We start from the raw sequence: 115343 nt of genomic DNA on the forward strand, positions 1-115343 counted from the left end.
GACTCACCCCGAGTTCGGGGTGGTCTATCTCAGTGATAGCTCCCCGTGTGTCGATTTGTGGATTGTTCAGCGCTTCATCGACCTCGTAAACCGGGCCAGCAGGCACACCTCCTTCTTCGGTGATGATCTCGATACACTACTCTATCGTCCCCTGGGTCAGCGTCTCTTCGAGTTCGGCTTCGAGCGCGTCTTGATAGGTCAGAAAACGCCCTTAGCGCCCAGTCCCGCTGGTTGGTCAGCACCCTTATGGCGTCTGAAAAACAATCAATCGTTGTATGTCAGACGATCCGATTTATCAGGAGACGGAACCACGTACTCGGAAGGGTCTTGCATCGTACTTCTATCGCCTGTCCAGAGCGCTTCGGCGCGGTGAGCCAGTCCCTGCCGACGAAGAGCAGTCAGTGACAGTCGATCCGGCCGCAGAATCCGACCTCACTGTCGACGTCACGCGGGACGGTGACGAAGTCAACCTCGATATCGGAATGTCGTGGACCGAGTCTGACGAGGGCGACATCGAGACGGACGTGACCGCCAGCAAGGCGACTTTCGAGCGGTACCAGGACACCGCTGATGAATGGCGGTGGCGACTGGTCCACAACAACGGCAACATCATCGCTGATTGTGGGGAGGGGTACGCTTCCAAGCAGAAAGCCACCCAAGGACTCGACAGCGTGAAAGAAAACGCACCCGGCGCACACATCCTCGACACGACAAAAGACGAGTCCACCGTCGAGAATCCGGAAACAGGCAGCGATGCAACCTTCGAACTGTTCACGGATTCCGCCGAGAAGTTCCGCTGGCGACTCGTCCACGACAACGGAGACATCATCGCCGACGGTGGCCAGGGATACGCATCGAAACAGAAGGCTACGCAGGGACTCCGCAGTGTGCAAACGAATGCTCGTGGTGCGCCTGTCGTCGACGAATAACGAGCATACACGCACGTATCCGCACGAGACACAGATTGAGGACACCGTCCCGCGATTGCACAGCAACGGACACCTCCGAAAGGCTACGCACAGTTTGGTGCCGTTAACCAACAAAACTATCGTATAGGCTGCTTTGTTGGTTAACACGAAGCGAGACTCATGTCTTACGACCCACCGACCCCACCAGCAGAACTGCCAGCCGAAGTCGTAGACACGCTCAACGGCTCGTCACCGGAGACCCTCACTCGCATCGCCCGGTACGCCGAGGAACTCGCGACGCACAAACGCCGAGAAGCACGGCTAGAGGCCGACGAAGCGAACGAAGAATCCCCGGAGGACCGCCCCGATGGCGTCCCGTCGAAAGCGACAGTCACCGAGAAAGAGATCAATGGGAACCGGTACTACTACTGGCAGTGGCGCGACGGCGAGAAGATTCGCTCGCAGTACAAAGGCCCGGTGAACGACGACAGCTAACAGCGGAACCAGTGGGGTGGCCACGTACCGCTAACAGCGGAAGTAGTGGGGTCACCTGCTCACTAACAGCGGAACCGATGGGGTGGCCACCTACCGCTAACAGCGGAAGTAGTGGGGTCACCTGCTCACTAACAGCGGAACCGGTGGGGTGGTGTGTTCGGATATACCGGCCGAGCGGCCCAAACGCGACCTGTTAACAGCGGAAGTGGTGGGGTAGTCGCGTATAGCTAACAGCGGAACCAGTGGGGTCAGGGTGTCGAATCAAGTAGTTCGGACAAGCCTGCCTCCACGGACGAAATCGACTGTTCGAGTTCGTGCTCTTTGTACTTTCCACCGCCCTTCCCCCTGTTGTACTCCGTCGACGAGATGATGCCCAGTTGATCAAGTTCACCGAGGTAATCGCGCACCGAGCGCTCGGACACCGGGTCCATTCCCTCCTCGGTTGCGACGTGCTGATACGCTTCGAGGATGTCTTTCGTTCGTGCCGGAGTTTGCTCTCGCTCTGCCAAGAGCGTCAGCGCGTAGAGGACGAGTTGCCCGTGGTCGGAGTAGTTCCGAATCCCTTCGACGACCTGGTCGGTCTGCAGGCGCTTTCGCGCGTTGCGAACGTGTCGCTCGGAAACATTTTCGTCGTTGTTCTCCCGTGCGAGGTCACCTGCTTCGAGCAGTAGGTCCAGCGCCTGCCGGGCGTCACCGGAGTCTTTCGCGCCGTAGGCCGCACACATCTCGATGACCCCCTGGTCCAACACGTCGTCCTTGAACGCGACCGCTTCGCGTTGTTCCAGGACGAGTTGCAGTTCCCCGGCATCGTACGCCGAGAACGAGACTTCCTTTTCACAGAGGCTGGAGCGGACTTTCGACGAGAGTTGGTTGCGGAAGTCGAGGTCGTTCGAGATACCGATGACACCGAGTTTCGCCTCGGTAACGTCGCCGTTAGAACGCGCACGGGGGAGTTTATACAGGAGCGAGTCGTCTCTTATGTGGTCGACTTCGTCCAGAACGATGAGCACGGTCCCACCGACGTTGTCGAGTTCCTCGAACAGGAACTGATAGACCGACGCCTGGGGATACCCCGTGTTCGAGATTTGGTCGGCGGGGTCGCGAAGTTCGTTCACCAACGCGACGGCGACCTGATAGCTGGAGTTGAGGCCGTCGCAGTTTATTTCGATCGTGTGCAGGTCCAACGGTTCGACCTCTTCGGCGTCGCGTTCGAGTGCGTGTAACAGGTACCGTGTCGCGGCGGTCTTTCCGACGCCGCTCTTACCGTAGAGGAAGATGTTGGAAGGACTCTCGTTGTTGATCACCGGCTGGAGAGCCGCGTGATATCGTTGCAGTTCCTCGTCGCGCCCGACGAGTTCGTCGGGAGTCCATTCCTCGAGTAGCGCCTCCCGCTTCTCGAAGATGGAAGAGGAGGGAGTGAACGTGAGGTCGCTCATTGGGATAACTCCGTAACGAACCAACTTAACCTTTGGTTCCGTTGCTTCCGCTGTTGAGGGAGGTTTATATACTACCGGCCCCACAAGTTCCGCTGTTAGCTGATGGGTGCTGGAATGGGGTGGGTCACACCCACCCCACTGGTTCCGCTGTTAGATCTAGAGAGTGTGTCGTAACTATCCTCAGCAGGCTGAATAAGTTTCTAGAGCTAGTGAATAAGTATAAGTATACGGAGAAGAAAACAAACCCGTATGCTGTTTTTCACGAGATGACAAAACACCCCCTGACATGGGGGTGGTGCTGTCTATCTCTGCGCTAACAGCGGAAGTAGTGGGGTGGGGGTGTTCTTATCTCGGGCCACTTCTGGCGAAACGTTTCCTGTTCATCATCTCTTCACCGTTCTCCATGACTATCCCACTTCGTTTAACCAACGGATATATGCACATCAGAATCTGTTGGTTAACCTCTCCTCGACTCTGAGAACGCGCGCAACGAGGGTTGCTCTGTTTCAGATAGTTCTCGTCGAATCTCTGTCCGATCCCACCCCAACGGTGAGCGGACACTCTCGACAGCTCGAATGAGTCGAGTCTCGTAGTACGAGGGGTCGTACGCCTCTATCTCCTCGTGGGCCAACGCGACCCGTTCTCGCGAGCCCTTCTTATGATTGACGACCACGTACTTGATGTCCTGTCCGGCGTGTACGGTGAAGTCCTGCTCACGAGTTCGCTTCAGCGCCGCGACGTGCTGTGTGTTCTGCGTGTATCCTTCCAGCGGCTTGGAGACACGATTTCGTTGGCCGATCTGTTCACTCGGCACCGCTCCAGCGAAGACTGGTGGGAGACCATCCCGTCGAAAGTAGCATGTACCTGATTCCGGGTTTTCTTCTCGGACAACCATTAGCTGAAAGTAGGTGCTGTATCCCCTCCCTGCTCGCGCCTTCCCTTCGGTCGGCGCTCGCTGAGGAAGGGGGCTTAGCGCCTACTTTCAGCTAAAGACGCGGGTTTCCGCCTCGCTTTCATTATGAATTCCACAACTTGTTTCGAGAGAATACACCAGCCATCGCTTTGAGAGGCAAGTCTATGGAAAGCTCAATCCTCCCAGAGCGATTGGATACGTCCCTCGATGGCATCAAGAACCGTAGAATAGACATCCAGCGGATGGCGCGATGACAGTGACAGGTCGGTAGCCTCTACTGCAGTTGGTGGTTGATGAAAGTGCAGTCGTGCGTTGTGTGGATTGGGATGGCGGTCCCAGCGACACTCCCATCGGCTATCATCCTGGTGCGTTTCGACGTAGTGGAACGAGAAATCTCCCGTGGTAAACCAGCGAATATCGACACGGGTAGCTACGACGGTCTCAGGATACTGTCCCGCGTCAACGAGGGCATGAAGAAGGCGAGGTTCGTAGGTGTCTGGATCGAATTCCGTCTCCACAATGAGTGCCTCAGTTCGAAGGTTACGGTCCAAGAGCTGTAGCGTCTGTCGATCGGGTGGACCTGGCGACCCTGAATTCGAGTCTGCTGGGTCCGGCTTCATCTATGCCGGGATGAGATGTCCGTCGTTCTCTGCGAGCTGACGGGCGAGTTCATATAGTCGAATATCTCGAATAATTCCACGCCACTCACTGACTGCAGCCATCCGGTCATGAATGGTCTCGTGGCTATCGTCATCGTATACGCTCACAGTAGTTGGATCGGTAGCATCAAATTCGTCTTCATACTTGGCTCGTTCTTCTTCAAGTTCACCCACCCGGTTGATAATCTCTTCAACAGTCAGTTCGTCGGCAATCCGGCTCGCATCTTGCCATTCAAGATATCCCTCGTTGCGTTCGTACTGCATGGGTCGACCGTCGCGGCTCACACTGACGATACCCATGTCTACCAATCGGTCAAGATGCTTTTTCGCAGTGTTTGGGGAGCAGTCGGCGATATCTGCAATCTTCGCTGCTGGGATGGGTGAGGTGATCCCCATAGCAACGTCGTAGACACGGCTGAACGTATCTTCTCCCTGCTGCCACCGGCGTTCGGTGGCTGAGGGTTCCGGCGCGGGGTCAAACTCTGTCATAGACGCTACTACAAGTTCGAGCGCAATATATCTTTGCGAGGTTCAAATATATGCGCTATACTCAACGAGATAAATCCTCTACCGAAGCAATATGCTCAGTCACTGGCCACAGGAGTGTGAAAGTATTAACCTACCTTGAGAGAGACATTGTTGGTTAACAAAAGTCTCTCAGTCTCCTCGTAGTCGTATCAGCGAGCTCCCGTCGAATATCTGTCCGATCCCAACCCTTTGGAGAGAGTATACTCTCGACCGCTCGAACGAGTTGTGTCTCGTAGTACTCGGGATCGTATTCCTCAACCTCTTCGTGTGCTAATGCGACACGGTCCCGAGATGATTTTTGATCGTCGACGACCACGTACTCGATATCCTGTCCTGGATGGACACTCAATTCTTGATCTCGTGCTCGTTTGAGCGCGGCCACATTTTGCGTGTTCTGGGTATACCCTTCCAGTGGTTTTGAGACTCGATTCCGTTCGACGAGTTGGTCGGGAGCAACCTCCCCGGAATGCAGGCTCGCAATCGCTGCTTTGAGCTGGCAGATGACTGCGTCGGGAGACCGTGTCTCATCAAGGACCTCTAGACACTCCCGCTGTACCGCTTCGATGAACGGCGGTGTCGACCGCTGACGAGCTTCGATGCCTCTGACCTTGAAGCCACCGTCGACAGCGACTTTCCCGAAGTATTTCGTCAACGCGCCAGCGTCGCTCTCGCGCTGCGGCACGAACGCCACCCAGTCGTAGTGGGCTTCGTGTTCGAGCCGAATCTCGACTTCCTCGGTAATGTCCGTCGCGACCCTCTCGAGGTCCTCACAATCCTCGTTGTCGACGCCGGGGTCCGGGGTCACCCAGATGGAGTCGACGATGCCGTGGACGACGCGCCAGCCGCCAGCCTCCAGCCGCTGTTTCGCCGTCAGCAGAATCTCGCGAGCGAACGCGTTGATCGCCTCGTGGCACTCGATGCGCCCGAATTTCGCGTTGCTGAACCCCTGATACCCGAAGCAGGCGACGAGGATCCACTTCAGCGCACCCGACCGACCTTCGAGTTCCGCGAGTCGCTCCTCATCGGGGTCGTCCCGCTCGTTCTCGCGACGGATGGCGGCCTTGATCTCGTCGCGAGCGTCGATGATCGGCTGTAGCACGTCGACGAGGTAGCCCCGGTCGTCGCAGATGGCGTATCCGAGCCCAGGAACGTCGTCGCGGTCGCGGTGGCACTCACAACGAATGACGTCCGGCGAGACATTTTGGGTACAGATGATGTTCGGGTACAACGAGGAGAAGTCGAGTTCGTGAACGTTCTCGTGGAAACCGACCTCCGGCGCGAAGATGAACCCGCCGCGGTCGGCGTCGTGCAACGTGGCCATCGACTTGTAGAACTCGTGGCGCCAGGAGTTCCACGGGACGAGGACGCCGCGGTCGTGGGCCTCACAGATCTGAATCGCCGTGAGTACGTTCCCGATCGACGCCCAGGCGAGTTCCTGGACGGGCTTTTTCGAGCGCGACACGAGGTCGAGGACGCCCTCGAGGTTCGTCTCCCCGTAGAAGAACGTGTTCGACTCGTCGATGATCGCCCGACCGGGTACGTTGTACCGCGCCGGGGAGTGGCCGACACGACCGTAGCTCGCGTACGTCGACCGGCTGGCGAGTTGCTGGTAGTCGACGTCCGGCAACCGACTCAGCGAGAAGTCGTCGACGCCGGCGGCCGTCGCCATCTCGTAGAGGGTCGGGACGATCTCGCTCGTCGAGCAGACTAGCACGTCCGGATCGTGGGCTTCGAGCGCTGCTTGGACGACCGACAGAAGCTCCGTCGGCGAGCCGGTGACGGTTTCACCGGCGACGGACAGTTCCCCGTAGACGTCGTTGCTCGTTTCGGTCACTGGAACGCCGAGCCGGAGCGTCGACAGCTCGCTCGCTGGCGTCGGGTCGACGCCGTTCTCCAGACAGTATCGGAACTCTCGCGAGAAGTCGACGTTGAAACAGGCGAGATTCCCGACTGGATAGTCCGACAGTTGGCGTGCCTGCCGAGCGAGCGGGGTGACGCGGTCGACGTGGACGACGTCGACGGCGAGGACTGTCTCCTCATCCCGTCGAAATCCGGGGCGTTGTGTAACCATCTCGGTCGCGACGACGTCTGGGTGCTGGTCGTACACCGACTGGAGTGCCGTGAGGTCGATGTCCTCTCCCGGGTCGCGAGCGCCGACGTAGAAGCGTGGGGTGTAGTCCTCACGTTCGGTCGCGACAGCGCCGTCGGCGGTTGCCTCCCACTCCAAGATGCGGCCATCGTCGAGAAAGTCGATGGTGAACGGCATGTGTTATTACATCCTCCTAACACCTTACAGAACAACCGAACGGCCGATAAGCCATGGCGTGTCGCTTCCGGATTTCGGCAAAAGGGTGTCACGAAGACTCTCGACGGCAGATTTTGGCTCCCTGTCGACAGCTTCCGGACCGCTTTCCGGAATCTACCAGCTAGTATTAATCAACAGTATTTGACTATTGCCGCGGATGTTGGTTAATATAGCTATAACTTCGACGATTGACATTGTTCGGATTTTATTTCTGCCCCTCTGGATCTGTTAAACCCCTCAGAAGCTGATACAAACGGTGTGCTGAAGATAGAGGGTACATTCACCAGATCATGTTGATTGTCCTATTCAATGTGACCTGAATAGGATGAGCATTTCCGCTCTCTGTGCTCGGAGCTGGGAGAGGGGAGATGTCGGCAGTTGTGTCTGTGCACCAAGGGCTGTCGGATCGTCCGATACGACGAGTTACTCTCCGTTCACTAGAGTGCTGTTTCCCGCCCGCCGCGAGCCACCTTACGTGTTTATCGTTCACCTCATCGAATCTTTCGTATGGATAACCCCAGCGTGGACGCACGTGAGGAGAAACGTATCCGGAATACCGCTGCCTCCGGTGTTCTCGGACGCTGGTGGGTATACCTCGTTGTCGCGGTGGCCGGGACGTGGGTCTTCTGGCTTCCGGCGATCGTTCTCGGCCTAAGCTTCGACAGTGCTGTGGGACTCGTGTTACTCCTCGTCGGCCTCGCTATCCCCGGCGTGTCCGGAATCGCGTTCGTCTATCTCGTCTACGACGAACGCGGATGGAGCGACTTCTGGAACCGCGTCACCAACCCCCGGCGCCTCAGATACGGCTGGCTCGTCGTGATCATGCTGGTACCCCTTGGTGTTGGTGTTCTCGCTGGCATCGTTGACCTACTCCTTGGTGGTCCCGGACCATCGTGGGGTGAAGGTGTGACACACTTCGGGGTAAATCCTCTCGCGATCCTCCCGGCGTTGTTCTTCGCGACTCTCCCTCCGATCCTCGAGGAGCTAGGATGGCGAGGCTACGCGTTAGACCGACTGCAACTGAAGATGTCGGCGTTGAGCGCGAGCTTGTTTCTGGGCGTGGTCTGGGCCATCTGGCACCTCCCCCTGTTCTTCATCGATGGGTCGTTCCAGCACGACGCGGTCGGGTTCGCGACCACGGGATTCTGGCTGTTCATGGCCGGGATCGTCGCGCTCTCTGTCGCATTCACGTGGATCTACAATAACACGGAACGCAGCATCCTCGGTATCATCGTTCTACACGGCTGGGTGAACTTCACCGCCGAGGTCATCGTGGTCCCGGACCTCGCCTATTACGGACTCTGGTTCGTACTCGCCGGGGTGATCGTCGCGATCTGGGGACGCAAGACCCTGACGGCTGATCCCGAGGTTCCTCACCCCCCACTCCCCGCCAACCCGTGATGGATCTCGACTGACGTGGTCGCTCCGGAAACAGTATACACGCGACGGCCTGGGTGTCTGACGAATTATAGGTATTCGTTCATTCCACTGCAGACGTCGAAGAGCAGCGGTGAACTACCCTACCCTACCCTACTCGCTCACGGCTTCCGCCGTTCGCTCCTTGAGGGTAGGGCTTCCTGATTCCACGACGCGCTTTGCAGACACCGAGGTGTCCACAGGGAGTGCAGTCTCCACAGGCGTTGATTCGGAGTGAACCACTCCTACATCTTCGAGGCCGCGAGAAAGAATGTTCCACGCCGCATTCGCGTCTCTGTCCGCCTCAAACCCGCAGGTGGGACAGGAATGTTCACGGACCCACAACGGCTTCTCCGTCGAGACACCGCAAGACGCGCACTCCTTGGTCATCCCTCTCGGGTTGACCGCGACGAAGTGCGCTCCCTCTCGCTCACACTTGTACTCAAGTAGTGAAAGGAACGTCCGCCACGCGGCGGAGGCGGTGTTGCGGCTGTTCGACGGCGACTTCATCATCCCCTTGACGTTCAGGTCTTCGACCGCTACGAGGTCGTACTCCCGAGCGTAGTAGGCAGAGAGTTTGTGCAAGAAGTCGCGGCGCTTCCGTCGGAGGTCGGCGTGACACTCCGCGACTCGCCGCCGTTGCTTCTCGTAGTTGTTCGACCCGTGTTGCTTTCGCGAGAGCCTCCGTTGCTCGCGCTCCAGCCGCTCCCGTTCGTCTGAGAGGTCGAGCGACCCGACCGCCGTTCCGTCCGTGTCGTGAGTGTATTTGAGAATCCCCACGTCGATACCGACGCACTTCTCGGGGTTCTCAGGCGGTTCGGGTGCTTCGCGGTCCATTTGGACGCCGAACGTGGCGAACCACTCGCCCGTCGGTTCTTTCTTGACCGTGACCTGTTTCACGATGGCGTCGTCGGGGATTGCGCGGTGGAGCCGTATCGGTATATCCGCGAGTTTCGAGAGGGACAGAACAGTCTGACCGCCCTTCTTGTCGAGCTTGAAGCCAGACTGACTGTACGTGAAACTGCGGAACTCCCGTGGCGGCTTCCACTTGAGTTGACCGACGCCGTAGCCATTCTTCTTGAGCGCCGAGAGTCCTTTGAGGTTGTCGAACAGACGTTCTACGACGGTTTGGAGAACCTTCGAGTACACGTCTGAGAGGCCGTCCCACCACTGCTTGAGGTCGGGTAGTTCCGACCGCAGAGTGGTCATGGACGGCAGTTCGCCGTGTTCGTCTTGGTACTCGTTGAGGCGGTAGAGCGTGTGGTTGTAGAGTTGCCTACAAATGTCTCGGTGGCGGTCCAACTCCTCACGGTGGGCGTCGGACGGCTTGAGACGGTACTTGTAGGCGTAGTACATTCTACTCGCGTTGGTCCTCTACGTACTGTTTCAGCACATCCAGCGACACCTGCCCCGTCGAGATGAGGCAATACGAGTCGTTCCAGAACGAATCGCCCCACAGTTCGGTCTTCAGTTCCTCCGCGTACTCGTTGCGGATACGGCGGGCGGTCGCGCCCTTGACCGTGTTGATGAACTTCACGAGGTCCGTGGTGGGTTTCGCTCGGAACAGGATGTGTACGTGGTCATCCTCGCCGTCGAGGTTCGTCAATTCGACGCCGTAGTTGTCCGTGAACCCGCTGATGACCTCGTGAATGAATTGGGTTCGCTCCTCGGTTAGCACTCCGAGCCGATACTTTGTGGTGAGTATCAGGTGGTAGTGCAGGGAATACGTCGAGTGCGCTCCCGAGTCGAGGTCGTACTCCATTGGGTTCGGCCAATAATATGCTACCCTACTGCAAAAACATTGCGACTGCGTGGGCCTGTGGGACTGCAACCGCAGAGTGTATGAGAACCGTGCGGCGCTGTATCCCTCCCTGCTCGCGCCTCCCGCTCGGTCGGCGCTCGCTGAGGAAGGGGGCTTAGCGCCTCAATTCAGCTAAAACGGGCGTTTGTATCGACACGCCCTGCCGACCGGATCACAGTCGTGGACCACGCAACACTCGCGCTGTCTATGCAGCAGAGAGGCTGTTAGTTGTCGTTAGGTTGGGAAATTTCTCATTCTGGGCCGCCACACTCGTGTAGAGGATGGTTCATCAAGGAACATCGAAGAATGAATGGGCCGACCGACACCGACAGGCACTGACCACTCGCCATTCCCATGAGGACGTAGTCAATGACCGGGAGTTCGAACTGTTATTAGAAGCATGCGGGGATTTGCCAGCACCACGTGACTTCGAGGCGCGATTCATCTGTCTGCTCGGCGGGCGGCTTGGCCTACGAGCTGGGGAGATTGCACACTTCAATTCCTCTTGGCTAGACTGGAATCGTAAGCTCATTCGGATTCCACAGCACGAACCGTGTGACTGTGGCTACTGCCAGCGACAGGCCCGTCAGGAAGTCTCGCATAATGAACAACTGACTGAATCCGACGCACTAGGTTCACGCTGGCACCCAAAGACCGTTGCGTCTGCTCGGTCAATCCCCTTCGATCTCTCACTGCGAATCGAACTCTGTATCGAGCGGTTCGCAAGCCGTTACAGTGGGTTCCCACAGTCGCGGTCAACGGTCAACCGACGCGTCGCGGAAGCCGCCGACGAAGCGAATCTCACTGGACGAATCTATCCACATTGTCTGCGGGCAACCGCAGCCAGCCATCATGCGTACAAGGGTGTAGCCCCGGTACCGCTCCAAGCACTAATGGGCTGGAGTGACCTTGCAACTGCCCAGAAGTACATCCGGATCTCCGGAACCGCGACTGCCGACGCACTCCGTCGAGTCCACCACAAATAACCGAACAGCCACTCTTCTGGCAGATCACCCGGTGCTGCATAGAGAGGGTGTAGTCAGCACGGGTGCTGAACTTGTCCCGCATTTGAATTTTAATCAATCTCGTGTCTCCGTTATGACATTGGTTTGTCCTCAAGATGAATATCAAAAGATGTTGTAATCAGGGTTCCGTTGGGCTTTGTCTGCAAAAAGAGTCGATACCGGCCGACCGTTGGAAACCGAGCCATGAACTGGATGAGCCCGCTGTCAGGATCGGTTTCTTCAGGATGGACATGGAGGTACGCTAAATCACCTTCGCGGATTGCTACGAGGTGCCCAAGGGCTCCAAGATATTCGTCTAAGTTTGCGACAGGATGATCATCCTGACGAACCTCGAATTGTAATTGACTCGCTTCGCCGGGAATGATTTCATCTGTCATCAATTCTACCTCGTATCCGTCTGCCGTTGCTTGACGAGACGAGGTTGGTCGGGAATCAATTGTTCCCGAGTCTGACGCGAACAGATCGAATCCGAGAGTTGTCGGCTGCCCATCGACGACGATATCCACGAACGCACGATAGACACCAGGATCTGGAAGCGAGAAGTTCTCAACATGCCAAGTTCCGTCCGAGTCAAGCTCCGGATGAAGGTGCTGGAACCGGGTTAAATCACGGCGGACAATTATGAGATGACTTTGCTGGCCGTGTGCGTACTCGAAGTCGGTCACTGGCTCGCCATCGTCGTCAACGATGCGGAACGTCCATTCGGTAGCAGTTCCCGCTTCGAAGCGCGTCTCCGATGGATCGAACCGGAACCCGTTTGCAGCAAGGGCTAACCCGCCCGGAACCGCGTGTCCCTTCGGGGCATATCCTCGGGGCGCTTCTTGTGAGGTGCCGTGATTTCCATGGCCAGAGTGGTCTTCCATACGCATACATTACGCCCGAAGCATCTACAAACTGGTGCCACATCCCAAATGTCAACATTAACCCATTCGATTTCGATCTCTGTTCTCAGTTTGTGCCTCTCTGTTAATGCGCCATCAAACCGTTTTCACAGGAACAAGATGGGTGAATTATAGCCCAAGAGAGCTGACACTGGTGATGCGACTCAGTAAGATGGAGTGGTTTGTGAATGGGTTTTACAGTTTGGCCGCTATCTCCCCCACTCGTCTATCTCCGAGGGATGTCTCAGGGTAACATCTACCCAGGGCTACTAAATCGTGGGGTGTCGTAGTAGAGTTCTAGCGACGTTGACACCAGACCGTCGATTCGATACAGAGAACTCTCAATATGCCAAACAACGACGACCACCGAAAACACGGGGAAGATGTTGAGAAGGTTCGCCAGTCAGAAGAAAACCCGGACGCAGCGAATCACACCCATCACGATTCGTCACATAAACAGCCACGTGTTGAACAATCGTTGTTAGAAGACGAAGCTACTGCATCTCCGCATATGGGGCACGGAGCGGGCCACAATCACAGTGGCGAGAGAGACACTCATCAAGGAGGGCACGGTGGGCATGACGTGAGTCACGTCGGCCATGAGCAGATGTTCAAGAAGCGATTCTTCGTCAGTCTCATCCTCTCGATCCCCGTCCTGCTCTACAGCGAAGGGCTGCAAGAGCTACTGAGTTTCTCTGTCCCCACCTTCCCGGGAAGTGAATGGATCAGCCCCGTATTGTCAGTCGTTGTCTTCGCCTACGGGGGTGTTCCCTTCATTCAGATGGCCCTTCCCGAACTCCGTGACCGGGAACCCGGCATGATGACGCTAATCTCGATGGCGATCTCTGTCGCATTCGTCTACAGTCTCGCAACCGTGGTTGCTCCGATTGGGATGGATTTCTTTTGGGAGCTGGTGACGCTGATTGACATCATGCTACTGGGACACTGGATCGAAATGCGTTCAGTACGCCAGGCTTCGGGGGCACTCAATGAGCTTGCGAAACTCCTGCCAGACACTGCCGAACGAATCACTGAAAGCGGAGAGACCGAAGAAGTGCCTGTCGGAAATCTTGAACAGGGCGACCTGGTTCTCGTTCGCCCCGGAGCCAATATTCCCGCAGACGGTGTCGTTGAGGAAGGGGATTCAGACGTAAGTGAGGCGATGATTACGGGGGAGTCCCGTCCCGTTTCGAAAGAACCGGGTGACGAAGTCATCGGTGGGACGATAAATGGAGAGGGAAGTCTCCGGGTGCGCGTCACGGCAACGGGCGACGAATCGACGTTGTCTGGGATTATGCGGTTGGTGGAAGAAGCTCAGACGAGTAAGTCTCGGACCCAGATGCTCGCGGACAAAGCTGCGGGCTGGTTGTTCTACGTTGCCGTTGCTGCTGCTGCTATCACTGCCGTCGGTTGGATCATCGCCGTCGGATTCAATGTTGAGGTAATTGCTCGGGTAGTGACCGTACTCGTCATTGCCTGTCCGCACGCACTCGGGCTCGCAATTCCACTCGTCGTTGCGATCAATACGTCGCTGGCGGCCCGTAATGGAATGCTCATCCGTGATCGCATTGCGATGGAGGAAGCCAGGAACGTGGACGTGGTCGTCTTTGACAAAACCGGGACGCTCACGAAGGGAGAGCAAGGCGTTGTAGAGGTAGAAACCCTTTCAGGAGTAGACGAAAATGAGGCACTCGCGTTAACCGCTGCAATCGAAGGAGATTCTGAGCATATCATCGCGCAAGCGATCCGTGAGGAGGCAACAGAGCGAAACCTTTCCCTTCCCGAAATAGGGGACTTCGAGGCCATCAAAGGGCGCGGGGTTCGTGCGACGTCCAACGGCGATACTGTCCATGTTGGCGGGCCGAATCTTTTGACCTACCTTTCGATTGAACCGTCTACCGAACTCAAGGAGTTTGCCGAAGAAGCAGGTTCGAACGCCCAGACGGTTGTCTATCTGGTTCGTGACGGCCAAGCTGTCGCAGCAATAGCTCTTGCAGACGTAATCCGCGAGGAAAGTCGGCAGGCCGTGGAAGCACTTCACGACATGGGTATCGAAGTAGCGATGCTAACAGGCGACTCTGAGGATGTTGCCCGAGCCGTCGCTGAAGACTTGGGAATCGATACCTACTTCGCTGAGGTCTTGCCGGAAGACAAAGACAAGAAAATCATCGAGCTTCAGGAACAAGGAAAAAAGGTGGCAATGGTTGGCGACGGTGTGAATGATGCACCTGCTCTGACTCGGGCAGATATCGGCATCGCAATCGGAAGCGGGACAGACGTTGCGGTGGAGGCCGCTGATATTGTACTCGTCCAGAACAATCCGGTTGACGTAGTGCGTCTCATTTCTCTCTCCCGGAAAAGTTACAGGAAGATGCAGGAAAATCTCGTTTGGGCTGCGGGGTACAACGTCTTCGCCATCCCATTAGCGGCTGGGGTACTTGCGCCGATTGGGATTCTCCTCTCGCCAGCGATTGGCGCAGTCCTGATGTCACTATCGACCATTATCGTAGCCATCAACGCACAGTTCCTCCGTCGGAGTGACCTCAGCCTCCCAAGCCTACCGGGACGCTCCGCCCCGGTGGAAACACGACCAGCTGACTAGTTTGTTCTACTTGGATTTATTACACTCTCAAAAGGAACGTATGTAGTCTGCGGGATGAGCTACAGGAGGCGTCCGAATTGACGTGATGACCCCAGTTGAATTGTACCCTGAGATACCTAAGCGATTGTTTGGCTGATGAAGACGGTACGCACCCTGTGAATATTCTCACACCCAGACGTTATGTGAAATCGAGTACAAGCTAACCTATGCCTCACGACGATCAGAGTCAACCTAGCGAAGTCAGACTCAAACCTGGGCAAAAGCTGTACACCAATGACGGTGTGGAAATTGGTGTGATTCAGGGAATTACTGACATCGGAGTTGAGGTCAATGTCCACGACGACTTCTCGAAACTCTCCCTAGAACACGCTCCGAACGAAAACTACGGTGAAGGCTATCTTGTTTGGCGGTGTTCAAATTGTGGAGAGTTAGGCGATATCGACGAGATCCCGGATGAGTGTCCGAACTGTGGGCAAGGTCGAGAGGAACTCTATGCTTACCTTGAAGACTGAATATCTCTCACCTTTAGTATATGAGTTCTAATATTTTGTCTGTAGAGCGCGAACGCTAATTCTGACTGGTTCGGTTATTACGAGTGCCGCATTCGCGCTATCTATTCAGCAGCGCCCTGTTCGAACTACTCGGCTTCTGTCAGTTACCATGTGACCGATACAGAGGGTATATTCATCACTGTACTACCACTCGTACGCTGAGTTAGATGAGGCCGATCCCCTGGGCGATGAGAGCCAGTGAGATGAGAATACTGAGCATTCCAAGGACGATTCCGACGCGTCCTTTTTGTGTTGTGGTCATATCTAGAATCAATACTCGTTTGACAAGAACATTGCGCTAACCTACTCTCGATACACACGCGTTCTGTATGCAGCACGACCTCAGAAACCTCACCAGTCCCTGTCAGAAGTGCCGTGCAAGATATAGAGGGTGTATGCAGCACCAGTCGCTGGTAGGTTTCACGTTGTGACGCCTGATTCAGCCGGTATTGTGAGTGGCGTAGTTACCGCCGAGAACCCTGTCTGATTTGATTGGTGTTTGGAGAGCCGTGCTGCATACAGTGCGCGAGTGGGTCATCAGTCAGTCAAGACTCGTGGAGCGGGCACACCGCCGGTGTCAGCACTGGCATTCGACAGAGGGTAGCAGATATGTTTCTTCTACCGGAACCATTGACCGGCGCTACCGCCAGTACTAGCTCACTTACTATGCTCGTGTGGGGGCCAGCGGCGTATGCACCTATGATAAGCCGGGCACGCATTTCAGTGACCATCATCCTCGTTCTCGGGCTGACGCTCGCCGGGACGGGCGTGGCCGCCGCCGCGCCGAACGGGCCACCGTGTGAGTTCCCCGGCGAAGGGAACGACAACGCGCAATCGAACTACGACGAGAACACCGATACCGCCCGCGACAATCGCGGAACCAGTGGCGAGTGTGATGATGGATTCCCCGGTGGTGGAGCCGGGTGATAGCAGTCCAGGTATTTCAGGGTCATAAGTCGGATTTGTGTCAAATCTTTTGGCAGCCCTCTCGATATCGCCGTCACCTGTAGCCCCCTGTTGACTACACCCTCTGTAGTGAACAATCCAGTCGGCGCGAGAGTGAACGGTCGTTCGTGACCGACTCGCGCGCTGTATGCAGCACGGGCCGTCCTAACTACTCAATTTGTGTCATGAACGCCGTGACCGACTCAGAGGGTGTATGCAGCAGTTGGCCAACCTGGATTTCCCACCGAAACAGATGAATTAGTTAGTAAGTAGAACTGCGTATCTCTCACTTAGACCTTCCGACTAAAGCCATGGCAACTCCCATGGCGATGATGAAAACAGAGGGAAGCACCGCTTTGGAGAACGACTGAGTTGTCGCTACTGAACCGCTAATAACTCCAATCCCGATGAGAAGAACACCAGCAGATTCTAACTGATTCATATCTCCTTTTCCCATTTTGACACGTTAAATAGTTTCTCTATACTGACCGATTCGAGTCGGTGGAATTGTGTTCCGAACCGATGGCCGATATGTGCTCTGTATGCAGCACGACCTCAGAAACCTCACCAGTCCCTGTCAGAAGTTCCGTGCAAGATATAGAGCGTACATTCAGCGCGGCATCTTTGGGACGAGTCACCTACGATAATTCTTTACAAAAGATTATGAGGATTGACAGCTATAGTTACATCCCCTAAGGGGAGCCAGTGATTCCATTGACGACTTCAGAATTTTCCGAGGTTAAGACCACCTCGAAAGCCGACGAACAGCACGTTATCGATACTCTTGTACTGGCGTTCAGTTCAGACCCGTTAATACGTTGGTTCTACCCCAACCCGCACGATTACCTGCAATATGCCCCGAAGCTTTTCGAGCATTACGGTGGCAAGGCGTTTGATCACGAAACGGCTTATTACGTTGAAGATTTCAGCGCAGCCGCGCTTTGGCTTCCACCCGGTGAATCCTTCGACGAGGAGGCAATCGGAGCCTTGTTCCAGGAAACCTTATCGGAAGATCGCCAAGAGCAGGCGTGGACACTTTTTGAGCAGATTGACAGCTATCATCCCAACGAGCCGTACTGGTTCTTGCCAGCGATTGGGGTTGATCCTCCACACCAACGAAGGGGACTTGGATCAGTATTAATGAAACACGCCCTCGCTACATGTGATGAAGAGGAGACCCTTGCGTATCTTGAATCAAGTAACCCCGAGAATATTCAACTCTACGTCCGGCAGGGGTTCAAGATACTCGGCACGATCCATGGGGAGACGATGCCACCTGTCACTCCGATGCTACGCGAACCTCAGTAATAGGGCACCGAGCAGCCTTTTTAATATCCGCGGTCGTCTTGGCGATTGATCTGCTTGGAAGTGTAATACATACGCGCTCTGTATCTCGCACCGTCGCCGTGACCTACCCTGTTTCTGCCAGAATCTCCGTGACCGATACAGAGGATGTGTTCAGGGATGCGACGAGCTGTTCTCAACTCGTCGTTTGAGTGCTTCATTCACTTGATTGAATCCTGCCTCGACATCATCGCCGATTCGACGGTTGATGAATCCCACTAGTACACCATGGAAGGTTTCGGCCTGTGTCAGTCGTGTTCGTTCACCATCATCAAGCGCAGTGAGTACGAACCGATGTTCGCCGTCGTAGAGTCCTGCGACAAACAGGTGGCCTTGCCACCGGAACTCGGTCGGCTTGTCCATAACGAGAACCTTTGGGCGGAACGTCATCGCTCGCGTGTTCTCGTACTCCATCGTCACCTCTAGTCGTTTGCCCTCTACCGCTTCTCCTGTTATCTCTAAGGCTGGATTCCAATCGGGATATGCCTCGAAGTCAGTCAAGACAGCCCACACAGCCTCTGGCGAAGCATCGATCTCGATTTCTGTCACGATTTCGTCCATAGGGTTTCACATAAGGGTACACAACCTAAAGCAGTGTCGTGAGTTCTGCTGAGCAGACCCCTGTCCGTGCAAGATACGCGCTCTCTATTCAGCACGGCCTCAACAACCTATCAGTGAATGAGGATTTCAACAGAGCCACGCGAACTGATGTCGGCGTCAAATCCAACGACGGTGAGCTGATCCGCTGTCGTCAACGCGGTTGTCGCAATATCGAACGCAATAGTGCTGAGGGGGGTCAGCAGCTCTCACGCTTCTGTGGCTCAGTTCCTGAGCTGTTGCCATCACGAACGCTCTCCAGCGCGGCTTCGAGCTCTTCGAGTCGTTCCTCGTGGTCGTCGAGGCGCCTTTCCTGTTCGAGATCGACGCTGAGCAGCGCCGGCAGCAGCGGATTCTGGTGGTTCAACAGCCCACTCGCGTCAGCGTGCTCGCGGGCGTACTCGAACAGCCGGTCGAATCGCGGCTGGTCGCGACGCCGCAGTGCCCGGCGGAACTCCGCCCAGCGCTCCTCGATAGCCCGGAGTGCATCCCGGTACGTCGGGTTCGTGCGCCCCATCGCTATCGGCCTCCTGTATCGGCCGCGGTCCACGCATCGAGCAAGGGGTCCGCGGTGGCCGGTATCGTCTCACCGTCAGCTGTGATGCCCGTCCCGACACCGTCTGGAGTCGGCGTCGACGGCGCCGGTGCGGGTTCCACGCCGACCTGCGTGGCGCGTGCTGCGAGCAACTGCCGCCAGTACGCGAACGTCGTCTGGTAGTACGTGCCGTCGTCGACGGGGTAGAGTAGCGTCTCGAAGTCGTCGCCGACGATCCGTGGCCCCATCCGGGTTTGCTCGCACTCGAGGCGGTGGTCGGTAGCCGTCGCGACCGGCGCGGTGAAGTCGTCGCGGCTGGTCCGGGTGACGAGTACGGGGATATCGTACCCATCGGCGTAGGTCGACAACCGGGCAAGCGTTCGGGCTTGGAGGGTTTTCGCGTGGGGCTTGCCAAGAGTATCCTCGGCACGATACTGGGCGTCGACGGCCGGAATGACGATGAGTGACGGTGTATACGGGGCCGAGTTCTCGTCACGAATTAGTGCCTGTCGGTCACGTATCCCGGGCACAGCGGTGGATTCTTGGATTGACTGGTTCACCGCTGTCGGGAGATCACAGACGGCGCCGTAGTGCTGATACGCGGTGAATCCACGTGCGACGTGGATCCGATCGAGCAATCGTCGACTGGGCGCGATCTGCGCGAGCGTGGTCGTCGTCGCATGGCCGTTCGCGTCGACCCAGAAGGCAGGCCCCTCGTGTAAGAGGAGATGGTCGAGCACGAGCGACTGCAGGATCGGGACGCCGCGGCCCCCCTCGACGTCGAGCAACGTGATGCCGTCGTCGAGTGACGGCAATAGCATCTCCTCGGTGGCCGAGTCGGTGTCGTCGGCGAGAGTTCGATTTCGGTCAGCGCCCCGTGTCGGCTGGTCTACTGCCCATTGGTTCGGCGTTGCGCGTTCTCCCATACTCGATTGGATGGCCACAATCCAGATAAGCCGCGGCGTGGCGCTTCCGTGTTTCAGGAAAGAGACGAGATTGGTAGTGATCAATGCTCAGTGGTTAAGTTTCTCTGGACTTTCGACTGTTTCAGAAAACGCTTCCAGAGTCAGACTCTCCCCGCTATTGCTTTGTTAACCAACGAATCACCCCAGTGTTGCAGTATGTTGGTTAAGATTTCAGAACTGTGATGAGCTCCGCGACCTCCTCGACCGGGCCCGCGAACAGGGCTATACGCTCGAAGAGATCGCAGAGGAGACGAACCGCTTCGATGATTTCCAGTCGCTCGTCGAGGAGCCACGGGGCTGCTCACCGGCTGAGGAAGCTTCCAACCACTAACAAGCCCACGACTTTAGTCGTGGGTAACTGACCCACCCGATCTGTGTCAACTGTGCGATTCAGGCGGAGCCGGATCCCGACGAGCGCGATCACGTCGTCTGTGACGGCTGTGGGCTGGTCGTCGACACGCTTGCGGCGCTCACCCGGTTCCGGGTGGAACTCGGGCACCTCGAAGGCCCGTTGCAGTTGTGCGCCCGGTGTAGTCCGGGTGGGCTCGCGACGTACTGGACACGCGACCTCGAAGACCATCTCGTCGCGACGCCAGCGGATTAACCCAAACACTCTTTACCAATTCGCTGTAAACTGTAATCAAGAACGCCCGTGTCACGCACCTCAAATCGCGCCGACGGCGACATCGTCCGCGACTTCCTCTCGGTCGCTGACCTCCTCGAGGAGCCACAGCTCGCCCAGCTGTACGCGTACCTCGCTCGGGAGGGGGAGGCGACCGTCCAAGACGTGATGGACGACCTTGAGCTCCCCCAGGGGACCGCCTACAGCTACGTCAACCGGCTCGTCGACGCCGGCGTCATCGACGTCACCGACGACGAGCAGCCCCGGCGGTACGCCGCCCGCCCGATCGACCTGACCGTGACGACGGGCGCCGGTGACCGCGAGTACACGATCACGCCAGCGCTCATCGACGCCGTCGGCCGCCGCGAGACGGACGCCGACATCGACACCTACATCGACCGCCACGGCGTCGCCGGCCTCGCGACCGCGCTCACCTACGCCGTCGCTCGGGAGCGCGGCGAGATGACCCACCGCCTGATGGCCGAGGACCTCGATATTTCGCCGCTGGCCGCGGAGATGATTCTGCAGGCGCTCCGCCCTGTCGTCCACGAGCACTACGACATCGAGGAGTCTGGGGCGGGGCTCGGCGAGTTGGACATCCACGGCGACGGCACTGACGACGCGTGAGCCGGCTCCACATCGCCGACACCGGCCTGTTCGTCGCGATGGGGCAACCGTCGAACAGTCGGTACCAAGCCGTTCGGCGGTTCGCTCGCCGTCACTCCGTCGGCGACGTGGCTGCCGAATCGACGAGTGAGTACTCTCGATCCCGACTCGTTCCTTCCGCGTGCAGAAGGTTGTACTGTGCCATTTTCGAGAGGTAGCTTCGAACGGTACGCTTCGTTCGGGGGTCATCTGCCTCATCAGTATACCGCTCGTAGATCGCGCCCGGTCCGAGTGGCTCGTCGTCGCGGACGATATCGTAGACGAGGCGTTGGTGCGGGGTGAGTGACTCGATGCTCTTCTGTCTGATCTGTGCTCTGGCGTCGTCTGCGGCCGCCAAGAGCATGTCGTCGGTGATCCGCGACTGGTTCTGCCGGTCGGCTGTGCTGGCCGCCGACCGGAGAATCCCGATCGCCAGTCGTGCATCGCCGGCGGCCGCATCCGCGATGCGGTACAGTTGCGCGTCTGTTACCGACTCCGGTTCGAGGCCCCACTTCACTCGGGCCCGGAGAATGTCGTAGAGCTGTTCGTCGTGGTACTTGTCCATCCGGACGTGTTCACTCGACCGGAGACGGCTTACAAGACGGTCGTCGACGCTGTTCATCAGTTCGGCTTCCTTGTTGGCGATACAGACGAGTGCGAACTGCGGGAGGCTGTGGAGGTGGTAGATCACGTTGGGGTCCTCCAGTTGGTCGACCTCGTCGAGAATGACGACTACGCGTGGGCCGTCGTACTGCTGGAGGCGGTCGACCAGTTCGTCGTGTGGCGTCGACTGGCGATGGATGTCGATAGTGTGCCCGAGGTCGTCGAGGATCTGGTACAGCGTCCGGAAGCGGGTGTAGTTGCGCCAGCAGTTCACGTAGGTTGCTTCGACGTCGAGGACTTCCTCACGGAGTTGCTCGGTGACGAACTGCGAGAGGCAGGTCTTCCCGACGCCGCTCGGACCGGTTACGACCGCTGTATCCGCTGGCTCGCCCTCGGTGATCGGTCGGAGGACACTCGAGAGATGGTTCACCTCGGCGTCGCGATGCTCGATCTCTCGTGGGACGAACCCGGCACGGAGGACACGAGCATCACGAATCATCGGCTTGTGTACCGGTTCTGTACCGAGTGATAAAAGTCTGCGTGGGTAGTTTCCGGAAAGGGACCTGCTGGGAAGGCAGCGGAAACTCACGAGGGTCAGCGGTCGGTTATCTCCAATGAAAAGGCTGTTTCGGGGTGTTTCCGGAAAGAGAGGGGTCGGGTCGGAGAAGTTGAGCGCAATTTCGACCAGTCGGGACGGTGCTTAAGCAAGCCTCGCTGTCGTACTTACTCGACGCCGACGAGGACCGGGACAACAGTTCGGCAGACTCGCTCGTCCGGCACCTGGTCGAGCGACCGCGTGGGGAGTTTGACGACCTGATCAAGACCAGCGAGGGCGTCGACGTGATGCCGGCTCACAACAGTCTCTCGATGCTCGGTAAGCACCTACAGCGGCGTGAGGAGGAAGCGAACGACTTCGGGGAGAAATCGAACCGGACTGTCCAGTTGTTGCGCGTCCTCCGAGACAACGATATCCAAAACCGCTACGACACACTCATCACCGACCCACCCGCGACGGTCGACATCAGTGTGACCTTTTATCGACCCACCGTCGCCCGTCGACTGTCGGGCTACTCGAGAAAGGAGCGCAGCAGGACACCGAGCGCGAAGACGAGAGCCACGGATTCAGCAATATGGACCTGCGTGAGCGTCAGTCCAGTGAACTGATAGAGGAATCCTTCAATCAGCACACCAACTGTGATGAACGCGAACCCGATCGTTGCATCACGGAGATATCGGGTTCTCTCTCGGCGGTAGGCACGGAAGCTGATCGCGGTCGTCGCAAGACCCATGAGGAGTAAGAGAACACGAACGCCGACTAGTACGAGGTCCCAGTGACCGGTCATGTGCCGTCCTCCCGTTTCGCTCGCTGTGGTATCTGCCCGTACAGCGAGTAGAGAATGACGAGCATTCCGACTGCGACGATGGCCGTCTGGATAGTGCCCGCCTGGAAGATCGACAGCCCGACGACGTCGAAGAGGATGCCCTCGATGACCGAGCCGACACTGATGAACAGGAAGCCGATGGCGACGTACAGCATCGGCTCGTATCCGTACGTTCGATACCCTTTGTACGCCTGATACGTTATCAACAGCCCAAGTCCGACCGTGACAACCTTCGCGATGACGAGTTCGATGTGCATAGGTGATTCAACTCTCCCGGATGTCGCTCCAGATGCGCGAGAACCGCTGGGCGGCGTCCTCTCGAATGTGGACGCTGACATCGATGGTTCCGTCGTCGATGTCGACGTCGAGGTGGTCGACGTTCGCCTCGTAGACGCTGTGGTGGCTCCCATCTGATTCGATCCGTGTCCGCTCAACGAGCAGGTCGCTTTCGATCATGGTCTCGACTCGGCGATAGATCGTCGAGAGGGCGACGTCACACTCCTCACCGAGCTCCTTTGCCGACTTGGGATCGCTGCTCGTCGCGGCCAGAATCTGTCGGACTCGCTCTTGCCCGAGCAGTTCTAGGAGCTCGTCGGCGTGGTCGTCGTTGGACACGGCTGTTCCTCGCACTACGAGGTACTTCCTCGAAGGTACTTAAAAGAAGGACCGTTTTGCGTGACGTGCAAAACAGGAACCTCCCCTATGGCCCTGCCCTTCCTATCTCGAACTGTACGGTGACCTGAGCTATGAACGAACCACGCCTCACTCGACGGAAGCTGCTCGCAGGAACTGCCGGTCTGACCGTTGCTGGACTGGCTGGGTGTACCGCGGCTCCTAGTACCTCGGACCAACAGCAAATCGGAGGCTCCTCGTCCGCAGAGAGCGAGGATTCCGGCGGCGACGATCATGCCGGCCACGGGGACGAAGCGCATGGCCACGACACCGTGAGCGAACCCAAGGCCTCCCGCGAAGTGGTGGTCAACACCGCGCGAACCGAGGGCTCGACCGAGTATCACTTCAACCCACACGTCACGTGGGTCGAGCCCGGCGGGACGGTCACCTGGCGCCTCGAGAGCGGAACGCACACCGCGACCGCGTACCACCCCGGCAACGACCAGCCGCGACTCGTGCCAGAGGGGACCGAAGCGTGGGATAGCGGGACGATGTCGGAGGAAGGCGAAACGTTCGAGCAAACCTTCGAGACCGAGGGCGTCTACCACTACCTCTGTACGCCCCACGAATCATTCGGGATGATCGCCACCGTCATCGTCGGAGAACCCCACCTCGAGGACCAGCAGGCGCTCCAGACGATGCCAGAGGACAAACCCGAGGAAGTCCACGCGAAGCTCGAGGAACTCAACGGGATGTGCCGAGAGATACTGAGTGAGGGCCACCACGAGGAGGGCGGCAGTACCGAGGAGGGTCACCACGAGGAAGCGGAGGGCCATCACGAAGAGGGCACCAGCACTGAAGAAGGCCATCACGAAGAAGAGGCGGGCCATCACGAAGAGAGCACCAGCACTGAAGAAGGCCACCACGAAGAGGAGACCCATAGTGAATAGTCGGCAGTACGAATTCCATTGAGAGTCCAGATGGGACTACCTACGGAAGCCGAGGACAGGCGGTTTCTGGCTGACTGAAGACCGATATCCATGGCACAACAGCTCCAGACGACGATGCTTGGCCGGGAGTACACGCTCGATCTCTCGGCGACGCTGACGGGATACTGGCTCGTGTTTCTCCGACTGCTCGTGGGCTGGTGGTTCCTCCACGAGGGGTTGAACAAGTACGCCACACCGGGCTCGTTCCGAGCCGGCTGGTTTCTCGAGAAGACGGGTACGATCGTGTCGCCCGTGCTCAACGCGTTTGCAGGCGGTGCGACGGAGGCGGCCGTCAACCTCGTCGTTCCGATCGGCGAGTTGCTGATCGGTCTCGGGCTGATACTCGGTGCCCTGACGCGCACAGCCGCCGTCTTCGGCGCGTTCATGATGGTTTTCTTCTACTTCGGCGGCGAGCACTGGCGACGCGGGCTCGTCAACGGCGACCTGCTGGGACTGGTGCTGTTCGTGACGATCGTCGTCTTCGGCGCGGGGCGCGTCTGGGGAATCGATTCGTATCTCGAACGGACCGATACCGTGCGAGCTAGACCGTGGCTTCGGTACCTGCTCGGGTGAGAGGGCGATGACAATGTCACCGCCGCGTTCGGACTACGGATGGCTCGACGAAGCCGTGCTCGCCACCGGACTCGGGCTTGTTCTCCTCGGGCTGGTGGTGATGGGCTTTTTCGAGACGCTCGCCGGCAGCGCTCACTTCACCGAACGCGTCGTCGGGGTAGGCACCGTCATCGTCCACACGTCGTTTAGTCCCCATCTCCGAGCGTCCGTCATTGCTCTCGGTTTCCTCGTCCTCCTCGCGTTGGGCGTCTCCCGGGTGGGTCGTGTGATCATCGCATCGCGTTCCGAACCGTGAGAGCGTGCGGACGCTCGTGCACACGTACAGCGTTCGCACGATGCCGTTACCCTCACCCTGCCGAATTCGGCGCGGATGAACGGTCCTGTCTTTGAGAAACGAGTAGAGCCCCCTATACACGCTCTCGAACGTTTTCCTATCTTGGTTCGCGCCCACGCGGATAACTTCCGAGTGGGCGTCGGAGGAGTCGAGGAGAAAGCCAATGACCAATTTCGAACTCAGCCGCTGGCTGCTCGTGGCGCTCGCAATCGTCGGACTCGTGTTCGCGCTCGCGCGTGACGCCGACCGATCCGACGAACGACCGCTATCGGTCCTTCGAGAACGCTACGCTCGTGGCGAACGCTCGGACGGCGAGTTCGGGCGACGGGGCGAACAGTTAGAACGTGTTGGATGAGCCATCCGGTATCGGTTCCGACATTGGTGATCCAATTCGGAGCGACCACTTCGAACCCCAAACTTTAACCGCACTAACACGAATTGTATTGTATGGAGTACACAATACAAAAGCCGGTCTCCGGCGAGTTCGACGACGTCGTCGAGACGACCATCTCCGCACTCAAAGACGAAGGCTTCGGCGTCCTCTGTGACATCGACATCCAGGCGACGCTCGAGGAGAAACTCGGCGAAGAGTTTCGACAGTACCGCATCCTCGGGGCGTGCAACCCACCCCTCGCGCACGAAGGACTGACCGAGGAGATCGAACTCGGTGCGCTCCTCCCCTGCAACGTCATCGTCTACGAAACCGACGATGGCGAGATCATGGTGAGTGCCGTCGACCCACAACAACTCGTCGGTATCGCCGACAACGAGGCGCTCGATTCGATTGCAAACGAGGTTCACGACCGGTTCGAACGCGTCCTCGACAGCATCGCTGAAGACCTCGAATCCTCGTCGGAGGTCTGAGTGCCGATGTCCTCGTCGAACCAACTCGATACGACGACCATCGTCCTCCTCATCCTCGGGGCGATCATCGTCCTCCCCCTCCTCACGATGGGGATTGGCTTCGGCGGGATGATGGGGTACGGCGGAATGATGGGCGGATACGGGACGACCAGCGGGTGGTGGCCGCTCGTCGGGATGCTCGTCCAGCTGGTATTCCTCCTCGTCCTGCTCGGTGGAGGCTACCGCCTCTTCCGCCGCATGACTGACTCGCAGTCGTCGCGGAATCCCGCGATGGAGGAACTGCGCATGGCGTACGCTCGCGGCGATCTCACCGATGAAGAGTTCGAGGCGCGTCGGAACAAACTCGAACTCTCGGAGTAATCGGCTTGACCACCGACTCCGGAGTTACTGACGTACGCGTCCTTGGATTCCGAAATCTGCGACCCGTGCGGCTTTTGGATGTGAATAGAAGTGGGCTAAAGACCCAATACCGTACTACCAACTATGACCGAAGTGATCCTCTTCACGCAGGAAACCTGCGGAGCCTGCGCAACGCAACGAGAGAAAAACGAGGGTATCGAAGCGGCGTACCAGGACGTCGAATTTCGGGAGGTCGACATCCAGACCGATCTGCAGACGGCCGAGGAGTACGGCGTCCGAAAGACGCCGACGACGCTCGTGTACGCGAACGGGGGCCGGACTGCCGAGTTTATCGGCATCGTCGATCGAGACGAGTTGGAGGCGGCTATCGAAGATGCAGACCAGCAATTAACCAGACTGACGCAACGGCTGGCCAGCATCATACGCGGCTGACGGAAACCAAATGACACAGATGATGAACTACAGTAGACGCCAATTTCTGGGAGCGCTCGGGGCCGGGACGGTCGCGACGGCTGGCCTATCTCGCTCAGTTGCTGCTCAGGAGACACCCGTCGTCAGGATGGGGAACAACTACTTCGACCCGATTGGGCTCCACGTCGAGCCCGGAACGACCCTCCGGTTCGAGGTCGCGGCCGGGGCACACTCGGCGACGGCCTACGAGAGCCGGATTCCGGCTGCTGCCAGCGCATTCGATAGCGGGGTCATCTCGTCGGGGGGATTCGAGCACACTTTCGAGGAACCGGGCACGTACGACTACTACTGCATCCCGCACAAGTCGGTCGGGATGGTCGGTCGCATCGTCGTCGGCAGCCCTGGTGGGCCAGCCGAAGGGAGTCCGATTCCGGACGGCGACGTGCCGGACAGCGACACGATTGTGGAGCGAGGGGCTGTCGCGTATGGGTCGAGCGCGGACGGTAACGCGACCCCTGGTGGCGGAATGATGGGGCCAGGAATGGGTCGTGGGCCCGGAATGATGAACGGCGGCTGGGGTGGCGGACTGCCGTTCGTCGGCGGGGCACTGGGACTGCTCGGGCTAGTCGGCGGACTCATCTACTGGGCACTACGTCGGGGAGATGCGTCTTCACGGGCTGATGATTCCGCGATGGAAACCCTCCAGCGACGATACGCACGCGGCGATATTGACGACGAGGAGTTCCAGCGACGACGTGAGCGGTTAGGAGAGGATCAGCAGGACTGAACACGTCTCCTCTGCTGAGAGTGGCGAGCACAGCGATTTATGCCGGTTCCTACCGTACGTTCTAGCGACCAAGGTTCGGTGCTACATCTGTGAGTCACAGTGTGCCAGCGATGACGAGGTGTTCGTCTGTGAGACCTGTGGAATCACTTGTCTCCGACACTGTATGGCGGAAGACGACACCGACGTCTGCCCGAAGTGTGTGGGTGAGCCGATGATCGGGGCAATCGAATTTTAACAGTAGAGATGGCGACGGCTGTCGAACGTCCCGAAGATGACGAGACGTGTGCCTACTGCGGGTCGAGAATCTACGATCACAAGCCGATCTGTGTTCGTGACTGCACCGACGACTGCGGTTCCCGACGTACTTCTGTAACTACGCGTGCCTCTCCGTGTACATCGACGAAAATAGTCTGACGACGGGTGATGCGTGCGAGTGGTCGCCTGACGGAGCCGACTGCTGCTGACTGGATTCACCTCGATAAAGACACGGACCAACATCGTGTCTGTCTTCGACTTTCAGGCCATTCCCGGAGCAGTACTGCCAGCCGACCAACTTTATGTCCGTCGTGGACGAACGTCTCTACTGGTACACCATGTCGACAGAGCGCTCTTCCGACGGCCTGCTCCGCATCGTCCTGATCGTCCTCGCTGTGATCGTCCTGTTTCCGATGCTGATGATGGTCTTCGCCGCCCCGATGATGGGGATGATGGGCTGGTGGTGGGGCGGCGGCACGGCCGGGGGCCTCTCGCCGCTGTGGGGCATCGGGATGATGCTCGTCTGGCTCGTCGTCCTCGTCGGCATCGGCTACCTCCTCTATCGCGGCCTCGTCGGTGGTGTCGGGTCGTCGATGACCACTGACAGGGCGCTCGAGGAGCTTCGGGTCGCGTACGCACGCGGCGATCTCTCCGACGAGGAGTTCGAGGAACGGCGTGCGAAACTCACCCGCAAGGAGTCACAATAGGTTCCAAGATGTCCCCGACAGTACAGCGGCGCGAGTTACTCACTGCGCTCGGAGCCGGCCTCGCGAGTCTCTCGGGCTGTGTCGGCAATCTTCCGGGAAGCAGCGGCGGCGTCGATCGAACGATCTACGTCGGCGCGTATCACTGGGGGTTCATCATCGTCGACGAATCCGGCGAGGAACAGGACCGCATCAGCCTGCAACGGAACGATGTTCTCCGTGTGGTCGCATTCAACACGCTCGCGAGTCAAGCCGTCCAGTCCCTTCCAGCATCGGTCCAAGACGCCCTACCCGACCACGAGGCCCTCGAAGAACGAAATGCGGAACGCATCCCGGCCCCGGCCGACGGCGACTTCCACGAACTACTGGAAGAAGCGAACGAGCAGTACCCAGATCATAGCCTGGCAATTATGCCTTCCGGACAGATTCACATGGGCGGTGGTATGATGATGCACCCAGTAGCCCTTCCGCAAAATGCCACCAGACCCATCGTTCGTCGGTTAGGAGCGACGCAACGGGGCGATTACACGCTGAGTTGTCTGACCTACTGTGGCTATGGACACCCATACATGGAAATCGACGGTGGCATCGTCGTCACGTAGGGATCCGTCGTAGATGTCTCCAGTACCAGTTCGCTCTCGGACGACATCGACGCAGGTGTCGATGTATCGATTCACGTAGTCTCCCAGCGTCAGCGACGCGTCGAGTCGGGCTGAAGGTCGAGGCTGTAGGGACGGTTAATCAGCGCGTAGACGACGAGCAGTGGCCGAGTCGGTCGTCGGTCAGGGGCTCGTAGTGTAGGTGGTCGAGTTTGTTCTCGGAGTATATGACCTCACTCGACGTCTGTCCGACCTCGACGGACGCGAGTTCTCCGAGTCGCTCTGGAAGAAGGCGCATCTTCTCGATGGATTCCGTTCCCTGGTTGAGCATTCTGTGTTGAATCTCCAGTGGGCCGTGAACGGATTCATCTGTCTTGGTTTGGCTATCAGGTGAGTCACTCCGGAAGAGCGTCGATCAGCACTGTCGCTGTTCCATCGAGGACGATCTTACCAGCATCGTTCTCGATTCGTGTCGTGAGGCGATACCGGTCGTCTTCGAGTTCGTCGACGATCTTGCACTGGGCCGTCAGTGAGTCGCCGATGTCGACCGGGCGTCGGAACTCGAGATTCTGCGAGATGTAAATCGTGAGGCCGGGGAAACACGCGAGGGCGGCGCTAATCAATCCGGAGACGAGCGTCCCGTGGACGATCCGGTGGCCGAACCGCGTTTTCTCCGCGAACGTGTCGTTGAGGTGGAGGGCGTTCGTGTCGCTGGTCGCCTCGGCGAACTTCCGGACGTCGTCATCCGTGATCACCTTCGAGAAACTCACGTTGTCGCCCTCTTGGAGGGCCGTGGGGTCTGTGATATCGATGTCGAATTCACCTTTCGCACGGCCGTATGGCAAACGGGGGAGGATAGCCCCGCCTGCCTCAACAAGATGTGGATGGGGTGTATCGACGTACTTCTCGGGCGCGCTAGCAAACAACGCTCGGCAGTCGTTCGAGCAGAAGTAGAATGAATCGCCTTCGTACTCGGTAGTCGCTTCGGCGGTCTCTGTCGGGATTTCCATCCCACACACGGGGTCAACTGGCATGGGTACGCTGAATTGATGGCTCGGTCGCGAACGGGTTCGCCGTCGGAGCTGTTCAACAGGCCTGCTAGAGAGTAACGTGGCGAATCACTATCAACGTACGTGTCGGTATCTGCTTCTCAGAAAACACCGAGAGCGATCGGGAACCCGTGAGCGACCGTCGATGACCTCACCCGGCGCTATCATGGGTCGGCTCAACTGAGACCCCGACCGGCGACACCCGACTCAACCGGTGCGCGTTCGTGGTGACCGCGAGACTCACCCCCATATCTCCGAGAATGATCGCGAGCGCTACGTATATGAGGTATGTCTGTGATTCAGAATTGCTCAACAGGGCGCGCAGATTCCCCTTCAACCTGCTCGTACATTTCATCCGGGAAGGGAAGGCTCCCCCAGATTGAGTACGGACACTGCTCCTGGCCGATGCAGTACCGCTGCATATCGTCGTTGTCACAGTTCATCGGAAGCGGGGTGTCGCCCCCAATCGTATTCGAGAACGCATAGCGAATCTGGTAATTAGTGACCTGTTCGTCGTACCAGGGCCACCGCGAGAAGACGTCCTTGAGGTCTGCGACAATCGTCTCGAGGTCGCTGTCCTGATACTGTGGAAGCCACATCACTATCCGGGCGAAGTTGTACAGGTCCATTCAGACTTAATTGGTCACCCAATGGCCCACCGATCGTGCTCTTGGGAAAGCCAATCGAGTGTAAATATTAGTCAAAACGGCTCTGTTGAAATCCTCAGTCACTGATAGGTTGTTGGGGCCGTGGGTCGGTCAATACCATCTGCCACTGTAGTCGTCTAGCCCCTATCCTATTTGAAATCTATCACATATGCCATACAGGTGACAGAGTGTGAGTGTAGCAGAGCGGTATTAAAAACCAATACTTATCCCCCACTCGGCAAATTTGTCTCTTGGTGAAGTGGCTTTTTATTGGCTATGTGATGCTTTTTTCGGTCACAGCGGTCGTCTGTCTTGCTACTATTCCACGTGCTCGGTCCATCCAGCATCCAGGAACGCGGAAGGGGCTCATCGGACTCTTGGGGTCGGTATCCCTTTGGTCAGCCGGCTACGTCGGATATTTCCTTGCTCCGACTGAACCAGTCAAATACGCGTTCTATATCATTGGCTTCGTCTTCGCATTTGTCGCAGTCGGTGCTTGGCTATACTTCTGTGCTGCCTATACAGGTCGTCCACCACGAGAAGCCCCCTACCGAAACGTCGCTATAGGCATCTTCCTAGTGTTTACTGTTCTCAAGTTCACTAATCCACTCCATAATCTCTATTTCACCGCTGAATGGACAACCGATCCGTTTCCACATCTCGCAATACAGCATCAATTGCTTTATTGGATCGTACTTGGGCTGTCCTATGCGGTCATCGCAGTTGGATTCTTTATGCTCATTGAACAGTTCTATCACACCGGAACAGACAGTCGTCCGCTCATAGGTCTTCTCGGCCTCACTGCGATTCCTACTATAGTGACGATCCTTGGCGAGCAAATCGAGGAAGTCCTTCCCTTGATGTATGAGCCCCCCGGTGTCGCGCTGTTCGCTGTGGGCACGCTATTCGTCTATATCCACCGGTTTGAGGCAATCAGATTGACTGGTGAGACTGACGACCCCGCCGTATTCCTGGGCACGAATAGACAGATTCTTGACTATAATCAAGCAGCCAGCAGAATTTTTCCGGACCTGCAGGATTCAATCGGTACCTCAGTTGAGTCTGTAAGTTCCTCACTTGCAGAAAAAATATCCGAGAAAGGGATACTCACAGTAATGTCGAATGACGGAATTCGGGCCTATGAGGTGTCATCTGCGCCATTTATGGCAGGTGAAGTTCAGACGGGCCAGTTAGTGACACTAACTGATGTCACAGCTCGGGAATCCTACCGGGAGCAACTCGAAGAGAAGACAGAACAACTCGAAGCTCTGAATCGTATGGTCCGCCACGACATCCGAAACGATATGCAAGTGATTCTCGCCTGGGGCGAACAACTTCAAAATCACGTCACGGTCGAGGGAAAAGACGCGCTTGACCGGGTGTTACGGAAATCCCGTCACGTGATTGAAATTACAGACATTGTGGGAGACTTTGTTGAGTCACTCTCGGATGAGCGAATGGCCGAGTTGGAACCGATTGCGCTGGATGAGATACTCGAATCCGAGCTCGCTACGGTACGTGATTCACATCCGGATGTGACCTTTCGCGTGTCGGGTAACCTACCGCAGGTATCGGTTTACGCAAATGAGCTGTTATCGTCTGTCTTCCGAAATCTATTCGAAAATGCGGTCCAGCACAACGACGAAGAGATACCGGAAATCACGGTTACCTACACAGAGACCAAAGAGACCGTTCGCGTTCAGATTGCGGATAATGGGCCAGGAATCCACGATAGCCGGAAAGAGCAGATCTTTGGGAAGGGTCAAAAAGGCCTCAACAGCCCCAGTACCGGTATTGGTCTCTATCTCGTCTACACATTAACGAGGAAGTTTGACGGGGACGTGTGGGTCGAAGATAACGAACCTAAAGGCGCAGTATTTATTGTCGAATTGTTGAAATCATAGTGAGAGAACGACTGACCCCCCTTCCTGCAGGATATACGCAGTGTGTTCATACTGCCGGCTGTAAGTTCGCAAAACTATTCGCCATCTCGGGGTGGTGAGTTACTTAGTTTGTTACAGCCGGCAGTATCAGCAGGACTCTCTGAAGATCTACGTTGATTAGCTTGTTCCCTGGCGTCGATATGCAGGCCTACTGAACAAACCCTTCGTTGACTTCAGCGTGAAAAAATGAGGCTACCGTGCTGAATACACCCTCTGTATCGGTTACGGCGGTACTGACAGCATCATAATAGATTTCCGAGGTTGTGCTGCATACAGCGCGCGTATGCATGGTCAGATTCGGCTAACACGTCTCCAAGTACAGGTAAATATCATCTAGGCATTCGTGGAGAAAACACACGCGCAGAATACTTTGATTGTGACTTATGGTATGTGTGCAGAGTGGGGTTAGAATTGACCGACCTTTCCCTCGTCGCTAATCCTGTGCAACCTCATCACCTAAGGAAGGCTTTCAGCCAGCTCCGGTAATGTTCGGGCCCTCACGAATCTGAGAATAATCGGCTGTTTCCATTCAAGCCCACTTGGTAATCCCTGACACGAACTATCGTGTCAACAAATAACAAAGTCAGAGGTATACCTACGGCTGTTTGCACTTAGTGCCACCGTCGGCGTGGCTCATGGTGCAGGAAACCAACTGATGCCATCGCCAACCTCGGACGAAACCGACAGACGAGACGCACCGCGATTCCGACTGAACCGACGTGAGTGGCTCGCGGGGTCGGCAGCATTACTCGGCCTCGGCGGTCTGGGTAGTGCGACAGCTCACCCCCTTTCGTTCTCGGCCCAAGATGCCGCCGTCGGCGCCAATGCTTCCCTACAGCAACAATACGACCTCAGAGATCTCGGTGATGGGTTGTACTTTCTCTCTGACGGAACGTACCAGATAATGTTTCTCGTATCCAACGAGGGCGTCGTCGTAGTGGACGCACCGCCGTCGCTCGTCGCCAGCATCTTCCCAGCCGTCGACGAAGTTACTGACCAACCGATCACGCACCTCGTCTACAGCCATTACCATGCAGACCACATCGGTGGAGCGAGCCTGTTCGACGACGAGGTAGAAATCATCGCCCACGAGGAGACCGAACGGTTGCTCTCGCAGTTTGAGGATCCCAATCGGCCGGCACCGACGAAAACTTTCACGGGGAGTTACAACCTCGAGGTCGGCGATCAGGAACTCGATCTCGATTACAGGGGACCGAACCACACGCCGGACAACCTCTTCATTTACGCACCCGACCATGCGGTGTTGATGCTGGTCGACGTGATCTTCCCCGGTTGGATTCCCTTCAAAGCCCTCGCCGTCTCACAGAATATCCACGGCTACATCGAGGCCCACGAGATAGCTTTGCGCTACGATTTCGACACGCTCGTAGCCGGCCACCTCGCGGAGCCAGGGACACCGGAGGACGTCCGGACGCAACTCGATTTTGTCACCGATTTGAAAGCAAACTCGGAGGAAGCGATCGAGTCGGTGGACTTTCAGGCCGTCGCCCAGGAAGCCGAGTCGACCAACCCGTGGGTGCTCTTCGACGCGTATCTAAACGCCCTGACCGAGCAGGCAGCGGAGGCGACGCTCGAAACGTGGTCCGGTCGGCTTCAGGGTGCAGAGGTGTTCATGGAGAGTCACGCTGAGACGATGATAGAGGCTCTCAGGGTCGACTACGGGATTCTCGGACCGTTCGGCCCTCCCGAGGAGGTCAGTTGAGTTCTTCCGACGGGCCGCATATTACGAGGATACGTGGCCGACATTTCAGTAACCAAATCGACTACCGCTGACTACACTCTCTATATTCAGCAGGCCACACCTATCAAACTCAGAGGGTTTCAACAGAGCCGTCAAAACAGAATTTGGTCCTCGGCGTTCATTTTCGCCCATTCCTGATTACTAACATACAATTAAGATTTGGCAATAAGTGATCGGTTGGCGTGTTGGTAATCATCAAGGCGGATGCTGAGGCTACTGGAGGCCCGTTCAGTTCACTTGAGTATCGGACGCAGAGGGCCCTGTCATATGAGCGAACCGATCGTGAGTGTCATCAAGAGGGTTTTACCGGCAGACGGAGTAGACCCTCCCGTGACAGACTTCGGCCTGCAACTACGGATGCTCGTCGTCGGTGCAATCCTGTTTGCGTTCTACATATTCGCCGGGACTGCACTGTCGGTCCTCTTGGGACTGCCACTGCTACCGGTGTTACTGATCGGGATCCTCGTCGTCCCGGCGATCCAGTACAAACTGGGTAAATGGCTAGCGCTCCGTCGCGCCAAAGATATGCCCGACGACCAACGGTTCGGCTACGTCCACCAGATGGTCCGACGGCTCAGTCGAGATATGAGCATCGACGAACCACGCCTCATGATGATGGACATGGGCGTCCCGAACGCTTTCGCTGTCGGGCGGAAGGGTGCCGGGGTAGTCGTCGTCTCCACCGAATTGATGCAGCTGTTGGACGACGACGAACTCGAAGGTGTGGTCGCGCACGAACTGGCCCACATCAAGAACCGTGACGTGATTACCATGGTAATCGGGCAGTCGATCGGGATGCTCGTGGGCTACGTCGCGTACTTCGCGGTGCTGTTCGGTGGTGAGCGCAACATCGGGTCCTGGATTCTTGCGATGGTCGCCTCCTCGCTCGCAAACGCCCTAGTGATGGTGTTCGTCCTCGCCATCTCGCGGTACCGTGAGTACGTCGCTGATGCAGACGCCAGGCAAGCCATCGGCACCGGCGAGCCACTGGCCCGCGCCCTCGAAAAAATCTCTCGCGGTGCGGAGGGTCGGGAGTCGACTGTAGACGACAGCATGAGTGCCCTCTGTATCTTCAACGCGGACAAGGGGCTGTTCGAACGACTGTTCTCGACGCATCCGCCCACGGAGAAACGAATCGACCGACTCCGTAACTGAGCAGCGTCGAACCCAGTGGCTGACCGCGCGAAAAGATCGAACGAAAGATCGTCTGTTGGGCAGAGGAAGCGAGGTTCGACGCGTGATCAATTCTTGACGGGCCTGCTCCATTCTTCCGGTGCGGGGTCGTAGTCGTCGCCAACGAAGAACTCGATCGCGCCCGGGTTACTATCGACCGTCAGTTCGTTCGTTTCGATCATTTCACCGTCGAGGCTGAACTGAACGGGGTCGCCATCGTGTGTGACGTGGAGGTGTGAGCTCTTGATCCGTGTGAGGTGGCTGGCTCGGCGACGGAGGAGTCTGTCCGCCGCGCCTTTCGAGAGGTAATCGATGGCTGGTGCATCCTCGATGATGACGGCGTTGACCATCCCGTCTTCCATGTTCGCTTGGCGCATCTGTTCGCCGGGGAACCGACGACCGTTCCCGACGAGCAACATCAGGGCTTCGCCAGCCCACGCCGGATCACGCTCTGGTCCCACAGACACCCACAACGAGAGTGGCTCGAAGTCCCGTGTCGTCGAGAGCGTTGTCAGGACATATGCCAGGACGCCCAGTCGTCGCTTGAGAGAGCGGGATGTCTTCGCACTCGATTCGGCAGTCAGCCCACCGACACAGGAGTTCAGGAACAGTCTATCGTTGGCCGTCCCGAGGTCTAGCCGTCGACACTCGCCGGAGTCGATGACCTCGAAGGCGTGGTCGATACCCCGGATCCCGATGTTGTCGGCGAAGTCGTTGCCGGTACCCGCCGGGAGAACGCCCATGGACACATCGTCGAGCAGGCCAGCGTTCTGGACGCCCTGGACGGTTTTGTTGAGCGTTCCGTCACCGCCACACGCGACTACTGTGTCGGCTCGCTGGGCGGCTTGGGCTGCGAGTTCGATGGTATGCTCACCGCCCTGACTGTCGAGGACTTCCCAGCCGCGATTGGCCGCGATTGTTTTCGCACGCTTGGTTCGTTTGCCGTCGCCGCTGTTGGGATTCCTGACGACGACACGGGTCGGACCCATTGATACATACTCTGCACCGGTACTGAAAACTGTGCGGGTGGCTGATTCGGGGCCCCGCTAACAGCGGAAACGGTGGTGTGGTATGCTCCCATCGACCCGGTGGTTGGCGTCGACTTCGACGGTGTCGGATGGAGGGGGCTTCCTTCCACTGCTACCCGGACCGCACAATTCCTACAGTAGGTCCCCGAAACCCTGACCCAATTCACCAAGAAACGCATCGCACACCGTTAGTTACCCGAGTGCCGGCGTGAGAACGTTGCTGGCGGCCGTGTTCATATCGTTCATTGTCTTGTGTCGGAGTCGCGTAGTCGGCGGGGCACTGTCTGCGTCGTCGATCATCTACTTTTGGTTCCACCACGGCGACACCGTCGACAGCAGCGGGCGCCGCGATATCGTAGGCCTGCTGGGAGCAGGGTATGCGGGTCGTCAGCTTGGGAACGCGTAGCTGTAGTTTCCCTCATCCACGACGGTCCCGCATTCTGGGTCGACGGCGACCGGATGACGACGATGTAACTCCGCAGACGTCTTCACTCACCCCGCTCTCGAAGCGCTCTCAATTCGTATCGGTCACCCGATTTCTCGACGTAGACGACATACCCCTCGGCGGCGGCGATGGGGGAGACGATGTCACCGGACGAATCCGGCGCAAACTCCCAAAGCGCGTTGCCAGTGGTCGCGTCGAGCGCGGCAACCCCATCGGGATTTCCAGCCGTATAAACCGAACTCTCCGAGGCGAACGCCTGCATGCCGTACAAGTTTTCGCCGCGCCACTGGATATCTCCGCTCGAGGGATCGACGGCAAAGATACCCTGACGGCCAGACTGAGTACAGACGAATATCGTCTCGGTACCGACGATGGGTGTCCTGTCGACCCGGTCCACGGGGAGGTCCAGCACCCAGGACTCGGACCCGTCGTCGATATCGAGCGCGAATAGCGTTCCGCTTCCCTGCCCACCGACGCCGTAGACTGTGCCGTCGTCGACGACCGGATTGGGTGGATTCTCCTGCCCGGCACCGAAGTAAACCCACTCTTCCTCGCCGGTTTCGGCCGATTGACAGACCAAGCCGTTTCTGGTTGCGGCGACCACTTTGTCCTCTGCGACGGCCACGGCACCGTCGGCAACCCAGCCGATACCCTTCTGCCAGAGAACGTCGCCAGATTCGGCATCCACAGCCATCACGCCACTTCCTCCACCGATGTAGACCGTCCCGTCGACGACTGTCGGCGAGAACGCCGCGATCTCGGCCTCCCATTCCACGTCGCCAGTTTCGCGGTCCAGCCGATAGCCGACCGCGCTGTTGCCCGCGCCGAGGTAGACTGCGTCGTCTGTCACCGCCGGGACCGTCGAAATCGTCGCGTCATCGCTGACGATATCCGGCGCGGCCGCGTCGAATTCCCACTGTAGTTCGCCTGTCTCCAGCGACCGCGCGTCGAAGTGTCGGTCGTAGGTCCCGTAATAGACCGTTCCGTCGCGGATCGCGACCTGCTGGATGACTCTCCCTACCTCGGCAGTCCACGCTTCCTCGACTCGAGTCCCACCGACCACGCCCGGATTGCGGCCTGTGTTCGACGGGACTGCGGATTTCATCGCGGCCGCCCCGCCGTCGTTGAACTGACCGAGGACGGTCGTCGCCCCGTCGCTGACATACTGCACCGAGACAGGTGCAGCGGGCGTGAGGGGCCAATCGAGTCCGTCGGGACCGTCTGTGAGCGTGACCGCCTGACCTGGCTCGATATCTCCGCTAGACCCCTTTAGCTCCGCCCACGGAAGCGTGGTTCCGTCGACCACTAGCTGGAGATTCGCCGTCGAAAGAGCCGGACCCGTGTCGTACCGAACCGTCAGTTCCGGTGGTACCGCGCCAATCTCGTACGAAAACGAGAACGCTGATTCGCCCAGTTGCTGAGGCGTTTCGTTGGTACCGCCCGAGGTGCCAGTCGGTTCGTCTGTTTCCGTGTCCTCGTCCGTCTGATCCGTGGGTTGTGAACCGCGTAGACAGCCCGCAGAGAGGCTCAATACCCCGAGAAGTAGAGACCGCCGCGTCCGACTGGATAACATTTGGCAAAGAACTATTAGGTCTGAATAAAATTCTTGCGATATACTGGATTCCATACGAATGAAGGAGCCTCTCTCTCGTCGAGCAATCCTCGCATCTCTGTGCGGCGCACCCTTCTCTGGCTGTCTCAACTTTCAGGAAGCGGGGCAGCCGAGTTCGACTCAGTCATCCGCGACGGAACGGGACCGGGAGACCCGGGAGACCCGGGATCAGTCGACGACACAACAGACGACGGAAGAAGCGACAACTGAACGAGAGACGACGACAAATCAGGTCGAGTTGAGTGAGATGTGGGCGGCAGACATCTCCTCGCGTCACTTCGCTGTCGGGAGCGACCGGGTGTATGCGGCGCATCCAGACGATTACGTCATCGCGTTGGACCGCGCGTCCGGCGAGGAGCAATGGCGGTCGCTCGGAAACACTGACTTCGGACACGTCGATGGCTATCTCCCGTCTATCGCTGTGATAGCACCGGGCTCTGTGACGCACGTCCTAGGGCGGGACAACGACGGCGACGAATACGCCCTCTTCCGGATTGCAGAAACCGGCGACGTCGTGGAACGGCGACCGCTCGACCGCGTTCCCATGGGAATGATGATGACCTCGGATGGCCTCATGCTGGACCTCAGCGTCGAGGGAGAACACGAGGTGTCGCGGGAATACAGTACCAGCCACTGCGATTACGCCGGCGGTGCCGTCGAATGGCTCGACTCGGATTTACGCGTAACGCAGTCTATCGACAAACCTGACGAGGCCTGTCGGTTCGATTTGCTCGACGCCGTTGGCTCGTTCGCCCTCTTCGACGGTGCGTTTATCCGGGGTTTCGACGCCACCACCGGCACACAATGGAAACGCGAACTGTATTCAGACGGCGGTGTCGTTCAGTCGGACGGCGGCTGCTTCCTGATCACGCTCAACGAGGGTCTCCTCCGGCTGAATCCGGGTGACGGGTCGACTGTCTGGCAGTTCGAACAATATGCGGGCGGCAGGGGCATCGCGGCCGGTGACGAAACGGTCTATCTCGCCGGCGCTGGACTGTCGGCGATACGTACAGCGGATGGAACTCGGCGATGGAGGCAATCAATCAACGGGACTCCCGTCGCAGATCCGGTCGTCACTGCCGACGGCGTCTGGGTCCTCACCGAGCAGGAAATCGTGCTCTTTGACACTGTGAGCGGAGAACTGTATCACAGGAGTCCGTCGCCGGCGATGGACAGGCACCCACGATTGTTCGCCGACGAGGGCCAAGTGCTGGTCACCAGTACCGCAGGCGCCAGGGTATTCCAGGTCCAGTAGCGCTGGCTGTGCGGTACTGTTCCGCCGTGATGCTGAGAGACTGTGCTTTAGGCAGCCCTGCCTGCTTTCAGACATTCCGCACCTAACTGACCGGCTCGTCCGTGAGCCAGACGGACGACGAGAACAACATTTTTCTCACCGGGCGGATACCCGTCGAGTACGCAACTGTGGGACTCTCACATCCGCCAACGCAGTCGGGGCTGCCGATTCTCGGTAACACGGTGGCGTTCGCCACCGACCCGTTCGGATTCGTCAGGCAGGCCGTCGAGACGACGGGCGACATCTTCCGAATGCGGTTGCTCGGCAAGGATGTGTACGTCCTCGCCCACCCCGACTACGTCGGGTCGGCGCTGCTGGACCGGGACACCTTCGCCAAACTCGACGATTTCGAGGTGGCGTTCGGCGACGCACTCCTCTCAGCCGAGGGCGAGCAGTGGCAGCGACAACGGCACGCGATGGAGAGCTTTTTCAGCCCGACGCATATCGGCGAGTACGCCGAGCGGATGGGGGCTGTCACAGCGTCTCGAATCGACAGATGGGACGGCGGACAGACGCTTCACGTCGACGAGGAGATGCGGACCATCGCCCTAGCCAACCTCTTCGAAGTAGTGCTGGGACACTCGCCATCGGAGGCGGAACTCGAGGAGTTGGCTGAATCGGCACACGCCCTCAACCTCTGGTTCAAGCCGACTTCGTGGGTGCTTCCCGACGGCGTCCCGACACCCGCGCGCCGACAGTTCCACCGAGGCAGAGAGGAGCTACGAGACCACGCGCGAAGACTCTTGGGTGAAAGCGGTGCAACGCCCGACGACGACAGTTTACTGGACACACTGGCGGCGCTTCGGGACGACCCCGACTCCGAATTCGACGAGGAAGAGGTGCTCGACCAAGTCGTCGGGATGGTCTTTGCCGGACACGAGACCACCGCGCTCGCGATGACCTACTCCCTCTACCTCCTCGGGTCGAATCCCAGCGCCGCCGAACGGTTCTACGCGGAGGTTGACGCAACCGTCAACGGTGTCCCTTCACTGGCTGACTTACAGGATATGCCGTATCTCGACCGCCTCGTCGACGAGGCGCTTCGCCTCTATCCGCCCGTCCACGCGATTCCGCGCGTCACGACGGAGTCCGTCGAAGTTGGCGGGTACACCATCCCCGAGGGCGCACAGGTGTTGCTCTCGGTGTGGAACATGCACCGCGATTCGCGGTTCTACGACGACCCACTCAGGTTCGACCCGGACCGGTGGGAGACGACCACGCCCCGGGAGAAAGGCCACGCCTACGTCCCGTTCGGGTCGGGCCAGCGCATCTGTATCGGACGGCATTTCGCCCGGTTAGAGATGAAGGCCGTCCTCACTGCCATCGGTCGCCGCTATCGAGTGAACGCAGTCGAGGAGGTATCGGTCTCCCCGCAGATGACCTCCCAACCCGCCGGAGCGGTTCCGATCCGAATCACCGAACGCGACTGATGTTAGGTGTATTACCCGTGGGCCGAGCTACGACACGGTCACTTGGCCTTTGACTGCCCCGACGGTGAGCAGAGACCAATCACCTCGTCTTGTGGAGACTCTGAATTGCAATTGCGAGGATCGTTCATACACTATCTATTTCATTGCCAATAGCAGCAACATGTTTGCCAGCATTAAAGCAAGTATTCATTCACGGCGTCTTTCTAACTACTCTTGCAGTCCGTATTTAGAGATAACAGCGCCTGCGTTCGAACGGCCCTGTAAGTTACGCGCGCTGAATGCAGTAGCGCGTCATCAACCTACTCGATTCATATCAGTAACGGCATGACCGATACAGGGGGTGAAGTCAGTAGAGATATGAGTTAGATTTCGACCACATGGAGAGAAACAGTCTGTCCAATCGAGTAGCTATACCTCCGTTTGAGCATCTGAATGACTTCTAAACCGCTAAGTCACAGTCCTGCACGTTCTGGACGCTCCCCGGCAGGCCCTATCACAGATTGCAGGGTCGTGGTCCGCAGATTTGGAAGAGAGCAGGTCAATAACCCGTATTTTCTGCTTCCAATGTGTGATGGGGATCACCGGAACAGTACACCGTAGCGAGCTTATTTTGTGCGGATAGAGAAGAATTAGAACATGAAGGGTCCCAAGACCGCGATTAGTGTCCCGATGGCCATTAGATCGTTCAACAGCTGAGGAACCGCAACATTCGAGAAACGGATGTTATACTCCGCAACCTCTCCGATAAGGATTAACCCGATACCAATCACTGAACTTCACTTGATGAGGCACCATGGATGAGATACGTGGCCGGTTCGAGTGTGACAAGATTTCATTTTCTGTCAGATAATGTGCTCATTTTGGCAATTATCAGAGAATATAATAAAATAGGGTGGCATTAAACCCGTATTAATAAAATTTTATCCAGTGTTCGTCCGACCTCCTGAACAATGGATGAGAAACCATTCGTCGTTGCGATTTGCGGGAGCTTGGGTCAGCGGAGTACGACCCGGATGGCACTCTCGTACGCGCTCAAAGGTGCCAGTGCTGAGGGTGCCGAGACGGAACTGATCGACCTCCGCAAGTGGGACATCCCGTTGTTTGATCCCGATGACAGAGACCGGGGTGACGCAGGAGAGTTGAAACGGACTGCGGAGCGTGCAGATGCAATCATCATGGGGACCCCCGTGTACCACGGGATGATCTCCTCAGCACTGAAAAACGCCTTCGACTATCTCGGAAAGGATCAGTTCTCGGGGACGACTGTGGGACTGCTGGCTACTGCTGGTGGCGGCTCCTATGCGCATACGCTCGAACACATGCGGACTGGTATCCGGACAGTGCATGGATGGACCATTCCCCACGAAGTTGGCATTCGGAACGCATCATCAGTTTTCGAAGACGGTGAGATCACCGACGCAGATATCGAAAAGCGGATCAGAATTCTTGGAGAAAAGGCTGTCAACTACTCAAACATTCGAGCGAATACGACGCGCCGCGGCCGTACCGAGTGATAATTCTGCGAGCTGTCCTTGCATTCAGAACTGCCACTCAATCAGTAGGTTCAGCCGAATATTCTGTGTTCGTAATAGCACCTCCTCGCCAAGTGCCGAGTTTGAACCACCAGACAGCGAACAAAAACGACAGGAATCCACCGGTTGCATAAGCCCACCACAGGCCTTCGACCCCCCAATCGAGTGCCGTAACGGTGAAGGTAGAACCCGGAATGGTGAACGACCACGCGAACGCCAGGACGAGTGCCACCGGAACACGGAGAATCCACCGTGACAGGAGTGAGAGCATCATTGCCGCTTTCGTTGTCCCCGCACCGCGGAACGCCCCCTGAATCACCATCACTCCACCAAAGAAGGCCCAGAACGGGGCGATAATCCGGAGGAAAACGATTCCCTCTGTGATCACTGCAGGGTCGTCGATGAAGAGCCTGATTGCTGCTGCCGGGAAGGTGGTGACGACGCCAGCAATACCGAACAACAGCGCCATCGTTGCGACCATCGCTTTCCACGTAACTTCGACCGCGCGCTCCGGCCTGTTCGAACCCAGATTTTGCCCAACACCCGTCGCTGTCGCCTGGCCCACACCACCCGAGATTGTCCACGTAACGGACATCAACCTGACTCCAACACCGTAGGCAGCAATCGCTGCGACACTGAACTGCGCGACCAGTCCGACCATCACGACGGCGGCGAAACTACGCGCCCACCCGTCGATGGTCGCCGGGTATCCGATCGAAACAAGTTGTTTCTGCAGCTCCCAGTCGGGCAGCAACTCACGCGGGTTGAGATTGACGCCGTACCCGCCACGGAGGAGCAGATAGAGCCCAGCCACAGCAACAAACGCCCGGGACGCGAACGTCGCAATCGCCGCGCCCTGCGTCCCGAGAGCTGGGAACGGCCCCCAGCCCAGAATTAGAACTGGGTCGAGTACGACGTTGATGCCTGCAGACAGTACCATCAACCACATCGCCGTCTTCGTATCACCGGCACCTTGCAGCGAGCCCCGAAACGCGAAAAAGAGGAACGTGAACGGTAAGCTCAGGAAGATGATTTCGATGTACGCCAGCGCCTCGATGTACACCTGACCGCTCGCCCCGATGGTAGTCAGGATCGATTCCCGGAACAGCAGTCCGAGGGCGCCCAGTACTGTGGCGACAACCGTCGTCAGCAGTGCGGTCTGCGCAACGACTTTATCGGCCATCGACTGGTTGCCCGCACCGATGTGTTGCGATACCAATGCGATCGTCGCAGCTGTAATTCCCATCGCCGTCGAGATGAACATGAACGAAAGCGGGAACATCAGCGAGACGGCTGCGACGGCAGCCCCGCTCACACGGCCCACCCAGAACATATCTGCCAGATTATAGACCGTCTGGAGCAGATTGCCGATTACGAGTGGCCACGTCAACGTGAACAGTTTCGGGACGATTGAGCCTGTGGTCATGTCCACAGGTGAACTCCGTTGACTCACGTTCTGGTCCGTGTGGTATAACTGCGGGTCGGCGGCGATGAAGTGTCGAACACGTCCCTGAGGGCCAGATGTGAGGGTCGGACCACTGCCTAGAAGAATTCGTGCGGTTCGTCTGCCCCTTCCCCGTGGTAGAAGTCGAGAAATTCGACAAAGGTGCTGGCGAGTTCACGCGGGTGTTCCATGAAGATCATGTGCCCGCAGTGGTTGATGGTCTTCATCCGGACCTTGCCGTTGTGCTCGCCGATCATATCGTAGGCTGCAAGGGCCATCACCGGCGGGACCGTCGGGTCGTCCCGGCCGAGGACGTACAGAACCGGCATATCCAGCACTCCGTCTTTGATTCGCATATGTGTCTCTTTCATATGGGCGTCGAGTGACTCGGTCCACGAGTCGATATAGCCCTCATCGTCCATTATTCTCGCCGTTTCGAGCGCTTTGTCCCTATTTTCGAGATAGGCACAGATGTTTGTCCGATTTTCAGTGATATACTCCTTCTGATGTGAGTACTGATAGTAGAAGTACTTCATGTACTCCGGGTCAGTCTTTTCGAGCCCGAGTTCGTCCTGTTTGAAGATGATATCAAACCGGTGGGCACTGTCTCCCGCGGATGGACCGAGTGTCGCACTGTTGCAGATAATGAGGCTGTCGATGCGGTCGGGAATCTCGACGGCTACACGGGTGACGAGTCCGCCACCGCGTGACCAGCCAGCGATATGCGTCGTCTCCAGGTCGAGTGCGTCGAGAAATCCGATAATGTGGTTGACGTCGGATTCGTAGCGGAAATCCTCTGGATCGTCGGGATTGTCGGTCATCCCACAGCCGATGCGGTCGACGGCAAGCACCCGGTAATCATCGGCGAGATACTCGAACATTTCAGACCAGGTGTTCGCGTTGCTTGACCCGCTCCAGCCGTTGCCGTGAACTAACACGAGTGGTTGGCCGCTACCTACGTCGTAATATCGTGTCTTGATGTCCTCGAGGTGGCCGTGTGACACGTCGACATACTTCGGTTCGTACCCGCCAATCGCTGCGTCCGGGTCTACGTCTTCGAATCGTCCAGTTGTTTTGCTCATGGATGGGTGGATAGATCATTACCCTCCCAACGGACGGGCGGGCATCAATCGTAAAGGAGCCGATTCAATCAGTATATAAATAGCTTCTGTATAAAAGATGGAAGAATTTTAATATTGTTAATATTATAATGCTGTTTCTTCTTTACCTATTCCATAGATTTTCAATATTTGTGCTGTTACTGAACCTTCAAACGCTATTAGTGGCATATAGTGTGTATTTCTCCAGATTAAATTCTTATCTTAAATCTTCCAATAATTTGAACATATTGTCTTTATCCCCAGAGATGTATGGAACGTCAAATAGATGTCGAAATAACTGTCCGGTAGTGCGTTCGTGCCTGACAGGTGTCCAAGAATGCAGCGGTGGATGGCCCCATTCCACCCATCGGCAGTTACGGTCCTACGAAGGGGCACGAAGCTGGAATGTCGCGTACCGTGGGCCCAGACATGGGGAACCATCGACCCGATACGGTCGAAGCAATCGAGACCGATGCAACAGCTATCGCAGGTGATGTGCCCGCATGGGACGCGGAGATCGCGCTGCGTAGTGGCGATATCGACTCGACCAGTACGGACAACTGGAAGCGAATACGCTGGCGACACTTTCGATTGTTCCGCAGCCATGGAGGTCTCGTTCGCACTCGACGTCGCACCGGTGACAGAGTACTGTGTGCGACCCCCAATACGTCATTCAAATCACGTGACTGCAACCGGTTCAGTGTCTCTCCGGGCGCAAGCCACGACGAGACCAGTAATATTTGAATATTTTGGAGAGATTTGGATAATCATGTGAAGATTTATACCCTTTGAGTGTTACACTTGCTAATAGTGAAGCAAATCTTGAAATTGCTGGACGAATACTAGGATAGCAATATGCTCCCCCACATCTTGTAGAGTTTAGCCAATCTTTAATATGTTAATCATATACCCACGAAATTCTTATATGTCTGATTAAGGTCCGGATAATTGCAATATGAAATCGAATCGACGGCGTTTTATGAAAAGTATTGGAGCTGCGTCAGTAGCGGGACTATTTGCAGGCTGTTCTGAAAGTTCGGGCGGAGAGAGTGACCAGGGTTCGAGTGAGGAGAGTGACCAGAGTTCGGGTGGAAATCTATTCCCGAACCGTGAACTCAATCTAGCCGCGCCGACGATCAGTAGCGGGGTTATCGATCCGCATCAAACTGGCGCAATCCAGAACAACGCCGCCATCACGATGGCGTACGAACGCCCGATTCTTCGAGGACCTGAGGGCGATAAGATGCCGGGCCTCGCGACGGACTGGGGACGCGAAGAACCTGGCCGGTTCCGGTTCCAGATCCGTGAGGGCGTCACGTTCCATAACGGGGACGAAATGACCGCTGAGGACTGGGAGTACAGCGTCGCCCGGATTCAGGACCCTGACGTACACGTAACCAGTGCGCTACAGGGTAATCTTCCCGGCGTGACTGGAACGGAGATCATCGACGACTACACCATCGACATCCTCTCGGATGGGACCAACTCGTTCGTCGAGAACGCGTGCGCTCACTTCCTTGGACTGTCGATCGTCAACAAATCGTGGACGCAAGAACGGAGTCCTGACGAGACGGCGGTCCAGTCGAACGGGACTGGGCCGATGCAGCTTGTCAACCACAACCCGGGGAACGACGCGACGTACGAGCCCTACGAAGACTACTGGGGCGAGTTGCCAGAGTGGGCTTCCGAAGTCGATACGGTCACAGTCGACTGGATCGCGGAGGATTCGACGCGGGTCTCTGGACTCCGCGCGAACGAGTACCAGATTGCGGAATCCGTGCCACCGACGGAGGTTCCGGCAATCAACCAGAACGAGGACCTCGGGATCAGCACCTCCCCGACATCCAGGGTGCTGAAAATCGTGATGGACCAGCGTCAGGAACCGTGGAACGTCTGGGAGATGCGCCACGCGATGAACCTCGCCGTCGACGTCGATGGATATATCGAAGACGTGATGGACGGGTTCGCCGTTCGATCTACCCAGCCGACGCTTCCGCAGATGTACGGGTACGACCCGGACATCGAGCCGATTCCGTACGATCCCGACCGCGCAGATGAACTGATCGAAGAAGCTGGCTACGCTGGGATGGAGCTCGAGCTTACCGTCCCGACCGGCCGGTTCCTGCTGGGCGAAGAGTTCGGTGTCGCAGTCGCAAACCAGATCGACCAGCTCGAGACAATCTCCTGTGAACCCGACATCGTTCCATACGGCGGCGGCTTCACCGACAAGTGGGCCCGGTCCCGACCGATGGACCTAGACTTCTTCATCGTCGGATACGGGCACCCATCGTACGACGGCCGAGAAACCATCAACAGCACGCTGATCGACACGAATGGACAGAGCCGGTTCGGAGAAAACCCGCGATACGACGAACTGGTGGATCTCTTCGAGGAATCCATCAGCACGCCGCTGGACGAAGCTGAACCCATCGTCCAGGAGATGAACCGACTTGTCGTCGAGGAGCGAGGGTGGGTGTTCCTCCATGGCCAGCAAGCACTGATCGGATACGATAACGCCCTCGATTATCAGGGCCGTGAGGACGAGCTACTGACCCCGCTAGACAGCGGTCTCGCGGAATAGCGGACGGATTTTACCACAGTATTACAATGAGCAATATATCAGACTTTTTAGTCAGGCGGGCTGTGCAGGCCGTAGGAGTGATATGGGGGATCGTTACCCTCGTGTTTCTCCTGCGGTTCCTGTCGCCACAGGATCCCGCGTCGCTGGTCGCCCCACAGGATGCGGATTCAGAACTCATCGAAGCAATCAGACAGGACCTTGGTCTCGACGAACCCATCATCTTCCAGTATCGTGATTACCTTCTGGAACTGGTTCAGGGCAGCCTGGGGTACTCCTACGCCAGCAAAGTCCAGGTCAATGACCTCGTGGTCAACGCGCTACCTGCGACGCTAGAACTTGCGTTTGCCTCATTGATCTTCGCGGTCGCATTGTCCGTGCCGCTGGGGTTGATAAGCGCAAAACGTCGTGGATCCGGTGTCGACTCGATGTCGAATTCGGTCTCGCTGATCGGGCTCAGCACCCCCAACTTCTGGCTTGGGATCATGCTTATCCTCCTGCTGGCAGTGCAATTCAACATCTTCCCGACCAGTGGGAGAGTCTCACCGACGGAGAGTCTCTCCCAGTGGGCCGCCCACATGGTCTTGCCGACTGTGACACTTGGTACCTACTTCATGGCGCTCATCTTCCGGATGACGCGTAACAACATCATCGAAGAGCTGAACAAAGAATACGTCAGGGCAGCCAGAGCAAAAGGGCTCCCCGAGAATATCGTCACGCTCAGATACGTGATGCAAAACAGCATGGCGCCGGTAATCACGGTCGCTGGCCTCCAACTGGGCGTGCTAATCGGTGGCTCCGTCGTCGTCGAAGCTGTGTTCAACTGGCCGGGTCTTGGGACGCTGTTCGTCTCGGCGTTACAGTCTCAGGACTGGCCAATCATGCAGGGGATACTGATCGTCGTCGGCATCGGGTACGTGAGTATCAACATCCTCGTCGATCTGATCAATTCCCGTCTCGACCCAAGGGTAAATCTGGCATGATAAAACAACGAACCAAACAGAGCCTGAAGAAGGAACTTTTCCGGAACAAAGCGGCGCTGCTCGGTGTCGTCGTCTTCAGTATCCTCGTGTTCGCCGCGGTCTTTGCGCCGTTCCTAGCGCCACACGACCCGACAGCACAGTACACCGACAAGACCCACCAGGCGCCGCTTGGGTTCGGCAGTGTAAGCGAAGAGACGCAACTCGTCGACGGTGAAATTCAGTCCATCGAGCGGGACAACAGCGGGACGGTCACCCACCTGTTCGGCACCGACGCGAATGGTCGCGATCTGACCTCGCGTGCGCTCTATGGGCTCCGAACGTCGCTGATGGTCGCCGTCACTGCGATGATCCTGTCTGTCGTCGTCGGTTCGACGTTCGGACTCACAGCCGGCTACTACGGCGGGAAGGTAGACAGTGGCGCGATGCGGTTCGTCGACGTCATCCTGGCATTCCCGTCACTACTGATGGCGCTGGCACTGTTCGGAATCATGGGGCCGCTCACGCTCTTCATTCCCGATCCGTTCGCCTATTTGGGTCTGGTCGAAAATCGACCGGACGCGGTCCCGTTCCCCGGGACGGTAACGCTTGCAATAACGGCGGTAATATGGGTCTGGATCGCTCGAGTCGCCCGTTCAGAAGCAATCTCGGTGAAAAACGAAGAGTACGTTACGGCTGCGAAGACGATGGGAATGAGTGATTTCGCAATCATTCGGAAACACGTGTTACCGAACAGTCTCACTCCGATCATGGTGCTGGGAACGGTGCAACTTGCCACGATAATAATTCTCGAGAGTTCTTTGTCTTTCCTTGGGTTCTCAGGGACGACATTGTCACTTGGGTGGGATATCTCCCTCGGACGGACGTATATCGGCTCGTCCTGGTGGATATCCTCCGTCCCGGGGCTGTTCATCGTCGCCGCAGTCATGTCGATCAACTTCATCGGTGACTGGTTCAGAGACGCGCTTGACCCCGACATCCAGGGAGAGGGGCAATAATGGACAACAAAAAGAAACTATTTAGGGTCCGAGACCTCACCACGAAGTTCTTCACCGAAGAAGGAACGATCAACGCAACCGAGAAAGTCAGCTTCGACATCAACCAGGGAGAGATACTCTCCGTCGTCGGGGAGAGCGGGAGCGGCAAGAGTGTGACCGGACGCTCGTTGCTCGGACTCATCGAGGCACCGGGTGAGATCGTCGACGGCCAGATCTGGTACCGATCCCCCTCGCTGGCCGCAGAGTGTGACAGTGGCGCCGTCGACGGCGAGTACGTCGATCTACGCGCCGTAGGTGCCGAGACGAGGCAGTCCCTTCTACAGCAGGACTTCAGCATGATCTTCCAAGACCCCGAGGAGAGTTTCAACCACTCGCTGACGGTCGGGAGACAGATTGCGGAGGCCGTCGAAGTGAAGCGTCGTGCAGACAGCGGCGACGTGTACGGGAACCTGCAGCTGCTCAAAGACATCCTCAAACCCGGTGCAAGCTACGTCTCCGAAGAGAGTTACGACCGCGCGATAGAACTGCTAGAACTCGTCGACATCCCGGACCCGACCGCACGTGTCGATGAGTATCCACACGAGTTTAGCGGTGGCATGTTGCAGCGAGCGATGATCGCACAGGCACTCGCCTGTGGTCCCGAGTTTCTCGTCGCTGACGAACCGACGACCGGGCTCGACGTGACGATTCAATCGGGGATTGTCAATCTGCTCAAGAACCTGCAACACGACCTCGACCTGACTGTCTTACTCATCACGCACAACCTGGGAGTCGTTTCTCGGCTCGCCAATCGGTCCGCAGTGATGTACGCTGGCGAGTTCTTCGAAGTCGGACCGACGGACTCCGTCATCAACGAGCCGAAAAACCCCTACACGAAGGGCCTAATCCAGAGCCTCCCGGACATCGACAACCCCAGCGCGCACATCGAACCCATCCCCGGGAATGTCCCGAGTCTGTTAGACTCAGAGATGGGGCCTGGATGCTCGTTCGCGGACCGGTGTCCGGAGGCGACAGACGAGTGTACCGCCTCACCGCCACCCGTCCGGAGTGTAAACGGCGACGAGGAGTACCGTGTGATGTGTGTTCACGCAGGCAACGAAGACAGCGAAATCAACATGTCTAAAGTTCAATCAGACGCGTCCGAAGACCGTGCCGTAGTCGAGCGAAAAGCCCTGGAGGGAACCAATGAGTAACGACGTTTCAACGGCGAACGAGGTGGAATCTGTCTCGGAAATCAACACCAACGAAGACCTGTTCGACGACGACGGAGCAATCGCAGCTGGCGACGACGATCACCGGCAAGGAGACCCCATCCTCGACGTCACCGAGCTAGAGAAACACTACATCGATAAACAGGGGCTTCTGGAGCGAGTCTTCGCACGTGACTCCGAACCTACTCGGGTCAGAGCCGTCGACGGGGTATCGTTCACCGTCAATCGAGGTGAAACACTCGGTATCGTCGGGGAATCTGGCTGTGGCAAGTCGACGCTGGCCGAGACGCTGCTTGGACTGAAACAACCGACTGGTGGCAGTGCCTCCCTCTTTGGGAAAGATATCCACGAGTGGGTCGACGTCGACCGCAAGCGGTTCGCCAAGCAGATCCAGTTCGTCTTTCAGGACCCCTCGTCGTGTCTCGACCCGAAACTGACCGTCCGAGAGCTCATCCGCGAACCGCTAGAGATACACAGTATCGGTGACAATGCACACAAGAACCAGCTGGTCCAAGAAGTCATCGAACAGGTCGGACTCTCCGCAGACCAGTTAGACCGCTATCCCAGCGAGATGTCTGGCGGGCAGCGACAACGTGTCGGCATCGCACGCGCCATTATTCTTAAACCACAGCTGCTGGTTCTCGACGAACCGACCAGTGCGCTCGACGTCAGCGTGCAGGCCCAGATCCTGAATCTATTGAAAGAGATTCAGGAGTCGTTCAATCTGACCACGGTCATCATCTCACACGACATCTCAGTCATTCAGTACCTGTGTGATACGGTTCTGGTGATGTATCTGGGTCAGATTGCCGAAATCGGTCCAACCGATCGTGTGTTCTCCGAGCCGGCTCACCCGTACACGCAGACGCTCTTCGACAGTGTTCCTAAAGTGGGTGTCACCGACGCGGAGCACACCGATATCGATCCGGACATTCCGTCACCACGGGATCCCCCGGACGGGTGTCGCTTCCACACGCGCTGTCCAGATGTTATTCCGCCCGCGGAGTACGACCTCGAACAGGAAGAATGGCTCGCGGTATTCAAGTACAAACTGGATATCAACTCCGGAAAACTGACCAGCGAGAAGTTGCGGGAGTTGCGCGACGATCTCGATGTAGACCACGAGGCGCCAATGGAGGAACTCGTCCGGGAGCGGTACGATATTCCATCGCCCCTCTCGGATAGTGCTGCAGAAACCGCCCTCGACGAGACTCTGGACTATCTGCTCGATGACGATATCGAGGCCCTTTCGTCCCTGTTAGCCCGAGCGTTCAGATCCCCATGTGAAGCAACCACTCCCGATTCGATAAGTGTGAGTGAGGATCACATGGCGAACTGCCATCTTGTACTCGAAGATGAAGTATAGCACCGTGTACGCTCGCCACTATAGGCAGATACCGGGAGACATATGACAAAATCGGGACGTATCTCTCCCTTCGTACCGTACGCTTCTTTTGGGAGCCTCCGACAGCGTTCAGTGGGGCGATTCGCGTGAGTTCTGCGTTCAAGAAGATCCTTTCGAGCAGGCGCTATCGGACCGAAATCCTCGCAAACTGGAAGGATATACTCTCGCTGGGGTGGCCAATCTCAGTCCAGACAGCCGTTAGGACTGGCATGCGAACGACGGACCTCGTCGTCGTGGCCATCTTCTCCTCATCCGCCATCGCCGCAGTCGGTCTGGCAAACCTCTATACACAAATCGCGCTGTTCATCGGTATCGGCCTCGGGACCGGGGGGCTCGCCCTCTCCAGTCAAGATACCGGAAGCAGAGCCTTCGCAAACCGGGACGAGGCCATCTCGCAAGCGCTGTTGATCGGGTTTCTCATCGGGATCCCGATAGCCGCCGCCGCGCTCTTGTTCAGCGAATACTTCATGCTTGTGTTCGGCGCCCCCGAAGAAGTTGTCACGCTCGGTGGGACGTACCTGGCGATCGTCCTGGGGACGGCCCCGTTTCGAATCCTGACACTTACCGGTGAAAAGTCGCTCCAAGGAACCGGCGACACGATCACGCCGATGCTTATCCGCGGCGGTTCGAACGTCGTAAACATCGTCGGGACTGTCGGTCTGGGTCTTGGTATCGGCTTTCTACCCCGACTGGAGGTCCTCGGCGTGGCAATTGCGACCGGCGTCGCAAACGTGCTGGCTGGTGTCGCAGTCATCGTCGTCTTCCTGAGCGCACGCACCGACGTTCGGCTGGCGCTTCCCAAAGACATCAGAATCGCGAAACAACTCCTGAAAATTAGCGCCCCCCGAACCGTCCAGGGATTGTCTAGGACCGCAGCCACCTTCCCGCTGAACATAATCCTGGTCGCCTTCAGCGTCGAGGCCTATGCGGCCTACACCGTGGGCCGACGTGTGTTCCAGCAGGTCACTGGCCCGATTGCCCGTAGTGCAAACGTCGTCGCCAGTATCATCACCGGTCAGGATCTTGGCAAGGACGGCAGTAACATCGACTCGAGTACCGAACTTCGGGCCAGACTGTTCGCGCTCGCACTGTTGAGCGCCATTGCGATTTCGCTCCTCGGAGCGGTGATGTTTCTGGGGAACAACACACTGGCGAGCTTTTTCGGCGACGACGAAGCGACCAGGGCGCTCACGAACAACTTTATTCGCGCGTTCGCGTTATCTGCGCCCGCTGCCGGACTTGCCCGAGTGTACGCTGGCGTCCTCCAGGGGAGCGGCGAGACGATGAAACCCTTCATCGCCGAACTGATCGGTAATTTCGGCATGCTGCTGGGTATTACGTACGTCGGTGGCGTCCTGTTGGGGTACGGGGTCGTCGCGGTGTACGTCGCAGTCGTCGCATACGGCATCTGTAGATTCGGGCTGGTGTTCACCTGGTACCAGCAAGACAACTGGGTGAAAGAAGCGTTCGATCGAATGGAAGACAGGGGGAGCATCGCTGACAATTAACGCTGCGGCAGCCAGCCCAACCGGCGAGCGTTGGAGACGCGTAAGTGGACCAACAGGATACACTCGTCCCACGCCACACTCCGGTCGTGGCACACCCGAACAGGTGACCACTGTCGCCGAGCCCTATACTAGTTACCATGGTTTTATATTTTAACGAGTTTAGTGATTCATATGGTTGGTAATTCCTCGAATAGGTTGTGGTTTTTATCAGAAAAAGACATACTAGACACTGATTGTTTAGATATGTCTGGCTGTATCGAGATGATGGAGTACGTCTTCGAGCTCTACAATCAGAATCAGGTCATAATGGGTGAATCCGGCCAGTATCTACACGGCCACATGACGACGTTTCCGAGCAATCTGTCCGACGAGCAAGCGGCGACCGTCGAAGACGGGAGCCGATTCGGCGCGATGCCCGCATACGTCGGCGGGGACATCGACATGGTCGGTGTCAAGTGGTACGGTGCTGTGCCATCGAGTACGGTCTACTCACGCCCACTATTGACCCTGAGCGACCCAGCCGACGGGCGTCCAGTCGCGATTCTCGACGGCTCGGTCATCAGCACGATGCGAACGGGAGCGATGGTCGGGTTGGGGGCCGCCACGCTGCAAAAGCACAACGCTGAGACGGTTGCGATACTCGGGCCCGGAAAAACGGGACAGGCAGCCGCGATCGGCGTCGATACTGCACTCGACTCGGTCGAAAAGACATACGTCGTCCATCCGGAGCAAAACAAGGCAGCAGCCTTCACGGACGCCATGCAAGAGCGCGTGTCCTTCGAACTCGTCCCGACCTCGTCAGTGAATACGGCCGTGCAACGGTCGGAGATCGTCGTCTCGACGGCGACACCGAGTCCAGCCCCAGAAATCGAACCCGAATGGCTGCGCGACGACTCGACCGTCGTCCAGATCGGTGACCTGAAAGTCCCTCTGGACGCGTTCGATCACGAGCAGATATTCTGTGATATCTCGTCTCATCCGTTTGAATTCGAGGAGCAAATCGGCTGGGAGATCACACGTCAGTTTACGACCCACTATGGCGAGAACAGGGCCGAGAAATCCGACATCCGAACACTCCACGAACTGATCGGCGGTGACGACACCGGGCCGACCAGCGGGAAATCGTTCCTGTCGTCGCTCGGCCTTCCGATGGAAGACGTAGCGTGGGGCACTGCAGTGCTGCGGACCGCCCTCGAAAAGAATCTCGGCACCCCTCTCGATCTCTCCACCCAGTCGCCGTTTTCCAGACCATACTAACAGCGTCCCGACACCCGGTTCGCAGTTCGTCCTCGCTCGTCTGCAGATAGTGTGCTTGATCGTGATTCAGTCTACCATCCGATGGATCCCATTCACCCGCAACCGAATAGAGGGGGATTTTCTTACAAACGTCTAAAGAGGTTCTTGAGAATCGAAAAATGATGCGGTGTACTAGGAATAGCACCATGTTAAGTGCATATATGCGGCATTGTTATTACGCGACATGGGAGTGACTAATTATGAGTGAAGACTCATCGTACGAGAGTTACGTTCCGGACGTAGTGCCAGAAGAAGACCTTGCCCAGTTCGGCGGGGAAAATCTAGACTCGATCGGTTCGTCGATCGGATGGGGTGAGACCGTCGCGGTGTTGGTCATCGACATGACTGACGCCTTTGTCACCGACGAATATCCGACCGGTCGTGCCGCGACGGGCCAACCTGCCGTCGAAGCCAACGAGAAGTTGCTGGAGACTGCCCGCGATATCGGCCTGCCAGTCTTCTACACCAAAGGCACCGGATCAGAAATGTATCCCCCCGATTACCAAGGGACGACCAAGTCGGGTTCTAGAGAGAAATCCGAATCCGAGCAGGAGCGATGGGACGAGGGGAACGTTATCACCCAGCCACTCGCTCCCGAGGACGGCGACGTCGTGATCGAAAAACCGCGTGCGAGTGCCTTCTTCGACACCCATCTGGCCAACGTATTGCACTATTATCACATCGACACGGTGATTCTGACCGGGATGACGACCAGTGGGTGTGTCAGGGCCAGTGCTGTCGACGGTCACTCCAGTAACTTCCGGATGATCATCCCCCACGAGTGTACCGCTGACCGCTCGATTATCTCCCACGAGATATCGCTGTTCGATATAGATATGAAATATGCGGACGTGCTCTCGTTAGACGACGTTCTCGAGACGCTCACGACGGAGTACGCCAGCGACGGGCAAGCAGCCGAACTCTCCGCGGCCGACGACTGAGCCCAGCGAAAAATCGTAATTTTTGGAGTCGACTAGAAGAATTCGTGCGGTTCGTCTGCTCCCTCACCGTGATAGATATCGAGGAATTCGACGAACGTGCTGGCGAGTTCGCGCGGGTGTTCCATGAAAATCATGTGCCCGCACCGGTTGATGGTCTTCATCCGGACCTTGCCGTTGTGCTGGCCGATCATATCGTAGGTGGCAAGGGCCATCACCGGTGGGACCGTCGGATCGTCTCGGCCGAAGACGTACAGGACCGGCATATCCAGCACCCCGTCTTTGATTCGGCTATGAGTCTCTTTCATATGTTCCTCGAGTGACTCGGTCCACGGTTCGAGGTATCCTTCCTCATCCATGATCCGCGCTGTCTCACGAGCTTTCTCGGTGGTTTCTAGGTAGGCACAGATGTCGAGACGGGTATCGGTGATGTACTCCTTCTGATGTGAGTACTGATAGTAGAAGTACTCCATATACTCCGGGTCGGTCTTTTCAAGCCCGAGCTCGTCCTGCTTGAACATCACGTCCCGTATGTGGGCATCGTCACCCGCAGCAGGGCCGACCGTCTGGCTGTTACAGATGATGAGGCTGTCGATGCGATCGGGAATCTCGACGGCCACACGGGTGACGAGTCCGCCACCGCGTGACCAGCCAGCGATATGCGTCGTCTCCAGGTCGAGCGCATCGAGGAATCCGATAATGTGGTTGATGTCAGACTCGTAGCGGAAATCCTCCGGGTTGTCCGGATTGTCGGTCATCCCACAGCCGATGCGGTCAACGGCCAGGACACGGTAGTGGTCGGCGAGATACTCGAACGTCTCTGTCCAGGTATTCGCGCTGCTGGACCCGCTCCAGTTGTTGCCGTGGACCAACACCAGTGGTTGGCCGCTACCCACGTCGTAATATCGTGTCTTGATGTCCTCGAGGTGGCCGTGTGACACGTCGACATACTTCGGTTCGTACCCGCCAATCGCTGCGTCCGGGTCTACGTCTTCGAATCGTCCAGTAGTTTTGCTCATACGGTTAGTGGCAGATGTCTGTGCTCGGAGTACGGGACTCGAACCAACACCAGCTCTGGGCTAACACAAAATAATCGGAAATATAGCTTTTGTGTACATATGCTATGCTATTTTAATATGAATCTAGTGAAGACTAATGAATTGAATCAAAATACTGGGATAAAATTCGAAGAATATGGGATTTTTCTGTATGTGGAGATCTGAAAAACAGGACTGACGACTCGACTCCACACCCCCGCCGACGCTGACGCCAGTGACATGCGCAGTCCACTCGCTTCAGTATTCCTCGAAGAACTCCTGCAGTTCTTCGGGGTCCGCGGTCTCGGTCAGCCCTAACGCGAGGAGAATCCGCGCCTTCTGTGGGCGAAGTGTGTCACCACCGATACCGTAGCCGCCTGGGTAGTCGGTGACACGTTCCCGACCGATACTGCCGTAGCTGCCGCGCGTACACATTACGACGGGAATCTCGTTCTCGGCGGCGCGTTCGAGCGCGTCGGACTGGGACGGTCCCGCCGGACTCGCAGCCCCGCCCGTGAGAAACCCTGCGACGACGATCCCGGCCGCATCATCGGCGATCGCGTCGACCATCGCACCCGTATCACCCATCGAGGCGTAGACGATGTGGATGTCGGTCAACGGGAATTCTTCGACGGGTGTCTCGACGATGTCGAACACCGTATCAGGTGCGGTCGTCCGGTCGACTGATCGGTAGAACGTAATCGGCTGGCCAGGGGTCGCGAGGCCTATCTTCCCGAAGTTCGACGACTGCCATGCGTCGGGGCGCTTGCTTGCCAGCTTTGAGACATCACGGGAGTGGTGGATCTCGTCGTTCGTGACGAGCATTGTCCCACGCCCGGCGGCATCTGGCGAGGCGGCGGTCCGTACGGCGTCGAACAGGTTCTTGAACCCGTCCGACCCTGTCGCGTTGATACCTCGCTGTGCAGCCGTCACAACGACGGGCAACTCGGTTTTCAGTGTCAGGTTCAGAAAGTATGCCGTCTCTTCGGAGGTGTTAGAGCCGTGGGTGACCACGAAACCGTCAGGCGGGTCCTCGCTGTTCGCCTGGATCATAATTTCCTCGTAGGTTTCGTACCAGACTTCGGGGGTTAGCGATGAGCTCCCGAGTCGAGAGATTCCCGTCGACGTCACCTCGGCAACTTCCGACATCTCGGGCATCTCCTTGGTGAGCGCGTCGGCAGTCAGGAACCCGTCGGGACTGTCGTAGTCGCCGGTGACGTTGGCAATGGTTCCGCCAGTCGCGACGATATGTACGTGTGGTTTCTCCTGTGTACTCATCTGTCGTCCACCTCGCGCCCGGACTCATTTTTATATGTTCGTTCATTATTTTCCGATATATGGCTGTTATTTTGCAACATTATCCAGTAAAAAGTATAATTTCGCCAGTGATAAAGTGCTAGTGCGACATGATTTAATGTATTGTGTGGTGCTAGAGGTGCGGCGTCGGACGGCGACAGAATTAGTCGCCGGAGGCCTTCTCGCGAGCATCCATCATCCGCCCCGCACGGTTGTACCAGGCGTCCCGGTCGAACCAGACCCACATGAACACCGCTGGTCAGACGCTATATACGACGATTCCAGCACCGACCATCGAGACGCCGTACCCTACCACGACACCGCCAACGGAAGGTACCCCAAGCATGAACATCACAAGGCCGCTCAGGTCGACGAGAAACGGGATACGGGTTTCGCTCTGCATGACTCAGGCAATTCGAAGTATCGAGAGTTCGCTCGACGAGTGGAGCGAATCAAAATCATGGCGATGGGTGAGATCACGAAGAATACTGCCGAGGAACTGACACAGTACTTTCTCCAGGGTGTCAAGAAGCAAGACAAGTGGAATGGAGCTGAATCAATCGATGAAACCTCCGTCGAAATAGTCAGTGAGTTATATCGACGAGTAGAGAGAACGGTCTAAAAAATAACTCCTGAAGGTTGTAACGGATTGAGGAAAGGATGAGAAGTGTCTTGCATGTACTGAGTGATTCTCCTGCTCGAATGCGAAAGAGATTTTGTTCAAATTATGCGTGTTGTATTCAGCAGGACTGCTAAAATCTATCACCGATTGAGGGTTTCAACAATGCCAGTTTTTTGCGCTTGCCGACGGTCACCCTCCCATACCGAAACTCGACGTTCCCCCATCTGCAGTGTCGCCGTGACTGCTCGTCAGACTGTTCCGACATCCCGATTCACGGTAGACTTTTTATCGTTCCGGTGATACTTCTGACAGGGTATCCGAAGGTGACCGACGAATTTGAACGCACACTCGACCGACCGTCGCCGGTCGAACGAAGTCCGTCTGGCCTCGTTTCGCGTGACTACCGCCCGCTGACGCGTGGGCCGGACCTCATCGCCTCGTGGCCGTTGGGGCCCGCCCCACGTCAGTCGGAACCCGGCGACGTCGACTGGCAAATCGCGAGCGAGGAGTACGTCACTATCCAGAAGAACCGACTCACACTCCCGTACGCTGGCGACGTCGAGCGCGCGCCGCTCTACCTCAACGTCCGCGGCCGCGTCCGTGTGACCCCCGGCGCGACGCTCACCGTTCACCTCCGGACAACACACCTGCGAGAGGGGAAGCCCTACGACGTGCGTATCACGCTCTCGAACGACGAGGCCGACGACTTCCAGACGCCGTTCGTGGAGTTCGCACCCGAACGGCCCGGCGACTACGCGGACCTCGGCGAAGTGTACGCGGGCTACGAACTCGAAGCGAAGGTCACCGACGGAAACGGCTATCTCGACCAAGGAACGAGCGTCGCCCTCTATAGCGAGTGAGACCATGCGAACGATAGGCCTCCTGTTCGACCTGCACATCATGTCCGACACGCACGCCGAGGGCGAGCGTCGCGAGTACGACGGCGTCGACCGCGCGAAGCGTGCCTGTGCAACGCTCAACGAGGTCGGGGTGGACTGGACCGTCGTCGGCGGCGACCTGCGGACGCTCGCGTCGCACTCCCCGCACCGAACCGACTGGGGCGGGTGGCACGGCGACCCCGACAACACGTACTATCGGAAGGACTTCCGACGCGCGAAGCGACTGCTGGACGACGAACTCGACGCGACGTATCACCCCATTCGGGGGAACCACGACCGACCGCTGTCGGTGTGGGAGGAGTTCTTCCCGCCCGAGACGTATCCGCAGTGGTTCCACTTTCGCGAGGACGGCGCGCGCTACGTCTTCCTCGACTCGAACCCGCATCAGGGGTATCACCACCTGACGCAGACGCAGAACTTCGTCACCGCGCCGCAACTGTCGATGCTGGAGCGCCTGATGGACGCCGACCCGGCGGTTCCGACGTTCGTGTTTTGCCACGCCCCGCTCGCAAAGCACACCGACCTCGACCCGGATTGGGAGACGGGCTACACCAGCGCCTATCGGTTCACGCTCAACTACCCGTCCGTCCAGCACGTCCTCGAACGCGGCAACACGGTCCTCGTCAACTCCGGTCACTACTCCGCCGACCACGGCCGATCGGTCACCGAGGTCAACGGCGTCACCTACGCCGTCGCGCGCCATCTCGGCGGGAGCGACCCGACCTACGCGGGCGACGTGCGCTGGCTGACCGTGGACACCGAGAACTGCGAGGCGACGGTGACGTACTACGACCTCGATGCGGACGAGGAGGGCACCCTCGCCGAGGTTGCATGGTGAGTGGCTTCGCGGTCACCACAGTGACGCGCCGTTGCGTATGGTCTCTTGGATGAGGGCATCGTATATTTCGACGGCGTCCGCGACGCCTTCGAGGCTCACGACCGGGTTCACGTCGACGACGTACAGGCTCTTGTGGACGACGATGTCGAGTTCGAATATCCCCAACTCGAACAGCGCGGCCACTCGCTCTGTCAGATGGACGAACCGCCGACTGGTCTTCGTCTCCTTCGGCGTGCCGTCCGCGGCGTCGTGTCTAGTCGTCCGGACGCGGTCACCCACCCGAAAAATCTTGTAACTGCGCTGTGGGACGACGTAGCGCTCGACGAACTGCTCACCCTCGAACTCGATTGGCCCGGTGCGGACGAGATGGAGCCAATGGCCGTCGGGGCCTCGTTCGTGGCGCGGTTTGACGACCACTGGCGGTTGGAGGGTGATGTCCTCGGCCCGACCGAACTGAAACGCGGGGACGTGAAACCCGTTGTCTCGAAGCGTCTCGGAGCGGTCGAGTCGGTCGCCGAGTCGCCCCGCGCCAGCATACGAATTGAGCGTCGGAATCCCCGCGGCACACGCCCGCTCGAGGTCGGTGAGTGCGGCGGGACGCCAGCGAGCCATGTGATACAGGTCGAGGTCGCGCTCCCCGAGTTCGGGGTGTTCTCGCTCCGGGTCCAACAGTTCGAGGTCGGCCCACGACCGAAGCCGCTCGAAAAGTTCGAATTTGATGGGGTTCCCGCGGTCGGCGTAGTACGAGATGGCGATTCTGGGTCGAGGGTCGTCATTGGACATCGGTCGCAATAGCCAGTTATTGTTTCTTCACCGACAATATAGCCTCGGCGAATAAAGTAGTTCGCCTGCGATTGGCCGGTTTCGTTCCGCGAGTCCTCTCACTATGGAACCAGTCCATCTCGTGCTCGTCGGCGTATGCGAGGATGGACTGGTGAATCGACTCACCCCTTCGATGACCGCCGTCGTCACCTAGACGCTGATGACTGCGCCCATTTCGGTGACCGTCGACACGGCATCGTTCCCCCGCTCCGAAAACTCGTCCGTCTCTGGGTCGTGGACTCCCGGTGGTAGCTCCCCGAATTCTACGACGTGGATGACGTGTAACGCCGCGCCGAATCGGTCGGCGAACGAGATCGTCGCTCTGACTGCAGCCATTGCGTCCTCGCTACCGTCGGTGGGGAGTACAATGCGGTCGCATATGGAATCCCTTGGCCGCGACTCCGTGTTTGTCAAATGTAAAGTACGGTGTGGGCCGCTCCGGAGTTCCGTGGGGTCACCTGTGGGCGGGTGCCAGGATTCGCCCCGTCTCTCGATACAGGATGTGAACGATAGGTAATTCGGGGCCGCGCAACTGGCAATCTGCTGCCGTTTCGACTGCCCACTGCGTTCCCCTCAACAGGGTACTGTCTGCGGCCGTGTGGCGTATTCCATCTCGGCTCTCGCGATTCCCGTACTGTGCCCGGAACCAGGCGTCTAACAGCGGAAGCGGTGGGGTGGGTGGCACAAACGAGACACCGTTTCAGTCGTGGATCCGGTAGAACGTGTCTTACCTCACCTCGTACTGGGCCTTCGATGCGAACTTCTGGAGATGTATGGTAGAGGACATTCTTGACATTTTTAGAGATAGATTTCAACTCTCAATTTTAGATAAATCTTTATTTCTGCTTTAAGTATGGATTTCTGTTTTTAGTGGTGGGTATAATGCCCAATATTGATATATATTTCTAGACATTCACTATTCCGACAGAGATGAAGAGTAATAGTCAGCTTATGTGGATAAATAGAATCGAATTCGAACATCGGCAGCAAGTATGCAGCCTTCTGCTCAAACCACGCTGTTTCGAGCGAACGGTGGAGTTAGTGTGGGCAGCTGGCGGAACCACCACGGGGACCATCGTGACTTTTCGTACCCTTTGACATCGAGCGAGTCGTCCGCGAGTGATTCGAGTGGATTGCTTAGTCACCTAATTCTATTAAACAAAATAGCAATACGATATAGCTATATCATATAGCTATACTAAATGGCCACTCTTTTCCACTGGCTTTAGCAGCCAGGTATCCTGGTCAATTCCATCGTTTCAGGACAGTCTATCGGGTTTCAGCCGCTGAGGTGCCCCGTTTAGGAAGCGGTAGGGATCTTGGTACCTATTCCTCGTAACTATCTCTCCCCGTCTGCACGACGGCAAAAACTTTGCACGTGGGCGACCAATTCCTTTGACAATGTTTGACGAAGACGACTTGGCGGAGATTTCTAAGCGACGGGAGGAGTGGGAAGAAGAGACGCTCCGCCCGTCTCTCGAACGGGGGGAGCGACAGGACAGGTTCGCAACGGTGTCAAACCACGAGGTCGACAGGCTCTACACGCCGGCGGACCTCGACGTGGATTTTCTGGACGACATCGGATTCCCCGGTGCGGAACCGTTCACACGGGGGGTGTACCCGACGATGTATCGCGGCCGGACGTGGACGATGCGACAGTTCGCCGGTTTCGGGACCGCAGAGGAGACGAACGAGCGCTTCCACTACCTCATCGACGAGGGACAGACCGGCCTGTCGACAGCGTTCGATATGCCCTCGCTGATGGGACTGGATTCGGACGACCCGATGAGCATCGGCGAAGTCGGCAACGAGGGCGTCGCCGTCGACACGCTTCGGGACATGGAGATTCTCTTCGACGGCATCGACATCGGCGAGGTTTCCACGTCGTTCACCATCAACCCCTCCGCGGCGGTCATCTACGCGATGTATATCGCGCTCGCCGACCAGCAGGGCGTCCCGCGCGACGAGATTCGCGGGACCCTCCAGAACGACATGCTCAAAGAGTATATCGCCCAGAAGGAGTGGGTCATCCCGCCGCGACCAGCGGTGTCCGTCGTCACAGACACTATCGAGTTTGCCGTCGACGAGACGCCGAACTTCTACCCGGTCTCCGTCTCGGGCTATCACATCCGCGAGGCGGGGTCGACCGCCGCACAGGAAGCCGCGTTCACCCTCGCCGACGGCTTTGCGTACGTGGAGGACTGTCTCGACCGGGGCCTCGACGTCGACGAGTTCGCACCGTTGCTCTCCTTTTTCTTCAACTCGCACAACTCTATCTTCGAGGAAATCGCGAAGTTCCGCGCCGCCAGGCGAATATACGCACGCGTGATGGACGACTGGTACGGTGCCGAGGACGCCGCGGCCAAACGCCTGAAGTTCCACACCCAGACCGCTGGCCAGTCACTCACCGCCCAGCAACCGCTGAACAACATCGTCCGGGTGACGATTCAGGCGCTCGCTGGCGTCCTCGGTGGCACGCAGAGCCTCCACACCAACAGTTTCGACGAAGCGCTCGCGCTCCCGAGCGAAAAGGCGGTCCGCGTTGCGCTCAGAACCCAGCAGATAATCGCCGACGAGTCTGGCGCGGCGGACATCGTGGACCCGTTGGGTGGTTCGTTCGCCATCGAGAAACTGACCAACGAGATGGAGGCAGAAATCATGGCCTACATCACCGAAATCCGGGAGATGGGCGACGGGTCTGTCAGGGAAGGGGTCTTCGACGGCATCGAAGGGGGCTACTTCCACCGCGAGATTCAGGACGCGAGTTACGAGTACCAACAGCGCGTCGAGACGGGCGAGGAAGTTGTCGTCGGCGTCAACAAGTACACTATCGAGGAGGACACCAGTCTCGAGATTCACAGCGTCGACGAGGCGACGCAGGACCGGCAACTCGAGCGGTTGGCACGGGTCAAAGACGAACGGGACGACGAGGCCGTCGCGTCGACGCTGGCCGCCCTCGAGGACGCTATCGACGAGGGCGAAAACGTCATGCCGTGGATCGTCGACGCCGTCAAGGCGTACGCCACGATGGGCGAGATTATGCAGGTGTTCGAGGACCACTACGGGTCCTACTCCGAAGAAGCCGCGCCAGCCTGACGCTTCTCGCACCTCCCGCCGGACGCCACGCAGCGCATCGCGTTGCGACGACGCCGAAATCTATTCGGACGCCGTCTCGGTTGTCGATTCCTCACCGGCCTCGGTGGCCGTCGTCTCGTCCGTCGCGCCCGCCTCGGGTGTCGGCGTCTCGGTCTCCTCCATCTCGTCGCCTTCCGTCTCGGTCCCGCCGGGCGATTCGGTGCCGGTGCCCGCTGGCTCTTCCGCTCCCGGGGAGCCACAACCCGCGAGCGCGGCGACGGCGACACTCGAACCTGTTCCGACGAGTCTGAGATACTCGCGTCGATTCATTGGCGTGTGATGAGAGGAGCAGGAGGGGGAAAGTTCCAAAGTACGCATATTCATGCCGGAGCCCCGGTTCCGCGGTCGATGGGGCGGACGAACCGGTCGCATACGGTCGACAGGCGGGCGTCAGGCGGGCGCTTCGCCCATCTGTATCCGGTCGTACCGTGACGGTAACGCGGCGGCGTCCTCCGGAAGGAGCGCGACGACGAGATACGGGACGAACTCGGCGAAGTACGACACCAACGCGGCGATTCGGTCGGCGTCGATGGCCTCCAGCGAGTCCAGAAGCATCACAGGCACCGTCTCGTGAACGTCGTGGACGAGATAGCCCGCGAGGGCGACGACGAACCCGATGACCTCTCGTTCGGACTCCGAGAGGTGGTCGACCGTGTCCTCGTAAACCGTGCCGTCCGTCGTCGACCGGACGACGTGGAGGGCGAACGCGCTTTCGTCGACATCTTCAGTCCCCTCGACTCGGCGCTCTATCCAGATGCGTTCGACGTTTTCGTAGCCGAGCAAGTCGAGGACCGTCGCCATGTGCTCGTTGAACGTCTCGACGGCGCGCCGTTCGAGGTCGGCGATGCGGTTACGTGCGTCGGTGCGGTCCGCGCGGCGCTCTTCGATACGGGCTTCCAGTTCGGCAGTTCGCTCGGCCGCTTCGCGCGCGGACTGAAGTTCCGCTTCGAGCGATTCGACCTGCTCTTCGAGTTGGCCGCGTTCGTACTCCAGTTCCGAGAGTCGTTGGTATTGCTCCAGCAAGTCGCTGTCGCGGATGTCGTTAGACGCCGCGGCGTCGGTCTCTAGCTCCTCGATGCGGTCCCGCTGTTCGGTCGCCCGTTCTTCGAGCGCCTCGATGCGCGACTCCCGCTCCGTTATCTCCGCGTCGATGTCGGCGAGTTGGTCCCTGAGAGACTGCCGCTGGTCCGTCGCCGCTCGAATCTTGTCGAGCGCGGACCGTCGCTCCCGTATCTCGTCGTTCAGTTCGTTCCGCTCGCGCCGCTTCTCGTCGATGACCTCCCTGAGCGAGTCGAGTTGGGCGTCGAGTTGCTGGCGTTCGACGCGCGTCCCGCAGGTCCAACACTCGACGGTCTGCCGTTGCGGGTCGAGGGCGGCCGAAACGTCGTCGTCCGAGTCGGCAGTCGGCAGCACGCCCTCGTCGGTCAGGCCCTCGTTGAACTCGACGACCGAGAGGAGATTGTTGATGGTGTTCGCGATGTCGCGCTCCCGACGTTGCAGTCTCGAAATCTCGTCTTCCAACTGGTCGCGGTCGGCATCCGGTTCCGTCAGATTCGCCAGGTCGTCCGCGACGGACGCCCGCTGCGTCTCCAGCGATTCGAGGGCGCTCCGCTGTGTTTCGAGTTGCTGACGAACGCGCTCGTACTCCTCGCGGACGGAACGCAGGTCCTCGACGACGGCTTCGGCCGCTTCGGCCGTGTCGGCGTCGGCCTCGTACTCAGCGACGGTCTCCCGGACAGAGTGGAGAGCCGAGCGAACCTCCGCCAACTCTTCGCGACGAGCGCCGAGTCGTTTCTCCAAGTCCGGACGGCGGTTCGCTTGCTCCCGGGCCTCCTCGAGGTCTGAACGTAGCGCCTCGATGTCTCGCTGGATGCGCTCTATGGTGGCTTTGACTTCCGCCGTGTCGACGGGAGCCATGACGAACTCGCGCAGTGCCGCACGGTCACCGCGTTCGACGGCCACTCGTGCGGGATTGTCGGCGAGCAGACAGGCGTACTGGTCGACGAGGATGCCGTCATCGGTGTACGGGGTCCCGCCAACGCGGATGGACTGGTCGTCACGCTCGTACGTCCGGGTGTACTCCGTTCCGTCGAACGAGAGCGCGACAGATCCCTCGTCGGCGTCGGCTTTCAGTTCGCCCGAGGAACCGCCGAGGGCGGCGCCAGTCGCCCGGAGGAGGGAAGTACGGTTGGTGGCGTTCCGACCGGTGAGTATCGACACGCCGGGGTCCAGCGTCACCTGCAGCGAGCGGATGCCACCGATGTTTTCTACCGCTATCGTCAACGAGTCGGACGCGTCGGGGACCATTATTTGTCAACCACGCTGGGTTAGATATGTCGACTATCGTTTATACTTTGTGGAACCTTACCTTCGGTAGGGGGAGGTTACGACGCCGTCTAATCGGAGACATCACACTCACAGCCGCCGCGTTCGAGGAACCGCTCTATCGGGTAGCTCTTGCCACAGTCCGAGCACGACACCCTGATGACGTGGCCGACTTCGACTTGACCTGAGTGGAAGCCTTCGGTCTTCTGTAGTCGCTCGATAGTCCGTTCGACGATGCCCGCACTCCGGGAGCGTGCCCACTCGACCGTGCCCTTCGCGTCCTCGACGGTGAGCGTCGCCTCGCGGTTCGTGTCGACGTCGAGGCACTCTCGGAGGTGAGTCCGAACGGTCTGGTACGAGACGAAATCGTCGAGGAGCGCATCCGGGTCGCCCCCGGCCCGCGTGAGCCACTCCCTGACTTCGGTCCGCTCACCGGCGCTGGCGTCGTCGTCGGTGAGTCGTCGGTACATCGTCGAAACGTCCCCGATGACGTCCGTCTCGGCCCGCCGAAGCGTCGCCCTGAGAATCATCTCGTTGACGACTGTCTCCAGTCGCCGGAGGCTGGCTCCGTCGTCACGACGGCGCAGCAACTCCTCGTCGAGCCCCTCTATCCCGTACTTCTCGGCGTTTCGGCCGATTTTACAGGCACACCCCGTACCGGACGCTGAGACGCCCTCACGGTCGCTCATGGGCACAGACGGGTAATCGTGTACTTACAGTCGACACCCGCAGACATCATACTACATGTTACTGCTAATACATACTTATGGGTTTTGGCGAAACGACAGCGGCGACTGAACATATGACCCGGTCGGATAAGGGTGTGCTATGGGGTGGACAGCGTACGAAAACGCAACGAACCACGGCGTCGTCGCGTTTTTCGTCTCGGACCACGCCACCGCTCAGCGTCGGAATTCCGACCCATTTGACGGCCCAAACCTTCGCAGTGCGATGTGTTTCCGTTCCTCTCTCGACGGAATTAAGCAGTGACTAGCCGTTACAGGCTCTCTCGACCAGATGAGTAGGCCACACTGTCGTCGGTGGACTATCGGACACAGAGTACGTAACAACGATATCGTTGTTAGGCAAACGGTCGTCGGACTGGCAGAACCGGGGATGCTCTGCTTGCACTCGCCAGTTCGAATTGTCCGTCGACACACGGCGCTGTCTGCGACGGGCCACGCTGAGTCCGCAGTCCGTATCGCTGACTGTCTGCGACGGGCCACGCTGAGTCCGCAGTCCGTATCGCCGACTGTCTTCGAAGTCTCCCACCCCGGGAAAATTCGAGTGAAGCCTGTCGCATCGCTAGCGGAAACGAGTATTTTCTACGACTTCCCCCGGTCGCTCACCCGACGAAGCGGATGCGATGGTGTCCTCTCCGGCGACGCTCCTCCTAGGTTGTCCTGTTGTCCCTCGTGTCGTCGCCTTCCGCGTCGGCACTGGTCTGGGTGGCGGCGGCCTCCGCCGCGTCGGTTTCCGTCGGCGTGGTACCGCCCCTGTCGGAGTAGTGCGTTCGCCCCCCGCTACCGCTGGGCATCTGCGAGAGGAGCATCTGTCTGACCCCGTCGGGGGACTCGAAGGTGGTCTTGCCCATGTCTCCGAACAGTTCCCGGACCGATATCGGGTCCGCGTTGGTCCGTTCGAGTTCCCGATCGCCGTACCTCTCGACGAACGCCGTAGCGGTAATGGGGTACGAGATTTCGTCGAGTACTGGGTTGATCGAACTGAAGACCACGCCTTCGCTCTGCGTTGGACTATCGTCGGCCATATCGACGGTTCGAGGCGCACGTGTAAGTTGCTTGTCCAGATTTACTGACCATCATCTCGCCGTGAATTTGTGTGGAGGGGAGGACAGCGGCGAGAAAAAACCGGTGGGAGAGCAGGACCTACAAACTCCGCTGGCACTCGCAGGTCCGTGGAAGAGGTGCCGGGAGCGTCGTGGCGTCTACGCTTAACCAACAACACGCGGAAGACTGCGAAACGTTGGTTAACTTATCATTTCATCGCTCCGTTCCGCACATCGGTCCATCTCCCGAGCGTGGGACCGCACGCATCGCCGATGACTTCCTGGCGAGCGACGGCGACCTATCCGTGCCGCCGGTAACCACGGTACAACTACACACATTGCCCGCTTCGATCGACGAGGACGACACTCGCGAATCGAATCGCACGGTATGGGGCGGGAGATAGACGACAGCGGGCGCGGACGCTGGAGTAATACGCTGTTGCCCACGGTAGCAGTCGGCTATGTATCTGAACTGTCGCAACGGGTTTATCTCGGTCAGTCGATGCCACAGACGGGATCAATGACGTGGTCCCGCGCCGGTGATGTCTCCGTTGCACGGCGGGCGAAGCCACGTCGACGACCGCCGTAGCGGGGAGTCACGAGACAGGCAGAACCAGCGACACATCATGAGCTATCACGGAAATCAGCCGTACGGTCAGCAGCAGAATCAGCACGGATACCAGCAGGGGACACAGCAGCAGGGAGTCCCGAACCAGCAGGGAGTCCCGAACCAGCAGAGATTCCAGCCGCAGGGGCAACAGACCGGGCAGTTGGGTCAGGCGTCGCCCCAGCAACAGAACGAACAGCAGAGCCAGTGGGGCCAGTCACAGCAACTCCCGCAGGTCAGTCAGCAGGGCGCGACTCCACAGCAGATATCGAGTCAGGGCCAGCCGACGACCGATCAGTTCCAGCAGCCACAGCAGATGGCCCAGCAGGGACTCCAGAGCGAACAACGTAGCGCGCAGGCCCAACAGTTCCAACAGCCGACGAGTCAACAACAGCCCCAACAGCCACAGCAGTTGGGCCAGCAGGGCCAGCAGTACCAACAACAACCACAGCAGCAGTTCCAGCACCCCAGCCAGCAGGGCCAGCAGGGCCAGTGGGGTCAGTCACCGCAACAGTTCCAGCAACCCCAGCAACAGGGGCAGTGGAACCTGCCACAACAGCAGTTAGGACAGCAGACCCAGCAGTTGCCACCGTCTCAGCAACAGATGGGACAGCAACCCCAGCAACAGATGGGACAGCACAGCCAACAGCCACAGCAGCCCCAGCAGGGCCAGCAACCACAGCAGAGCCAACAGCAGCCCCAGCAGGGTCAGCAGGGCGGACTGCAACTCCAACAGCGGCCGCAGGACCAACAGCAGTCCGGTCAGTCTCAGCAGTACTGAACGCGACGGCGGACCCTGACCACCCATTTTATCGGCGCGACTGGACAGGTGCTTAACAGTAGCATCAGTGTTACTCAGCCGGACCGTCCGACTCGCAATCGACTAATCCGGCCTTTCGAATGGGAAATCTCTCACTTGTCGGCGTGAGGGCCCCATACTTTTCCGTACGGACTGTGGCACGAACGGCCGATGAGCACCATCCTGAAAGCGAGCGTCCCGGCCGAGCAGTTCGCGCTGGCGGCGACGTTCGAGGCGGTACCGGCGGTGGAATTCGATGTCGTTCGACTGGTCCCGCGTGGACCGGAGCGAGTGATACCGTTGCTGTGGGCGACGAACGCCGATACCGAGTCCGTCCACGCCGCGATGGCCGACGATCCGAGTGCGACCGACGTTCGTCTCGTCTCCGAGCGAACCGACACGTCGCTGTTCCAGATGCACTGGACCGAACGGATTCGATTTGTCACAGACGTTCTCTCCGCGGAGAACGGAGTCATCTTGAGTGCGCGCGGGACGAGCAGTGAGTGGACCTTCCGCCTCCTCTTCCCGGAGCGACAGTCCGTTTCGGCGACCTACGAGGCCTGTGACGAGTGCGATATCGACATCCGACAGATCCGGCCGCTCGACACTGATCCGTCGGTCGACAGGGTGCGACTCACCGACGAACAGGTCGCGACCGTCAGGACCGCCGTCGACAACGGCTACTACGCGGTCCCCCAGGAGACGAAACTACAAGACCTCGCGTCCGAACTCGGCGTTTCCCATCAGGCGGTCTCAGAGCGTCTGCGACGGGGCCACCGGGCGCTCGTAGAGACGGTGGTCGAGCGGTAGCAACGTCGGATGCCCGGCAAGCCGGGATTACTCCATCAATCCGCGGCGGAAATCGAGAGCGAAAACGCCCCGCTGACCCTACTCCCGTTGGTTGTTTCTCAGCGACACGACGCGCGGAGTTCGGACAGAAAGCTTTTGTTACGGTAATTGCTACGGGAGTGTGTCACAAGCTATGTATCGTAACGAAGCAAACGTGCAACCTCGCCCTCCCCAGCAGTACTCGGTGCGGAACACGCAGACGTACTACGTCACCCACGACTTCGACGGTTCAGCCCATCTGACGACAACCCTGGCCCACGCTATCGCCGACGTGAGCGGACTAGACGTAACCGAAACCGGGTTTACGTTGTATGACCACGTAGATCCCGATGCCCTCGACTCCTTGTTTACGCCGAAGGAAGACGGAACGCCCCGGACGAACGGGATGCTGACGTTCACCGTCCGCGGGCATCAGGTGAGCGTCTACAGCGACGGGCAAATCGCCATCGTCCCACCACGACGCGGCCCGGCGAGACAGCAATAGCCGAGGAAGTCAGCGACCGCACTCTCTCGATGACGTGGGACCGTCGGCCGACCCAATGGGGCAGAGACTGACGGGGTTGTGCCGACGCGACTCAGTCCTCGGTCCAGTACATCAACCGTTCACGCTCCGCGTCGCAGTTGGGGCACGTGTCGGGAACGCCGCCGTCCAGTTCGCCCATCTCTCCGCAGTTCGTACACCGCCACATCAGTTCCGCTTCGCCGAAGGTGTGCCCCGAGCGGGCGTGCTGGACGCTGAGCGCCTCGACGCCCTCGCGGGTCGTCAAAAAGACGCCGCCCGCCTCCATCCCGCGTACCGTTCCCACTGGCTCGCCAGCCTCGTCGTAGAGGACCTGCCCGAACGAGAGTGATGTCGCCGCGTCGGTGGCTCCCGCGTCCGATTCCGCTGCCGGGGTTTCGCCGTCACCGGTCATACTCCCCGTTTCGTTCTCGTGGGAAAAAACTCTGTTTGGACGACAGGTTTGCTGGCGTTCCGGACACGACCTGCGTGCGCCAGCCTCGTGTTTTCCCCGACGGCGGGCGTGTCTTGCCTATGGCGAAACCGCTGAAAATCACCGCGGTCGGAACGGGAGACGAATACGTCCACGTGCGGTTCCGGGACCCGGACCAGTTCGACGAGATTCGGACGCCCGGCTGGGCGCGAGAGGTCGCCGCCTCCGTCGTCGTGGGAAGCGAAGTCCGAATGGGGCGGAACGACCGCACAGGCGGCTGGACCATCCAGCGCGTTCAGATTCCGAAGGCCGATATAGACGAGCAGACGGCAATGAAACGGGCGAAGCGAATCGTCGGGAAAATTCACGACTGACCGGTCACGTCGCCGAGATATCGCCGTGGGGCGAACCCGCTCCCGTTACCTCCGCCGGAGGGTCCACGGATGGGCAGCAGACCGGTCGGCGTACGCGGCGAGGGCGTGTATCGACAGGCCGACGGCCAGGAGTCCTGCGTTCCACCACGACGAGTTGTACCAGATGAGGTCGACCGACCAGGGCTTGTCGAACAGCGGCCAGAACGGTTCCACCGGGGCCGCGACGTCGGGGGCCGAAAGCATATCGGCGAACAGGTGACTGAAGCCACCGAGCAGGAGGCCGCCGAAGACGAATGCGAACAGCGCCCACCTCGGCACTGTGTAGCCACGCTCCGTCAGCCACAGTTGCTCCAACCGCGACTTGAGTCCGAACTCGACGAGGAGGGCAGTGACGAGGGCGACGGCGGTCACGAAGACCACCGTGTGCGTGACGCCGTGATGTTGCACCGGGAGCACCGACCGTAACACCAGATCCACGTCGGGAAGCATCGCCGTCGAGAGTGCGAACGCCACGAACGCGAGACTGACGCGGCCCTCCCAGACGGCCCACGCGGGGGTCGCCCAGAGCAGCGCCATGGCGAAGTGACCCATGACGTCAACCATCGCGATACAACCTGAAATCGTTCACATCCAGACAAGCGTAGCCGATTAGATAATCGTTGGGGGGACATATGCAGGCCGAAGCCACACACCCCACCGCTCGACTCCACTGATTCGCTGGGCGTTGGTGACCCGGTCGCACCGCGTGACTCGATGGTGAGGCGGCGCGGCCGATTCGCGGAAGCCACAGTCGGGGTCGGAGTCCCACCCGATGTGGTACGGTCCTTGCAGTTTCTCTGCTCCCGGGTCGAGACGATAAGGCGGTCTTACCGAGTTTACGACGTGGGCTGTGCATCTGCCCACGCTCGGTCGGTTCGCATTTCTAACCGCTCCGGAATCGCCTGACTGCGGGGGAACTGAGCAGAAGGCTTTTGCTACTCGATGGACAACGAACTGTTGTTACTGCACATGCATCGCAACGAATCGAACGGCTATTCTCGCGGCTACGGCCACGTCGACGCCCCCCAGACTTACGTCGTCAAGCACGATTTCGGCGGGACTGCGGCGTTGACGACGACACTCGCCCACGCAATCGCCGACGTGACGGGGGTCGACGTCACGGATGCCGGATTCACGCTCTACGACCACGTCGACCCCGAGGCGCTGGACCGCCTGTTCAAACCGAAAGCGGACGGGTCGCTCCGGGTAGACGGCTATTTCACCTTCACCATCTGGGGCAATCAGGTCACGGTCCATAGCGACGGGCGTATCGCTATCGTCCCACCGCAACAGCCGCCACAGAACCGCTGACTGCTCGGAGACGACTCTCGGCGCAATACGTTGGAGGCTACGCACACGTTACCGACGGGGCGTGGGAGTTCGGCCGCGGTCCGAACACGTTACACGGTCTGTCGGGAGGCTTACCCGCCGTCCGGCGGTGACTTACAGCGTAAACGGTGGCGGGCGTTTATTAGCCGAACAGCCATCGCCCTCCGTGCACACGGTTGCTGTGACGAATCGAAACCCGACGGGAGCGGCCCGTGGGGCGCGATTCGTCCAGAACGGTGTGCACCTACGTCTGAGCTATCCGCTCGGACCATCACGATACAATGAACGAAACAGCGAACCTGATGGAGAAGACCATCGAGATACAGCGAAACGCGATAGCACAGAGTCAGCGCGCGCTCGAAGACGCCGTCGAGATACCCATACAGCAGTCGCTCGAACTGCAGAAGAACGCCGGACGACTGTTCCTCAACGGGTTGGAGATGACCAACTGGTTGCAGGACCGGAGCGTCGACCTCACGCGCGAGACGCTCGACGCCTACTTCACCTCCGTCGACGACGCCGCTCGGCGCGCCGAGACCCTCACTGAACAGGGGATGGCCGAGGCAAACCGCCTCGGACAGGAGGGACTCCAGACGCAGCAACAACAGTTAGCCGCCGGGGAAGCCGCGGCCCGAGCGAACGAGCAAGCGTGGGGGACCGCGGCCCAGCAGTCGATGCAGGCACCCGTCGGCCAGTGGACGCAGCAACAATCCGTCGGGCAGCAGCCCTCGACAGTCGGGTCTGCACAGCAACCGCAGGGGTCGGCGGCGAGTTACCAACAACCGAGCCAACAACCGACGACCACGTTCCAACAGTCGAACCAGCAACCGGCCGGGACGTACCAGCAAACGGGGCAGGCACCGGCCACACCGTACCAGCAGTCGAGTCAACCGCAGACGGGAGCGGCACCGAATCAGCAGTCGAGTCAACCGCCGACGGGAGCGGCACCGAATCAGCAGTCGAGTCAACCGCCGACGGGAGCGGCACCGAATCAGCAGTCGAGTCAACCGCCGACGGGAGCGGCACCGAACCAGCAGGCGATAGGTCCCGCACAAGCGAACGCGGGCCCTCCGCAGGGGCCGCAACCGAGCGCCCAACCGTCGCCGGGCGTCGGACAGGGGCCGCCACAACAGCCACCGACACAGTATCAGGCCGCCCCCGGGCCGTACGAATCCGGGGACCAGACGACGGGAGTACCTGCACAGACCGCCCAGCAACCGCCGGGACAGCAGGCACAGGCACCCCCAGCGGGCGTCGGCGGACCCGCCGACGAGGAGCGTCAGCAGACAGAGTCGGTCGTCGACAACACCTGAGCGGACGACACCGACCGACCAGCCGTTTTCGCGAGCCCATTTTTCTCTACCGCGCGCTACGGGCGTGACGCCGTGGCGGTCTCTCACCACAGACGGCGAGTAATCTGAAGATACAGCGTGACCCGGACAGCTAGCCAATTAGTACTTAATGGGCGGGCGGCAGAAGCCTCGGCCGGTGATTCACCGTGCAAATCATCTGTAAAGACGGAACGACGATACAGTGTGAGGACTTCGAAGTAATCGGTTCGGGCGTCCTCTTCTTCCAAGAGCGAACCGGCCAGCGACAGGCCGCGGAGGAGGGCGACGAAGACGAGGACAGTGAGGAAGCGATTCAGGACGGGCGGGCAAGCGGATTCATTCCGATGCCCGAAGTGCACTTCGTCCTCCCGGACGAGATGGTCCAGCAGACACCTCAGCCCGCTGGCACCGCGGAGCGGTCCCAGACAGCCCAGGTGCCGCCGAACGCACAGGGACAGCAGAGCGGCGGGATGTCACAGCAACAGCAGATGCAAAACCATCCCGGCAACTCGGGACCGCAGGGCGGTTACTGAGCCGACAGGACCCTCTCCCCGATACCCGTGGGTGAGACGGGCCCGGACAGAAGCAGGCACAGAATCGGTCGACCGCCACCGGTGACGCCGATTCGGCGTCGCCACTCGCGATTCGACCGGTTTTTCTCGACCTGGATTACGGCCGACGTGCCCAGATGCCTCGATAGCGTCGACGGAGCAGTCGGTCAGAAGGTAACGGCGAGGCGCGTGGCGATAAGGAGCGTTGCGACGGGTAACGTCGCGACATCAGCGCCTCACTGCCCGTAGCCTCGCCGTTCGGATGACGGCCGCGATGGCCGAACACCCGATGTACATGGGGTAGGGTGGTGACTGTCGGGACGAACGGTCCCTCTGAAACCGAGGCGGTTGTTGGAGCGGCACTCGGAATTCCGTTGCGCCCGACATCTCTCTGTACCGGCCCCACGCCATTAGGGGGACTGCTTGCGTCTGCCAGTCTGGCCCATCGAAGCCTGGATCGAGGGGTTGGAAACGCGTTTTCCCCCGTCACAGCCTGTTTCACAGTGATTTCGCTGTTAACTCCGGAACGAACTGTGGTGTCGGCAGGAGGCTCCTCGACGGGCACGGACCACACTCGTCCGTCGAGAATTGTTGACGAAACTACCTAACTCTATAGGGGCCACGTACTTCGGTCCCAGATGTGACCTTACAGACATGACTACAATAGTGGAGGCGACAATACCGGCGGACGAGTTCGCACTCGAATCGGCCTTCAACCGGTTCGGAGGCGTCGAGTTTCGGATGGTTCGGTTGGTCGCCCACGGACGGACGGAACTCGTCCCGTTCCTCTGGGCCGATTGCGCGTGTTCCGACCGCCTCTGTGAGACGCTCGAAACGGACCAGAGCATCGACTCGTTCGAACTCCTCGCGGAGTTCGACGGCGACTGCCTCCTGCATCTGAACTGGGGACCTCACGTTCGCTTACTCGCCTCTGTCCTCGACGCCGGGAACGCCGCAATCCTCGATGCGACGGGCTACGACGGCGTCTGGTACCTCCAGCTATTCTTTCCGGACCACGACGGCGTCTCGACGACGTACGACCAGTGCGAGGAGTACGGCATCGACATCGGATTCGAGCGCATCAACCACCTTTCGGAACGGTCCCGATACGGCTACTTCGGCCTCACGGACCGTCAGTACGAGACGTTGCTCACCGCCTACGAATCCGGATACTACGACGTGCCGCGGCGAGTGAATCAGGACGAACTCGCACAGCGGTTCGGCGTCTCCCATCAGGCGATTTCGGAGCGACTACGCCGCGCTCACGAGACAATCGTCACGAACGGCCTCTACCACAAGATACAGCCGCGCGATCAGTTCGCTTCCCCGTCTCGTCGTCACGAAGCCGACACCTGACAATTCCTGGCAAGGTTTTATCGGTTGCTGGAGAGAATCGATAGACCGTCGGCCGCTAGAGGATAGCCTCTGCCGACACTCCCTATGACACCGAACCACGGATACGACCCGACTGACGAGCAGATACGACAGCAGGGTGGACAACAGCCACCGAACCAACAGCCACCGCAGGGTGGACAACAGCCACAGAACCAACAGCCACAGAACCAACAGCCACCGAACCAACAGCCACAGAACCAACAGCCACAGAACCAACAGCCATCGCAGGGGGGACCCGCACAGCCCCCGCAACAGGCACCACCGCAACTCGGTCAGCAACCGCCGCAAGGCATACAGCAGCCCCAGTTCCAGCAGCCCCAGCAGGGACAGCAGTTCGGCCAGCCGTTCGGACAGGCCCAACAGCCGTTGGTGGGGGCGCACGGTCCGCCTCAACAGCAGGCGGTTCAGCCACCTGTCGGCGGTTCCCAACAACCGCCGGGACAACAGCAACCGCCGATGCAACCGCAACTCGGCCAGCCGTCTTCGCGCCAGATGCTCCTCAAACCCGCGCGGGTCAACGAGATACTGACCGAAGACGTCGTCACCGCTGAACCGGACGCGCCGGTTCAGAGCGTCGTGGCGAAGATGGCGGAAAACGACGTGGGCTCCGTCGTGGTGGTCGAGGAGGACCGCCCCGTCGGTATCCTGACCGACCGGACGATAGCGATGGCGCTCCGAGAGATGCCCGACGTCGCCCAGCACGCCGCTGGAGAACTGATTCAGGGTGAGGTCGTCACCGGTGACCCCTCGATGACCATCTTCGACGCGCTGGAACGCATGCGCACGAACTCGATTCGTCGGCTCCCGATAGTCGACGACAACGGCGCGCTCCGTGGCATCGTCACGCTCGACGACGCCCTCGTCCTCTTCGGCGGAGCGTTCGGACAGGTAGCCGAGACGGTCGAGTCCCAGTCGCCGCGACTTTAGGCGACGGCGTCCGGACCGACCGCATCGACTTCTGCGTGGTCACGCAACGGTCAAACCGGATGCCCGCTCGGGGTTTCCCGAGCGGTCCACCGTTCGACCGGCAGGACGAACGGACCGACGAAGACGGTTCGACCGTCGATGGTCGACGTGCGGAGCATAAACGCGATAAACGTGATGACCGCGCCTCACCGAAGAATGTCGTCAACCTCGTCGGAGGCCCGATTTGCCTCGGCAGTTGAAAGATGTTCAGTTCGAACATGAGTCGAGAGCAGCGTCGGTGCGTGGGTGGATACGGGTATCCGCGAATGGGGCGTAGATCATGCCATACCGGTTGAAACCGTCTCAGAGGATGAGTGTAGCGTCGAGACCGTTCTCGAGAGTGAGAGACGCGCTTTCACGGCCACCGAGCAGAACTCGGTATCGAGGGCGCAGGCGTCTTTGATACGCCGCGACGGTATCGACCACAGAGCCAAACAAATCTTTGAATATCGGATATTGGAGATGAAACCACTAATTTGGCTGGGAAATATGGCATGTGAGAATAAATATTTCCCTAGACCCCTCCTGATGAGCGCTTACAGTATCATAATTTGCTATCCGGGCAGATAGTCTCGATTAAATTGATGCCATATCAAAAACCCATGTGTTTCTCAGGGATAGATATGTAGATGTTGTTCTCGATGCCGTGAAAAATCTCCATCCAGTATTCCGGTCGATACATCTACAGACGGATGCCCTCGCGGGAGAATCCGATACGCAATGGAAGTGGGTAGCTGTCCGTGGAACCGTGAGGCAGAACCTCTCGACGCGGCATGGTCAGTCGACTGAAGGCCCGGAACTCAGACGTTACCCGCTTCTGGGTGCTAAACCGGGCTACCTGGGATTTAGTAGTTCCCGGTGGAGACGATGGGCGGCGCGTCGTGTGGACCGTACGGCGCGTCGTCTAAGTACTCGCCCGCTGGCTCGAAGTAGTCGGCCAGCGACGCGGCAGCCTCCTTCCGGAGGACGGTGGCCGGGTTCTCGCCTTGGAGATACTCGAGGGCCTGCCCGGCCGCGTTGAGGTTGTACTCCGCGGCCTTCTCACGGCGGGCCGCGTACAATTCGACTTCATCGCGGGCGACAGCGTCGGTTTTCGCACGGTAAGCGACGGCGATGGCCGACGCCGCCTCGTCGGCGTCCGCGACCCCAGAGTTCATCCCGCGCGCACCGAAGGGCGCGAGGAGGTGGGCCGCTTCCCCGGCGAGTAACACGCGCCGGTGGTCGTCGACGAACGTGTCGGCCATGACCTGCAGGAACTTGTAACTGGAGACCCACGACAGGTTATCGGCGTACGCGTCACCCATCACTGCGGTGACGAACTCTCGCATCTTCTCGTCGGTGACCAGTTCGTCCGGGTCGTCGCCCTCGATACACTGGATGTCGAGTCGCCAGCCGCCGGTAAAGGGTACGAGCATCACGTTTCGGCCGCCGACCTCGGGGGCGTCGTAGTGGAACAAGCGTTCGAGGGGCCACTGCTCGTCCTCGTCGTCGAGTTCGTCCACGTCGGCGATGATGAAGGAGTTCTCGGACTGGTCGCCCTCGAATGACGCGCCGATTTCTTTGCGAACGGTCGACCCGCCGCCGTCTGCGCCGACGAGATACGGGGTCTCCCACTCCCGTCCGTCGGCCGTCTCGACGTGGACGCCGTCGGCCGTCGACTCTACGGTCTCGACGGCGCAGTCCCAGTGGATATCGATGCCCGCCTCGTCGATGGCCTCGTGCATGAACTCCTCGGTGCGAACCTGCGGAACGCTAGTGAAGTGGGGGAACTTCCCGTCGCCGCCGGGGTTGTCGTACGTCCGTTTGAACACTTCTTTCCCTCGCCAGCAGGTCCGTCGCGTCGGCCAGACCAGTCCCTCCTCGACGAGGTTCTCGCCGAGTCCCGGATGGACTCGTTCGAGCGTGTGGAGTGTCGTCCCGTGGACGTAGATGGCGCGGCTCCCGGACCGGTCGCGGTCTTCCGATTCCGCTTCGAGGATGGTCGCTGGCACGCCGCGTGCGTTCAGTGCAAGTGCCGTGGTCATCCCGACCGGGCCCGCGCCGGCAATCAACACCGGTCGTTCGGTATCAGTGGTACTCATCGTGTCTAGCCAATCCTTGTGACACGACCCTCATAATTATTGTGGTCGAGACGTGGAAAATGCCCATCTCGGACCCGCTACTGCCGGATATAGACAATGCTGTCGACGGATGTACGCGGTCGGTGAGCTTGGTTATAGGTTCAGTTGGGTCTCGACCCAGTGGTCGCGCGCGGCGAACACCATCGATTCCTCGTCTGCGAACGCCGTGGTTTCGGCGACGAACTCGTCCCAGGTGCCGTCGGGCACCAACTCGAGTTCTGCGGCTGAGTTGGCCTCGGATGGGCTGGCGGCGACCATCGCGTCAAAATCCTCGAAGTCGGTGTACTCCCGCATGAACGCCTCGTCGAAGATATCCTCGATGGGTATCTCCTCGTGTTCGCCGACGATGTCGCGTGGATGCGGGAGGTCCTCGGCTTCGGCAGCCGCTTCTGCCAAGTCGCTTTCTCGAACCATAGAGACAATGATGAGCGATACCACCTAAATGTTTCTGGTGCTCGGAGCAGTGTCTCACCTCCCGACGATAGCGCAGTAAAGCCAGAAAGCGAGCGACCGGACAGTGACGAGACGGTCTCTTGCAGTGGTTATCGGGACGTTTCTGCGAGTACGGATGTCGCGTAGGCCCCGCGCTCGGGGGCGTCGAACGTCGCCACGCCGAGTTCTTCCATTCGTTTCCGGTCCTCGCTCAGTGCCTCGTTCGGCCCGGCGACAGTGAAGACGATGGGCTTCTCTATCTCCTCGGTAAGTCGTTCCAGTTCGTCGACGGGATACCCCAGCGAGTGCTCGAAGATTTCGTAGACCAGAACGATATCGACGTTGTCGTCGCGGGCGACGGCGTCGATGACCTCGCCGAACTCCGGCATCGGACGGCCGGTGTCCACAGGGTTCTCGTCGTACGTGAATCCGAGGAGCAGGTCGTCCAGTCGGTCCTGCGTTTCATCGGTCAGGTCAGGGAAGTTCACGCCTCGCTCACTCAGGTAATCCGCCATCATGATGCCCGGCCCCGCTTGTGCGGTGACGAGTCCGACGTTCGGACCGTCCGCCGACGGGCACTGCGCGAGCACGCGACTCGCGTCCAGTAGTTCCGTCATCGACTCGGCCATGACGGCACCCGCATCGGTAAACGCCCGTTCGTAGCGCTCGTACTCTTGTATCGGCGCCGCTGTGTGTGCCTGAACGAACTCCGCCATCTGATTCCCGGACTTGAGTGCGACGATTGGCGTACTCGCCTCGTCCACCGATTCGATAGCGGCGTCTATCTTCTCCGTCCCTTCGATGTGGAGCGCTATCGCCTCCGTCTCCGGGTCGTCGTCGAGAACCGGGATGATGTCGTCGAAATCAGTGTTGACGCGGTTCCCCAGACCGTACATCCCCGCCGTCCCGTAGCCTTCCCGGTCTAACTGAAACGTTGCAGTCACGCCGACGCCACCACTCTGTGCGACGACGGCGACGTCTCCCGCCTGAATCTCGTCGAAGCCGGGAACGAAAGAACTGAACAGGTTCCGATGTGGGATGATGTGTCCGGCCGTATTCGGCCCGAGAACAGCGATGTCGTATTCGTCGGCGGTGTCCCTGATTCGTTCCTGCAACTGTTCGCCGCGCTCACCGGCCTCTGCGAACCCGCCTGCGAAGACGACAGCGGCACCGACGCCCGCTTCCCCGCATTCTTCGAGGACATCCGGTGTCGCCGGGCCCGGAACACAGCAGAGCGCGAGGTCCGCGTCGGTATCGGCGACAGAATCGACGAATTCGTAGCCGTAGACCGACCCCTCACCGGAGGGGTTGACTGGGTACACGGGTCCGTCGAACTCCTTCGCGTTCGCCATCGCGTCGTTGCCGAGTTTTCCAGGTGTCTCGGAAGCGCCGATGACTGCGATGCTGTTCGGGTCGAATAGGTCTGTGAGGCTCACGCACGAACTTCTCCAGAGGCTCGAATATAATTTTCGGCTACAGCGGCGGCCATCCACAGCGCGTCGGGTTTTTATCCACCCACTTCGTTCGAAGCCGTATGCGATTCTACGAAGACATCTCGGTCGGGGACGTGCGACACTCCGACGAGTACCACCTCTCGAAGGACGAAATCATCGAATTCGGCGAAAAATACGACCCACAGCCGTTTCACACCGACGAAGCGGCCGCCGAGGACTCCGTCTTCGGCGGACTGGTCGCCTCAGGCTGGCAGACCGCCGCCATCTGTATGCGCCTCCACGTCCAGAGCAGCGAGAACACGGCGACGCAAGCGGGCCTGGGCGTCGACGACCTCCGCTGGGAGCGCCCGTTCCGACCGGGTGACTCGCTTCGACTCCGATCCGAAATCGTCGACAAGCGTCCCTCTGACAGCGATCCCGGTCGGGGGGTCGTGAGGACGCGCCATGAGGGCCGTAACCAGCACGACGAACTGGTCATCTCCTACGAGACGACCGCGATGATTCAACGCCGGGGCTGACCACAGTCAGCAGCGTCTCGCGGAACCAACCAAAATCGCTCCTGTGACATATGTTTATATATTGGGAACGAAGTTGTACGCCCATGTCGAGTCCCGACACAGGTTCCGGGAACGCTACACTCACACCGGAGCGACAGGACGATACTGACGAGGCGGAACAACTCCGCGCCGAACGCGACCACTGGCGTCACCTGTTCGACCAACTCGTTGCACAGTTCCCCGAACCTGTCATCGTCGTTGAGGACAGCGGACGGTTGACACACTGGAACGAAGAGCAGGCGGAGTTTATTGGGACCCCAAGGGCGGATGCCCTCGGCCGTCCCGCGCATGAAATCGTGGGTACAGAAGCAGTGACGGAGACCCTGGCCGAACAGGTCGCACGCACGGGGGAGGCCGTCCGGGAAACCGACATCCGGTCTGGGACCCACGACGATGGGTCCGACTGGCACGTGCGGGCGACAGCAGTGCCGCTGGTCGCGCCCACCGGTGACGTAGTCGGTTGTTTCGAATACGTTAGTCGTGTCACCGACCTCGTCGAACAGCGTGAGTCGATGCAGCAGGTCCAACAGAAAGTTAGCGAAGAACTCGAGACGTCGGTCACGGACCTCAACTCCGCCTCGGAACAGGTGACTCGGAATGCCGAGGAGATTGCCGACATCGCCGAAGAGGAAGCCGAACACATCGACGACGTCGACGAAGAGATACAGGCTTTGAGCGCGACGACCGAAGAAGTGGCATCGAGCGTCGAAACGATCAGTGCTCAGACCGACGATGCGGAAATACTGGCCGCGGACTCCGAGACTGCGACTGGTGACCTACTGGAGACAGTCGAATCTGTCACTGACGCGAGCGAACAGATGGCGAGCGATGCGACCGAACTGGCCGACCAGATAGCCGAAATCGACGACGTGGTCACCACCATCGACGACCTCGCCAAACAGATAAACATGCTGGCGCTGAACGCCTCAATCGAGGCCGCCCGTGCAGGTGAGGCCGGTGAAGGGTTCGCCGTGGTCGCAGACGAAGTAAAGAACTTGGCCGCGGAGTCCCAGGCGGAGGCCGACCGAATCGAGCGCTTGATACGCTCTGTCTCGGAGATAGCGGCTACGACTATCGACAGCGTCGAGGTGACGACCGAGATGGTGGCCGATATCGAGGCGAAGATACAGACGGTGAACGAGAACCAGCGGCAGATACAGACTTCGATTGCCGACGTATCCACGCAGTTACATCAGATAGCTGCTGCGACCGACGACCAAGCGACCAGCGCAGAGGAGATCGCGGCGCTGCTCGACACGACAGTCGAGGGGGTCAAACGAGTGGCCGACGAAATCGCCGAGCTCGCCGTGGCGAACCAGCGGCAGACTCAGCAAATCGCGCAGATACGTGCGAGCGTCGACTCCTTAGAGCGGAATCTCAATGAGGTCGTCGACACGGACTGAGTGCTACTCCTCCGCGCTGCCACAGACCAGGACCGGCCGGTGAGTGCCGAGAATCACGTCCTGTGTGACGCTCCCGAACAACGCTTTTCCAGCGGGGGTTCGCTTGCGGCCGCCCACGCATATCTGGTCGACGTCGTACTCCTCGGCGTGTTCGAGTATCTCCCCTGCCGGGTCGCCACTGGATTCGAGCAGTTCGACGGTAACGCCCGCGGCTTCGAGTCGGTCTTTCGTTTCCCTGACGGCCTCCACTTGGTGGACCGAGGCCCCTTCGGGATTGTTGTCGAAGACGTGGAGGAGGTAAGCCTCCGCGCCGTCGGCCGTCTCGACCATGTCTTCGATGGCTCGTATCTGTGCGTGTGCCTGCGGCAAGTCGTCGTCGAGCGCCAGTAGTACTCGTACCATGGGGTTGCCTTCGACGCAGATGCCCTTATATCCTCTGCGTGTTCCCGTACGACGACGTTCGTGATGGTCTTTAAGTGCATTTGGGTGGTAGCGTGTAACATGGGACGGAAAGGCGACTGGGCCTGCACTGGCTGGGATAACGGTGAATGCACGGCAACGCCGTACTGCCCGCCCCGTTGCCCTCGGTTCCGGGACCGCGAGGCCGTTCCCGGACTGGTTCGCCCCCAGCGGCCTGCGGACGTGGATGCGCTCGTCGAGATGTATCTCGGACTCGACCCCTCGGACCGGACCATGGGATTGCCCCCTGCTACCGAGACGGAACTCAGACGGTGGCTCGGCCGGTTTACCGAGGACGGGTGGAGCCTCGTCGCAGAGATGGGGTCGACCGTCGTCGGTCACACGGGCGTGACGCCGGGCGAGGCGGCCGCACCACATCTGGTCGTGTTCGTCGCGGACGACGCACAGGGGCGTGGTGTCGGCTCCGAACTCCTCCGGCAACTCGTAGCCTACGCGGCCGACCACGGTCACGAGGCACTCACGCTCACTGTCGAGGCGGACAACACCGCTGCGGTGACGGTGTACGACAATCTCGGGTTCGATGTGGTCGAACGATTCCGGGGCGAACTGGAGATGCGGCTCTCGCTCGACGAGCCGGTGGTAGGGCGCGTGCAGCGACCGCCAGCCGAGTGGGAGGGGTGAGAGCCCCAATCCCTAGTGATAGGACCGACCCAATATTGTTCGACTACACCGAACACATTTGGACGAGGCGACATGCAGGTTTTAGTCCCTTCCCCGAGGTTCACACTGTATGGAACGATCATTCGAGGGAACGACCCCGGAGATAGCAGACGAGGCGTTCGTTTCGGAGATGGCCTACGCCGTGGGTGACGTCGAAGTCGGGCCACGGTCCAGTATCTGGCCGTTCGTCTGTCTGCGCGGCGACGGCGGGGCCGTTACTGTCGGCGAGGAAACCAACGTCCAAGAGTTTAGCATGCTCCACGGTGCGACCCTCGGCGACGAGGTGACGGTCGGCCACGGGGCAGTCGTCGATTACGCCGATGTCCACGACCACTCGCTGGTCGGTATGGGCAGCGCCGTGATGGGCGGGGCGACGGTCGAGTCGAACTGCATCGTGGCGGCGAACGCGGTGGTTCGACAGGGACAGCGAGTGCCGGAGGGACACATGGCCTACGGAATCCCCGCTCAGACGCGTCCGCTCAGCGACGAACAGGTGGCACAGATAGGTGACACGCACGAGAACTACGTGGAACTCTCGGCCAGGTATCGCGGAACCGAGGCCGACGGCAACTGAACCGAGAAAAATAACAGTAGTACACTCGTTATATTTGAGTTGTGTGTGAAAAAATATGCAATATTCGACAGTATCGAACGGCTGGTGTCGATAGGGAGTCTTCGGGCCGAACTTTCAGCAATGTTTAATTGTGGCGTAACCGTTGTACGCGGTATGGAACGGACACAAAAGAACCAAAAGGGTATCAAATCCGACGAGACGCTGTTCGCTCTCGTCGAAACCCTCCGGGAATTAGACGGGGCTGGGGTGACGGAACTGGCCGACCGACTGGACATCGCAAAGAGCACGGTCCACGGGCACTTGACGAGCATGCGGGAGCACGGATACGTGGTGAAACGAGGGACTGAGTACCATCTCGGCCTGTCGTTTTTCCACTACGGACAGTACGTTAGAGGGCAACTGGGCATCTTCCGCTCGGGGATGCAGGCAGTGGACGAACTGGAGAAGGCCACCGGCGAGATGGCGTGGCTCATCACCCACGAGAACGGCAAAGCGATGTACATCTACGGACGCGGTGGCCAGAACGACATCGACATCAACACCATCCTCGGGACGTGGGCGTACATGCACTGTAACTCCGGTGGGAAGGCTATCTTGGCGCATCTCCCCGAAGAGGAGATTCACCGTATCGTCGACGAGCACGGCCTCCCGGCCCGGACCGAGAACACCATCACGACCCGCGAAGCGCTGTTCGACGAACTGGAACAGATTCGAGAACAGGGGTACGCGCTCAACCGGAGCGAGGACCTCAAAGGCGTCCACGCCATCGGTATCCCGCTGATGTTCGAACAGGAGATTCAGGGAGCTCTGAGCATCGCGGGTCCCGCACACCGACTCTCACAGGAGCGCTGTGAGGGCGAGGTGCTCGACCAGTTGCGAGCCGCCACTGACGAGATAGAGTTGAATCTGGCCTACCGCTGACGGCGTGAATCGGTGGGGCAGTACTGTCCACCCCACGCAGTCTCCGTCACAGAGCCCAACGAACAGTGAGCCGACGAACACGTAGCTAAGCGCCATCTGCACCCTGACCGCCCAACGAGGTGCGGCGACCACCGTCACCCCCGCGCACCCGAGGGCGGCGGCGACTGCGACGGCCGCCACGCGGGTGACGACGCCGCCGATGACGAGGCCGAGGACGACGAGCGCTGTCAGGGTGAACCAACCGACTGCGACCCGCGTGGCCCCATCGGAACCGAGGATGACGGGAAGGGTCCGTTTCCCGACGGTCCGGTCGAAGTCCGCGTCGAGACGGTCGATACCGACCTTGATACCGGCCAGCAACAGGGCGACGTTCGCGGCGACTGCGACAACGCCCGTCGTCACCACACCGGTCTGTGCGGCGAACCCGCCGACCAGCGTGAGTCCAATACCGACGGGGTAGTCGAGTGTGACGGGAACCGGGTGGGTGTCTAGGTACGGAGCGTGCAACAGCGCCAGCACCAGCAACGCGAGGACCGACGCCGCTGCGAGTAGGCCACTCGTCGCCGCCAATAGGGACGCAAAACCAAGCGTCACGGCGATTGCTGCTGCCGTGGCCCAGCGGTAGGTCGCCTCCGACAGACGCGGGACCTCCTCACCCCGGCGATGCCCGTCGACGAGGCCGTCTCGGAGGTGGGCGACGAACAAGGCCCCGCCGACGGCCGCGGCGTGTTGGGCCGCGAGACCCGCGCTCAGGCTCGGTGCCAAGAGCGCGCCACAGACCGACGTGGCGAGGACCGGCAGCATGAACACCGGTCGAACGTGGGCGGCCAGTCCGACGACCCGTCGTTCCATGGCCGGATTACTCGGGGGACGCTCATAAGCGGTCCCGTCCGCTTACGTGGGTGTAACCAGAACCATTAATACTCCACTTTGACTGATACACGGTAACAGAACTCCAATGAAACTCAGCGAGGCATTCGACCGGACTGTCCGGTGTTATCCCGACCAGACGGCTATCGTCACAGAGGACGGACGGCAGTTCACGTACGGGACGCTCGACGAACGACGCACCCGGTTGGCGAACGCCCTTCACGAGCGCGTCGGCGACGCTCGGTGTGCGGTACTGGCACTCAACGGACTCCCGGCAATCGAGTCGATGCTCGCGGGCCTCCAGCGCGGTGTCGGGACCGTCCAGTTGTCCTACCGCGCGACGGCGGGTGAACTGGAGCAGATGTCCGAGACGGCGTCCGCGAGCGCCCTCCTCTTCGACGACGCGAACGTCGATACCGCGCTGGAACTGCTGGACCGCCGCGAGTTCGAGGCCGCGATTCACGCCGGGGACCTAGACGTCGACCACGCGGCCGTCGAGTCGTACGAGTCGGTCCTCGCCGACGCCGACGCCGAACGGTCGGCCTCGCTACCGGTCGGCGAGGAGTGTGGTGTCCTGTACACCAGTGGGACCACGAGTACGCCGAAGGCCGTGCCCTTCGACCAAGAGCAACTCTGGTACGGTGCCATTCAGGTCGTGATGGAACACGGCATCGACGAGACCGACACCGCGCTGTGTACGACACCGTGGTATCACATGGTGACCACGGACGCGTGGCTGTACCCCCACTTCGTCGCGGGCGCGACGGTGGTGTTACACTCCGCGTTCGACCCGACGGAGGCGCTGGAACTCATCGAGGCCCACGACGTCACCGGCCTCCTCGCGGTCCCGACCCAACTCAGAGCGCTCAACGGCGTCCAACGCGAGGCCGACTACGACGTGGAAGCGTTGGACTACATCCGGACCGGCGGGGCCGTCGTCACCGAGGCGCTCGTCGAGTCGACGACGAAGCACCTCTCGGACGGCGTGTACAACACCTACGGGATGACCGAGGCCGGGCCGGACCTCACGTTCGCCCATCCGAGCCTCCAAGACGAGCACCCCGGCACTATCGGGAAAGCGTCGTTCTCGTGGGAGATTCGAGTCGTCGAGACCGCGCCGCTGGACGAGGACCCGGACCCCGAGGCGACCGTCGACGCTGGCGAGCGCGGCGAGATAATCGCCCGCGGCCCCGGCATGTCGACGGGGTACATCGACAACCCCGAGGCGGAGTCGAAGACGTACTTCGACGGATGGCTCCGCACCCGCGACGTGGCGACGGTCGACGAGGACGGCTACCTCTACATCGTCGACCGGGTGGACAACATGATAGTCAGCGGCGGGGAAAACGTCTACCCCGCTGAGGTCGAGGCGGCCATCGAGCGCCACCCGGAGGTCGAGGAAGTCTGTGTCTTCGGCCTCGACGACGAGCAGTGGGGGTCGGTGGTCACCGCCGTCGTCGTCACCGACGGCGACCTCTCGGCGGACGAACTGGACGACTACTGTCTGGAGACCGACTCACTGGCGGACTTTAAACGACCCAGAGAGTACGCCATCACCGGAACCCCGCTCCCGCGGACGGACACGGGGACCGTCCTCCGAAGCGACCTCGTGGCCGAACACTTCCCCGACCGGTAGTTCAGAACAACAGGGAGAAGATGGCTATCTGAACCGGGACGAGTAAGAGGAGCGTGGCGAGCGAGCAGATGCTCGCCATCTTCGTCAGTTCCACGGAGTCGACGACGTCCAGTCCGAGGATAGCCACCAGGACGGCCGATTGATACGGGAAAAAGTAGGCGTTGAGCGCGACGGCCTCCGTCATCGCAACGGGTACCAGCGGGATACCGGCGCTGGCGGCGAAGGAGACCAGTACCGGCGTGAGAACGCTGGCGACGGCCAACCCCTCCATCACGAGAGTCAGCGCGAGCGCCGCCACGACCACGACGGCGAGGACCAGCGGCAGCGACGGGTCGGCCGGGAGCGTCGAGAGGAGGCGGTTCGCGGCGAGGTCGGTGAAGGCTGTCTGTCGAAGCCCCTCAGCGATGGCGAAGATGGCACCGAGGAAGAACAGGATGGAGAAGTCGGCGTCACCGACGGCGTCGGCCCCGACCACGCCGACCCGTGGTGCGAACGCCAACAGGGTCACCACCACCGCGCCGAACAGCGGGTGGAGTCCGTGGACGAAGTCCGTCGCCCAGATGGCGACACCGAGGAGGAGGAACAGTAGCATCCGCCGCTCTCGTGCGGTCGTCGTAACGCCCTCGCCCCGGTCCGGCGCAGTCACGGCGTCCCGGTCGCGCGGGCGGTACAGGACGTACGTGATGGCGACGATGAGCGCCACGCGGCCGACACCCATCACGGGACCGAGCCACAGCGTCCACTCGGTCCACGTGATGGCCGGACCGCCGCTCGACTCGACGAGGCCCGCGACGATGATGTTGGCGAGCGACCCCGTGAGTACTCCAGAAGACCCGTAAAACGTCGCGAACAGGGGGCCGAGGAAGATGCCGATCTTCGCTCGCCGTTCGTCGAACAGGCCACCTAACGACTGGAGGATTGGTGCGAGGATGAGCACGCGAACCAGCGAGGACGGGACCAGCACCGCCAGCGCGAGACTGCCGAACGACAGCACCACCAGCAGGTACCGGTAGGCCTCGGTGGCGTCGGTCGCCACGGCCGCGGGCATTCGGTGTAGCGCCAGTCGCTCGACGAGACTCGCTAGCCCGCTCTGACGGGTCGCCTCGCCGATGAGGATGCCCACGACGACCAGCCACGTGGCTGGCGATTGGAACCCGGTCAGCGCGAGGTCCGTCGAGAACGTCACTCCGATGAGCGCCACGCCGACCAACGCGGTGAACCACGGTTCGACCGGCGTCCCGACCCACAGCGCGACACAGAACAGCGTGATGGCGAGCATCCGGGCCGCACCGACCGTGAGGGGTGCGAACCGGAGGACCGCACCCGCCGCGAGCAGGCCGGCCGGAACGGAGAGCCACGCCGGGTCGACGCTGCGGAGGGGAGTAACGGGACTCGCAGTTTCGTCCGACATTCTGGGTACCGTGTGCCACACGAGGGACCACTATCAGCGTATCGGTGCCGAAAGAGGCTTGCGGGTGCCGACCCACACATCGAGTGATATGCCTACAGAGATTGTGCCGGACGTGTACGACATCACCGTCGGGACCGGTCGGGACGCCCGCTGGCGCGTCTACCTGTTCGACGGCGAGATACCGACGCTCGTGGATACTGGTTTCGAAGACACGGTCGAGACAGTCGCCGACGCCGTAGACGACCTCGGCATCGTGCCCGAACGCGTCGTCGTCACGCACGGGGACCCCGACCACATCGGCGGCCTCGCCGGGTTGGTCGACCGCTACGACCTCGAAACGTGGGTCCCCACAGGCGTCGAGACCGACGTGGCCGTCGACCACAGATACGGCGACGGCGACCGAATCGGCCAATTCGTCGCGGTCCACGTCCCCGGACACACCGCCGAACACCACGTGCTGGTCGACGAGGAGCGCGGTATCGCGGTACTCGGGGACGCGCTGTTCGGGTCGGACGCTCGCGGCCTCCCGGCCGGGTATTTCGTCCTCCCGACGGCCTTTTTCTCGGCGGACGTGGCCGCCGCCGACGAGAACCTCGAACGCCTGTTGGACTACGAGTTCGACGTGGGACTGGTGTACCACGGGTCCAGCGTCACGGAGAACGCGAGCGAGAAGATAGCGTCGTTCGTCGACTTCGCCGGAAAGCCGTCGTGAGCGGTGGGTCCGTTCAGTCCCCGGATACCGCGCTCGACAGGTCCTCGTTCGCGTGTTCGCCGAGGTACGCCTCGATGACCTCGTCGTCGTTCTGAATCTGGTCGGGCGTCCCCTCCGCGATGAGACGGCCGTTGTTCAGGACCATGACTCGCTCGCTGACGGTCATCAGCGCGCGCATCACGTGGTCGATGAGGAAGACGGTCTTGCCCTCGTCTTTGATGTCGCCGATGAGGTCGACGATGTCCTCGGTCTCCTCGGGGTCGAGGCCGCCCGCCACCTCGTCGAACAGGACGAGGTCCGGGTCAGTCGCCAACACACGAGCGATTTCCAGTCGCTTCAGTTGCCCGACGCTCAGTTCGCCCGGTTCACTGTACTGGAGGTCCGCGAGGTCGACGAACTCCAACATCTCTCGGGCACGCCCGCGAACGTCGTCGAACTCCCGGCCGCCGAACTCCGCCCCGACGGCGACGTTCTCCAGCAGGGTCATGCTCTCGAACGGCCGGACGATTTGGTGGGTCTTCGCGAGGCCGCGGTGACAAATCTCGTGAGGGGATTTGCCGGTTATCTCGTCGCCGTCGAAGAACACGCGTCCCTCGGTCGGTTCGTGGACGCCGGTGATGGTTCGGAACAGCGTGGACTTCCCGGCACCATTCGGGCCGATGAGGCCCACCGCCTCGCCGCGTTCGACGGAGAAGGATACGTCGTCGATGGCGACGACGCCGCCGAACTTCTTGGTCAAGTTCTGCCCTTCCAGTAGCGTCATTAGCAACTGATTCCCTATCCATTCAGATAAACCTACCCCTGTCACTTCGTCACGAGGGAAAACGCTTTGAGCCAGTTGGCTCAACTAACGGCCGTGACTCTCAGACAGATGTTCGAACCGTCGGCCGTGGCCGTCGTCGGCGCCTCGAAGACGGAGGGAAAAATCGGCTACGAGGCGATGGCGAACGCGAGCGAGTTCGACGGTGCAGTCTATCCCGTCAACCCGTCCAGCGACGGGGAGTTATTCGGCGCGTCGTTCGTCGACTCGGTGACCGATATCGACGACGACGTTGACCTCGCGCTCTGTTGCGTTCCGGGGCCGGCGACGCCGGACGTACTCGAAGAGTGCGGCGAGGCCGGCATCGGCGCGGCCGTCATCTACGCCGGTGGCTTCGCCGAGGCAGGACCGGAGGGCGAGGAGTTACAGGCGGCGGTCGTCGAGACGGCCGACGAGTACGGCATCTCCCTGCTCGGCCCGAACACGAGCGGGTTCGTCGTCCCCGCGACCGACCTCCTGTGTTCGTTCGCCAGCGGCGCTGAGAAGGTCCCTCCCGGGAACACCGCCGTCATCGCCCAGAGCGGAGGCGTCGCACACGTACTGGCGTTCCAGTCCCGTCGACAGGGGCGCGGCGTCTCGGCGATGGTGGGCCTCGGCAACCGCGCGAACGTCGGATTCACCGAGACAATCGAGTATTTCGACGCCGACGACCGGACCGACGCAATCGTCCTCCACGTCGAAGGAACCGACGACGGCCGTGGTCTCCTCGAAGCGTGCCGCGCCAGCGACACGCCGGTCGTCGCCTACAAGGTGGGCCAGTCGGACGTGGGCGAGTTCGCCGAGTCACACACCGGGGCCCTCACCGGTGACCACGAACTGTACACGGCCGGATTCGCCCAGTACGGTGTGCCGACGGTGGACGCGACGGACGACCTCCTCGATGCCGCCGCGGCGCTCGGCGACTCACCGGAACCGGACGGCCCGAACGTCGGCGTCGTTACCGCTCAGGCCGGGCCGGGCATCATCATCACCGACCGTATCCAGCGCGCCGGTGGCCGACTCCCCGAGTTGACCCGGGAGACGCGGGACCGAATCGACGACGTCCTGCCGGGCCTCACCTACACCGGCAATCCGGTGGACACGGGTCGGCCGATGCCGGAGTTCGGTGACGTGGTCACCGCCGTCGCCGAGGACGACACCGTCGACATCGTTCTCGTCTACGAACTGTTCGAGCAGGCGCTGGGGTTCCCCGTCGAGGCGCTCGACGGACTCGCCGAGCGCGTGGACAAACCGGTGCTGTTCGCCACCGACGGTATCGAAGAGGACATGGCCGAGGACGTGGCGGCGTTGTCGGACGTAGGCGTCCCCCTGTTCGAGACGCCGGAGCGGGCCGCCGACGCCGCGGCCGTCCTCGCTCGCTACGCCGAGATGCACACTCTCGCGGGGGCCGGGGAGGTGGTCGCCGATGAGTGAGGCCGACGACCCCATTGCCGCCGCTCGGGCGGACGGGAGACGGACGTTGACCGAAGCGGAGGGGAAGCGACTCCTCGCGGACGCGGGCGTGGAGACACCGGCCTTCGCAGTCTGTTCGACCGCCGACGAGGCCGTCGAGGCGGCCGCGGACATCGGGTATCCGGTCGTCGTGAAGGTGTCGTCGCCGTCGGTCACCCACAAGAGCGAGTGGGCCGACGGGGCGGGTGTCGTCGTCGGCGTCGAGTCGGCCGAGGGCGTGCGTGACGCGGCGGACGGAGTCTTCGAGGCGGCCGCCGAGCAGGGAATCGACGCGGATGTCCTCGTCGAAGCGGCCGCGGACGTCGATGCCGGAACGGAGGTCATCGTCGGCGGGTTGCGCGACCCGTCGTTCGGGCCGGTGGTACTGACGGGACTGGGCGGCGTGTTCACCGAGGTGTTCGAGGACACCAGCCACAGAATCGCACCCATCGACGCCGCCGAGGCGCGGTCGGCTATCGAGGACCTACAGGCCGCACGGTTACTGGACGGGTATCGCGGGAGCGACCCGGCCGACGTAGATGCGCTCGCCAACGTGGTGGCGACCGCTGGCGACCTCGTGACCGAGTACCCCATCGCGGAACTGGACGTCAACCCGGTGCTTGCGTCGGCCGACGGGGCCGTCGCACTGGACGCACTCGTCGTTTTGGAGGCGGACGCCGAGACGGAGGCGGAGGGTGAGCGATGAGCTACGAACGCGTCTGGACGGTTCGGTTCTCCGATACCGACCCGTTCGGTATCGCCCACTACCCGCGAATCGTCGACGCCCTCCACGAGACGTCGGACATGTTCATGGAGGACATCGGCTATCCGTTCTGGGAGATATCGCAGGACCAGGGTTTCGGCCTGCCGCTCGTCGAGATGAACTTCGAGTTCGCGTCACCTGTCGAGGCCGGTGACGAGGTGACCATCGCGTTGACTCCCGACGTTGGCGACCGGAGCGTACGATTCGAGTACACCGCGACCTGCGAGGGAACCGTCGCCTTCGAAGGGTACGAACAGCGGGTCTGTGCCGAACACGGCGGCGGCGGTGCCATCGACGTGCCGGACGGGATACGAGATGCGATGGCTGCCTACGCTGTGGAGTGACTGTCCGCGGGTGAAAGTATGATTCTGAGGTAACGAAGCGTTTTTACCGATTCCCCAACGTTGTATCGATATGGCGGAATTCGAGAACCCCTACGCCGAGGAAGACCCATTCGTAGAGGCCCACTTCGACTGTCTGGACTGTGGCGGGAAACTCTGGGAGTACGCCATTCAGCGGCAGATGGTCTGTGAGGACTGTCGGTCGGTGTTCGCCTCCGACGACATCTTCGAGGCTCAGGTGTAGCCCAGAGAAAACGACGTGCCGTGCGACGCGGACGCCTGAGTTTCTCTATACGGAAATAGCCGCGCGGCCGAAAACGCCGTTATGAGCGTTTTCAAGCCCGCTCTACGGGGTCTGTCCAGTACACTTATGATGGTGGTGTGCTAACGTGTAGATACACTATGGCCCAGACAGAGCCAGAGGATCAGGAGTTGGAAGAGCAACTCGAGTTGAGCACAGATACACGGAATATCCTCGAGGAGCACAACCTCCGTCCGCTGTGGGAGGTCGAAGACGACTTCGGGAACACCATCGACGACCTCGAAGCGGACATCTGGAAGTGGGAGGACATCCAGGCCGCTATCGACGGCGTCGAAGACGACGTTCCGATAGCCGACCTGCCGCCGGGCTTCCAGCGCCGCGTGGCCGTCCCCATCAACGCCTCGTTCGGGAACGCCATCTCGAACACGATTTACGTCGGCGTCCAGACCGTCTCGCCGGGCGAGACGGCCCCCTCGCATCGACACGGTGCGAACGCACTTCGGTTCACCATCGACGGGAGCGAGGACATGAAAACCGTGGTCGCGGGCGAGGAGTTCCCGATGAAGGACAACGACCTCATCACCACGCCCCAGTGGGAGTGGCACGACCACGTCAACGACTCCGACGAGACGGCCGCGTGGCTCGACGTGCTGGACCTGCCGCTGGTGCTGGATTCGCTGAATGCCCGCAACACGTTCGAGAACCACGAACTCGAACGCCAACCGGTCACGAAGACACAGGGCTACTGGGACTCCCAGTACGGTCGCGGCCGCCCGGAGGACGAAACGAAAGACGGCAGCATCCCCGGCCCCTTCGAGGGCATCCGCGAGGCCACGCCGCCGTACCGCTTCGGGTGGGCAGAGATGGTCGAGTCGCTCCACCAGCGGGCCGAGAACGACGAGGCGGACCCATACGACGGGTACAGCCTCTCGTACGTCAACCCGGCCACCGGGTCGCCACCGCTGTTCCCGACGATGTCGTTCCGCGCGCAGTTGCTACAGGAGGCGACCGACCCGCACTTCCACAACGCGACGGAAGTCTACTTCGTGGTCGAGGGCGAGGGCGCGACCCACGTCGACGACGAGGCCTTGGAGTGGAGCGAACGCGACATCTTCGTGGTCCCGCCGGATGCGACACACCACCACGAACCAGACGGTGACGAGGCCATCCTGCTGGGGATGACCGACCGGCCGGTGTTCGAGGCGATGAACTTCTACGCCGAGGCCAGCCCTTCGTCGTAACTATCTCGGCGACGCACTGGCGGCATCTCCGGACCTATATGGCTGTTTCCGTGGTATTCCACCGCACAATAACGGGTATCTTTATAATCAATCATCTTCATCAGCCTATACGGTATGGTCAACGACGAAAGCCCAGTCACACGTCGGTCGTATCTCAAAGGAACTGCCGGTGCTGCTGCGATGGCAGGACTCGCAGGTTGTGCGTTCGGCGGTAGCGGTGGTGGCGGTGACGACACGTTAACGATAGCCGGTACGATTCCCGAAACCGGGGCGTTCTCCTCGCTCGGGCAGGATTTGCGCCGCGGGTACGAACTCGGGCACGCCCGGATGAACGAACAGCTAGACCGCGACGTCGAACTCATCCTGCAGGACGACGAGAGCGACGCCCAGACGCTCCGGCAGAACCTCCAGCAGATGACCAGCAACAACGACGTCAACATGATTTGGGGAAGCTTCTCCAGTCTGCTGGTCACCGCGGGGAGTGCCTTCGCCGAGAATCAGAACCTCCCGTTCCTCGGCATCGCGTTCGCCTACGAGGAGCCACACCGCAACGATAACTACGAGTGGACGTACGCGCCGTTCCCGAAATCGAGGGACGTTGCCCGGTCGACGCTGGGAACCCTCGAACTCATCCCCGAAGGCGAGCGCCCGAGCCGTGTCGGCATCTGGGAGCCAAACTCCGGGTGGGGCAAAGAGCAGGCCGACTACTGGGAGAACCGACTGGGTGACGCTGGGTACGACATCGTCCTGCGCGAGACGTTCGAAATCGGCTCGCAGGACTTCTCGACGCTCATCAGCCAGTCCCAGAGCGCCGACGTCGAGGTGCTGCTGTCGAACCCAACGCCGGGCGGCGGTATCACGGCTGTCAACCAGATGCAGTCCAACAACTGGTCGCCGAAGATGCTCAAGTTCGTCCGCGGGGCGGACCCGTCCGCCTGGTGGTCTGCGCTCGGGAACGCCGGTGCCTACGCCCTCATGTGTCCCGGCTGGGTGCCCGGTCTGACGGGCAACGGCAACCAACGGCTCCGGGAGACCTACATGAGCGAGTACGAGACCGAGAGCCAGTACATGCCGGTCAACGTCGGTGGGTCGTACAACCTGACGCAGGTCGCACTCCAGGCGGTGCAGGCCGCCGGGTCCACCGAGGCCGAGGCCATCCAAAGTGCGCTCCGCAGCGAGACGTTCCAGACGGTCATCGGCGAGTTCGGGTTCGAGGACAACGGCCTCCCCGCGGAGGGCGACCTGACCGCGCCGACGGGGCAGTGGTGGGAGGGTGCACAGCGACTTGCCTACCCGAACACCGGGTCTCAGCGCGCGCTGGAGTTCAAGTACCCCATCCCACCGTGGAGCGAACGGTGAGTCGCACATGGTAGCTGGCGAACTCGTCTCACAGTCTATCGTCAACGGGATACTGCTCGGCGGTATCTACGCCGTCGCAGCGCTGGGCCTGTCGCTCGTGTTCGGTATCATGGACATCGTCAACCTCGCGCACGGCCACATGCTGATGGTCGGCGCGTACGTCGCCATCCTCGTGTTCGCGGCGACGGGCATCACCCCGCTGATCGGGATGTTCATCGCGATGGGTTTGTTGTTCCTCCTCGGTATCGTCCTCCAGAAGGTGCTGTTGAAACACGTCGTCGGCGAAGGCCTCGAACAACCTATCATCGTGCTGTTCGGCCTCGCGCTGATACTCCAGAACATCGGCCAACTCGTGCTCGGCGGTGACGCGCGGACGGCCGACCTCGGCATCCCCGGCAACGGCATCGACCTCGGATTCGCCTTCCTCTCCCTGCCGCGGACGGTGACGTTCGTCGTGGCTGTCGTCCTCATCGCCGGGACGTGGGCGTTCCTGCAGTACACCCGGACCGGACAGGCCATCCGCGCGACGGCGCAGAACCGGACCGCGGCCCGGTACATGGGCATCGACACCGACCGCATCTACGTCATCACGCTCGGTATCGGGACGGCGCTCGCGGGTGCGGCCGGGGCACTGCTCTCGATGCTGTTCCCCATCAACCCCTTCGTCGGGTGGTCGTACCTGCTGAAGGCCTTCGCCGTCGTCGTGCTGGGCGGGGTCGGGAGCATCCTCGGAACGCTCGTCGGTGGCGTCATCCTCGGCGTCTCCGAGAACCTCGGTGCGCTGTATCTGGGTGGCGGATACCGCAACGTCGTGAGCCTGCTCATCTTCCTCGGCGTGTTGCTGCTCAAACCCGAGGGGCTGTTCGGTACGGGCGGTGGTGGCGAATGAGTTTCCTCGAACGGCACCCCGAGGAATCGCTGCTGTCCAACCGCCGTCTCCAGGCAGTCATCGGCGTCGTACTGCTGGCGCTGCTCGCGGTGCCGTTCACGACGACGGACGCGCTGACCGGCCTCATACTCACGGGACTGGTGTTCGTGATGCTGGGCGTCTCGTGGAACCTGCTCGCGGGGTACGCGGGACAGATTTCGCTGGGTCACGCCGCCTTTTTCGGCATGGGCGCGTTCGTCGCAGCGTGGCTGACGACGCCCTCCGCAGCGGGGTTCCCGGCGTCGATACAGCTACCGATACTGGTCGCGGTCGCGGTGGGCGGCGTGGCCGCCGCACTCATCGCGTTGGTCATCGGCCCCATCATCTTCCGTCTGAGCGGGCACTACTTCGCAATCGGGACCCTCGCGCTGGCGGCGGTCATCGAACTGGTGATGCTGGACCAGCGTGGTCTCACCGGCGGGTCGACCGGGTACTACGTACAGGGAGACCTCGCAATTAACGAGTTCGTCGGCCACGGGGACGTGATGTTCCTGTTGACGCTCGTCGCGACGGTCATCACCGTCGCTGTGACCTACCGCATCGTCCGTGGCGCGGGCGGACTGGGCATGAAAGCGATTCACGACGACGAGGAGGCCGCGAGCAGCCTCGGCGTCAACCCGCTAAAGTACAAGATGTACGCCTTCGTCGTCTCGTCGTTCTTCGCCGGACTCGCGGGCGGCCTTTACGGCCACTACACGCTGTACATCAACCCCGAGTCAACGCTCGCGGTGACGTGGACCATCGACTCGCTGGTCATCGTCATCCTCGGCGGGATGGGGACGTTCGCTGGCCCGCTTCTCGGCGCGGCCCTGTTCCTGCTCTTGGACACCGGGCTCGCCGCTATCGTCGGGAGCGTCGCCACGTCCATCGAGGGCGCGCTCATCATCCTGTTCATCATCTTCCTCCCACAGGGGCTGTACGGCCTCGCGGAGGACTACCTCATCACCGACATCGGTGGCGGTGGGGCGGCAACTTCCCCGCAGTCGGAGGAGTCGCGACCGGCGGCGGACGCGGTGCCCGACGAGGACTGAGCGGCCGCTCACCGCTTTTGACGCTTTCACCCACAGAAATCCGATTCGCGCCGCGCTCAGGCGCCGAGATAGGACTCTTCGACGCGTTCGTCTTCTGCGAGTTCCGCGGCGGTGCCCGAGAGGGTGACACGGCCCGTCTTGATGACGTAGCCGCGGTCCGCCACCCGAAGCGCGTTGTAGATGTCCTGTTCGACCAGTAGGACGGTCGTCCCGTCGTCGTTGATACGCTCGATGGCCTCGAACACGTCGTCGACGAGGACCGGTGCGAGACCGAGGCTCGCCTCGTCCAAGAGGAGCAGGTCGGGGTCGCTCATCAGGCCGCGACCGATGGCGAGCATCTGCTGTTCGCCGCCCGAGAGCGTTCCGGCGCGCTGGTCGGCCCGTTCCTCCAGTCGCGGGAAGATGTCGTACACTGTCTCCAGCTGTTCGTCCATCTTGCTACGGTCGACGTACGCGCCGAGTTCGAGGTTCTCCTTGATGCTGCTGTCCGTGAATATCTCTCGCCCCTCGGGCACGTGTGCGATGCCCTTCTCGACGACGTCTTCGAAGGGCATTTCGCCGATGTTCTCGCCTTTGAACCGGACCTCACCAGCGGTCGGCGTCAGGTCGCCACAGATTGTCTTGAGGGTGGTCGTCTTTCCAGCGCCGTTCGCACCGAGCAGCGCGACCGTCTCGCCTTTCTCGACCGAGAGATTGACGTCCCACAGCACCTGGACGTTCCCGTACGACACGTCTATCGAGTCGACTTCGAGGAGTGCCATCGATTATCACGTCGTTCGTCGTCCGTTTTCTTAAGCTTGCCCCTCCGGCACGGCGCGAGCGCTCTTTACGAGGTGAAACCGCGAAGAAGTGGTATGAGACGACCGCGGTCGTTCGTCGCCGTTACTCCTGTCCGCCCTTCTGCACGTCGGCCTCGGCGTAGCTCACGTCTCGTTCGGTGACGTCGACGGTCATCGAGCCGATAGACTCGATTTCGGCGTCGATGGTGTCGCCGTCCGAGAGTTCGCTGACGCCCTCGGGCGTCCCCGTCGTGATGACGTCACCGGTCTCCAGCGTGGCCCCGAGAGAGGCGTACTGGACGATGTCGGCGCAGGTGTACACCATGTCGCCGGTGTTCTCGTACTGGCGGCGCTCGCCGTTGAGTTGCAGTTCCATCTGGAGGTCCTGCGGGTCGTCGATTTCGTCGGCGGTGGTCACGCACGGCCCGATGACGGTGAACGTGTCGTAGGACTTCCGGTTCGAGCGGTCCTGGTCGCCCCGCAGCGAGATGTCCAGCAGGATGGTGTACCCGAAGATGTGGTCCCACGCCTCCTCGGCGGGCACGTCCTTGATGTCGCCTTCCATGACGAAGGCCAGTTCTATCTCGTGGTCCGTCCGGCGGTCGGTGAAGGGCAGTTCGATGCCGTTGTCGGGCCCGACGACGCTGGAGGGTGCTTTCAGGAAGTAGCCTTTGTCCTTGATGGAGAACCACTCGTCAGTGGTGATATCGCGGTCCGACAGCGCCTCCTCGATGTGGTTCTCGTAGTTCAGCGGCGCGGCGATGACCTTCCCCGGCCGACCGACCGGCGACCCGATTTCGACGTCCGTTACGTCGTGGTCCGGGTCGGCGTCGGCGTACTCGCTGGCGTCGTAGTCGCCTTCCATGTACTCGACGAGCGGTTCCTCGCCGTCGAGGTCGAGGCGGTCGTTCAGCGCGATGACGCCGGTGCCGTCGTCTGTGAGCAGGCCTAACTGGTCGTCGTCGTAGCGGACGAATCGCATAGGCGAGGTATCGACGGAAACCCTGATAAAAGTGCCTTTTTACTCGGACACCACAGCCGCCGCGGGCGGGGACCCACCGTTCAGAAGTGGGCGTCCGTCCGCGTCAGGTCGGCGTCTCCCGCCACGTCCTCCCGGAAGTGCTCGGCGAGCGAATCGAGCGTCCACCCGCCGGGTTCGACGCCGACGGTCTGCAGTTCTGGGTCCGAGAAGACGCCCACACGGTCCCCGCCCGCGTACAGGGTGCACCCGGTCACGTCCTCGGCCGCCTCGCTCGCGAGGTAGGCCACCATCGGCGCGACCTTCTCGGGGGGCATCTCCTCGCGGGTGTACGGCCGATGCTCCTCGGGAACCGTCTCGGTCATCCGGGTGTAGCCGTTCGGGACCAGTGCGTTCACCCGCACGTCCGAGCGGTACATCTCCGTCGACACCGACCGGACCATCCCCAGGACCCCCGCCTTCGCGGCGGCGTAGTTGGCCTGCCCGAGGTTGCCCCGCGCCGCGCCCGCGCTGACCGCGAGGTACGAGCGCTGGCGGTCGAACCCGTCCTCGCCCATCTCGCGCCAGTGCTCGCAAGCCGCCCGGAGCGGTGCGAACTGGCCGGTGAGGTTGTTCTCGACGACGGCCGTCCAGTCCTCGGGGTCGAGTTTGTAGCTCATCCCGTCACGGAGGATGCCCGCGAAGTTGGCGACGAAGTCGAGGCGGCCGTACTCTGTGACGGTGTCCCCGATTAGTCGCTCCGCGTACTCGAAGTCACTCACGTCGCCGTGGTGGGCCGTCGCATCGCCACCGTCGTCGCGAATATCTTCGGCGACGCCCTCGGCCACCGACGGGTCGCTCCCCTCGCCGTCGACGCCCGTCCCGAGGTCGTTGACGACGACGCGAGCGCCGTGGGCCGCGAGTTCACGTGCCGCCGCCTCGCCGAGGCCGTTACCCCCGCCGGCGACGATACAGACCGTCCCGTCCATCCGTTCAGAACGGGAACTCGCGCGGTTCGTGCTGGAGCGAAATCCACTTCGTCTCGGTCACCTCGTCGAGGAAATCGTCGGTGTTGTAGCCGCCGACCCCGGACGCTCCGGTGCCGCTGAACGGGACGTGGGCCTCGTCGTTTATCGGTTGGTCGTTGACGTGGACCATCCCCGTCTCCATGCGCTGGGCGATGCGCTTGCCCGCGCCCACGTCGCCCGCGTGGACGGACCCCGAGAGACCGAACTCCGTGTCGTTTGCGAGTTCGACCGCTTCGTCCACGTCCGAAAACGGGATGACCGGGACGATAGGGCCGAAGTGTTCGTTGCAGGCGGCGGCCATGTCGTTGGTCACGTCCGACAACACCGTGGGTTCGACGACCAGCGAGTCTTCGACGCCGTCGAGTTCGACTGTCTCACCGCCGGTTTCGAGCGTCGCACCCGCTTCGACCGTCCGGTCGACGTAGTCCAGCATCTCGTCGCGCTGGGACTCGTCGATGATGGGACCGACGACGACGTGGTCGTGGGCGCTCCCGGCGGGGAGATTCGAGGCCCGTTCGGCCAGTCGGTCCACGTACTCGTCGTAGACGTCCTCGTGGACGAGGTGGCGGTTGATGGAGATACACACCTGTCCCTGATGCGCGAACGACCCGAATACGCCCGCGTCGATGGCTTGGTCGAGGTCGGCGTCGGCCGTGACGATGTGGGCGTTGTTCCCGCCCAGTTCCATCGCCGCTTCGGCGAGGTTCTCACCGGCGGCGGCCGCGACGCGGCGACCGACCTCCGTCGACCCGGTGAACGCGACCACGTCGCTCTCGTCGTGGCTGGCGACGGCGTCGCCGATGTCCGAGCCACGGCCGGTGACGACGTTGAGGACGCCGTCCGGGAAGCCAGCCTCTTCGAACAGACGCGCGAACAGGAGGCCACCGACGATGGGCGTGTTCGTCGCGGGCTTGAGGACGACGGTGTTTCCGGCGGCGACGGCGGGGGCGACGGCCCGCGCCGAGAGGTTCAATGGGAAGTTCCACGGGGAGATGACCGTGACGACCCCCTGCGGTTCGCGCTGGACGACGTTCTCCTTGCCGGGGATGTTCGAGGCGGCGTGTTCGCCTTTCATCCGTCGCGGGAGCGTCGCGGCCTCGGCGATTTGGTCCTCGGCGAGGTGGACCGAGGTTTCGCCCATTCCCTCGATTTGGCCCGCCTCCGTCGCCAGCAGTTCGACGATTTCCTCGCTGTGTTCGTCCATCGTCTGGAGGAGGTCTTGGACGAGTGCCTCGCGCCGGGCGATGGGCGTCTCGGCCCACTCGGCCTGTGCTTCGGCGGCGGCCTCGTAAGCGGCGTCTACGTCGGCCTCGTTCCCGCGCGGCACCTCCGTCACGACCTCGCGTGTCGAGGGGTCTTCGACCGCGATGGTCTCGCCGCTGTCGCTCGCTTGCCACTCCCCACCGATGTAGAGTGAACTCCAGTCGGCATCGATGCTGTATCGGGACAGGCTATCCTGTGCCATACGAGTGCATACGGCGAAAAGACCATGAAGGTTTGGTAACACCGATGTAATCGGCCGACGCGGCCGCCACTTCGGACGGTAGGCGCTCAGCGGTCGCCCGCAGTCAGCGCGGCGTCGACAGCCTCTATCGGTGTCGGCGGTCCGTCCCGGTCGACGCCCGCAAACGCTCCGTCGGTGTCGACGGCCAAGTCGGTCAGTTGCGTCCGGCAGGAGGCCCCCGGTGCGACGACCGCCCTCGCCTCGCTCTCGCTCACCTGTTCCTCCAGCGTCTCGCCGATGGTCATGCTCATCGCGTGGTGTTCGGCCTCGTAGCCGAAACTCCCGGCCATCCCACAGCACCCGGAGTCCAGCGGGTCCACCTCGTAGCCCGTGCGACGGAGGACGCCGACGGCGTGGTGGTCCTTCTTCGTCGCCTTCTGGTGACAGTGCCCGTGGTACGCCAGCGAGCGGCCGGGGGCGTCCACGGCGAGGTTCTCGTCCAGTCTGAACGTATCGAGGTACTCGCAGACGCCGTAACTGTTGGCCGCGAGCGTTTCCACCTCGTCCCCCGACAACAGGTCCAGATAGTCGGACTGGAGCATCACCGCGTCGCTCGGTTCGACGAGGACCACGTCCCACCCGTCGGCGACGCGAGGGGCCAGCGACTCAACGGCCTCGCGTGCCGTCTCACGGGTTGCGTCGACGAACCCTTTCGAGTACGCGGGTCGCCCGCTATCGGTCACGTCGGCCACGTCGACGTGGACGTTCGCCGCTTCGAGGACCCGAACCGCCGCTTTTCCGACAGCGGGGTGGCTGAAGTTCGTGTACGTGTCCGGGAACAGTACGGCCTTGCGGTCGGCCTCGGCGGCCGACACCTTCGGACCCCGGGCCGCGAACCAGTCCTGTAAGCTCTCGCGTTCGAACGTCGGCAACGAGCGCTCGCGGGCGATGCCTAGGGTCTTCTCCATCACCGCGCGCGCCCCGGGGAGTTTCGGCCCGAGGTTCGAGAGCGGAGCGAGCGCGCTCCCGACGCGTGCCAGCGTGTCGACGTTGGCGAACACGCGTTCGCGGAGACTGGCACCATGCTCCTGATGGTGGGCATGTTCGACTTCGACTTTCAGTTTCGCCATGTCGACTTCGCTCGGACAGTCGTGCGCACAGCCCTTACAGCCGATACAGAGGTCCATCACCTCCGAGACGAACTCGTCGTCGGTGGGGTCGTCCGGGAGGTCGCCGCTCATCGCCTGTCGGAGCATGTTGGCGCGCCCCCGCGTGGCCGTAATCTCCTCGTCGGCCGCCCGGAACGTCGGACACATCACGCCGCCCTCGGACTGCTGGGTGCGACACCCGCCACACCCGTGACAGAGTTCGACCATCCCCTGCATCCCGTTCTCGTTGTCCCACGAAAGCGCCGAGTCGAACCCGGCGTTGAACTCGTACTCGGGGTCGAACCGCAGGTTCTCGGTCAGGGACACGTCGCCACAGACCTGTCCGGGGTTGAGCAACCAATCGGGGTCGAACGCGGTCTTCAGGTCCCGGAACGCCTCCCAGAGCCGTTCGCCGTACAGTTTCCGGTTCCACTGGGTGCGCGCACGGCCGTCGCCGTGTTCGCCGGAGACGGACCCGCCGAACTCGACGACGAGGTCGGTGACGGCCTCCCCGATGTTCTCCATCGCGTCGAGGTCCGCTTGCGACTTCGTGTTCACCAGCGGGCGCACGTGCAACACGCCCGGCCCGGCGTGCGCGTAGAAGGACGCGAACGTGCCGTTCTCTTCCAGTACGTCCTGGAACTCGCTGACGAACTCAGGGAGGTGTTCCGGTGGGATGGCGCAGTCTTCGAGGAAACTGATGTGCTTGGCGTCGCTCGTCCGGCCGAGTAGAATCGGGAGGCCCGACTTCCGGAGTTTCCATATCTCCGTGCGTTCGTCGGCATCGTAGGCCTCCAGTGCGTCGAAGGCGTAGTGGTCGGCGTCCGTCTCGTCGCCTGCACCGTCTGGCACTCGGTCGGCCAGTAGGCCCGCGACCTGCTCACGGCCGTGGTCGTCGTCCTCGGCGTAGAACTCCACCAGCAGGGCGGCCCGCGTCCGGTCGGGAAGTTTGGCGGCCACGTCGGCGAACTCCGTCGTGTCCGACGCGAGGTCGATGAGCACGTCGTCGATGAGTTCGACCGCCGCGGGGCCGTGGTCGAGGACGTGTTGCACGTCGCTAACCGCTTCGACGACGCTGTCGTAGGTCAGCAGTGCCACCGCCTTCGTCTCGGGAATCGGTTCGAGCGAGACGGTCGCCTCGGTGACGACGGCAAGCGTCCCCTCGCTCCCGGCGAGCAGTCGGGCGAGGTTGACCGTCCCCGCCTTGCCGTACTCGCCCTCGTACTCGGCGATGAGCCGGTCGAGGTTGTATCCGGAGACGTTGCGTTTGAGTTCCGGGTAGCGCTCGGCCACCTCCTCGGCGTGGTCGTCCAGCAGCGAGACGACGCCCGCGGCGATACGTGCTTCGAGGTCGTCGGTCTCGGAATCGGCCCGCTCTCGGAGTTCCTCAACGGGCACTTCGCCGAACGTGGTGACGGTACCATCGGCGAGAACCACCTCGCACTCCTCGATGTAGTGGTCGGTCTTCTCGTACACGAGCGAGTGTGCGCCGGTCGAGTTGTTCCCGATAGCACCGCCGATGGCGCTTCGGTTTCCGGCGGCGGGGTCCGGACCGAACGTCAGGTCGTACTGGGCCGCCCTGTCGTTGAGGTCGGCGAGCACCGTCCCGGCCTGTACGCGGGCCTCGCGGTCCTCGGGGTTCAGCGAGCGGACGCTGTCCATGTGCCGGGTGAAGTCCAGCACGACCGCCTCGTTGACGGTCTGTCCAGCGAGACTCGTCCCGCCGCCGCGTGGGAGAATGGGTATCTCGCGCTCGGCGCAGTACGTGACGACTCTCGCCACGTCGGCCGTGGAGGTTGGAAAGACGACCCCGATGGGGGTCACCTCGTAGGCGCTGGCATCCGTCGCGTAGAGTTGGCGAGTATACGTGTCGAATCGGACCTCGCCGTCGGCTCGGGCTTCGAGGTCTGAGACGAGACCCGGGCGCTCTACGGACCCGCCAACGTAGTCGTAGTCCGCTCGCTCGTCGCTCGCCGTTGGGGCGAGTTGGACACCGCCGTCTGTGGCGGCGTCGCTATCGTCGTCGCGCATGTACGTCGACCTGTGTGAACCAGTCACTTAATCCCCCCGTTGTCGGCACGCTGTCAGCGGCAGTAGAGCTTTTACAGCGGCCACCCTTCTCACGATACCGTGACAGACACGACCACCCCCGACGAGCGGTTGCAGACGCTGGTGAGTCGTCTGATTGAGCGAGATGCTGACGCCCACGCCGACGCCATCGTCGAACTCACAGACGTCGGCGACGAACGCGTCGTCCCGCATCTCCTCGAAGTGCTCGTCATCGATGCCATCGGGAACGACTGGGCCAAGTTCGGCTTTCCTGCCGTCCTCAGGGAACGCGACCCGCCGCGATACCTCGACCTCCCAGAGGTCCGCTGGCCCGGCGTTACGGACGCGCTCGCCGCGATAGCCGAGCCAGATTTCGACTCCGCCCATGCGTGGGTTGAATGGGAATCCTGGTACTCCCAACAAGACATCGAGCCGCTTGACGGCTTCGACGACTGGAAGCTTCGGCTGTACCGCTCGTATCTCCCACCGGTCGGCGGTCTGTTAGACTGCGAGCCACGGGAGTTCGACCTGCAGGACATGCGCTGGGGGAACTGCGACCGGTCGTTCCTCGCGGCGTTGAACGCTCCCGACTTCGTCGCTGGCGACGACGTCGATACCGCAGGCAGCGGCGGGGACCACGAACGATATTTGGACGCGGACGATACCGTCTTCGGCTTCGAACTCGACGGAACCGCTTACGCTGTTGCTCGGTGGGTACTCTTCCCACACGAACTCATGAACGCGACTCTCGCGGGCGTTCCGGTAAGTCTCACCTACTGCACGCTTTGTAACGCGCCGATCCTCTACGACCGGCGCGTCGGTGAGGAGACGCTCACTTTCGGTAGCTCCGGAATGTTGCTGTCGGGTAATAAGGTCATGTACGACGAGGAGACCGAAACGCTGTGGGACCAGCACAGGGGCACCCCTATCGGTGGCCCCCATCTCGAACGTGACTCCGACCTGTCGCTCGACCAGTTTGCCGTTACGCAAACCACGTGGGCCGACTGGAAGGACGAGTACCCCGACACGCGCGCACTGGACATCGAAACCGGTTACGACTACGACTACTCGTTCTACGAAGACAACGTCGGCTTCTTCGAGCACTACTGGAATCGGGAGGAAATCGTTCAGCCGGGCGTCCAGAGAGCCGACGACCGTCTGCCTGAGAAGGCCTCAGTCTACGGAATCGTCGGCAGTGACTCTGGGGAAGTGTGGGTCGTCCCAGTGAACGAGTTGGACACTGATGCTGTCCTGACCGGGACTGTCGACGGACAGGACGTCGTCGCGCTTCTCGACGCCACCGGCGACGTGGCCGTCTACGAGGCCCCGCCGACGCCTATCGAGCGGACCGACGGAAGCCTCATGGATACCGACGGCGAGATGTGGACGATAAGCCGGAACCACCTCCGGAGTGAAACCGGCGACACCCGGGAACGGATCGCTGGCCGCCACGGCCTCTGGTTCGCCTTCAGGACCCACTATGACGTGGCGCACGTACTCACCTGATTGGAGGGTCCGGCTTTCAGTACCTTCGGAAAGCGGGACCGAACGAACAGTCGAGAGAACAGCGCCCAGTCCCTTTCGACGCTCCCCCGCTTTGTTGCGGGCCGTCGCCTCGCACTCGGCGAACAAAACTCTACGGTGGTGAGGTCAGTGATACACCGCCGAGAGTACGAAGCGACGACGCTTTCAGTACCTAGATAGCCACCCCGTCAGCACTCGGCCCCCGCTTGCAGCACCTCAATCCGCAACGCTGTCCAAACAATGTACGCGCAAAAACCCAAATTAGCTCACAGTCGAATCTACAATAACAGAAAAGCTTAACATAGTGTTTGTACAGTAGGATGTATGGGCAAGTTTGACAGTGAACATGGTCGGCGGTCGTTCCTAAAAGTCGCTGGCGCAACAGGTCTCAGTAGTCTCGCTGGCTGCACCGCCTTAAACGGTGGCGGCGGCTCGGACGCGGTCACTATCGCGGCCGCCGTTCCGGAGACCGGACGGCTGGCCCCGGTCGGCAACGAAATGCTCGCGGGCTACGAACTCGGGGTGGAGAAACTCAACGAGCGGGACAACGTCGACCAGGAGGTCGAACTCATCGTCAGAGACGACGAAAGCGACCCGACGGTGCTCCGCCAGCAACTCCAACAGATCACCAGCAACAACGACGTCGACATGATCTGGGGGAGTTTCTCCAGCCCGCTCGTCATGTCGGCGTCGGCGTACGCAGAGAACGAGGGGTTGCCGTTCCTCGCGGTCGCCACCTGTTACCAAGAGCCCCTCGTCTCCGGGGAGAAAGAGTGGACGTATACGCCGTTTCCGAAAACGCGCGATGTCACGCGTGCGACGACAGGGATGCTCGAATTCATCCCGGAGGACGACCGACCGCAGGCGGTCGGTATCTGGGAGGAGAACTCCGGCTGGGGTGCCGAGATGGCTGAAGCTTGGGACACGAAGCTCTCGGACGCGGGCTACGACATCACGATGCGGGAGACGTACAATCCCGGCAACGAGGACTTCTCGACGCTCATCTCGCAGGCCGAGAACGCAGGGGTCGAGGCGCTCGTCGCGTGCCCGCAGCCGCCGGACGGCATCACCGCGATGAACCAACTGAACAACTCCGGCTACATGCCCGATTTCATCGAGTTCGTACGCGCCGCAGACCCGCAGGCGTGGTGGTCGGCGCTCGGCGAGCAGGGGAACTACGTCACGATGTGCCCGGGCTGGGCACCCGGGATGACCGGAAACGGCAACGAGGAGTTCCTGAGTACGTATGCCGACCGGAACGACGGCGGGACGCCGCGCGTGATGGTCGGCGTCGGCTACAACCTCGCACAGACCACCGAGCAGGCGCTGGCCGCCGCCGAGAACAGCGGCCCCGAGAGCGTGCGGGCGGCGCTCGACGAGACGGAGTTCAGCACGGTCATCGGCGACTTCAGCTTCGACCAGTACGGGATGCCCAAGCAGGGTCAACTCTCGGCCGCGAGCGCGCAGTGGTGGGACGGCGAGCAACGCCTCGTCTACCCGCAAACCGAGCAGTCCGCTGACCTACAGTTCCCCATCGAGTGACTGCGGGACGTACCGACAGGACGGAAGCCGGTCACCGTCCGTGGGTTCGGGGTGGCGAGTCGCAGTCGCTGTGGTCGGCTGTTCGGCTGTCCGAGCGAGTCTTCTAGTTAAGAGAATTGGGTCGATTAGCAAACATTGTAACCAATATTTTAAGTTGAGCGGCACCATTGTGTGATAGTGATGAGAGAGAGTGACATATCTGAGGTGGCCGTGCTCGGCGCGGGGAGCATGGGGCACGGTATCGCCGAACTCGCCGCTATTGCGAGCTACGACGTGGTACTTCGGGACATCGAAGCGAATCTCGTCGACGATGGCCTCGAACAGATCGAGTGGAGCCTCGGCAAACTCGAAGAGAAGGGCAAAATCGACGAACCGGCCGACGACGTGCGCGCCCGTATCGTTGGCGAGACGGACCTCGAAACCGCCGTCGCCGACGCGGACCTCGTCATCGAGGCGATTCCCGAAAACCTCGACCTGAAGCGCGAGACGTTCGCCGAAGTCGACGAGTACGCGCCTGACCACGCCATCTTGGCGTCGAACACGTCCGGCCTGAGCATCACCGAAATCGGGGCCGCAACCGACCGCCCCGAACAGGTCGCTGGCGCGCACTTCTTCAATCCGCCGGTGAAGATGGACCTCGTCGAGGTCGTCCACGGCGAACGCACCAGCGAGGGTACGCTGGCTACCGTCCACGAGTTTGTGGCCGACCTCGGGAAGCGCGCTATCGACGTCAAGCGAGACGTTCACGGGTTCATCGTCAACAACGTCATGCTGCCGTTCATCGAGGAGGGTGCGTGGATGCTCGCAGACGGCAGCGCTGACATCCGCCAAGCGGACGCCGCCATGGTGTACACGCGCGGCTACCCGATGGGGCCGTTCGAACTCGCTGACTACACTGGCATCGACATCGCGTATCACTTCCGCGAAGACACCGACCTCGACTCTCCGCCTACCATCGCCGAGAAGGTCGAGGCAGACGACCTCGGGAAGAAGACCGGGCGCGGGTTCTACGACTGGGAGGCTGACGGCCCCGACTACGAACCGGGCGACGGCGAGGGCTTCGACACGCTCCGCGTGGAGGCCCGGATGGTCAACGAGGCCGCGCGCCTCGTCGGCAACGACGTCGCAACGCCGGACGACATCGACCTCGGAAGCAGACTGGGCGCGCGCTTCCCGGAGGGCGTCTGCCGACTCGGCGACCAGATCGGTCTCGACAGCGTCCTCGACAAACTCCGGACGCTCCACGAGGAGACGGGCGCACAGCGGTACGCGCCTGCCGACTACCTCGTCGAACTCGTCGAGGCGGGCGAGACAGGCGTCGACGCCGGTGTGGGCTTTCACGAGTATCGCGGCGACGGTCCCTACCAGTACATCAATAAGTCGCTCGACGACCGCGGCGTCCTCGAAATCGAATTCGACCGTCCGGAGCGGCTGAACGCGTTCTCCGAGACGATGTTCGGCGAAGTCGAGGCCGCTCTCGGGAACGCCGACACCGACGCGGTGTCCTGCGTCGTGTTCTCTGGTGCTGGCGAGGACGCGTTCAGTTCCGGCGCGGACATCACCGGCTTCATGACCTCCGAACCGACCGAACTGATGGATGTCGACGAGACTATCCGCGCCATCGACGAGTTCGAGCGCCCCACTGTCGCCCGCATCGACGGCTTTTGTCTGGGTGCTGGCTTCGAAATCGCGCTGGCCTGTGACCTCCGCATTGCCACCGAGGACTCCGTGTTCGGCTCGCCGGAGATAAACCTCGGACTGATTCCGGGCGGAGGCGGCACTCAGCGCCTCACGCGAATCGTCGGGGAGGGGCGTGCGAAGGAACTCGTCTTCCGCGGCGAGCAGATTTCCGCCGAGCGCGCCGAGGACTGGGGGCTTCTCAATCGCGCCGTTCCGGAGTCCGATTTCGAGGAGACGGTCGCACAGTTCGTCGACGACCTTGCGAACGGCCCACGGACAGCACTGAAGGTCGCCAAGCGGGTCATCGACGACGGACAGGACGCCAGCCTCGACACTGGACTGGACGTCGAGAGTCAGGGCTTCGGCCTGCTGACGACGACGGACGACATGGTCGAGGGCGTGACGGCGTTCAGGGACGACCGCGAACCGGAGTTCGAGTGATGACCCGGACTGCTGCAATCGTCGGCGGCGGTCACGCCGACTGGGGGCAACGCGAGGCCACGTGGAAAGACCTCACACAGGAGGCCGGAAAAGCCGCCTTCGACGACGTAGACGGAATCACCCCCAGCGATGTCGAAGGACTGTTCGTCGGCGCGGTGCAACCCGAGCGATTCGCGTTCCAGAGTCATGTCGCCCCGTTGGCCGCGGAGCTGCTCGGTATCGACGTCACGAAGATGATCTCACGCACCGAACTGGCGTGCGCGAGCGGGCAGGCGGCACTCCGGTACGCGTGGCTCGCTATTGCCAGCGGCCAGTTGGACGTTGCACTTGTGCTTGGCGTCGAGAAGATGAATCTCGGTGATGACTATATCGAGGAGACGCAGGCGGGCATGACGAACGTGCTTGACCGCGAATTCGACGGCGTCAACGGCCTGAACGCCCCCTCGTTCTTCTCGATGTTCGCCCAGCGCCACATGCGTGAGTACGGCACCACCCGGGAACAGCTCGCAAAGGTGAGTGTAAAGAACAAGCGCCACGCCGCGAACAACCCCTACGCTCAGTTCCGGCAGGAAGTCAGCGTCGACGACGTACTGGACTCCTATCCGGTCGCGCCGCCGCTGTGCCTGTTGGACTGCAGCGGCCTCACGGACGGTGCCGCTGGTCTGCTGCTCGTCAGCGAGGAGAAGGCACGCGAAATCACAGACACCGCGGCGTACGTCACGGGCAGCGGCCAGGCCTGCATGGCGAGCAACTCCATCAACAACCTGCCATCGATGTCCGCGTGGCCGCAGGCTACCGTCGCCGCAGAGGAAGCATACGACCAGGCTGGCATCGATGACCCGGTGGCCGAACTGGACGTCGCCGAGATTCACGACTGCTTCTCCATCAGCGAGATCATCGAGTACGAGGACCTCGGCTGGGTCGAGAAAGGTGAGGGCGGCCAGTTCATCGAAGACGGCCGCAGCGAACTCGACGGCGACATCGCCGTCAACCCCCGTGGGGGGCTCTTAGGCTGTGGTCACCCGCTCGGCGCGACCGGCGTCTCGCAGGCGCTGGAAGTGTACAAGCAGTTTGCGGGTAAGGTCGAATCCAGCCGTCAGGTGCCCGACAGCCCGGAGACCGGACTCATCCACAACCTCAGCGGTAGCGGGAGCGTACACAGCGTGATGACGCTCGCGAGGGATCCACAATGACTGACGACACCGACCACACCGACGCACGCACCGATACCGAACCGCCACGGAAGACGGTCTCCGTGCCGGACACTATCGAGATGCCGCGTCTGATGGACTTCTACGATCTGCAGGACGCCGACCACACGAGGATTCACGAGTTCTACGACCGCCTCCGTGACGGGTCGCTATCTACGACGGAGTGCCAGGACTGCGGCGAGCGTCACTTTCCGCCGCGTGTCGTGTGTCCGGAGTGTACGAGCGACAACCTAGAATACGTCTCGTTGCCTCACGACGGCACGCTGTTCGCGTTCTCCGCCGTTCGGGGGAGCGGCCCGGTCGGGATGGATACGCCGTTCGTCACGGGCGTCGTGGACTTGGACGGCGTCGACATCCAGTTGTCGGCACGCATCGACGACGTCGACTACGACGACCTCTCCATCGGCGACCCCGTAACGCTGCAAGTCGTGGACATCGACGGCCCGACTGACCAAGACAGGGTGTTTTATCGATTCACATTGCGGAGTGACACAGCATGACGATGGACTACGACCTCACGATAACGAAGTTCCTGGAACGGGCCCGCGACCTCTTCGACCACAAGGAGATCGTCACCGCGCTCCCGGACGGGAGCACCCATCGATACACGTACGGCGACGCCTACGAGCGCATCAGTCAACTCGCGCATGCTCTGGACGACTACGGGATGGCGCCCGGCGACCGTTCGGGCGTGATGGCGGTCAACCACTACCGTCACTACGAACTCTACTTCGGACCGTCCTGTAGCGCACGCAGTATTCACATGGTGAACCATCGACTGCCGGAGCACCATCTCGTCGAAATCATCGAGGAGGCCGAAGACCGACTGATGTTCGTCGACCCGCAGTTCGTGGAGGTTCTCGAACCTATCGCGGACGACCTCGATACCGTCGAGCAGTATGTCATTCTCGGCGACCGAAACGACGTGCCGGATACGTCGCTGGAGCCGGTCACCGACTACGAATCGTTCATCGACGGCTACGATACCGACTACGATTGGCCCGCCATCGACGAGGACACCGAGAGCGCGCTCTGCTACACGTCCGGGACCACCGGGCTGCCAAAGGGCGTTCAATACACGCATCGTGGTCAGTTCCTGCACACGCTGATGCACAGCCACGTCGACGTGTTCGGCGTCAGTGAGACCGACACCGTGATGCCGGTGGTGCCGATGTTCCACGT

The 115343-nt window shown here is 60.4% G+C and carries 111 protein-coding genes and 6 pseudogenes (2 of these 117 running past the window's edge); 70 read left to right on the forward strand and 47 right to left on the reverse strand.

Going from position 1 to position 115343, the window contains the following annotated elements:
- Positions 1-190 (reverse strand): annotated as a pseudogene (locus NJQ44_RS18380) (CoA transferase); its annotated part reaches 163 nt to the left of the window's first position; the annotation flags it as partial.
- Between the two features lie 85 nt (positions 191-275).
- On the opposite strand from NJQ44_RS18380, the gene NJQ44_RS18385 reads away from it, so the two are divergent.
- Both NJQ44_RS18385 and NJQ44_RS18390 read left to right on the forward strand, forming a co-directional pair.
- The gene (locus tag NJQ44_RS18385) at positions 276-929 is read left to right on the forward strand and encodes an HVO_2922 family protein (protein WP_254274661.1); all 654 of its coding nucleotides are present in this window, start codon (positions 276-278) and stop codon (positions 927-929) included.
- Between the two features lie 159 nt (positions 930-1088).
- Positions 1089-1403, forward strand: a complete 315-nt coding sequence (locus tag NJQ44_RS18390; RefSeq protein WP_254274662.1) for a DUF6788 family protein — start codon at positions 1089-1091, stop codon at positions 1401-1403.
- Positions 1404-1651: 248 nt separating this feature from the next.
- Here the strand turns inward: NJQ44_RS18390 and NJQ44_RS18395 are convergent, their stop codons facing one another.
- The 5 genes and pseudogenes from NJQ44_RS18395 to NJQ44_RS18415 all read right to left on the reverse strand — a co-directional run bounded on the left by NJQ44_RS18395 (position 1652) and on the right by NJQ44_RS18415 (position 7205).
- Entirely contained in the window at positions 1652-2839 is a 1188-nt protein-coding gene (locus NJQ44_RS18395) for an orc1/cdc6 family replication initiation protein (RefSeq protein ID WP_254274663.1), read from the reverse strand.
- Between the two features lie 457 nt (positions 2840-3296).
- A pseudogene (locus NJQ44_RS18400) lies at positions 3297-3662 on the reverse strand (type B DNA-directed DNA polymerase); the annotation flags it as partial.
- A 263-nt stretch (positions 3663-3925) separates the two neighbouring features.
- A complete protein-coding gene (locus tag NJQ44_RS18405; protein WP_254274664.1) occupies positions 3926-4372 on the reverse strand; it encodes a toxin-antitoxin system TumE family protein in 447 nt (148 codons plus the stop codon).
- Complete coding sequence (locus NJQ44_RS18410; protein ID WP_254274665.1) at positions 4373-4900, reverse strand: winged helix-turn-helix domain-containing protein; 528 nt, start codon at positions 4898-4900, stop codon at positions 4373-4375.
- Between the two features lie 154 nt (positions 4901-5054).
- The gene (locus NJQ44_RS18415) at positions 5055-7205 is read right to left on the reverse strand and encodes a type B DNA-directed DNA polymerase (RefSeq protein ID WP_254274666.1); all 2151 of its coding nucleotides are present in this window, start codon (positions 7203-7205) and stop codon (positions 5055-5057) included.
- Between the two features lie 546 nt (positions 7206-7751).
- Between NJQ44_RS18415 and NJQ44_RS18420 the strand changes: the two genes are divergently transcribed.
- Positions 7752-8645 (forward strand): CPBP family intramembrane glutamic endopeptidase, encoded by an 894-nt coding sequence (locus tag NJQ44_RS18420; RefSeq protein ID WP_254274667.1) that lies wholly within the window; start codon positions 7752-7754, stop codon positions 8643-8645.
- A 129-nt stretch (positions 8646-8774) separates the two neighbouring features.
- Here the strand turns inward: NJQ44_RS18420 and NJQ44_RS18425 are convergent, their stop codons facing one another.
- Entirely contained in the window at positions 8775-10016 is a 1242-nt protein-coding gene (locus NJQ44_RS18425; RefSeq protein ID WP_254274668.1) for an RNA-guided endonuclease InsQ/TnpB family protein, read from the reverse strand.
- Position 10017: 1 nt separating this feature from the next.
- Positions 10018-10422 (reverse strand): IS200/IS605 family transposase, encoded by a 405-nt coding sequence (gene tnpA, locus NJQ44_RS18430; protein WP_254274371.1) that lies wholly within the window; start codon positions 10420-10422, stop codon positions 10018-10020.
- 320 nt (positions 10423-10742) lie between these two features.
- Here tnpA and NJQ44_RS18435 point away from each other — a divergent pair, with 320 nt between their 5' ends.
- A complete protein-coding gene (locus NJQ44_RS18435; RefSeq protein ID WP_254274372.1) occupies positions 10743-11447 on the forward strand; it encodes a tyrosine-type recombinase/integrase in 705 nt (234 codons plus the stop codon).
- A gap of 110 nt (positions 11448-11557) precedes the next feature.
- Here NJQ44_RS18435 and NJQ44_RS18440 read toward each other — a convergent pair whose 3' ends face one another.
- Positions 11558-12349 (reverse strand): DUF8832 domain-containing protein, encoded by a 792-nt coding sequence (locus NJQ44_RS18440; RefSeq protein ID WP_254274373.1) that lies wholly within the window; start codon positions 12347-12349, stop codon positions 11558-11560.
- Between the two features lie 364 nt (positions 12350-12713).
- On the opposite strand from NJQ44_RS18440, the gene NJQ44_RS18445 reads away from it, so the two are divergent.
- The 3 genes from NJQ44_RS18445 to NJQ44_RS18455 all read left to right on the forward strand — a co-directional run bounded on the left by NJQ44_RS18445 (position 12714) and on the right by NJQ44_RS18455 (position 16447).
- Entirely contained in the window at positions 12714-14969 is a 2256-nt protein-coding gene (locus NJQ44_RS18445; protein ID WP_431357798.1) for a heavy metal translocating P-type ATPase, read from the forward strand.
- Positions 14970-15175: 206 nt separating this feature from the next.
- Positions 15176-15481, forward strand: coding sequence for a DUF7130 family rubredoxin-like protein (locus tag NJQ44_RS18450; protein ID WP_254274374.1), 306 nt, complete (start codon positions 15176-15178; stop codon positions 15479-15481).
- A gap of 762 nt (positions 15482-16243) precedes the next feature.
- Positions 16244-16447, forward strand: a complete 204-nt coding sequence (locus NJQ44_RS18455) for a hypothetical protein (protein ID WP_254274375.1) — start codon at positions 16244-16246, stop codon at positions 16445-16447.
- Between the two features lie 304 nt (positions 16448-16751).
- On the opposite strand, the gene NJQ44_RS18460 is transcribed toward NJQ44_RS18455, so the two are convergent.
- Entirely contained in the window at positions 16752-16907 is a 156-nt protein-coding gene (locus NJQ44_RS18460; protein ID WP_254274376.1) for a hypothetical protein, read from the reverse strand.
- 272 nt (positions 16908-17179) lie between these two features.
- On the opposite strand from NJQ44_RS18460, the gene NJQ44_RS18465 reads away from it, so the two are divergent.
- On the forward strand, positions 17180-17773 hold the full coding sequence (locus NJQ44_RS18465; RefSeq protein ID WP_254274377.1) for a GNAT family N-acetyltransferase: 594 nt from the start codon (positions 17180-17182) through the stop codon (positions 17771-17773).
- Between the two features lie 150 nt (positions 17774-17923).
- Here NJQ44_RS18465 and NJQ44_RS18470 read toward each other — a convergent pair whose 3' ends face one another.
- The 3 genes from NJQ44_RS18470 to NJQ44_RS18480 form a co-directional block, all read right to left on the reverse strand.
- Positions 17924-18370: an SRPBCC domain-containing protein gene (locus NJQ44_RS18470; RefSeq protein WP_254274378.1), complete on the reverse strand. Its 447-nt coding sequence runs from the start codon at positions 18368-18370 to the stop codon at positions 17924-17926.
- Positions 18371-18605: 235 nt separating this feature from the next.
- Complete coding sequence (locus NJQ44_RS18475) at positions 18606-18923, reverse strand: DUF8156 family protein (RefSeq protein WP_254274379.1); 318 nt, start codon at positions 18921-18923, stop codon at positions 18606-18608.
- Positions 18924-18925: 2 nt separating this feature from the next.
- Complete coding sequence (locus NJQ44_RS18480; RefSeq protein ID WP_254274380.1) at positions 18926-19867, reverse strand: P-loop NTPase family protein; 942 nt, start codon at positions 19865-19867, stop codon at positions 18926-18928.
- 397 nt (positions 19868-20264) lie between these two features.
- On the opposite strand from NJQ44_RS18480, the pseudogene NJQ44_RS18485 reads away from it, so the two are divergent.
- From NJQ44_RS18485 to NJQ44_RS19635, 3 genes and pseudogenes are all read left to right on the forward strand, one after another.
- Positions 20265-20510 (forward strand): annotated as a pseudogene (locus NJQ44_RS18485) (DUF7558 family protein); the annotation flags it as partial.
- Between the two features lie 48 nt (positions 20511-20558).
- The gene (locus NJQ44_RS18490; RefSeq protein WP_254274381.1) at positions 20559-21155 is read left to right on the forward strand and encodes a helix-turn-helix domain-containing protein; all 597 of its coding nucleotides are present in this window, start codon (positions 20559-20561) and stop codon (positions 21153-21155) included.
- Positions 21152-21286 (forward strand): annotated as a pseudogene (locus tag NJQ44_RS19635) (PIN domain-containing protein); the annotation flags it as partial. The gene NJQ44_RS18490 and the pseudogene NJQ44_RS19635, both read left to right, overlap by 4 nt.
- Here NJQ44_RS19635 and NJQ44_RS18495 read toward each other — a convergent pair.
- Positions 21247-22275: a Cdc6/Cdc18 family protein gene (locus NJQ44_RS18495; RefSeq protein ID WP_254274382.1), complete on the reverse strand. Its 1029-nt coding sequence runs from the start codon at positions 22273-22275 to the stop codon at positions 21247-21249. The pseudogene NJQ44_RS19635 and the gene NJQ44_RS18495 sit on opposite strands and share 40 nt — an antisense overlap.
- A 197-nt stretch (positions 22276-22472) precedes the next feature.
- Here NJQ44_RS18495 and NJQ44_RS18500 point away from each other — a divergent pair, with 197 nt between their 5' ends.
- Positions 22473-22940 carry a hypothetical protein gene (locus NJQ44_RS18500; protein WP_254274383.1) on the forward strand — a complete coding sequence of 156 codons (468 nt, stop codon included), beginning with the start codon at positions 22473-22475 and terminating at the stop codon, positions 22938-22940.
- Here NJQ44_RS18500 and NJQ44_RS19590 read toward each other — a convergent pair.
- The 3 genes from NJQ44_RS19590 to NJQ44_RS18510 are packed head-to-tail and all read right to left on the reverse strand — an operon-like array spanning position 22844 to position 23773.
- On the reverse strand, positions 22844-23119 hold the full coding sequence (locus tag NJQ44_RS19590; RefSeq protein ID WP_431357799.1) for a DUF7521 family protein: 276 nt from the start codon (positions 23117-23119) through the stop codon (positions 22844-22846). The genes NJQ44_RS18500 and NJQ44_RS19590 overlap by 97 nt on opposite strands.
- A complete protein-coding gene (locus NJQ44_RS18505; protein ID WP_254274384.1) occupies positions 23116-23415 on the reverse strand; it encodes a DUF7521 family protein in 300 nt (99 codons plus the stop codon). Before NJQ44_RS18505 ends, NJQ44_RS19590 begins: the two co-directional genes overlap by 4 nt.
- A 7-nt stretch (positions 23416-23422) precedes the next feature.
- The gene (locus NJQ44_RS18510) at positions 23423-23773 is read right to left on the reverse strand and encodes a winged helix-turn-helix domain-containing protein (protein ID WP_254274385.1); all 351 of its coding nucleotides are present in this window, start codon (positions 23771-23773) and stop codon (positions 23423-23425) included.
- Positions 23774-24102: 329 nt separating this feature from the next.
- On the opposite strand from NJQ44_RS18510, the gene NJQ44_RS18515 reads away from it, so the two are divergent.
- Positions 24103-24720, forward strand: coding sequence for a cupredoxin domain-containing protein (locus NJQ44_RS18515; protein ID WP_348533096.1), 618 nt, complete (start codon positions 24103-24105; stop codon positions 24718-24720).
- Between the two features lie 90 nt (positions 24721-24810).
- A complete protein-coding gene (locus NJQ44_RS18520) occupies positions 24811-25332 on the forward strand; it encodes a DoxX family membrane protein (protein ID WP_254274386.1) in 522 nt (173 codons plus the stop codon).
- 16 nt (positions 25333-25348) lie between these two features.
- Here the strand turns inward: NJQ44_RS18520 and NJQ44_RS18525 are convergent, their stop codons facing one another.
- A complete protein-coding gene (locus tag NJQ44_RS18525; protein WP_254274387.1) occupies positions 25349-25783 on the reverse strand; it encodes a hypothetical protein in 435 nt (144 codons plus the stop codon).
- 46 nt (positions 25784-25829) lie between these two features.
- Here NJQ44_RS18525 and NJQ44_RS18530 point away from each other — a divergent pair, with 46 nt between their 5' ends.
- From NJQ44_RS18530 to NJQ44_RS18565, 8 genes and pseudogenes are all read left to right on the forward strand, one after another.
- On the forward strand, positions 25830-26021 hold the full coding sequence (locus NJQ44_RS18530; RefSeq protein ID WP_254274388.1) for an SHOCT domain-containing protein: 192 nt from the start codon (positions 25830-25832) through the stop codon (positions 26019-26021).
- A gap of 92 nt (positions 26022-26113) precedes the next feature.
- A complete protein-coding gene (locus NJQ44_RS18535) occupies positions 26114-26530 on the forward strand; it encodes a DUF302 domain-containing protein (protein ID WP_254274389.1) in 417 nt (138 codons plus the stop codon).
- 6 nt (positions 26531-26536) lie between these two features.
- Positions 26537-26890 carry an SHOCT domain-containing protein gene (locus NJQ44_RS18540; RefSeq protein WP_254274390.1) on the forward strand — a complete coding sequence of 118 codons (354 nt, stop codon included), beginning with the start codon at positions 26537-26539 and terminating at the stop codon, positions 26888-26890.
- A 123-nt stretch (positions 26891-27013) separates the two neighbouring features.
- Positions 27014-27322, forward strand: a complete 309-nt coding sequence (locus NJQ44_RS18545; protein WP_254274391.1) for a thioredoxin family protein — start codon at positions 27014-27016, stop codon at positions 27320-27322.
- Positions 27323-27344: 22 nt separating this feature from the next.
- Entirely contained in the window at positions 27345-28088 is a 744-nt protein-coding gene (locus NJQ44_RS18550) for a plastocyanin/azurin family copper-binding protein (protein WP_254274392.1), read from the forward strand.
- A 243-nt stretch (positions 28089-28331) separates the two neighbouring features.
- A pseudogene (locus NJQ44_RS18555) lies at positions 28332-28552 on the forward strand (hypothetical protein).
- A gap of 129 nt (positions 28553-28681) precedes the next feature.
- Positions 28682-29050, forward strand: coding sequence for an SHOCT domain-containing protein (locus NJQ44_RS18560; RefSeq protein ID WP_254274670.1), 369 nt, complete (start codon positions 28682-28684; stop codon positions 29048-29050).
- A gap of 8 nt (positions 29051-29058) precedes the next feature.
- Positions 29059-29649, forward strand: a complete 591-nt coding sequence (locus tag NJQ44_RS18565; RefSeq protein ID WP_254274684.1) for a cupredoxin domain-containing protein — start codon at positions 29059-29061, stop codon at positions 29647-29649.
- A gap of 139 nt (positions 29650-29788) precedes the next feature.
- Here NJQ44_RS18565 and NJQ44_RS19595 read toward each other — a convergent pair whose 3' ends face one another.
- The 3 genes and pseudogenes from NJQ44_RS19595 to NJQ44_RS18580 form a co-directional block, all read right to left on the reverse strand.
- Complete coding sequence (locus tag NJQ44_RS19595) at positions 29789-29944, reverse strand: hypothetical protein (RefSeq protein WP_431357800.1); 156 nt, start codon at positions 29942-29944, stop codon at positions 29789-29791.
- Positions 29945-30041: 97 nt separating this feature from the next.
- Positions 30042-30680: a MaoC/PaaZ C-terminal domain-containing protein gene (locus NJQ44_RS18575; RefSeq protein ID WP_254274393.1), complete on the reverse strand. Its 639-nt coding sequence runs from the start codon at positions 30678-30680 to the stop codon at positions 30042-30044.
- Positions 30681-30994: 314 nt separating this feature from the next.
- Positions 30995-31321 (reverse strand): annotated as a pseudogene (locus NJQ44_RS18580) (primase-associated protein); the annotation flags it as partial.
- A 275-nt stretch (positions 31322-31596) separates the two neighbouring features.
- Between NJQ44_RS18580 and NJQ44_RS18585 the strand changes: the two are divergent.
- The 3 genes from NJQ44_RS18585 (at position 31597) to NJQ44_RS18595 (ending at position 36202) form a co-directional block, all read left to right on the forward strand.
- Positions 31597-33246 carry a sensor histidine kinase gene (locus NJQ44_RS18585; RefSeq protein WP_254274395.1) on the forward strand — a complete coding sequence of 550 codons (1650 nt, stop codon included), beginning with the start codon at positions 31597-31599 and terminating at the stop codon, positions 33244-33246.
- 694 nt (positions 33247-33940) lie between these two features.
- Positions 33941-35008 carry an MBL fold metallo-hydrolase gene (locus NJQ44_RS18590; protein WP_254274396.1) on the forward strand — a complete coding sequence of 356 codons (1068 nt, stop codon included), beginning with the start codon at positions 33941-33943 and terminating at the stop codon, positions 35006-35008.
- A gap of 369 nt (positions 35009-35377) precedes the next feature.
- Entirely contained in the window at positions 35378-36202 is an 825-nt protein-coding gene (locus NJQ44_RS18595) for a M48 family metallopeptidase (RefSeq protein WP_254274397.1), read from the forward strand.
- Positions 36203-36288: 86 nt separating this feature from the next.
- Here NJQ44_RS18595 and NJQ44_RS18600 read toward each other — a convergent pair whose 3' ends face one another.
- Complete coding sequence (locus NJQ44_RS18600) at positions 36289-37209, reverse strand: diacylglycerol/lipid kinase family protein (RefSeq protein WP_254274398.1); 921 nt, start codon at positions 37207-37209, stop codon at positions 36289-36291.
- Positions 37210-37736: 527 nt separating this feature from the next.
- Positions 37737-39395: an outer membrane protein assembly factor BamB family protein gene (locus NJQ44_RS18605; RefSeq protein ID WP_254274399.1), complete on the reverse strand. Its 1659-nt coding sequence runs from the start codon at positions 39393-39395 to the stop codon at positions 37737-37739.
- A gap of 157 nt (positions 39396-39552) precedes the next feature.
- On the opposite strand from NJQ44_RS18605, the gene NJQ44_RS18610 reads away from it, so the two are divergent.
- The 3 genes from NJQ44_RS18610 to NJQ44_RS18620 all read left to right on the forward strand — a co-directional run bounded on the left by NJQ44_RS18610 (position 39553) and on the right by NJQ44_RS18620 (position 43543).
- Positions 39553-40560, forward strand: a complete 1008-nt coding sequence (locus tag NJQ44_RS18610) for an outer membrane protein assembly factor BamB family protein (RefSeq protein WP_254274400.1) — start codon at positions 39553-39555, stop codon at positions 40558-40560.
- Positions 40561-40661: 101 nt separating this feature from the next.
- On the forward strand, positions 40662-42029 hold the full coding sequence (locus NJQ44_RS18615) for a cytochrome P450 (RefSeq protein WP_254274401.1): 1368 nt from the start codon (positions 40662-40664) through the stop codon (positions 42027-42029).
- A gap of 950 nt (positions 42030-42979) precedes the next feature.
- Entirely contained in the window at positions 42980-43543 is a 564-nt protein-coding gene (locus tag NJQ44_RS18620; RefSeq protein WP_254274402.1) for an NADPH-dependent FMN reductase, read from the forward strand.
- A 37-nt stretch (positions 43544-43580) separates the two neighbouring features.
- On the opposite strand, the gene NJQ44_RS18625 is transcribed toward NJQ44_RS18620, so the two are convergent.
- Both NJQ44_RS18625 and NJQ44_RS18630 read right to left on the reverse strand, forming a co-directional pair.
- Entirely contained in the window at positions 43581-44987 is a 1407-nt protein-coding gene (locus tag NJQ44_RS18625) for an MATE family efflux transporter (protein WP_254274671.1), read from the reverse strand.
- A gap of 116 nt (positions 44988-45103) precedes the next feature.
- The gene (locus tag NJQ44_RS18630; RefSeq protein ID WP_254274403.1) at positions 45104-46087 is read right to left on the reverse strand and encodes an alpha/beta fold hydrolase; all 984 of its coding nucleotides are present in this window, start codon (positions 46085-46087) and stop codon (positions 45104-45106) included.
- 973 nt (positions 46088-47060) lie between these two features.
- Between NJQ44_RS18630 and NJQ44_RS18635 the strand changes: the two genes are divergently transcribed.
- The 8 genes from NJQ44_RS18635 (at position 47061) to NJQ44_RS18670 (ending at position 57022) form a co-directional block, all read left to right on the forward strand.
- Entirely contained in the window at positions 47061-48686 is a 1626-nt protein-coding gene (locus tag NJQ44_RS18635; protein WP_254274404.1) for an ABC transporter substrate-binding protein, read from the forward strand.
- A 26-nt stretch (positions 48687-48712) separates the two neighbouring features.
- On the forward strand, positions 48713-49666 hold the full coding sequence (locus NJQ44_RS18640; RefSeq protein ID WP_254274405.1) for an ABC transporter permease: 954 nt from the start codon (positions 48713-48715) through the stop codon (positions 49664-49666).
- The gene (locus NJQ44_RS18645) at positions 49663-50661 is read left to right on the forward strand and encodes an ABC transporter permease (protein ID WP_254274406.1); all 999 of its coding nucleotides are present in this window, start codon (positions 49663-49665) and stop codon (positions 50659-50661) included. The genes NJQ44_RS18640 and NJQ44_RS18645 overlap by 4 nt, the downstream gene beginning before the upstream one ends.
- Positions 50661-51854 carry an ABC transporter ATP-binding protein gene (locus NJQ44_RS18650; protein ID WP_254274407.1) on the forward strand — a complete coding sequence of 398 codons (1194 nt, stop codon included), beginning with the start codon at positions 50661-50663 and terminating at the stop codon, positions 51852-51854. The genes NJQ44_RS18645 and NJQ44_RS18650 overlap by 1 nt, the downstream gene beginning before the upstream one ends.
- Positions 51847-53238, forward strand: coding sequence for an ABC transporter ATP-binding protein (locus NJQ44_RS18655; RefSeq protein WP_254274408.1), 1392 nt, complete (start codon positions 51847-51849; stop codon positions 53236-53238). Before NJQ44_RS18650 ends, NJQ44_RS18655 begins: the two co-directional genes overlap by 8 nt.
- 125 nt (positions 53239-53363) lie before the next feature.
- On the forward strand, positions 53364-54785 hold the full coding sequence (locus tag NJQ44_RS18660; RefSeq protein WP_254274409.1) for an MATE family efflux transporter: 1422 nt from the start codon (positions 53364-53366) through the stop codon (positions 54783-54785).
- Between the two features lie 171 nt (positions 54786-54956).
- Positions 54957-56042, forward strand: a complete 1086-nt coding sequence (locus NJQ44_RS18665) for a Rossmann-fold NAD(P)-binding domain-containing protein (protein ID WP_254274410.1) — start codon at positions 54957-54959, stop codon at positions 56040-56042.
- 239 nt (positions 56043-56281) lie between these two features.
- Complete coding sequence (locus NJQ44_RS18670; protein WP_254274411.1) at positions 56282-57022, forward strand: isochorismatase family protein; 741 nt, start codon at positions 56282-56284, stop codon at positions 57020-57022.
- Between the two features lie 32 nt (positions 57023-57054).
- Here the strand turns inward: NJQ44_RS18670 and NJQ44_RS18675 are convergent, their stop codons facing one another.
- Positions 57055-58038, reverse strand: coding sequence for an alpha/beta fold hydrolase (locus NJQ44_RS18675; protein WP_254274412.1), 984 nt, complete (start codon positions 58036-58038; stop codon positions 57055-57057).
- 276 nt (positions 58039-58314) lie between these two features.
- The gene (locus tag NJQ44_RS18680) at positions 58315-59334 is read right to left on the reverse strand and encodes an asparaginase (protein WP_254274413.1); all 1020 of its coding nucleotides are present in this window, start codon (positions 59332-59334) and stop codon (positions 58315-58317) included.
- A gap of 145 nt (positions 59335-59479) precedes the next feature.
- Here NJQ44_RS18680 and NJQ44_RS18685 point away from each other — a divergent pair, with 145 nt between their 5' ends.
- The 3 genes from NJQ44_RS18685 to NJQ44_RS18695 all read left to right on the forward strand — a co-directional run bounded on the left by NJQ44_RS18685 (position 59480) and on the right by NJQ44_RS18695 (position 61711).
- Positions 59480-59974, forward strand: coding sequence for a hypothetical protein (locus NJQ44_RS18685; protein WP_254274414.1), 495 nt, complete (start codon positions 59480-59482; stop codon positions 59972-59974).
- Positions 59975-60270: 296 nt separating this feature from the next.
- Positions 60271-60834: a hypothetical protein gene (locus NJQ44_RS18690; protein ID WP_254274415.1), complete on the forward strand. Its 564-nt coding sequence runs from the start codon at positions 60271-60273 to the stop codon at positions 60832-60834.
- Between the two features lie 4 nt (positions 60835-60838).
- Positions 60839-61711: a metallophosphoesterase family protein gene (locus NJQ44_RS18695; protein ID WP_254274416.1), complete on the forward strand. Its 873-nt coding sequence runs from the start codon at positions 60839-60841 to the stop codon at positions 61709-61711.
- A gap of 12 nt (positions 61712-61723) precedes the next feature.
- Here the strand turns inward: NJQ44_RS18695 and NJQ44_RS18700 are convergent, their stop codons facing one another.
- Together NJQ44_RS18700 and NJQ44_RS18705 are read right to left on the reverse strand one after the other, a co-directional pair.
- The gene (locus NJQ44_RS18700) at positions 61724-62494 is read right to left on the reverse strand and encodes an ATP-grasp domain-containing protein (protein WP_254274417.1); all 771 of its coding nucleotides are present in this window, start codon (positions 62492-62494) and stop codon (positions 61724-61726) included.
- Between the two features lie 189 nt (positions 62495-62683).
- Positions 62684-62947, reverse strand: coding sequence for a universal stress protein (locus NJQ44_RS18705; RefSeq protein WP_256557227.1), 264 nt, complete (start codon positions 62945-62947; stop codon positions 62684-62686).
- 987 nt (positions 62948-63934) lie between these two features.
- Between NJQ44_RS18705 and NJQ44_RS18710 the strand changes: the two genes are divergently transcribed.
- The gene (locus tag NJQ44_RS18710; protein WP_254274419.1) at positions 63935-65629 is read left to right on the forward strand and encodes an acyl-CoA mutase large subunit family protein; all 1695 of its coding nucleotides are present in this window, start codon (positions 63935-63937) and stop codon (positions 65627-65629) included.
- A 60-nt stretch (positions 65630-65689) separates the two neighbouring features.
- On the opposite strand, the gene NJQ44_RS18715 is transcribed toward NJQ44_RS18710, so the two are convergent.
- From NJQ44_RS18715 to NJQ44_RS18730, 4 genes are all read right to left on the reverse strand, one after another.
- Positions 65690-65938, reverse strand: coding sequence for a hypothetical protein (locus NJQ44_RS18715; RefSeq protein WP_254274420.1), 249 nt, complete (start codon positions 65936-65938; stop codon positions 65690-65692).
- Between the two features lie 120 nt (positions 65939-66058).
- Positions 66059-67975, reverse strand: a complete 1917-nt coding sequence (locus tag NJQ44_RS18720; RefSeq protein WP_254274421.1) for an archaea-specific SMC-related protein — start codon at positions 67973-67975, stop codon at positions 66059-66061.
- An 89-nt stretch (positions 67976-68064) separates the two neighbouring features.
- The gene (gene rdfA, locus NJQ44_RS18725; RefSeq protein ID WP_254274422.1) at positions 68065-68682 is read right to left on the reverse strand and encodes a rod-determining factor RdfA; all 618 of its coding nucleotides are present in this window, start codon (positions 68680-68682) and stop codon (positions 68065-68067) included.
- 704 nt (positions 68683-69386) lie between these two features.
- Positions 69387-69761 (reverse strand): DUF5789 family protein, encoded by a 375-nt coding sequence (locus NJQ44_RS18730; protein ID WP_254274423.1) that lies wholly within the window; start codon positions 69759-69761, stop codon positions 69387-69389.
- 560 nt (positions 69762-70321) lie between these two features.
- Here NJQ44_RS18730 and NJQ44_RS18735 point away from each other — a divergent pair.
- The 3 genes from NJQ44_RS18735 (at position 70322) to NJQ44_RS18745 (ending at position 72518) form a co-directional block, all read left to right on the forward strand.
- Positions 70322-71167: a hypothetical protein gene (locus NJQ44_RS18735; protein WP_254274424.1), complete on the forward strand. Its 846-nt coding sequence runs from the start codon at positions 70322-70324 to the stop codon at positions 71165-71167.
- Positions 71168-71356: 189 nt separating this feature from the next.
- Positions 71357-71995: a helix-turn-helix domain-containing protein gene (locus NJQ44_RS18740; protein ID WP_254274425.1), complete on the forward strand. Its 639-nt coding sequence runs from the start codon at positions 71357-71359 to the stop codon at positions 71993-71995.
- 223 nt (positions 71996-72218) lie between these two features.
- Positions 72219-72518 carry a HalOD1 output domain-containing protein gene (locus NJQ44_RS18745; RefSeq protein ID WP_254274426.1) on the forward strand — a complete coding sequence of 100 codons (300 nt, stop codon included), beginning with the start codon at positions 72219-72221 and terminating at the stop codon, positions 72516-72518.
- A gap of 91 nt (positions 72519-72609) precedes the next feature.
- Here NJQ44_RS18745 and NJQ44_RS18750 read toward each other — a convergent pair whose 3' ends face one another.
- Positions 72610-72948 (reverse strand): DUF7130 family rubredoxin-like protein, encoded by a 339-nt coding sequence (locus NJQ44_RS18750; RefSeq protein WP_254274427.1) that lies wholly within the window; start codon positions 72946-72948, stop codon positions 72610-72612.
- A gap of 119 nt (positions 72949-73067) precedes the next feature.
- Here NJQ44_RS18750 and NJQ44_RS18755 point away from each other — a divergent pair, with 119 nt between their 5' ends.
- Positions 73068-73340 (forward strand): hypothetical protein, encoded by a 273-nt coding sequence (locus NJQ44_RS18755; RefSeq protein ID WP_254274428.1) that lies wholly within the window; start codon positions 73068-73070, stop codon positions 73338-73340.
- Between the two features lie 45 nt (positions 73341-73385).
- On the opposite strand, the gene NJQ44_RS18760 is transcribed toward NJQ44_RS18755, so the two are convergent.
- Complete coding sequence (locus NJQ44_RS18760; RefSeq protein ID WP_254274429.1) at positions 73386-73931, reverse strand: metal-dependent hydrolase; 546 nt, start codon at positions 73929-73931, stop codon at positions 73386-73388.
- Positions 73932-74321: 390 nt separating this feature from the next.
- Between NJQ44_RS18760 and NJQ44_RS18765 the strand changes: the two genes are divergently transcribed.
- The 5 genes from NJQ44_RS18765 (at position 74322) to NJQ44_RS18785 (ending at position 78912) form a co-directional block, all read left to right on the forward strand.
- Positions 74322-74690, forward strand: a complete 369-nt coding sequence (locus NJQ44_RS18765) for a HalOD1 output domain-containing protein (protein WP_254274430.1) — start codon at positions 74322-74324, stop codon at positions 74688-74690.
- Positions 74691-74989: 299 nt separating this feature from the next.
- Positions 74990-76021, forward strand: coding sequence for a hypothetical protein (locus tag NJQ44_RS18770; RefSeq protein ID WP_254274431.1), 1032 nt, complete (start codon positions 74990-74992; stop codon positions 76019-76021).
- 185 nt (positions 76022-76206) lie between these two features.
- Positions 76207-76572 carry a hypothetical protein gene (locus NJQ44_RS18775; protein WP_254274432.1) on the forward strand — a complete coding sequence of 122 codons (366 nt, stop codon included), beginning with the start codon at positions 76207-76209 and terminating at the stop codon, positions 76570-76572.
- 672 nt (positions 76573-77244) lie between these two features.
- The gene (locus NJQ44_RS18780; RefSeq protein WP_254274433.1) at positions 77245-77946 is read left to right on the forward strand and encodes a helix-turn-helix domain-containing protein; all 702 of its coding nucleotides are present in this window, start codon (positions 77245-77247) and stop codon (positions 77944-77946) included.
- Positions 77947-78030: 84 nt separating this feature from the next.
- Entirely contained in the window at positions 78031-78912 is an 882-nt protein-coding gene (locus tag NJQ44_RS18785) for a CBS domain-containing protein (RefSeq protein WP_254274434.1), read from the forward strand.
- An 884-nt stretch (positions 78913-79796) separates the two neighbouring features.
- Here NJQ44_RS18785 and NJQ44_RS18790 read toward each other — a convergent pair.
- The 3 genes from NJQ44_RS18790 to NJQ44_RS18800 form a co-directional block, all read right to left on the reverse strand.
- On the reverse strand, positions 79797-81032 hold the full coding sequence (locus NJQ44_RS18790) for an FAD-dependent monooxygenase (RefSeq protein ID WP_254274435.1): 1236 nt from the start codon (positions 81030-81032) through the stop codon (positions 79797-79799).
- A gap of 132 nt (positions 81033-81164) precedes the next feature.
- Positions 81165-81485 carry a hypothetical protein gene (locus tag NJQ44_RS18795; protein ID WP_254274436.1) on the reverse strand — a complete coding sequence of 107 codons (321 nt, stop codon included), beginning with the start codon at positions 81483-81485 and terminating at the stop codon, positions 81165-81167.
- Positions 81486-81613: 128 nt separating this feature from the next.
- Entirely contained in the window at positions 81614-82939 is a 1326-nt protein-coding gene (locus NJQ44_RS18800) for a CoA-binding protein (protein WP_254274437.1), read from the reverse strand.
- A gap of 98 nt (positions 82940-83037) precedes the next feature.
- On the opposite strand from NJQ44_RS18800, the gene NJQ44_RS18805 reads away from it, so the two are divergent.
- Together NJQ44_RS18805 and NJQ44_RS18810 are read left to right on the forward strand one after the other, a co-directional pair.
- The gene (locus NJQ44_RS18805) at positions 83038-83475 is read left to right on the forward strand and encodes a MaoC family dehydratase (RefSeq protein ID WP_254274438.1); all 438 of its coding nucleotides are present in this window, start codon (positions 83038-83040) and stop codon (positions 83473-83475) included.
- An 83-nt stretch (positions 83476-83558) separates the two neighbouring features.
- Positions 83559-84917 (forward strand): methyl-accepting chemotaxis protein, encoded by a 1359-nt coding sequence (locus tag NJQ44_RS18810; RefSeq protein WP_254274439.1) that lies wholly within the window; start codon positions 83559-83561, stop codon positions 84915-84917.
- 3 nt (positions 84918-84920) lie between these two features.
- Here NJQ44_RS18810 and NJQ44_RS18815 read toward each other — a convergent pair whose 3' ends face one another.
- Positions 84921-85319, reverse strand: coding sequence for a universal stress protein (locus tag NJQ44_RS18815; protein ID WP_254274440.1), 399 nt, complete (start codon positions 85317-85319; stop codon positions 84921-84923).
- A 99-nt stretch (positions 85320-85418) separates the two neighbouring features.
- On the opposite strand from NJQ44_RS18815, the gene NJQ44_RS18820 reads away from it, so the two are divergent.
- From NJQ44_RS18820 to NJQ44_RS18830, 3 genes are all read left to right on the forward strand, one after another.
- Positions 85419-86018 carry a GNAT family N-acetyltransferase gene (locus NJQ44_RS18820; RefSeq protein WP_254274441.1) on the forward strand — a complete coding sequence of 200 codons (600 nt, stop codon included), beginning with the start codon at positions 85419-85421 and terminating at the stop codon, positions 86016-86018.
- A gap of 109 nt (positions 86019-86127) precedes the next feature.
- Positions 86128-86631 (forward strand): gamma carbonic anhydrase family protein, encoded by a 504-nt coding sequence (locus NJQ44_RS18825; RefSeq protein ID WP_254274442.1) that lies wholly within the window; start codon positions 86128-86130, stop codon positions 86629-86631.
- 153 nt (positions 86632-86784) lie between these two features.
- Complete coding sequence (locus tag NJQ44_RS18830; RefSeq protein ID WP_254274443.1) at positions 86785-87552, forward strand: IclR family transcriptional regulator; 768 nt, start codon at positions 86785-86787, stop codon at positions 87550-87552.
- Here NJQ44_RS18830 and NJQ44_RS18835 read toward each other — a convergent pair.
- Positions 87469-88404, reverse strand: coding sequence for a UbiA prenyltransferase family protein (locus tag NJQ44_RS18835; RefSeq protein ID WP_254274444.1), 936 nt, complete (start codon positions 88402-88404; stop codon positions 87469-87471). The two genes, NJQ44_RS18830 and NJQ44_RS18835, sit on opposite strands and share 84 nt — an antisense overlap.
- Positions 88405-88510: 106 nt before the next feature.
- On the opposite strand from NJQ44_RS18835, the gene NJQ44_RS18840 reads away from it, so the two are divergent.
- Positions 88511-90058, forward strand: a complete 1548-nt coding sequence (locus NJQ44_RS18840; RefSeq protein ID WP_254274445.1) for a class I adenylate-forming enzyme family protein — start codon at positions 88511-88513, stop codon at positions 90056-90058.
- Position 90059: 1 nt separating this feature from the next.
- On the opposite strand, the gene NJQ44_RS18845 is transcribed toward NJQ44_RS18840, so the two are convergent.
- The gene (locus tag NJQ44_RS18845) at positions 90060-91469 is read right to left on the reverse strand and encodes an SLC13 family permease (protein WP_254274446.1); all 1410 of its coding nucleotides are present in this window, start codon (positions 91467-91469) and stop codon (positions 90060-90062) included.
- 88 nt (positions 91470-91557) lie between these two features.
- Between NJQ44_RS18845 and NJQ44_RS18850 the strand changes: the two genes are divergently transcribed.
- Complete coding sequence (locus tag NJQ44_RS18850; RefSeq protein ID WP_254274447.1) at positions 91558-92181, forward strand: MBL fold metallo-hydrolase; 624 nt, start codon at positions 91558-91560, stop codon at positions 92179-92181.
- A gap of 13 nt (positions 92182-92194) precedes the next feature.
- Here NJQ44_RS18850 and NJQ44_RS18855 read toward each other — a convergent pair whose 3' ends face one another.
- Positions 92195-92944, reverse strand: coding sequence for an ABC transporter ATP-binding protein (locus tag NJQ44_RS18855; protein WP_254274448.1), 750 nt, complete (start codon positions 92942-92944; stop codon positions 92195-92197).
- A 93-nt stretch (positions 92945-93037) separates the two neighbouring features.
- Here NJQ44_RS18855 and NJQ44_RS18860 point away from each other — a divergent pair, with 93 nt between their 5' ends.
- From NJQ44_RS18860 to NJQ44_RS18895, 8 genes are all read left to right on the forward strand, one after another.
- The gene (locus NJQ44_RS18860; RefSeq protein WP_254274449.1) at positions 93038-94414 is read left to right on the forward strand and encodes a CoA-binding protein; all 1377 of its coding nucleotides are present in this window, start codon (positions 93038-93040) and stop codon (positions 94412-94414) included.
- A complete protein-coding gene (locus NJQ44_RS18865; protein WP_254274450.1) occupies positions 94407-95138 on the forward strand; it encodes an acetate--CoA ligase family protein in 732 nt (243 codons plus the stop codon). Before NJQ44_RS18860 ends, NJQ44_RS18865 begins: the two co-directional genes overlap by 8 nt.
- Entirely contained in the window at positions 95135-95539 is a 405-nt protein-coding gene (locus NJQ44_RS18870; RefSeq protein ID WP_254274451.1) for an acyl-CoA thioesterase, read from the forward strand. Before NJQ44_RS18865 ends, NJQ44_RS18870 begins: the two co-directional genes overlap by 4 nt.
- Before the next feature lie 70 nt (positions 95540-95609).
- Positions 95610-95780 (forward strand): hypothetical protein, encoded by a 171-nt coding sequence (locus NJQ44_RS18875; RefSeq protein WP_254274452.1) that lies wholly within the window; start codon positions 95610-95612, stop codon positions 95778-95780.
- Positions 95781-95938: 158 nt separating this feature from the next.
- Entirely contained in the window at positions 95939-97039 is a 1101-nt protein-coding gene (locus NJQ44_RS18880; RefSeq protein ID WP_254274453.1) for a cupin domain-containing protein, read from the forward strand.
- A gap of 114 nt (positions 97040-97153) precedes the next feature.
- The gene (locus tag NJQ44_RS18885; RefSeq protein ID WP_254274454.1) at positions 97154-98398 is read left to right on the forward strand and encodes an amino acid ABC transporter substrate-binding protein; all 1245 of its coding nucleotides are present in this window, start codon (positions 97154-97156) and stop codon (positions 98396-98398) included.
- Between the two features lie 7 nt (positions 98399-98405).
- Positions 98406-99287: a branched-chain amino acid ABC transporter permease gene (locus NJQ44_RS18890; protein ID WP_254274455.1), complete on the forward strand. Its 882-nt coding sequence runs from the start codon at positions 98406-98408 to the stop codon at positions 99285-99287.
- Positions 99284-100357, forward strand: coding sequence for a branched-chain amino acid ABC transporter permease (locus tag NJQ44_RS18895; RefSeq protein ID WP_254274456.1), 1074 nt, complete (start codon positions 99284-99286; stop codon positions 100355-100357). Before NJQ44_RS18890 ends, NJQ44_RS18895 begins: the two co-directional genes overlap by 4 nt.
- Positions 100358-100413: 56 nt before the next feature.
- Here NJQ44_RS18895 and NJQ44_RS18900 read toward each other — a convergent pair whose 3' ends face one another.
- From NJQ44_RS18900 to NJQ44_RS18920, 5 genes are all read right to left on the reverse strand, one after another.
- Positions 100414-101118, reverse strand: a complete 705-nt coding sequence (locus NJQ44_RS18900; RefSeq protein WP_254274457.1) for an ABC transporter ATP-binding protein — start codon at positions 101116-101118, stop codon at positions 100414-100416.
- Positions 101119-101239: 121 nt separating this feature from the next.
- On the reverse strand, positions 101240-102118 hold the full coding sequence (locus tag NJQ44_RS18905) for a fumarylacetoacetate hydrolase family protein (RefSeq protein ID WP_254274458.1): 879 nt from the start codon (positions 102116-102118) through the stop codon (positions 101240-101242).
- Positions 102119-102198: 80 nt separating this feature from the next.
- Entirely contained in the window at positions 102199-103083 is an 885-nt protein-coding gene (locus tag NJQ44_RS18910) for an SDR family oxidoreductase (RefSeq protein ID WP_254274459.1), read from the reverse strand.
- Between the two features lie 4 nt (positions 103084-103087).
- On the reverse strand, positions 103088-104587 hold the full coding sequence (locus NJQ44_RS18915) for an aldehyde dehydrogenase family protein (protein WP_254274460.1): 1500 nt from the start codon (positions 104585-104587) through the stop codon (positions 103088-103090).
- Between the two features lie 86 nt (positions 104588-104673).
- Positions 104674-107745, reverse strand: coding sequence for an FAD-binding and (Fe-S)-binding domain-containing protein (locus NJQ44_RS18920; protein WP_254274461.1), 3072 nt, complete (start codon positions 107743-107745; stop codon positions 104674-104676).
- 99 nt (positions 107746-107844) lie between these two features.
- On the opposite strand from NJQ44_RS18920, the gene NJQ44_RS18925 reads away from it, so the two are divergent.
- The 6 genes from NJQ44_RS18925 to NJQ44_RS18950 all read left to right on the forward strand — a co-directional run.
- Positions 107845-109269: a DUF3179 domain-containing (seleno)protein gene (locus NJQ44_RS18925; RefSeq protein ID WP_254274462.1), complete on the forward strand. Its 1425-nt coding sequence runs from the start codon at positions 107845-107847 to the stop codon at positions 109267-109269.
- Between the two features lie 342 nt (positions 109270-109611).
- Positions 109612-110829, forward strand: coding sequence for an ABC transporter substrate-binding protein (locus NJQ44_RS18930; RefSeq protein ID WP_254274463.1), 1218 nt, complete (start codon positions 109612-109614; stop codon positions 110827-110829).
- 180 nt (positions 110830-111009) lie between these two features.
- Positions 111010-112950: a 3-hydroxyacyl-CoA dehydrogenase/enoyl-CoA hydratase family protein gene (locus NJQ44_RS18935; protein ID WP_254274464.1), complete on the forward strand. Its 1941-nt coding sequence runs from the start codon at positions 111010-111012 to the stop codon at positions 112948-112950.
- Positions 112950-114143, forward strand: coding sequence for a thiolase C-terminal domain-containing protein (locus tag NJQ44_RS18940; RefSeq protein WP_254274465.1), 1194 nt, complete (start codon positions 112950-112952; stop codon positions 114141-114143). The genes NJQ44_RS18935 and NJQ44_RS18940 overlap by 1 nt, the downstream gene beginning before the upstream one ends.
- Entirely contained in the window at positions 114140-114661 is a 522-nt protein-coding gene (locus NJQ44_RS18945) for a Zn-ribbon domain-containing OB-fold protein (protein ID WP_254274466.1), read from the forward strand. The genes NJQ44_RS18940 and NJQ44_RS18945 overlap by 4 nt, the downstream gene beginning before the upstream one ends.
- Before the next feature lie 2 nt (positions 114662-114663).
- Positions 114664-115343 carry the beginning of a long-chain fatty acid--CoA ligase gene (locus tag NJQ44_RS18950; protein ID WP_254274672.1) on the forward strand. 955 nt of this gene lie beyond the right edge of the window, so only the first 680 of its 1635 coding nucleotides appear in the window; the start codon lies at positions 114664-114666; its stop codon lies off the right edge, out of view.

Source organism: Haloarcula marina (assembly GCF_024218775.1).
GTDB lineage: Archaea > Halobacteriota > Halobacteria > Halobacteriales > Haloarculaceae > Haloarcula > Haloarcula marina.

Bases quoted from the DNA above. Each gene is read 5' to 3' on its own strand.
- NJQ44_RS18385 (WP_254274661.1), top strand. From the start codon at position 276: ATGTCAGACGATCCGATTTATCAGGAGACGGAACCACGTACTCGGAAG.
- NJQ44_RS18390 (WP_254274662.1), top strand. From the start codon at position 1,089: ATGTCTTACGACCCACCGACCCCACCAGCAGAACTGCCAGCCGAAGTC.
- NJQ44_RS18395 (WP_254274663.1), bottom strand. From the start codon at position 2,839: ATGAGCGACCTCACGTTCACTCCCTCCTCTTCCATCTTCGAGAAGCGG.
- NJQ44_RS18405 (WP_254274664.1), bottom strand. From the start codon at position 4,372: ATGAAGCCGGACCCAGCAGACTCGAATTCAGGGTCGCCAGGTCCACCC.
- NJQ44_RS18410 (WP_254274665.1), bottom strand. From the start codon at position 4,900: ATGACAGAGTTTGACCCCGCGCCGGAACCCTCAGCCACCGAACGCCGG.
- NJQ44_RS18415 (WP_254274666.1), bottom strand. From the start codon at position 7,205: ATGCCGTTCACCATCGACTTTCTCGACGATGGCCGCATCTTGGAGTGG.
- NJQ44_RS18420 (WP_254274667.1), top strand. From the start codon at position 7,752: ATGGATAACCCCAGCGTGGACGCACGTGAGGAGAAACGTATCCGGAAT.
- NJQ44_RS18425 (WP_254274668.1), bottom strand. From the start codon at position 10,016: ATGTACTACGCCTACAAGTACCGTCTCAAGCCGTCCGACGCCCACCGT.
- tnpA (WP_254274371.1), bottom strand. From the start codon at position 10,422: ATGGAGTACGACCTCGACTCGGGAGCGCACTCGACGTATTCCCTGCAC.
- NJQ44_RS18435 (WP_254274372.1), top strand. From the start codon at position 10,743: ATGGTTCATCAAGGAACATCGAAGAATGAATGGGCCGACCGACACCGA.
- NJQ44_RS18440 (WP_254274373.1), bottom strand. From the start codon at position 12,349: ATGGAAGACCACTCTGGCCATGGAAATCACGGCACCTCACAAGAAGCG.
- NJQ44_RS18445 (WP_431357798.1), top strand. From the start codon at position 12,714: ATGCCAAACAACGACGACCACCGAAAACACGGGGAAGATGTTGAGAAG.
- NJQ44_RS18450 (WP_254274374.1), top strand. From the start codon at position 15,176: ATGCCTCACGACGATCAGAGTCAACCTAGCGAAGTCAGACTCAAACCT.
- NJQ44_RS18460 (WP_254274376.1), bottom strand. From the start codon at position 16,907: ATGAATCAGTTAGAATCTGCTGGTGTTCTTCTCATCGGGATTGGAGTT.
- NJQ44_RS18470 (WP_254274378.1), bottom strand. From the start codon at position 18,370: ATGGACGAAATCGTGACAGAAATCGAGATCGATGCTTCGCCAGAGGCT.
- NJQ44_RS18475 (WP_254274379.1), bottom strand. From the start codon at position 18,923: ATGGGGCGCACGAACCCGACGTACCGGGATGCACTCCGGGCTATCGAG.
- NJQ44_RS18480 (WP_254274380.1), bottom strand. From the start codon at position 19,867: ATGGGAGAACGCGCAACGCCGAACCAATGGGCAGTAGACCAGCCGACA.
- NJQ44_RS18495 (WP_254274382.1), bottom strand. From the start codon at position 22,275: ATGATTCGTGATGCTCGTGTCCTCCGTGCCGGGTTCGTCCCACGAGAG.
- NJQ44_RS19590 (WP_431357799.1), bottom strand. From the start codon at position 23,119: ATGACCGGTCACTGGGACCTCGTACTAGTCGGCGTTCGTGTTCTCTTA.
- NJQ44_RS18505 (WP_254274384.1), bottom strand. From the start codon at position 23,415: ATGCACATCGAACTCGTCATCGCGAAGGTTGTCACGGTCGGACTTGGG.
- NJQ44_RS18520 (WP_254274386.1), top strand. From the start codon at position 24,811: ATGGCACAACAGCTCCAGACGACGATGCTTGGCCGGGAGTACACGCTC.
- NJQ44_RS18530 (WP_254274388.1), top strand. From the start codon at position 25,830: ATGACCAATTTCGAACTCAGCCGCTGGCTGCTCGTGGCGCTCGCAATC.
- NJQ44_RS18535 (WP_254274389.1), top strand. From the start codon at position 26,114: ATGGAGTACACAATACAAAAGCCGGTCTCCGGCGAGTTCGACGACGTC.
- NJQ44_RS18540 (WP_254274390.1), top strand. From the start codon at position 26,537: ATGTCCTCGTCGAACCAACTCGATACGACGACCATCGTCCTCCTCATC.
- NJQ44_RS18545 (WP_254274391.1), top strand. From the start codon at position 27,014: ATGACCGAAGTGATCCTCTTCACGCAGGAAACCTGCGGAGCCTGCGCA.
- NJQ44_RS18550 (WP_254274392.1), top strand. From the start codon at position 27,345: ATGAACTACAGTAGACGCCAATTTCTGGGAGCGCTCGGGGCCGGGACG.
- NJQ44_RS18560 (WP_254274670.1), top strand. From the start codon at position 28,682: ATGTCGACAGAGCGCTCTTCCGACGGCCTGCTCCGCATCGTCCTGATC.
- NJQ44_RS18565 (WP_254274684.1), top strand. From the start codon at position 29,059: ATGTCCCCGACAGTACAGCGGCGCGAGTTACTCACTGCGCTCGGAGCC.
- NJQ44_RS19595 (WP_431357800.1), bottom strand. From the start codon at position 29,944: ATGCGCCTTCTTCCAGAGCGACTCGGAGAACTCGCGTCCGTCGAGGTC.
- NJQ44_RS18575 (WP_254274393.1), bottom strand. From the start codon at position 30,680: ATGCCAGTTGACCCCGTGTGTGGGATGGAAATCCCGACAGAGACCGCC.
- NJQ44_RS18590 (WP_254274396.1), top strand. From the start codon at position 33,941: ATGCCATCGCCAACCTCGGACGAAACCGACAGACGAGACGCACCGCGA.
- NJQ44_RS18600 (WP_254274398.1), bottom strand. From the start codon at position 37,209: ATGGGTCCGACCCGTGTCGTCGTCAGGAATCCCAACAGCGGCGACGGC.
- NJQ44_RS18610 (WP_254274400.1), top strand. From the start codon at position 39,553: ATGTGGGCGGCAGACATCTCCTCGCGTCACTTCGCTGTCGGGAGCGAC.
- NJQ44_RS18620 (WP_254274402.1), top strand. From the start codon at position 42,980: ATGGATGAGAAACCATTCGTCGTTGCGATTTGCGGGAGCTTGGGTCAG.
- NJQ44_RS18625 (WP_254274671.1), bottom strand. From the start codon at position 44,987: ATGACCACAGGCTCAATCGTCCCGAAACTGTTCACGTTGACGTGGCCA.
- NJQ44_RS18630 (WP_254274403.1), bottom strand. From the start codon at position 46,087: ATGAGCAAAACAACTGGACGATTCGAAGACGTAGACCCGGACGCAGCG.
- NJQ44_RS18635 (WP_254274404.1), top strand. From the start codon at position 47,061: ATGAAATCGAATCGACGGCGTTTTATGAAAAGTATTGGAGCTGCGTCA.
- NJQ44_RS18640 (WP_254274405.1), top strand. From the start codon at position 48,713: ATGAGCAATATATCAGACTTTTTAGTCAGGCGGGCTGTGCAGGCCGTA.
- NJQ44_RS18645 (WP_254274406.1), top strand. From the start codon at position 49,663: ATGATAAAACAACGAACCAAACAGAGCCTGAAGAAGGAACTTTTCCGG.
- NJQ44_RS18650 (WP_254274407.1), top strand. From the start codon at position 50,661: ATGGACAACAAAAAGAAACTATTTAGGGTCCGAGACCTCACCACGAAG.
- NJQ44_RS18655 (WP_254274408.1), top strand. From the start codon at position 51,847: ATGAGTAACGACGTTTCAACGGCGAACGAGGTGGAATCTGTCTCGGAA.
- NJQ44_RS18665 (WP_254274410.1), top strand. From the start codon at position 54,957: ATGGTTGGTAATTCCTCGAATAGGTTGTGGTTTTTATCAGAAAAAGAC.
- NJQ44_RS18670 (WP_254274411.1), top strand. From the start codon at position 56,282: ATGAGTGAAGACTCATCGTACGAGAGTTACGTTCCGGACGTAGTGCCA.
- NJQ44_RS18675 (WP_254274412.1), bottom strand. From the start codon at position 58,038: ATGAGCAAAACTACTGGACGATTCGAAGACGTAGACCCGGACGCAGCG.
- NJQ44_RS18680 (WP_254274413.1), bottom strand. From the start codon at position 59,334: ATGAGTACACAGGAGAAACCACACGTACATATCGTCGCGACTGGCGGA.
- NJQ44_RS18695 (WP_254274416.1), top strand. From the start codon at position 60,839: ATGCGAACGATAGGCCTCCTGTTCGACCTGCACATCATGTCCGACACG.
- NJQ44_RS18700 (WP_254274417.1), bottom strand. From the start codon at position 62,494: ATGTCCAATGACGACCCTCGACCCAGAATCGCCATCTCGTACTACGCC.
- NJQ44_RS18710 (WP_254274419.1), top strand. From the start codon at position 63,935: ATGTTTGACGAAGACGACTTGGCGGAGATTTCTAAGCGACGGGAGGAG.
- NJQ44_RS18715 (WP_254274420.1), bottom strand. From the start codon at position 65,938: ATGAATCGACGCGAGTATCTCAGACTCGTCGGAACAGGTTCGAGTGTC.
- NJQ44_RS18720 (WP_254274421.1), bottom strand. From the start codon at position 67,975: ATGGTCCCCGACGCGTCCGACTCGTTGACGATAGCGGTAGAAAACATC.
- rdfA (WP_254274422.1), bottom strand. From the start codon at position 68,682: ATGAGCGACCGTGAGGGCGTCTCAGCGTCCGGTACGGGGTGTGCCTGT.
- NJQ44_RS18730 (WP_254274423.1), bottom strand. From the start codon at position 69,761: ATGGCCGACGATAGTCCAACGCAGAGCGAAGGCGTGGTCTTCAGTTCG.
- NJQ44_RS18735 (WP_254274424.1), top strand. From the start codon at position 70,322: ATGTCTCCGTTGCACGGCGGGCGAAGCCACGTCGACGACCGCCGTAGC.
- NJQ44_RS18740 (WP_254274425.1), top strand. From the start codon at position 71,357: ATGAGCACCATCCTGAAAGCGAGCGTCCCGGCCGAGCAGTTCGCGCTG.
- NJQ44_RS18750 (WP_254274427.1), bottom strand. From the start codon at position 72,948: ATGACCGGTGACGGCGAAACCCCGGCAGCGGAATCGGACGCGGGAGCC.
- NJQ44_RS18755 (WP_254274428.1), top strand. From the start codon at position 73,068: ATGGCGAAACCGCTGAAAATCACCGCGGTCGGAACGGGAGACGAATAC.
- NJQ44_RS18760 (WP_254274429.1), bottom strand. From the start codon at position 73,931: ATGGGTCACTTCGCCATGGCGCTGCTCTGGGCGACCCCCGCGTGGGCC.
- NJQ44_RS18765 (WP_254274430.1), top strand. From the start codon at position 74,322: ATGGACAACGAACTGTTGTTACTGCACATGCATCGCAACGAATCGAAC.
- NJQ44_RS18770 (WP_254274431.1), top strand. From the start codon at position 74,990: ATGAACGAAACAGCGAACCTGATGGAGAAGACCATCGAGATACAGCGA.
- NJQ44_RS18780 (WP_254274433.1), top strand. From the start codon at position 77,245: ATGACTACAATAGTGGAGGCGACAATACCGGCGGACGAGTTCGCACTC.
- NJQ44_RS18785 (WP_254274434.1), top strand. From the start codon at position 78,031: ATGACACCGAACCACGGATACGACCCGACTGACGAGCAGATACGACAG.
- NJQ44_RS18790 (WP_254274435.1), bottom strand. From the start codon at position 81,032: ATGAGTACCACTGATACCGAACGACCGGTGTTGATTGCCGGCGCGGGC.
- NJQ44_RS18795 (WP_254274436.1), bottom strand. From the start codon at position 81,485: ATGGTTCGAGAAAGCGACTTGGCAGAAGCGGCTGCCGAAGCCGAGGAC.
- NJQ44_RS18805 (WP_254274438.1), top strand. From the start codon at position 83,038: ATGCGATTCTACGAAGACATCTCGGTCGGGGACGTGCGACACTCCGAC.
- NJQ44_RS18810 (WP_254274439.1), top strand. From the start codon at position 83,559: ATGTCGAGTCCCGACACAGGTTCCGGGAACGCTACACTCACACCGGAG.
- NJQ44_RS18815 (WP_254274440.1), bottom strand. From the start codon at position 85,319: ATGGTACGAGTACTACTGGCGCTCGACGACGACTTGCCGCAGGCACAC.
- NJQ44_RS18820 (WP_254274441.1), top strand. From the start codon at position 85,419: ATGGGACGGAAAGGCGACTGGGCCTGCACTGGCTGGGATAACGGTGAA.
- NJQ44_RS18825 (WP_254274442.1), top strand. From the start codon at position 86,128: ATGGAACGATCATTCGAGGGAACGACCCCGGAGATAGCAGACGAGGCG.
- NJQ44_RS18830 (WP_254274443.1), top strand. From the start codon at position 86,785: ATGGAACGGACACAAAAGAACCAAAAGGGTATCAAATCCGACGAGACG.
- NJQ44_RS18835 (WP_254274444.1), bottom strand. From the start codon at position 88,404: ATGGAACGACGGGTCGTCGGACTGGCCGCCCACGTTCGACCGGTGTTC.
- NJQ44_RS18840 (WP_254274445.1), top strand. From the start codon at position 88,511: ATGAAACTCAGCGAGGCATTCGACCGGACTGTCCGGTGTTATCCCGAC.
- NJQ44_RS18845 (WP_254274446.1), bottom strand. From the start codon at position 91,469: ATGTCGGACGAAACTGCGAGTCCCGTTACTCCCCTCCGCAGCGTCGAC.
- NJQ44_RS18850 (WP_254274447.1), top strand. From the start codon at position 91,558: ATGCCTACAGAGATTGTGCCGGACGTGTACGACATCACCGTCGGGACC.
- NJQ44_RS18855 (WP_254274448.1), bottom strand. From the start codon at position 92,944: ATGACGCTACTGGAAGGGCAGAACTTGACCAAGAAGTTCGGCGGCGTC.
- NJQ44_RS18865 (WP_254274450.1), top strand. From the start codon at position 94,407: ATGAGTGAGGCCGACGACCCCATTGCCGCCGCTCGGGCGGACGGGAGA.
- NJQ44_RS18870 (WP_254274451.1), top strand. From the start codon at position 95,135: ATGAGCTACGAACGCGTCTGGACGGTTCGGTTCTCCGATACCGACCCG.
- NJQ44_RS18875 (WP_254274452.1), top strand. From the start codon at position 95,610: ATGGCGGAATTCGAGAACCCCTACGCCGAGGAAGACCCATTCGTAGAG.
- NJQ44_RS18880 (WP_254274453.1), top strand. From the start codon at position 95,939: ATGGCCCAGACAGAGCCAGAGGATCAGGAGTTGGAAGAGCAACTCGAG.
- NJQ44_RS18885 (WP_254274454.1), top strand. From the start codon at position 97,154: ATGGTCAACGACGAAAGCCCAGTCACACGTCGGTCGTATCTCAAAGGA.
- NJQ44_RS18890 (WP_254274455.1), top strand. From the start codon at position 98,406: ATGGTAGCTGGCGAACTCGTCTCACAGTCTATCGTCAACGGGATACTG.
- NJQ44_RS18895 (WP_254274456.1), top strand. From the start codon at position 99,284: ATGAGTTTCCTCGAACGGCACCCCGAGGAATCGCTGCTGTCCAACCGC.
- NJQ44_RS18900 (WP_254274457.1), bottom strand. From the start codon at position 101,118: ATGGCACTCCTCGAAGTCGACTCGATAGACGTGTCGTACGGGAACGTC.
- NJQ44_RS18905 (WP_254274458.1), bottom strand. From the start codon at position 102,118: ATGCGATTCGTCCGCTACGACGACGACCAGTTAGGCCTGCTCACAGAC.
- NJQ44_RS18910 (WP_254274459.1), bottom strand. From the start codon at position 103,083: ATGGACGGGACGGTCTGTATCGTCGCCGGCGGGGGTAACGGCCTCGGC.
- NJQ44_RS18915 (WP_254274460.1), bottom strand. From the start codon at position 104,587: ATGGCACAGGATAGCCTGTCCCGATACAGCATCGATGCCGACTGGAGT.
- NJQ44_RS18920 (WP_254274461.1), bottom strand. From the start codon at position 107,745: ATGCGCGACGACGATAGCGACGCCGCCACAGACGGCGGTGTCCAACTC.
- NJQ44_RS18930 (WP_254274463.1), top strand. From the start codon at position 109,612: ATGGGCAAGTTTGACAGTGAACATGGTCGGCGGTCGTTCCTAAAAGTC.
- NJQ44_RS18935 (WP_254274464.1), top strand. From the start codon at position 111,010: ATGAGAGAGAGTGACATATCTGAGGTGGCCGTGCTCGGCGCGGGGAGC.
- NJQ44_RS18940 (WP_254274465.1), top strand. From the start codon at position 112,950: ATGACCCGGACTGCTGCAATCGTCGGCGGCGGTCACGCCGACTGGGGG.
- NJQ44_RS18945 (WP_254274466.1), top strand. From the start codon at position 114,140: ATGACTGACGACACCGACCACACCGACGCACGCACCGATACCGAACCG.